Source organism: Alteromonas macleodii ATCC 27126 (assembly GCF_000172635.2).
Taxonomy (GTDB): Bacteria; Pseudomonadota; Gammaproteobacteria; order Enterobacterales; family Alteromonadaceae; genus Alteromonas; species Alteromonas macleodii.
This window is the reverse complement of record NC_018632.1, coordinates 403,699-519,041: the sequence shown is the minus strand read 5'-3', so window position 1 is coordinate 519,041 and position 115,343 is coordinate 403,699. Positions and strand designations below refer to the sequence as shown.

Below are 115,343 nucleotides of genomic sequence, written 5' to 3'. Positions count from 1 at the left end.
GCGTAATAGCATATGTATTAAAAGACAGAGTGTCTGGCATATTTGGTGGTGGCATAAAGTCTGCTAAACATGGAGATACGGAGTTTCAATTTTATGAAAACAATCAACATGCCAAACCGATAAAACTCGAAGACCAGGATTTGACAAGATTCATCCCAGTTGATACGACTGGAATCAGAACCGAAGTTGAGGCCCATATCACAAATGATCTCACTAAAATTGATGGTGAAAAGGATAAAATTGACATATTAGTCAAAAATTTAGCCCAGCAGCAGATTATCAACACCTTCGAAAAAGTGTATTTCAATATATTTGGTTCGCAAATACAGGTCCTCGAATATCTTTCAGTACAAAACAATGGACAATGCAGTGTGAAAGATATTCTTCCTATATTTGAGAATGCTAAGCAAAAAAACACCAAGATACTTAACGGTGTTCAATTTTCAGATTATATGCAATTTCTTTTGAGTTGGGATTTAGTAAAAAACGATGAAGACAAATGGATCATCACTAAACATGGTAGAGCTTTTCTAAACTATATTTCTGCAATGCGCTTGGATAAAAATAAGGTTGCATAGAAAAGTGCATAACAAACCGCTGTAGTCGGTCGCAGGCTCCCTGGGACAATAACACGTGGGCTCTGTCGCTTTGCTCGGATTTTAGCCCATGTGTTATCGCCCTTTATGCGGGTGTTAAATGCCACAAGGAAGGTACATGTTTAAACTTTTATGGTCTTTTATTTTAATTATTTCTCTATCATTCGTGCCAGCGCAGGGTGGCGAAACAACTGTCGATTTAAACGAAAACACAGTAATTTATCACGGTAAATTATCGCCATCAGCAAATCAGAAACTTCTTTCAATTCTGAAAAGTGGTAAGAGTAAAGTTGAATGGCTGTCTATAACGTCCGAAGGCGGTGAAATCAATCATGGAATGGATCTTGGTGATATTGTTCATGACTATGATTTGAAGCTTGAGGTCAATGAGTATTGTCTCTCATCATGCGCCAACTACGTTTTTTCTGCAGCAAACCATCACAGGATCTCGAGTCACGCAGTTATTGGTTTCCACGGTGGTACAACCGGAATGGAGAAAGAAATTACATCGTTTATTGATGCTATTCCTGAGGAAGAGCGGGAATCAACAAAGCAGAGCTTAGAAAAATATATGAGGTCAGCTGTAATTCGTGAGCGAAACTTCTTCGAAAAAATTGGCGTGGACCAGCGAATAACAACACTAGGGCAATCTTCCGAATATAAAGAGTTCGCAGAGAAAGAAGACTTTATCGGCTGGGACTATTCACTCGAAGGGCTTGCTACGCTGGGCGTTTCTAACATTGATGTAGTAAACCCTCCTTGGTCATATCAACATTTGAGCGAAAAAACTAAGTTTTTCAAAGTCAGAGTAGGCGGCATTTAACATTGGGTTATGTCAGCCCATATGAATACGAAGCAAAATACGCTTAACATGGACGTCCACTTTTAATGGGGAACACCGATGCTTTTCAGAAAGTTCATCAATAAGGAATGTTATGAATCTAAATGCAACATTTTGGGGGCAAGCACTCTTCATCCTCGCGTTAGTTGTAATTTTCTTTACCATCAAATTTGCTAAAGGAAAGGCTGACAATATCGGGTTGGTTGTCATTTACGCCGTCTTGCTCAACTTCTTGATCCCGCCTGTTGGGTGGTTTTATTGTTACCGATGGGCAAGTAAATAATTGCCTAGAACAAATATCATCCTCTTTGTAGCTAGTTTTTACTAAAGTGAGGTGTGAAAGGTTTTAATTTGTACACATATAACAAGCCAATGAGCACGTTCGCTGCGACGTTAGCTACAGAACTTTGTAGCTCAGTTAAGGTCGAAGTTTGAGACAGCAAAATACGTTAAAAGGAATTACCATGAACAAAAAAGCTTTTTTTATTGGCTCAGCCACTTTGCTATCTTCACTGTTAGCCTTTCAATCATTCAGTAACCCAGCTCCCTTAAATTCAGTCCAAAAATGCGCATCTCTACTCCCAAACGGCTACAACTTTTCCATGACCATAAATGCTAAGATAGATACGACAACTGACAAACCAGTAGTGTCAGGCATTCTAGATTTAACAGACGGTACCGAAATACTCCCCCCAGAATTAAGTTCAAAAGTAGAGCCTTTCAAACAATGCGTAGTAAAGCTGATGAAATAGACAACATGGCTCAGGTAACCACAAACCATTTGCTTTCAAAATAGATGTTGGCCTTACAAATCAGCCAAGTTCGTCTCTCGACTGTATCTTCCCTAGGGAAGACACAATGTTGAGTCGTTATTTACCTCTGGTAACTATCTAACGGGATATTTATGAAAAGCAAAGATGTAAAGGTAAAAGCCAGAATAGCCAAGTTATTACTTTCATTTTGCTTTGTAGCCTGGGGAGTCACTTGGGTTTATGCATTTATTGCAGATGAATGGGGGCTAATCGCAGGATTTTTTAAAGGCTTAGTACTTGGAGGCTGTCTCTCTGTCATTCCCGCTTCATATGCGATTTATTCATTAACACAAACTAAGTTACCAACGTTAAAAATAGTACTCGGTATATCACTAACTTGGTTGTTTATTGTATGCAGTTTATATTTGGTTTAACAGGCCGTAATCTACCAAGTTTCTTTCACAGGATTGTGAGTAGCCAAATCAATCTAAGAGGGATTTATGCAGACTGCGCTAATTATTGTTATTCCAGTAGTTGTTGTTTTGCTGATTATTGGAATTCTAAAGCTCAAACCGTTGTTCAGTTATATGGCAATTTTTGGCTTAGGAGTACTGTCTTCATTCGTAGTGGAGTTCTTTTTTTGCTCTGGCCTGCAAACACAGTGTGAAGCAGATGCGTTAAATATGGTGGGCTTTTTCTTCCATTCTTTTTATGTGATAGCAATTTGTTCAGTTTTTTACGCTATTATGCCTCACGCTTCAAAACAAAAATCGCAGTAAATGTCTTAACAAAATGACGATTAAGACTATAGTGTGTAATTCAGAAAACTTGATTCTATAGGCTGTAGTTCAAGTAAATAAAAAATAATTCGTTGAAATCAATGGATATAGAAACGAGTAGAGGTTAGTTGACTACATTCGGTGAGCTTGGTGCAGCCCTTGTAATTAAAAACCAAAAGATAAGGAGTTCTTTTAATATGAGTTTTTGGCAAATCATTATTTTTATCGTGCTTTTCAGCCTTACACTTCTACCAGCGTTAATTGCCTTAACATCCAAAAAAGCTAAAGGCATACACAAGTTAGCATGGGGGGCCATTTCCCTTTTCTTTTCGTGGTTGGGTTTTTTAATCTATTACTTCTTTGCAATTAGAGGTATGAGCAAGCAAAGTACATAACGATTCGTTGTTACGCTCCACTTTAATATGCCCTTTATTAGACGTTATACGGTGATAGGAATTTAGATAACATGAAGATTAAATTGATAGTAATCTTGTCAATATGCGTAATCTCAACAGGGTGCGCTTCAACTTCTGATAGGGCTGCAAGAGACTTTCTTGATGGGGCTAGTGCCAGTGCTGAAAAAAGACAGCGAGAAGAATCTACTAACCGATACAGCAAAAAGCGTGACCACAAAAACGATGCTATAGAAGATACGGTGTCTGGAGCACTTACCGCGCTTTTTAGAGGCTTGTTTAGCTCTGAAAGCGACGATAACTAGTGAAAGATAGTTTCCTAGCATGGCGTGCGAGTAGCACTTTAATGCCCTTTTCAAAGGTATTATTTGCTTACCAGCAGTATTTCAAAAGAGGCCTGCCCGTTGGAATTAAAAACCATTGGTTTGTTTGTTATTACTGCACTTGCTGAAATTGTTGGGTGCTATCTGCCCTATTTATGGTTGAAAGAAGATAAGTCCATATGGTTGTTAGTACCAGCGGCTATATCGCTCGCGCTTTTTGCTTGGCTGTTGTCACTTCACCCAACCGCTGCCGGGCGCGTATACGCCGCTTACGGTGGTGTTTATATTTTTATGGCTATTATGTGGCTTTGGCTTGTTGATGGAGTGAAGCCAACGTTATGGGACTTGGTGGGCACCTTTGTCGCTTTGATTGGTATGGCGATAATTATGTTCGCACCAAGAAGTCACAGATAAGAGTCTTGCTTGCAATAAATAACGAAGAAAACGCGATGAAGATTACCTTTATTCCAAGTACGAACCTACCAAGGGCTGCTGAGTTTACCTTTAATAACATGCGCGATTATTACGCTCAGTTTGCGCCTGATTGGGACGCCGAAAAAGTGCTTGGGGTTACCGCAGAGCTCATTAATTACGACATTCAAGTAGACAGCGAAACGGTGGGGGTGATGCGCCTTCAATACGACGGTAGCACCTGTATATTGCGCGACCTTCAGGTCATACCCAGCGCCCAAAACAAAGGCATAGGTAGTGCTGCCATTGAAGAAGCAGAAAGACTAGCGTTAGGGGCCAATACTAGCTCGCTTGACTTACGAGTATTCAAAGTTAGCCCTGCCGTTTCACTTTATAAAAAAGTGGGATTTATCATTAAAAGTGAAGACGACCGCTTTTTTAACATGACTAAACCCTTAAGCACTTAACAAACAGGCTTGTACCGCCGTCTACTCAGAATATACCTAAAGGCCAAAGCACATGAAGATTATTATTGATGATCTCACCGGAGGAGAAGTGCTAGCGCTTTTAGAAGAGCATTTGTCTGATATGTATGCTACATCGCCACCTGAGAGCGTACATGCATTAGATGTTGAAGCACTAAAAGCTTCGAACATTACTTTTTTTAGTGGCTGGAAGCAGCAACAGCTTGCGGGCTGCGTCGCTATTAAAACCCTTGATACACATAGCGCCGAGCTAAAATCTATGCGCACAGCCAAGCCGTTTAGAGGATGCGGTGTAGCGTCTCAGTTATTACTTTTTGCCCTAGAACATGCGAAAATGAAAGGGTTTAGTTCGGTAAGTTTAGAAACAGGAACGCAAGACTACTTTTTAGCGGCCAGAACCCTATACAAAAAGTTTGGTTTTGTTGATTGCGGTCCATTTGGCAGTTACTCAATCGATCCCAACAGCCACTTTATGACCCGAGCGCTTTAATTTAGTACTTTAAGAGAATTCCACATGTCGTTACCTCCTTGCCCGCATTGCCAATCAGAATATGTATACGAAGATCAGCCTCTACTTATTTGCCCTGAATGTGGACACGAGTGGAACCCGAACGAGGTAGAAGAGGAAGTCTCAGCAAAAGACTTCAACGGAACACCGTTAGTAGCCGGCGACAAAATTACGTTAGCAAAAGATTTGAAGGTAAAAGGCAGTTCATTGGTACTTAAAATTGGTACCAAAGCCGTTATCCGTCATGTGAAAGATGCCAAAGACCACCAGCTAGACTGTAAAGTAGATGGTGCTGGTGAAATGATGCTAACTGCACAATTTGTTAAAAAGGCATAGACGGCATTTATTGAAAAGCTGTTACTCCTCTCGGTGCGCTTGCCTTGTTGTTTAGCAAGCGCGCTTGCTATTTCCTGTTAAAAGTTTGCGACTTCGTTGGTAATGGTTTCAGTAAGCAAGCTAATCGCTTTCGATGACACTTTCTGAGGGTTAACTAAACAAACACCCACATGCCCAAGCTCGGGTAAACTTTCTGAATTAGATAAAACGTGTAGCCCAGGCGGCACCGAACTTTTTGCAAGAACGGTTATGCCCAGTCCTTCGTTAATGGCCGTTTGTATGCCGTTTAAGTCAGCAATGGTGTACACCACCTGCCACGGTTTTTTGATGGCCGATAAAAGATTGGTTGCTCGCTTGCGGTAAATACACGGCGACGGTGCAGCAATAATAGGCAGTTTAGCAGGCACGCTATTTACAAAGCGCTGACTCCCCACCCATACCAATTGATCTGAAATGATGTAGCCGTCTTGCTGAGGATCAGGTGTTTCTTGTAGCGAAAGAATTAAATCGAACTGGCTTTTAAGCGGCTCACTAATTAAGTCTTTACTTAGCGCACAATGCACCTCTAGCGATATTTCCGGATAGGTTTGCGTGAACCGTCGAATAATTTTAGGCATAAGCGTTGTACTAAATTCGCTGGGAATGCCTAACCGAATATTTCCCGTAACCTGCGGCTTGCCGAATTCGGCCATAGCCTGATCGTTAAGAGCCACTATCTTTTCACCATACGACAATAAGCGACTACCAGCGCCAGTCAGTGCCAAGCGGTTTTTGTCGCGGGAAAATAGCTTTTCCCCAATCATTTCTTCTAGTTTTTTTATCTGTAAGCTAATGGCAGGCTGTGTGCGCTGAAGCTGCTCCGCACATTGTGTGTAGCTACCCGTCTGTGCAATAAGCACGAACGAACGCAGAAAATCTATCGATAAGTTTTTCATTACTTTGCTGTACACCTCTCTATTAGCTTTGCCTGCTGTTTTGCCTTACTGATGCCAAACTTGCTCACAAGGCCATTTAATAAAATTATAATGCCATATTTTTTATTAATTTTATTTATTCTTTTTACACTCCTAGTATCAGATACAAAATAATGACATTTAGGAGCCAGCATGAACCCACTTAACCAGCACCTTCACGAACAAGACCCAGATATCGCAGCATTTATTGCGCAAGAAAACGAACGCCAAGAACATCACATTGAACTGATTGCATCGGAGAACTACACCAGCAAAGCGGTTATGCAGGCGCAAGGCAGTCAGCTAACTAATAAGTATGCAGAAGGCTATCCGGGCAAGCGCTATTACGGTGGCTGCGAGGCGGTGGACAAAGTAGAGCAGCTTGCTATCGACAGAGCTAAAGCATTGTTTGAAGCTGACTATGTGAATGTGCAGCCTCACTCTGGCTCTCAAGCGAATACTGCAGTTTATATGGCGCTATTAAACCCTGGCGATACCATTCTTGGGTTGAGCCTTGATCACGGTGGGCACCTCACACACGGTGCAAAGCCTAACTTCTCGGGAAAACTATACAACGCGATTCAGTATGGCTTGAACACAGAAACCGGTGAAATTGACTATGACCAAGTAGAAGCCTTGGCTAAAGAGCACAAGCCAAAAATGATTGTAGCGGGCTTTTCCGCTTACTCTCGCGTGGTCGACTGGCAGAAGTTTAGAGACATCGCTGATAGCGTGGGCGCGTATTTACTCGTAGATATGGCACATGTTGCAGGACTTGTTGCGGCCGGTGTTTATCCCTCGCCAATTAACGCGGCTCACGTGGTTACTACTACTACCCATAAAACACTGCGTGGCCCTCGTGGCGGGCTTATTATGTGTAAGTCAAACCCCGAGCTTGAAAAGAAATTCAATTCATTAATCTTCCCTGGCATTCAGGGTGGCCCACTTATGCACGTTATTGCCGCAAAAGCGGTAGCGCTTAAAGAAGCCATGACAGCAGAGTTCCGCGCTTATCAAAAGCAGGTAGTTATTAATGCACAAGCTATGGCTGATGTATTTATGAAGCGTGACTTTGACGTAGTATCTAATGGAACCGACAACCACATGTTCCTGCTAAGTCTTGTAAGCAAAGGAATGACGGGGAAAGAAGCCGACGCGATATTAAATAGCGTGAATATAACGGTAAATAAGAACACAGTACCCAACGACCCGCAGTCACCATTCGTTACAAGTGGTATTCGAATTGGCACACCTGCGGTCACTTCACGCAATTTTAGTGAAGAAGACTGTGCTCAATTAGCCCATTGGATTTGTGATGTGTTAACAGCGCCAGAAGACATTGCAGTAGTACAGCAAGTGATAGATAAAGTGGCAACGCTAACAGCGGCTCGCCCCGTTTATACTAAGTAAAACCTAGTACTATACCGAGCGAACTCGTGCGTTGCAGGTAGCCACCATTACCCGCCACACGAGTTTGGCTCGTTCATTAAACTGCACTATTCCCACTCCCCAAGCGTCTTCCATGGCGCCTTGCCACACGCTACACGTTTCAATGGTATCGCCGTACAAGGGGGCTAACGATAAGCTAATGCGTAGCGACTCCAACCATTCCCTAAATAGCGGGTCCTGATTACCTGCTTCACGCATTTGAGAAAGCTGTAGCGAAGCTTGTTGCTTAATACCTTGAAGCCTTTTGTAGATTTCGCGAGGGTCTTCTTGCTGCCCCAAAAGATGAAGTTCGCGTTCAATATCGTAAGCATTGTGCCAGTGGATAGTTTGCTGCGGTTCTTTTGAACAGCCCCACATTGCCGCACTCATAAGCGAAAGCAGCATGATACGCTTACCCCATAATAAAAGGGTGGAAGGAAATAGTTTTTTGCCACGCACCAAGCTGCGAACTCCTCAAACGATGTCATCTACAGTATAGATGAGTATTGCGCTAGGGCTCGCATAAGTGCGCGTAATTAAACTAATTTACTAAGGCGAGACTTGCACAGCACCTAAAGTACTTTGCGCTCTCGTTACGGTAGGAAGTGGCTAGCTAAACCACTTCCACCATATAAACACCATTAGAAACCCAAATAGATAGATTAGGCCTAAATAGCTAAGCAGCTTCACTATTACGTTTGGTGCCGCGTCTTGATGAAGCTTAGTTTGTGCCACAAGCTTATGGTTAAGCCAAGCAAACATTGGAGTAGTAACAAAAGCCAGCGACATCGCAAAACCTAACATTGCCAATAGCGCAGATTTAAAGAACAACACAATAATAAAACTCGCCACTGCCATAAACAGCAACACCGGCGTTACCAGCGTATTTCGTGCGTTTTTGTCTTTGTTAAAAAGAAGCGCTATTGCTTCGGCAACCACCCTCGCATAACCATCGTAAACGGTTAGCGCCGAACCAAATATGCACAAAAATGCAACCAGTGCGATAAGCCAATGCGCCCACTGTCCAATGGTTGATGAGTACATGCTAATTAACTGATGGGAAAAGCCGATACCGCTGGTACTTAGCTCTGTACCGCTGCCATACAAAATTAATGCACCTAAGCCCAAAAACAACAATGCGAGTAGCACCGTCACTGCATAACCTAAATTAAAATCGAAAAGGGCCGACTTTGGCGTTACGGCTTGCCCTTTGCACTGGCGCTTTAACCAAAGTGAAGTAATGGACGATATTTCAATAGGTGCGGGCATCCACCCCATTGTGACGACTAAAAAGCCTAATGTAGCGAGCGTCCAAGGCGAAGGCGGCGCCACGGCAGGTGCTGGTGAAGCAGAATAATTGCTTAGTGCCACCACGAATACGGCTACAGTCGCCACCACAAGCACGCCCATTATGCCTTTGGCGATATTGTCCAATCCTTCAAAATGGCCAGCGAGTAGAATGATTAAAATAAGTGCCAAAACCACTGAAGCGGACAACGTTATAGCGATATCGAAAGGAATAAAATACGACAATAGGCTTGCTGCAAACAACAACAGCGCTGCAGCATTGACCACCGACGCAATGGTATTCAAACCCAAGGCAATGGCCAAATATCGTCGTCCCATTCCCAAGTACCCTTGCTGAAGGGTTTGTTTTGTACTGATGGTGTAGCTAACGCCTGCTCTAAAGAATGGGTATTTGAGTAAGTTAACTACCAATATAAGCAGCGCTAACTGCCAACCAAACTTCGCCCCCGCTTGAGTTGATGCTACTAAGTGACTACCGCCTACCGCCGCTGTTGCCATAAGCACACCCGGGCCGAGCAATTTTAATAGTGCAATACAACGGGCAAAAAACGATGTTTCAGCTGAATACGACAAGGCAACCTCTAAATGGGCATTTCAAAATAGCCGTTAACCATATCAGTAATATAATGAACAGAAAAGAGAGTACGCGCTCATCTGCAAGGCTTGTGGTGTAAGCAGCTGTACCCAGTTTACGCGGGCTATTTAGCCGGAGATTTTAAAAGGTATACAAAGCGCCAGTGAATAAAAAGGCGCTGTTGTCGCTGTAATCTCCACGCGCAAAACCCTCTCCTTTTTTGAGGTAGGCTCCACCTAGCACTAATCGCAACTCGGGTCGCACTTGATAACGCCAGCGAGCTTCCACTTGATGGCCAATGAAACTGTCCACATCTTGAGGTGCTTTTTGGTACCACATGGCTTTGTAACCAAGCATAATATTGTGCGCTTTTGCTGGCTTAGACACGCTTCGAAGCCCCACTGCTTTTAGGTTTCTACGTGGCATAGCCTGATATACATCAGTAGGTCCGAAATCAAAACGTCGCACGCCGTATAAGGTATCAAAGTCAGAGATTGTGTCATCGATTGTGTCGTTGTCGCCACTGATATAGTCAACTTCAGCTCTAAGAAAGGTGTTGTCTGTAATCTGTTTCCCAACATAACCAAACAGCATATATGCACGAACGTCTTTCTCGTCTGTATCGTTAGCAGATGCGGTTTGATAAGAAGTTCCCGTTTGCCCCACCACTTCTATATTTGTTATCAGGCCATTATTAAAAGGCTGGGTATAATCCACACTCAATGTGTACAGATCACGGTTTTTGGTGGCAAGTGCTTCACTATCGTCTTCTTTTAACCAGTAGCTTTGCAGCTTGACGTTGTTGTCTTTTGACGCAGCGTACACACCAAAGAATTTTCGTTCGCTAAAGCTTTTGTCGAACGCGCGTTCGTTCCCGTCCAGACTTTCACTGTCAGTAGGAAAGCGAGATACCGGCAACACGTAAACGCCATGCACTTGCCAATCTGCAAATCTTGCTTCCACCACTATTCCATCATAGCTATTGGTGGCATTGCGATAGGCTGTTTTGGCCAATAGCCTGCGACTGCCGTAGTCGAGCTCCATACGCCCTACCTTTATCGCAGACACTTCGTATAAGCCAGATGCTCGTTCAGGTTTGTAAGTGATAAAAAACTGTGTAGGCTCCAGTGTATTAACCTGATTGGCCGTTAGCGTTGGATCGTTTTCGTCAAGAAATACTCGCGAGTCACGTATTTCGATCGTTGCCGCGAGGTTTTGATAACTTACCGTAGAATTCACGATAAAGCGTGTTGAAAGACGCTGATTACTTTGTTCTCGTGCAGCTGATGATGTTGGAAATATAGGGTTATTCAACGACTCGTAGCGCACTCTAAACGAGCCAGAGACATCAAAGGCTATTTCATCACTCGACGCGTTGGCTAACGGGCAAATACCAACGAGTATTAGCAGAAGGCATGTGCTCAACAGCGAGCGAAAACGACCTCGCCCGTAAAGTCGCACAAATAAAGGGCTGCGCATTAGGAAATAACCATTACATCAGTATCATGTGCACTGAAGTATATAGATTATTTTTATTATCGCACTGCCCTTTTAGTTTAATTTATTATGTCTTTGGCGTTTAGCCAGCGGGGCTTTTATATAGCCCCTTAGGCCTGAAACGCCAGCTAGCGTCTGTCAAAATTCACTTTTTTCTGCGGATGCTGATAGTAGCCTTCTTTTAGAAGGCGTTTAAAGCGGGTCAGTTTTCCGTCCAGCGTTAACTCTTCTAACCCTTTATTAAATAGCGACAGAATAAGCTGACTGTCACTTTCGCCTTTAGGCACTAACAGATGCGTGGTTACAGTTGAGATAAACGGCTTAATGGGCATCACATCTCTGCGGTCGCCACTATCGAAATCACGCTGAAGCAAGTACCATCCTGTTAACTCATCAATGGGAAAAACGTCAATTTTACCTTCAATCAGCGCCTGTAAATTGTCTTTGTCTGTGGCACTTTCCACAACATTACTGCTGCTTTTAATGTAAGCGGCAAGTTCATCGTTGTATAAATACCCTTCTGTTACGCCCATCTTTAGGTCTTTTAAGTCGCTTAATTCAGCCCAAGTATCAGGGCCCTTTTCAGCATTAACATAAAACACCAAGCTTTCCGCACTAATAGGGTTACTGTGGAAAAACTCACTTTCCCGGGCGCGCACAAAATTGCCGTATGAAATGGCGTCGTATTCGCCTTTCAGTGTTGCTTCAAGCGCTTCTTCCCAGGGTAAAGATACAAACTCAACCACAACGCCCGTTTCTAAAAACGCATCAGCGATAATGTGATTGATATAACCGTCGTGCTGCATGTCAGTTGACGTATAAGGGGCATACTCTGTGGTCGCTATTCGCAGTTTCATCCACGCATGGGCAAAACTTTGCATTGGAACTAGCGCTAGTATAAATGTCGCTATTAATAGTAATCGCATGTCAAAGTCCTGTTAGTGATTAGAAGTAAATACCAAGGTTTATGTTCAGGCGGTGGGTAGTTTCTTGTCTACCACCTAAGTCGAGTCCCACGCCCGGACCGCCTGAGAACCACATGTTTTTGCCTTGGATACTATCTACATATACAAACAATTTATCCCAGCCAAAGCTACAGCCGTTTATCCACTGCGACGAGTTTTTCCCTTCACTTCCTTCACCTTTTGCCACGCTGTACTCTGAGTAACAAGTAAGTGATTCTATGTGAGTAAACTTATAAGGCACAGAGTACACAAGGTTTGCTGAATAGGTTTTACCGTCGGCCGCGGCTAAGAACGGGAAGGTGAAAGAGGATAGCGCTATGCGATCGTCCGCTTGCCCTTCTGGTGCAGCCAAATCGTATTCATAGTCGATATACTGCAGTTCGACCTTCAGGTCGCCTTGGGTATGGCGCATATGCACGGCATAGGCATTCATATCACCATCATCCAGGGTATCCAGGTTTAAGATGTTGCCGTATTGGTAAGACACGCCAATATCGGTAGTGCCTCCGTGAATAAAGTTTGCCGTGTAGTTAGCACGTAAATTATATTGGCCGTCTTCTTTATTTCGATATTCACCGTCGTCCGCCACGTCGAACGAATAGCGCCCAAACTCAGCGGCATCGTTGTACTCGTCGTTCATAAAATAGGCGGCTTGAAAATCCCAGTTGCCCCAATCGTGGTTTATTTTCACTCCAGCATCGTAATCATCTTCGAAGCCAAGGTAATAATTTACCGAGAACCAAAAGTTGTTACTGGCAAAGGGCTGCAAACCAAACGGTGTTTGGGTTATACCTGCTGTAATCTCGGTTTGCTCATCGAAATGATAAGTCAGGTCGGCGAACCTTACTGTGTCGAAGTCTGTGTTTTCGTACCATCGATATTCGGCTTTATAGCTAAATTGATCTGACTCACCCGACACGCCAAGTTTGAATGATTCAAATTCGAAACCATCTCTAAACTCGGGAATTTGCCAGTCTTGATGCCCGTAGTTAACCCTAACATGACCGCTTAAATTAAAGGGAAGTTCGTCGGCATTTGCGAAGCTTGAGGTGCACGAGGCTATTGAAACTAAAGAAAATGCGGATAGTAGCTTGTTCATTACTGTTCCTGTATTGAATTTTTGGCGGGAACCCTTTGCTAAAAAATGCCTCTAAGAAACATGAGGGGCGTTCAAGCGCTTAGTTGTATCGCGCACCAAAATAAATCCTTCAGTACTAACAATACTGAGCAAACCTTAAAAAAAGATCATTTGTTAAGGTCAGACTTCTGTGAAGTGACTCATGGAAATTAATCGCCCCCCGCAAGGCGGCGGCATTTAAACATTGGTCGTTTACTGTGGAAAGTAAAGCGCTATGTATGCGCGGTAGATGCGGAAAGTTTTGCTGTGAACGTCAGGTCTACTCTACTAATTGGTCGCCACTTGAACAGTGAATAGGGGAATATGTGAACATAGCGTGCCAGCTTTACGACTACATCGAAATTGCCTGCATGTATGGGCTTGAGGTGAGCGTAGTATTAAAAGACGGGAATACGGTAAAGGGTACAGCACTGACCACAGTTATCGATAAACGCAACGACGTGGCCACAGAGTGTATTCAAATGTCCATCGACAAAACCACGCAAAATATTGCGCTTAATGAAATCGCTCAACTTGATGCAATAACTGACAACCCGCATTTCAGCTCAGTCAGCTTTTAGGTAGTATGCGCAGCTAACTTAGCTTAACTTTCAAAGTGATCCTGATTTATGACGCAAAACCTCTCGGCCATTACTTTTTTTGTAGACGACTACGACAGTGCCGTTGAATACTTCACCACGGTTTTAAACTTTACCTTAACCGAAGACAAAGTAACCGGCGAAAACTCGCGTTTTGTTCTGGTAACCCCACCACACAGTGCTACGAGCTTGTTGTTGGCGCAAGCAAAAAATGACACAGAAATGGCACTCATTGGTAGCCAAGCCGCCGATAAAGTATTTTTAATTTTGAATACTGACGACTTCTGGCGCGACTTCAATGCCATGCAAAGCAAAGGGGTGGCATTTTTAGAAACCCCTCGGGAAGAAGTGTATGGTACGGTAGCCATCTTTAGAGATAAGTTTGGCAATAAGTGGGATTTGATCCAAACCACCTAATTGCACTTTATATAAGTGCGCCTTGTCGTTGCGATATTTTTTGCGGCAAGGTTTTAAATGAATAGTGTAAGGAAGTAGAGGAGAAGTAGCACGTGCAGGCCATGAAGCGTTCCATTATTGCTGATGTTGTTGCAATAGCGGCAATAGCACTGTTGATCACTACGACGTTTTATTGGATAGAAGCAAGGCGCGAAGTCATAATTCTCTGCGATAATTTTACGCCTGGCGTATCGAAAAAAAGTGTCGAACGCCAGCTAGATACTGCAAACTTATTGTTGTGGGATACAGAGTTTGTTGCAAATGGCAGCAAAATTGAAGCATATAGCCCTCTACACTTAGGCATTATGAAATGCAGTGTAGAGTTTAATAAGCAAGATACCGTTGTATTCTCTATTGTTGAGTAATCAGACTCCCTAGCAGCTACCTCTACTTTTTGCGTTTTATGTGAACCAGCTTGGTGCAACGTTTACATCGATGCAACACCCTATTCACCGGTGCGCTAAAAGTCGTAAAGGCAAACTTACCTTCCGCCATTTATCGCACCGAGTTAACTTTTCATCTCGCTGTAACCCACTGTGTTGTAAACGTATAATTACGCTGTGTCTTCTTAACGCAAACTTTTTCTTATGCAAAAAACAAAACACAGTGTCATCGAGGATGTTTTCGCCCTGATAAGCGCCGGCTTGTTTGTTGCTTTTGGCGTATATTTATTTCAGTCTCAAGACTTAATGGTAGGTGGCGCGGCAGGCTTAGCGCTGTTAGGTACTTATGCCGTAGATATGGACTTCGGCTTGCTATTCTTTCTGATTAACTTACCGTTTTACACCCTAGCTTGGACGCAAATTAGCAAGCGTTTCACCATTAACACCTTTATATCCGTCACCACGGTTTCTGTACTAACTGAGCAAATTCCAGCGTTTGTGGATATTAGCCACGTAAATCCATTTTTTGCGGCGGTATTTGGCGGTATTTTAATTGGTGTAGGTATGCTGATGATGTTTCGTCATAGCTCAAGCCTTGGTGGCGTTGGTATTATGGCGTTCTATTTACAACAGCGTTTCAATATTAGAGCCGGTACATTCCAGCTAACCGTCGATAGCTGTATATTACTTAGTGCTCTGTTTTTCATCGCTTGGCCTTTAGTGCTGATTTCAATTTTAGCCGCATTTTGTTTGAACATGGTTATTTCGCTTAACCATAGACCAGAGCGTTACTTCCCAGTACAAGGAGAATCTGAATCAAAAAAGGCAAACGCTGAGTCAAACAACGCCGATACCAATCACTTGGAAAATCGTGCTGAAAACAGCCTAGAACAGTGCTTAGACAGCGAGCTTCGCGCACAAAACGGCTAAATTTACTCAGCCAGTCTTTGCCATTCGCTCATAAATTTTCGCTGTTACTCCCCTCAAAAAGAGACAGCAGCGATGATTAGGGCAACAAATAAAAAGCCCGGTTAGGCACAACCTAACCGGGCTTTCTTGTATCTTTTATTTGTATCCCTAGACGCCTACAACAAACCTATTGCTTCTTCTGAACAGGTCTTGACGGTCGACTTACTACTCCACGGTTCACTCTTGGACGAGAAAACGAAGTACGCATACAAACCTCACTATGAGTTGTTGCTCAGCACAGTTGGAGGCGAAACATTCACCGCAATCCCGCAACCAAGCCGATACAGTATAGGCTCAAAATGGGGGTAAAAGTCTCATTCTTTTAATGAATAGTGCTTTATTAAAACTTATATAAAGATTGGCCAAATTGGCACTGCTTTGAAAGTTAAAGGTATTTTACAATGCGCGGCACCCTTTGAGAAACGCGGGTCATTAATTCGTAGTCGATAGTGTCAGCATTAGCCGCAACTTCCTGAATTGGCACATTCTGCCCCCAGAGTTCAACTTCATCGCCCACCGCGACGTTGTCGATATGAGTTACATCGATTGTGATCATGTCCATAGAAACGCGGCCAACTAAATAGGCGCGTTTACCTCTAATCAATACCGGCGTACCGTTTTTGCAGTGTCTTGGATAGCCATCGGCATAACCAATGCCAACGGTTGCAATTTTGCTGGGCTTACTTGCTACCCAGGTTTGACCATAACCAATTCCCTCGCCTGCCGGTATGGTTCGTACCGCTAATACACTGGAGCGAAGTGTCATGGCAGGGTAGATTTCAATGTCGAGATTTTGTGAGGTAGAAACGGCACCGCCATAAACCCCCACACCTAAACGGTTCCAAGCATTTCGACTTGCAGGCCAGTTTACCGTGGCGGGAGAATTAGCCACGCTGGTTGGCAAGTCCAATTTACTCGCTACTTGATTGAACGCATCGATTTGCGTGTTGGTAAAGTTATTATCTACATCGTCAGCGCACGCAAAGTGCGTAGCAATAACCGTTTGCTCGCTAAGTAAATGATTGTACTTAGCAGTAATCCCTTCGATATCGGAAAGGGCAAATCCCAACCGGTGCATTCCGCTATCCACTTTAAGCCAAATATGCGGGCGCTGCTGTTCGGGGCAGCTTTCTAACCACGTAAGCTGTTCTTCGCAGTGCATAACTAATATACAGTTATGCTGAAATGCCATTTGGCACTCTTTTGCCTGATGTGCCCCTTCTAACACCACAATAGGCGCAGAAATTCCCGCGTCGCGAAGCGCAATGGCTTCTTCAATTATTGCTACGGCAAAACGCGAAGAAACATGCTGAAGAATGCGCGCTACATTTACTGCTCCATGACCATAAGCGTCGGCCTTTACTACCGCCATAGACTGACTTGAGGGCGCTAAAGCAGCAAGGGCTTTAAAATTATGTAAAAGGGCATCAGCATGAATGATAGCTTGCGTTTGTCGGCTCACAGAAAAACACGTTCCTTAAATGTTTAATGAGAAAGAATATCGAAAGCCAAAGTGTACCACGAGAAACGTATTAGCTGCGCAGGATTAATAATGAAAAACGTACCATCTAACGCAAGGTTTCTTATGGCATAAAATACCGTTATGCTTTGCGCTAGCTCATTATCACAATTTCGTTGCCCCAAGGTTTTCAATGTCTTCGCACAATTCTTCTACTTCAGAATCATCCGCCAACGCCAGTATTAAAAATACAGTCAGTACTGACAATCAAGCGGCAGGTAATAAGCCCACCGTTAACGAATTAGCCCAGTCACTGAATAAAATTGTTTCAGAAGGCAGAAACCCAGACACCCTCGATATAGACACGCTAAGCACGGAAGGCATTCTTGCCCGCATTAACAACGAAGACGCGAAAGTGGCAAACGCAGTTACCTCGCAAATTCCGCAAATTGGAAAAGCGGTGGATGCTGCAACCATTAGCATTAAAAATGGTGGCAGGCTTATTTATATAGGCGCGGGAACCAGCGGCAGGCTGGGCATACTTGATGCAGTAGAGTGCCGCCCCACGTTTAGCGTGCCTGATGAACTGGTTGTTGGCGTGATAGCTGGCGGTGAAAAAGCCATTCAGCACGCCGTAGAAGGTGCAGAAGATGACGTCGACGCGGGGCGTGCTGATCTTGTAGCGCTGTCCTTAAACCACAACGATACCGTTATTGGTATTTCGGCAAGCGGTCGTACACCCTATGTAAGTGGCGCACTGGAATATGCACGTTCGCTTGGCTGCTTTACCGGCGCTATTGCATGTAGCCCTAACGCCGCTATTTTTACCAATGCTGATGTAGCTATATGCCCAGTTGTTGGCCCTGAGGCACTTACTGGCAGTACGCGCATGAAGTCGGGTACGGCGCAAAAGCTAATTCTTAATATGATTAGCACCAGCACAATGATTAAGCTGGGGAAAACCTATCAAAACTTAATGGTAGATGTGAATGCCACTAACGAAAAACTAAAAGCCCGTGCGCTTCGCATTGTTATGCAGGCTACGGACTGCAGTGAAAATACTGCTTTAGCAGCGCTTAGTGCGTGTAATAACAAAGCTAAAGTTGCTATTTTAATGGTATTAACGGGGCAATCGGCCGAGCAGGCCGCCGCTCAATTAGATGCTAGCGGTGGGTATTTACGTTCCGCCGTGAATAAAAGCGAATAACCACGGTAGCCTAATGCTATGAAAGTTTTAACTTCGGTCACATTGAACAAGGTTGTTAGACGCCTAACGTCGAGCGCATTCATTGCAGTACTTTCTCTAGCACTAATTAGCTTATCGCTTAACGGCTGTGCACAGCAAAGCTTATCTACACATGTATACACAAGCGATACAGATGGCAACGCGAAGCATCCTACATTATTAGAAAAGCAGCCTACACTAGGGGATAAGCAGCCTGTATCAAGCACTAAGCAGTTTACTGTAGGCGCTGAACGCTATTCGAAATACCTGCCCTTGCTAGCAGGTAAACGGGTTAGTTTGGTGGTAAACCAAAGCGCGTTGGTTTCGAGCCACAGCGCATTGCCTTCTAGCACGGTTGAGCCTGAAGAGCGCGAATCGAGCAACAGCTTGGCTACACAAAAAAATAAGGTAAAGACAAGCCAACGCAATCAGCATCTGCTTGATGCCCTACTTCAACGCAGTGTTAATGTTGTAAGTATTATGTCGCCGGAGCACGGATTTAGAGGAGACAAAGGCGCTGGCGAAAAGGTAGATAGCAATATTGATGCTAAAACCGGTATACCTATTCACTCCCTTTACGGCGCAACCAAAAAGCCTACCCCCGACATGTTGGATGGCATCGATGTGATTGTTTTCGATATTCAGGATGTAGGCGTACGCTTTTATACCTATTTAAGCACCTTGCACTATGTGTTGGAGGCGGCCTTTGCGCGTAATATCGACGTTATCGTGTTAGATAGGCCAAATCCTAACGGCCGTTATGTTGACGGCCCAGTACTACAATCTGAGTTTTCGTCGTTCATTGGCATGCATCCTATCCCCGTCTTACACGGTATGACCTTGGGCGAACTTGCTCAAATGATTGTGGGGGAACAGTGGTTAGATATTGACGCGAGCAGTTATGACAACGCTAAGCTTACCGTTGTCCCAGTGCAGGATTATCAACGCACTGCACATTATTCATTGCCCGTAGCCCCAAGTCCTAACCTGCCAAACGATTTATCGATACGCCTTTACCCAACGCTGTGCTTTTTTGAGGGCACCGACGTGAGTATAGGTCGCGGCACTGACTTTCCCTTCCAACTTATTGGCCACCCGTTTGTTGAGTTTGATAAAACCAAGATACCGGTAAATGCAAATAGTGCAGCGCCCCACCCCAAACATGAAAATACTCTGCTAAGTGCACATGTCTTTTCTTATGCTGATCCTACGATCTTGGAAGGCTCTGACTCTAAGCAAACAACTCACAAGCGCTCACCAATTAGTGGCTTAGATATCGCTACATTGATAGATGCCTATTCTCGTTTTTCTGAATATAACAAGATGATCAGCGCCAGTAATGCCTCTGAAGAAACCTTCTTTACTCGCCCAGATTTCTTCGACAAATTAGCGGGCACTGATGCACTACGAATTCAAATTCAGACTGGCAAAACGCCTACAGAAATTCGCCAAAGTTGGCAGAAAGATTTAAATAAATTTAGAGAAAGACGAAAGGCCTATTTGCTTTACGACGACACGGATTGATCGACAGATAAACACCTTTAGCTTTGAGAATTTGAGGTATCATATCAAGGTAAATGTGGAGGAAGTGTTAGCGATACTAAACTTACCACACAATGTGTAAGTAAATACTCACACCCGCATAGCACCAGATTTAATGGAAGCTAAAAAAGTTAGTAAAAACTAACCTTCTTCATTTTTTGTTTTTACCAAAGCTGCGAGCTGAGCTTCAGCGGTGGCTTTTTGATGTTTAAGCTCATCTCTGTTTTCGCCGTCACTCTCAGCGATTTTTGCATCAATATCGGCGATCGTCTGCATCAGCGTTTCTTTACTTTTTTCTTTTTGCTCGGCCTCTTCAGCTTTGTCAAAAATAACGTCTTCAGGAGATGCTTCTTCTTGTTTAGTGTGTCCAGGCGATTTAGCTATCATTTTCAAGCCGTCAGGTTGGGGGCGTTGATTCATAAAGCTAGGAGAAACAATTTCAATATCGGCATTATGCAAAGCGTCGAGTACGGCTTTGTGAAGTCTTGAACGCGCGCTCAGCAAACTCTTTACTTCGGTTAGTAGACCTGAAATGCGATAACTTACTGAAAAGTCGCCTAACCCAACTACTTGTACAAATGGCTCTAACAGCTGAGCATTTTCAGCTGCAACAAGTAAGTGCTTTTCAATAATGCTGTGATGAATATCGTAACCTAAGCTGATATCCACACTAACAATTGCGCCAGACGCTCTGGTCACAGAAACGGGCGAATTCACCATCAGCGTATTGGCAAAGGCAATAAGCTCTCTGCTCTCAGTCTGAATTTCCACATCGAGCAAGCCCATTTCGGTAACGCGACCGCTGTAGCCTTCTACCTTGATAAAGTCACCCACTTTAAACGGACGATTTACACGAAGTACGATCCCCGCCATCAAATTCCCTACCATGGTGGTAGAAGAAAAGGCAATCACACCTGATATAAGTACGCCGATAAGTGCAATAACCTGATTTCTAGTACTCTCACTTACAGGGAGCGTCATTGCAATTACAACAGCGCCAATGATAGTAAGTACCAACATTCCAACTTGGCGAGGTAACTTCTGCTCACTAGTAAGATGGCTCTGCTTGGCTAGCAGAAGGTAGTGCAGTGCGATGAGCACACTTATTACCAATACAATAGCGACAAGAAGCGGAACAAAAGGGAACAACGCACTTAATCCCGTATCGACTAATGAAGTTTGCGTAGCACCTGATGTATTTGTTGTATTCACGATACTTCCTTTTGAAATGGCTTTTGAAATGGCTCTTTGTTCGCACTTAAATGGGCAATATCTTTGGTCTTGGTCTCTGCTTTCGCGTGGCCACCTATTTCAACGAAACAGGTGACCGTCCCTCAGCGAGCGCGCTACCAAGTATTACATCAACCAAAGCATTAAGACTATAGCTCGTAACGTGCTGATTTTCTTTATCACTTTGCTGTATAATGTTCACCGCATAACTAAATGTAGCAATAGCAACATCGGCTAGCTCTTTCACGTCATGCGCTTTATATGGCATGCGCAGTGGAGCAAAGACCACGGTTTTATTCTGTGCTTTCGCAGCAACCATTATTTTTTTGCTAAATGCCATCACCTCAGTCTCGCTTGCGCGTCGTTTCACATGCTCAGGTAAATCGACTCCTCCTAATTCATAGTTAGCATGTAGCGGACTAATATTACCAACCACCAGCACGTCAGCTTGTTTTAGTAGATTCATTGCTAATTGGGTTTTAGGTAACGCAGTTAACGGCAAACACGCAAACTGCAGAGTCTTATTGTTGAAGTTGGAACGTGCGCGTGTAAGCGCGGCTTCAAATGCTAAACATCTTGCTGCGTCTGGCATAAGCGCCAACCAGCGATTTGAAGTTATTGGCAACTCATCCTTCCCGAAGAGTACAGAAACTGACGATTTAGAAAGCGCTTTCTCAATTTGAATTCCTCTGTTTTTCAAACTGTTAGGGTTATTCATTGAAGCATTTTCTTTCGCTTCATTGAGCCACCATGACATGGGCTTGGAAATAAAACTTTGCAAAGCAAAGCGCTGTTTTGCCTTAATAATACGATTATGAGACGCTTTCAAGAAAGCGCTTTCCGACATTCGATTTGCTGCATTATCCAAAAGTAACGCGAACTTTTTTATGTCGTCTTGGTTTCTTATGGTGAACGGCATAAGCGCAATATCAGCACCTGCGCTGAATGCACTGACTAATGCTTCTTCATGGGAGAAAAACTGAGTAATACCTGCCATGTCTAACGCGTCAGTAACGATAAGGCCTTGATATCCTAATTGGTTGCGAAGCAAATTGCTTAGTATCTTCTTCGACAAAGTAGCAGGAACTATTTGTGACTTACCATGCTTATCAATAATTGTCGTATCGTCTAAAGACGGGTACTGAATGTGTGCACTCATTACCATTGCAGGAGGCGTTGCACTATTAATGATATTCGCAAAAGGAAGGATGTCACCCGCCATAGCTTGCGCTTTGCTATGCGTTACTTGCGGCAGGCCACTGTGGCTATCTACATGGGTATCACCATGGCCTGGAAAATGTTTGATAGCGCTCATTACACCTGTACTTTGCATAGCACTGACAAATGTCTGCCCGAGTGCGGCTACCTGCTCTGGATTTTCCGAAAAGCTGCGTACGTTAATAACGGGGTTCTTCGGCTCGCTATTTACATCAACCGACGGCGCAAAATTGGTGTTTATTCCCAGCGGTAAAAGCGTTTGGCCAATATGAGATGCCACACTTTGCGCAAATGCGCTGCCTCGCTGATGAAAAGTGGCGCCAATGGCCATGTTACCCGCAAACGGCGAGAGCATGTCTGAAGGCAACCTTGCTACTCTGCCCCCTTCTTGATCGACAGCAATAAATAACGGCTGACGACCTGCTTTTACCATATGCTGCTGCATGGTGTAATTGAGCGTAATTAACTGCTCGGTATTTTGAATGTTCTCTGAAAACAAAATAACACCGCCGATGTTGTGCGTACTAAGCACATTTAAAAGTGACGGTGGAATTACGGTCATGGGCGTACGGCAGCGCGAAGACGGCGTATTGTCTTCACAGAAATAGCGAAAATCCAAAATGATTTTTTGCCCGAGCATGTTTTTTACAGCGCGAATTGTTTCGGCATCAGCGCTGGGCTTAGGATTATTCGAAGCGTTAGCACTTTCAGATTGAGCGGTTGCGCTAGCAGTAAACAGTGAAGCACTTAATAAAATGAGTATGCCTGACAAGATAGCGCTAAGGCCCATCAATGAAGCACGTTTTTTACAAATAACTTGCTGGAATAACAATGTTTATCTAATCCTTGGTAACACGAAGCACAATACGGTACGCTAGCATAAATGAGAGAAGCATGTTCGCCAACTTTGAACTGCAATCACACATTCTCTTACGCAAATAGACATACCTATAGGGCAAGTAGAGCGTAGTAACTTATCAAAGCTCAACAAGTCCTAGGCACACATAAATTTAAGTTTGGAAAGAAGTATGGATTGGATGTCAGTCATCCCCCCTCTTGTGGCTATTGCCGTCGTCTTTTGGAAAAAAGAAGTCATACTCGCATTAGCGCTGGCTGTTTTGTGCGCGGAAGCGTTAATTTTGGTAAATGCTGATATCGCTAGCAGCTATATGGCGCCCATTAATGCCATAGAGCGCGTGGTTGATACCGCCGCGAGTCCGGGCAATACACGGGTGCTTATTTTCTCTGTACTAGTGGGCGCGTTGCTCGCATTTATACGTGACTCTGGCGGAGTAACGGCAACGGTCAACTTTCTAGTAAACAAAGGGGTAGCGAAGAGTCGCAAACAAGTTGGCGGCTTGACCATGTTCACTGGCATCGCTGTATTCATAGAATCAAACTTAAGTGTGCTCACTGCCGGCATATTCGCCCGAGGTCTGTTTGACCGTTTCGGCATGAGCCGCGCGCGCTTAGCCTACATCATCGACTCCACCAGCGCGCCCGTTTGCATTTTGATTTTATTGAACGGCTGGGGGGCATTTATACTCAGCCTGCTCGATGCATACGAGCTACCAGCTTCGTCAGCCTCAATTTTATGGGGCAGCGTATTTTTTAACTTTTACGCTATCTTCACCTTACTTATTGTGGCCTACACTATTTCCGCTGACAAAGTGCACGGCCCCATGGCTGAGGAAGAAAAAGCACTCACGCATGTAGAGGTTAACCAAACTACGGAACCTGCCACCAAGGCACGTTTTATGTTGGTACCGCTAATAATAATGGTATTAAGCATGGTTGGCTTCATGTTCTGGACAGGTAATGGGGTATTGTCTGAAGGCAGCGGGAGCAAATCTGTACTTTACGCTACTGCTTTAGCCACTGCCATTGCCTATGGCCAGCTCTTAATCCACAAACGTTTTACCCACAAGGAAGCGGTAGAAATTGGTTTTAAAGGGATGGGTGAACTACTTCCTCTAGTAACCATAGTGTTACTGTCGTTAACCTTAGGCAATAGCCTTAAGGTGCTTGGAACGGGCGTGTTTGTCGCGGGCATAGTGGGAGAGTATCTTCCTTTAGTGCTTATTGTTCCCATGCTATTTATTGCCGGAGCGATCATGTCGTTTACCACAGGCACGTCATGGGGCACATTCGCCATCCTAATTCCTATTGGTGTGCCGTTGATTCAAAGTTTAGGGTTACCCCCTTCACTGGTCATTGGCGCTATTTTGGGGGGCGGCATATTTGGCGATCACTGTTCACCTATTTCCGACACTACTGCCGTATCTTCGCTAGCAGCAGGTACTGACGTATTAACGCACGTTAAAACTCAGTTTCCCTACGCACTATTTGCGGGCGCACTTACGCTTATTGCCTATTTTGTAGCAAGCTTGATCATGCTTGGTTAATGCCGTTGATTAAAGCTTGCTGGAAGTCAGTTGCTAATCGCAAAGGTTTAGCAATGTCTGTAACAAGGAGTTTGTAATGAAAAAGCGGATAGCTAACGTCGGGTTTATCTCGGTAATAGTGGCATTTATTTCAGTAGTGGCAGCATGTTCCCATGCGCCAAATCCCCCTGTTGATAGTGCTAGCAACAATACAGTAGGGCTTAGCCAACAGGCCGTTGCCATGCCTGACAGCTACAGTGCCGATGCTGCAATGCAGGTACTCCAAGAAGGTGGTAACGCAATTGACGCTGCTATTACGGCACAGTTTGTCTTGGCTGTTACTCTACCTGAGGCGGGCAACGTAGGCGGTGGCGGCTTTATGACAATAAAGTTTGAAGATAACACCGACTTTTTAGATTACCGTGAAATGGCACCTGAAAATGCGCATCGCGATATGTATCTTGACGAGCAAGGTGACGTAAAACCGTACGAGTCTTTGTTTGGGGCTAAAGCGTCTGGCATTCCTGGTACCGTTGCTGGTATGTGGGCCGCGCATAAAAAATACGGCACATTGGATTGGGAGCGTCTACTCGCACCAGCCGTTGATTTGGCCGAGCAAGGTTTTGTGGTTCACGAGAAGCTGGCCAATAACATTGATCACTATATTGAGCGTACCAAAGAAGCAGCTATCAATAACAACTTTAGCGAGTATTTTGCACACGCTAAAGCAGGCACTACCTTCAAACAGCCAGAGCTAGCGAAAACGCTTAAAGCTATTCAGCAACAGGGAAAGGATGGCTTTTATAAAGGCGATGTAGCAAAGCATATTGTTGATTTTATGCAGCAAAACGGCGGACTTATTACCTATGAAGACTTACTGGCTTACAAAGCAGTGTGGCGCAAACCTCTTCACCTAAACTGGCAAGGTTATGAGCTGGTGACCGCACCTCCTCCAAGCTCTGGTGGTGTTGCCGTTGCCCAGTGGATTGGCATGCTAGAAGCCTATGACGCAACGCACGACTTGCCAGCGCAAAACAGTACTGAATACATTCACGTTATGTCTGAAATAGGTAAGCGCGTGTTTGCCGACCGCGCTGAATACATGGGCGATCCTGACTTTGTTAGTGTTCCGGTAAAAGCGCTTACTGACGCTAACTATATTACTCAACGCGCAGCAGATATTCAGCCTACCAGTATTTCTGATACCCCAAGCGTTAAGCCTGGTTTAAAAGAAAGCGAAGATACAACACACTTCTCCATTATGGACAGATGGGGTAACGCGGTTGCCAATACAACGACCATCAACCTTACGTTTGGTAGCGGTGTTGTTGTGACTGGCGCTGGCTTTTTGTTGAATGATGAAATGGACGATTTTAGTGCTAAGCCTGGCGTGCCTAACTTCTTTGGCGCAGTGGGTGGTGAGGCGAATGCTATTGAACCTTACAAGCGCATGCTGTCTTCTATGACGCCAACGCTGGTCACTAAAGACGACCAAGTGGTACTGGTAACAGGCTCTCCTGGCGGCACTACCATTATTTCGTCAGTAACTCAGTCGCTATTGAATGCCCTGCTTTACGATATGAGCGCTGAAGAGGCCGTGAACTCACCACGTTTTCATCACCAGCTATTGCCCAAAGACACCATTCGTATGCACGACGGGTTTACAGAGGCAACGGTAAATGAGCTTAAAGCAATGGGCTATACCATAGATAACCGTCGCTTTGGTGATGTGCATTTAATTAAGCGTACTAAAGAGGGTGTAGAAGCCGCATCTGAAAAAAGCGGACGAGGTAAGAGCCTAGTACAACCATATTAGTACAGCCTTATCAGCACAGGGCTGTTAGCTGAGCCACATTAGCGGAGGTTTGGGGGCTCAGCGTGATTAGTTCAGCCTTGAACAAAGTACAAGCTGAAAACTACAACAACAGCGTGGCGTCGATAGGCACGTACTTAGACGCCACTTTTTGAATACTTTCAGCCGTTAATGCAGGAACACCGTACACCGTTACGGTTTTCCCTTTTGCTTTAAGGGCGTTTACAAGAATATCGAAATCGCCGTCGCCCGACACCAAAATGATCTCATCAACATCGTCGGCGTGTTCAAGTGCATCTACTGTTATACCTACATCCCAATCACCTTTCGCCGAGCCGTCAGCACGTTGAATGAAAGGCTTTAACTTTACTTCAAACCCAATAGCACGAAGAATGTTTTGAAATTCACGTTGCTTGCTGTCACCCCTGTCTATGGCGTATGCAAAAGCATGTGCTATGTCTAAATTGTAGGTAAGTTCACGCCAAAACTGGTTGTAATTAAAGTTACGTTTGTACGCCTGACGGCAGGTGTAATACACATTTTGTACGTCTACCAGCACTAATGCTTTATTCAAAACCGCCCTCTTCTTCGGTTTACTCGGTTATTGTTTTCTGATGTTATAGCCTTTTGATAATAAAACCAAAAAACCTGATGATGAAATTTATGCGCAAAGCGCACAACTACCTGGGCTTAATACTGTTCATTCAAATTGGTCTATGGTTCTTAAGTGGTCTGGTTATGGCGTGGTTACCTATCGATGAAGTAAGAGGCAACCACTTAAAACACGCCGTCACTACGTCGTGGCACAACGTTACGGTTACCCCTTCAGACATTTTGCGCCACCACAGTAGCGCTGCCGTACTTTCACTTACTCACCGTATAAATGAAGTAGACCATGCTGACCCAAACACGCTTGATGCTATTCCTGTTTATCATGTCGTGGATGACAACATTGCCTATCGCTACAGCGCATTAACAGGTGAAGCTTTGCAAACCATGCAAGAAAGCGCTATTCGTAAAGCAGCAAAAGGGCAATACGCAGGTACTGGCGATATTGGTGAGACCCGGCTATTAAGCGTGTTGCCTCAAGAAGTGCAAAACCTGTCTGCGCCATTATGGCAGGTAAACTTCGATGACGACCTAAATTCGCGGTTTTATATCGACCCAAACACTGGCAGTGTTCTGCGCGTACGTACCGACACATGGCGGCTGTTTGATTTTATGTGGATGTTGCACATAATGGATTACAAGGACAGAAGTAACTTTAACACGCCGTGGTTAATTGCTTTTTCGGGCAGCGCCTTTTTGTTCACCCTTACAGGTGTTGCGCTTTTATATAAGCGCTTCAAACCAAAAAAGAAGAAGCGCTAGCCTAGTATCAGGCAGCTCTTTGATGTACGGCAAAGAGCAACTGCCCCCATTATTATGAAGCGAAAAGCTGAGAAATATCGGCGAACGCTTTGAACTCTAACGCGTTGCCGAAAGGGTCTTTGAAAAACATGGTGGCTTGTTCACCCGGCTTACCTTTAAAACGAATGTAAGGTGCGATAACAAACTCGGTATCGGCAGCCTCTAATTTACTTGCCAGTGCTTGCCAATCGTCCATGGTTAGCACAACGCCAAAGTGCGGCACCGGCACAGCATGATCGTCTACCCCGTTATGTGAAGGTGGCGACGGCATAGCCTCTACACAGTGGGTCACTAATTGATGGCCAAAGAAGTTCCAATCTATCCACTGGGTGTCACTACGGCCCTTTTCACAACCCAACAACTCACCGTAGAACGCTTCTGCGTCGGTTAAATTAGTGACCGGAATGGCAAGATGAAAAGGTTGAACCATGAAAACTCCTGTTATAAAAACTTCTTAAGCAACGACAGCTTAAACTTAGAAAACGGTGCATAACGAAAGAACACGTCGAGGGCGAATGAACGTTTCATTACCGTTTTAATATGGCTGAATGTATCAAAACCTGCTTGGCCATGATAGCTACCCATGCCGCTATTTCCTACGCCACCAAACGGCAACTCAGGGTTAGTCATAAACAGCATAGTGTCGTTAGTACACACACTGCCTGAACTGGTTTTGCTGATAATATTATCAAGCACATCGTCCTTATCACTAAATGCATAAAGTGCGAGTGGCTTAGGCCTGCTGTTCACAAACTTAATGCCCGCCTCCATGTTGTCAACAGTGATAATAGGTAGAATAGGGCCGAAGATCTCTTCTTTCATTAGCGGGCTATCTAGCGATGGCTCCAGTACAAGGGTAGGCGCCATTGCTGGACGAGATTCATCTAGCTCGCCGCCATACACCACATTGACGTTTTCAAGGTAACTTTCAAGACGCTTTAAGTGACGATGATTAACAATATTGCCGTAATCTCGTGACGATAAAGGTGCTTTGCCGTATTGCTTTTTCAGCTCTTTTTTAACCGCATCAATAAGCTTTTGCTCAAAGCCCTTTTCAACAATGACATAGTCAGGCGCAATACAAGTTTGGCCCGCATTCATCCATTTACCCCACACTAAACGGCGCGCGGTGACAGCAAGGTTTGTGTTTTTATCAACAAAACAGGGACTCTTACCGCCAAGCTCAAGGGTTACTGGCGTTAAATGTTTGGCCGCGGCGCTCATGACAATTTTGCCCACCACTTCACCACCGGTGTAAAAAATATGGTCCCATTTGCAGGCAAGTAGCGCCGTCGCTTCATCTTTACCGCCTTCTATTACGGCAACGCATGAATTATCCATATATTGGGGGATAAGCTTAGCCACCAGCGACGAGGTTTCTTCAGCCAATTCAGAGGGTTTCAATACCGCACAGTTGCCCGCAGCAATAGCGGCGATATAAGGGGCAAGCAATAACTGAAGCGGATAATTCCACGCTCCGATAATAAGCACAGTGCCAAGTGGCTCAGGCTTGCGAAAGCTCTTACCTGGCCATGCCACCATGGGCGTTGATACTTTGCGTGGCTTTGCCCATTTATCCAAATGCTTAAGCGTATGCTTGATATCAGAAAGCAGAAACCCTTGTTCCGCTACCATGGCTTCGGTCTTACATTTGCCCAGGTCATTTTTAAGGGCCTGCAAAATGTCGTGCTGGTTGTCTTTCAGTAAAGTTTCTAATGCTTTTAACTGGCTTTTACGCCACTCCAAGGACTGGGTTTTCCCTGTATCGAAACTGTCGTTAAGCTTGTGAACAACGTCAACGAAACACACGCCAGTTTCCACTGCGTGAAGAGAAGGTCTATTTGGCATAAGAAGGCTCCGATAGCATAACACCCACTGCAACAATTCTATGGCTCATCTTAAGATTGTTGTCGGGCAAAGCAGCGCAATAATTAACTGATACTATCTTATATTAATAGGGATGTTCGAAGACAACGCAACTAAATTGTTAATTAATGTTTAATGAGCTCGTATTTTAGGTGCAAGTGGCTGACGTTACACTTAAGAAGTATAAACAGTTAACGTTGAAGCAATAACAAAATTATATAAAAGTAAAAAGTCGAAAAATTACAAACAAAAAAGCCCAGTAAACACTGGGCTTTTAAACATATTTAATGTGAAACTATTACGCGTCGTATGGGCTGCGTAAAACGATAGTTTCGTTTCTGTCAGGGCCTGTTGAAACGATATCAACCGGCACACCTGTTAGCTCTTCAAGACGCTTAATGTAGTTTTTCGCTGCTTGTGGAAGCGCTTCAAACTCAGTTACACCAAAGGTGTTGTCTGTCCAGCCCGGCATTTCTTCATAAACTGGGGTTACTTTTTCGTAACCGTCAGCCGCCATAGGTGGAACGTCTTTCACGTTACCGTCTGCATCTTTGTAGCCTACACAAATTTGAAGGCTTTCAAGACCGTCTAGTACGTCAAGCTTGGTTAAGCAGAAACCTGTAATAGAGTTAATTTGTACTGCGCGTTTCATCGCAACTGCATCGAACCAACCTGTACGGCGCTTACGGCCTGTAGTTGCGCCAAACTCGTGACCTTTAACACCTAAGTGTTGGCCTACTTCACATTCTAGTTCAGTAGGGAAAGGACCTGAGCCTACACGCGTAGTGTATGCTTTAACAATACCCAGTACGTAATCTAGCTTAAGTGGGCCAAAGCCAGCACCCGTTGCTACACCACCAACGGTAGTGTTTGACGACGTAACATAAGGATAAGTACCGTGATCGATGTCTAGAAGTGTACCTTGTGCACCTTCAAACATAATAGGCAAGCCAGCATTGTGTGCTTTGTCTAGTTCGTCAGTTACATCAACAACCATTGCTTTAAGAATGTCAGCAACTTCCATTGCACCTTTTAAGGTTTCATCAAAGTCTACTGCTTCTTCGCCATAGTACTGCGTAAGCGTGAAGTTATGCACGTCTAGCACTTCTTTCAGCTTTGCTGCGAAGTCTTCTGCATTAAACAAGTCGCCAACGCGTAATCCACGACGGGCTACTTTATCTTCATACGCTGGACCGATACCACGACCCGTTGTACCAATTGCTTTTGCGCCGCGGGCTTTTTCGCGCGCTACGTCTAGTGCAATGTGATAAGGAAGAATAAGCGGACAAGCTTCACTAATCTTTAATCGCTCGCGCACTGGAACGCCACGCTCTTCAAGCATAGTCATTTCTTTCATTAGTGCGTCAGGGCTTAGCACAACACCGTTACCAATAATACAGGTAACATTATCGCGTAGGATGCCTGATGGGATTAAGTGAAGTACGGTTTTTTCACCGTCGATTACTAGAGTGTGACCTGCATTGTGTCCGCCTTGGTAACGAACAACATATTTTGCGCGATCAGTGAGTAGGTCTACGACCTTGCCTTTACCCTCGTCACCCCATTGAGTGCCGAGTACCACAACGTTCTTTGCCATGAATCATATGTGTAAGAAAATTAGGCGGGGATTCTACAAAATTCTAGGGCAAGGATCATCTCTTTTTCGAACAAAAATACGACTATTTTATTTTTATTTTTGAAATCACAAAGATGACCCACTGCCGCTCGAGCCTTTTTGAAATAAGGCTTGGCTTCTTATTTTTCAGCACAAACATTCTAAGACGCTAATTTTTAAAGCTTTCTAAACATTACCTGGTAAAAAAGCTGAACAGACGGTCTATCGCAGTCTGCGCTATGCCCCATTTATATAACGTTTTGCTATTATTCGCGGGCATTGGATGCTTAAAAGCTAATGAGGTATTCAAAGGGCTGAAAATATACCTCTGAATGTTGAATACAGGTTTAAGAGCACACTTTTCAGTCAACGGTAAAGTCGCGCTCCTTTTCGTACTATGTATTATGGTAAAGCGTGTGGCAGTGTTTGATGAGTTCCGTTTTCACACCGCTTCACGCCTCTTAATGCCTAGATCTGGGCGCTAACTCAACTGAAATAAAACAGCAGTAGTGCGCCTATTATCACAAGGGTTCCGCCAATTTGACGCAGTTGATTGCTGGGCTGTTGGCTTATCTGAAGTAAATAATTGCGCCATTTATTAGGAAAAAGAAGCGGCCCTATTCCTTCTATAATAAGTACCAACGCTAAAGCGGGTAGTAGCCACTCCATAAAACTATCCTTAAATAAGTGTGACGTTAATATTTACGTATGTTTAAAGCAACGACTTACGCTTTCTGATTCAGTGCGGTTAAATCAATGTACTCAGGGGTGTGGTACAGACCAAAACCAAACCGTAAGCGGTTTCCTCTAAAATCGGTAAGGATATGGTGCTCTTTAAGCGCTGAAGCAAGGGCTTTTGTTTCATCGGCACTATCTAATTCAAAGGTAAGGAAATGCCCTCGGTTTGCTTCATCACTTACTGCTAGATGTTTTTCGTTTAGCAAGGGATGGTTGCAGGTAGCAAGTTTCTCTAGAAATGTGCGCTGCATGCCCATTACGTATTCGTTAACTGTAGCGACATCAATGCCATTGTCGTCGAACATACGAAGCACGGCTCTTAATCTGTAGAGCGCGGTAAAATCCATCGTCGCACCGGCAAAGCGCATTCCATCTAGGCTATATTGAACGCTGTCTTTGCCGCCAACCTTGCGAGGCTTATCTAGCTCGCCAAACTCTGCAAACCAGCCAGTATATGCGGGTCTTAGCTCACAGCCCACGGGTACGTGCGCAAAACATGCCCCCTCTCCTGCCTGAGCATATTTGTAACTACCGGCAAGATAAAAGGCTCGGTGGGCAATGTTCGCTATATCGGTAGGCTTTGCCATAAACCCGTGATAGCCATCAACCACAATAAGGGTATTGTCGTTAGTTACGCTATTTACGATATCTGTGACATCGTTCACCACGTATCCGGAATTAAAAAACACCTGACTAAAGAAAACCAGCTCGGGATCGTGTTCGGCGATGGCAGCCTTAAAGCGCGACGCAAACGTATAGTAGGGTTTAGTAGGTACGGTAATAAGTTCTATCGCACCCTGCTCTTGCATCCTAGTCGCTTGGCGCTGAAAACTGTGAAACTCGCTGTCTGTCGACACTACTTTATAAGGCGCAGCACTATCGATGCAGCTCATTACGCGATAAAGCAGCTCATGGGTATTGGGCGCAAAAACGATTTGCTGTGGTGCTCCAGTGTTCAGTATGTTGCTAATGCGCTGCTGTAGCTCTGGCACCAAAGTTTGGAAGAAATATCCCCACTTTTCGTCAACATACTTAGCGCTGTCATCCCAGTAGTTGAGCATTGCATCACGCGTGCAGTCGGGCCAAAAGTAGTGGCTGTGACATGCATAATGCTGTTTACCTTTGTTCGCATTAAGAAAACCCGTATAAAAATGCTGATATGCCATGCTCTATTGCCCAATATAAAAACTGCGTAAACCCTATCAAATTTCTACCTTTTTCGCATGAATCTGCGCCTGCAACAAAACATTTATTTACAAATTAAGTGTAAATTGTTTTGCCCAAATCGACGTGCTTAGTGATATTTCTTATATAAACACAACTACAGCAAATTTTAAGAACTCTGCTATACCCTATAGAGGCAAGATGTTTTTGTTAGCCGAGTTAGCAAGCTCCGTCTGTTCCACGCAGACAAACATTAAAGGTATTTTATGCGTTTTCCTAAATACGGAAATTATTCATTGGATGTCTCAGGTAACGTACTTGAGGTGTTTGCAACCGGGGCGTGGAACCTGAAAACGACAGAGTTTTTTATAGAAGAAATGCATGAACTTATTGCTAAGTTCGACAATAAGCCTTGGGCTGCCCTAATGGACGGACGCCGCTGGGTGCTTTCTACGCCTGAATGCCAAACCCGTTTAGCAGAAGCAATAAAGGTGAACATTTCGCGAGGGCTCACACGCTCAGCTTACGTGCTGGATACCGGAATGGTTAGGCGGGCCCAATTAGAACGAACCCACCCATCTAAGCACCGTGACGCTGAATCAGCTAACTACGAGCGCGATTATTTTCAAAAGTATTTCGAAGCACTTAATTGGCTGCACAAAGAGGGGTTCTCCCCTATTCTCTCGCCTAAATAAATACAGCAATCGAAGTAGAAATACACACGGTGACATTCGTCAGCATGCGTTCTCCTTCACCTGCAAGTACCAGCACGAACCTCGTACAGTCAATTTATCAAAGTCAGACTCGACTCATTGTCCCCTACGACAGCCGCTAAAATGCTGACGTTGTTAGTACAATAAGCTATAAACTTTTCGGCGGTATTCCGACTTCAACGGGTCGCCGTCGGCAAGCGCATTCACCATATCCATCATCAGCTTTCTGGCGTCGCCAAACCCAAGTTCTTTCTTTAACACACTATAAAGAAGCTCTAGTGCATCTTGTGCTTTGTTCGCTTGCTGCAACTGTACCGCTAAATCAACTTTAAGCTGCAAGTCGTCTGGATTCGCTTCTACCGCTGCTTGAAGCTGACGAATTTCAGGAGTGTCGGCGGCTTGTTCTGCCAATTCAATTTTTCCCGCTAAGCTCTTATAGCGAGAGTCTTGATCCACCAGCTTAATTTCTTCCAATAACGCTTTGGCTGTATCGATAGATCCGGTCTCGATATAGCAATCAATAAGCATATATTTAGCGTTTACGTTATCTGGGTTAAGCGCTAGGGCTTCTTTAGCTGCGGGCAGTGCCTCTGCATAATCACCTTGCTGAATCGCTTTGCCAGCAGTGGCAAGTAGATCGTCTTCAGGATTAGGCAAATATTTAGCGAGCATTTCGCGAATTTGCTGCTCAGGTTGCACACCCGCAAAGCCGTCAACAGGCTGACCATTTTGCACCACCATCACCGTTGGTAGACTTCTAATACCAAACTGTGCAGCGACTTCTTGCTGGGCTTCGCAGTCTACTTTAGCCAGGATCAAGTGCTGGCTATATTCACCCGCCAGCTTTTCCAAAATAGGCATAAGGTCTTTACAGGGCTCGCACCAATCTGCCCAAAAATCGATTAGCACCAGCTTATCTTGCGACGCTTCAATGATGATTTGTTGAAAGTTTTCTACCGTAATATCTACGATGGTTGCTTGGCTATTCGCAACGAGATTTTCCATAACGCAGGCCTTTAATTTCTTGTATTGAGAGGAATATGGGGCAGACGGCCTGAAATTACAAGGTTAAGGTAGGCTATCTTTGGTCACGCGCCTTGCACTAGGAAGCGCTTCTTAATTCGCCACTTTGTTGGATTTGTGCCAGTGAGCACGCATGTTTGCAAAAACTCATTCTCTTTTTGTCGTATTCACGACGATCTATTTCAGAATAGAATGTTAACGTAGTGTAAAACACTGCTACTAAGTCACTCTACTTCTATAAAATACATGCTTATGGCCGAGAGGGTTTTATGTCTACACAAACAAGCGCTGACACGCATTTTGCTTCATTCAAAGAGTTTTACCCGTTTTATTTAAATGAACATAGAGATAGTACATGCCGCACGCTTCATTTTATCGGCTCGTGGCTGGTTCTCGGCGTTATAGCACTAGCAGTATTTATGGCGAGTTGGTCGCTACTGTGGTTTATTCCGCTAGTAGGTTACGGTTTCGCTTGGGTAGGTCATTTCTTCTTTGAGAAAAATCGCCCTGCAACATTTAAACACCCGCTTTACAGCCTAATGGGCGACTGGGTCATGTTTAAAGATATTCTTGTAGGCAAAATTAGCCTTAAAGGCGAGTAAAGCTCAAATGGCTTAAAGGACGGCCAGCCCTCTATTAATAATGACAACCACCATTGCTTGCGCCCTGCGTTGTTAAACGTTGCGCTTAATGTTGGATATGTACTTTTAACGGACAATCCAGCCTCTTCACCGCACGCACTTTACATAAAAGAAACGAAAGCGATATGGTTAGAGACAACGTTCGCAGGTTGCTACATTTGCGCTAGGATTTACGCTAGGCACACGACAGCGAACATTCTACCTATCGCGCTCAGCGCAAAAACAATAACAAAAGGAACAACTATGTTTGCGTCTCGTTTCGCCTTTCGACCAGTACGAAAAGGCTTATGTGTTACCTCGACTGCATTATCACTATTGGTTTTAGGTATAAGTCAGGCCAATGCATTGCAGGAATCTGCCTCTGATTCGACTAGCTTAAATGCGCTGACATACGATGACACCTTTAACTTAGAATTTGTGGCCAACCCACAGTTTCTTAATAAGGATACGGTAATTTATTCTCGTCAGAGCATGGATATCATGACTGACGGAAGACAAAGCCGACTTTGGCAAGTAAATATTAAATCCGGTGAGCATCGCCCGTTTATTGGTGTAGATGAAAACTTGTCACAGGCTACCTTATCGCCCAACGGTAAAATGGTGGCATATACAAAATCGGTCAACGGCCGCGCACAAATCCATCTCTATTACTTAGATACCATGCAGTCTGTGCGCTTGACCAACACCGGCGAAGCACCTCGTCAGTTAACCTGGTCTCATGACAGCAAAACCTTAGCCTTCACCCAGTTTACCGAAGAAAAGCAAAAGCCATTGTTTACCGGCATGCCGAGCAAGCCTAAAGGAGCAAAGTGGGCTGACCAAGGCACCTATATTGATGCGGTGCAGTATAGAGGTGACGGAAGAGGCTACTTGCGTGAAGGCTTTGACCAGATATTTGTTCTGCCTGTTGAAGGCGGTACGCCGCGTCAATTAACAACTGGAAAATTCCCTAGCGGCGGTACCCTTTCTTTCTCTAAAGAGAATGACTGGATTTACTTCGCCACACCACAACGAGAAGACTACGCGCTACACCCTTTGTTTAGCGACATCTATAAAGTGAATGTGAACACTGCGGCAGTTGAACAAGTTACCGATATCGAAGGGCCTGAAGGTAGACCAACCTTGAGTCCCGACGGAAAATACCTTGCATTTACTCAGCTCAACGACAGAAAGCTTTCTTATCAGAATGGCGACCTTGTGGTACTTGAGCTTGAAAGTGGGGACATCACCCATTTAACTACGTCACTAGATAGAAGCTTAGGCAAATTTGAGTGGCGCAAAGACAGCCGAGGATTAATCTTTTCTTACCTTGATCATGGCGAAACTAAACTTGCTGCAGTGAGCCTGAAAGGGGATGTGAAACCTATCGACGTTAGCATAGGTGGACAAGCGTTTGGACGCCCTTACACGTCGGGCGACTTCGCAGTTAGTGATAAAGGCGACATTGTTTACACCACGGCAAGCCGTACTGTGCCTGGCGACCTGGCGCTTTATAGAAAAGGCAAAGACGATACGCAACTTACCGATTTAAACAGCGACGCACTTGGTCATAAAACGCTGGCAGAAGTACAAGATCTTTCCGTAGTATCAAGTGTGGACGAGCTACCTATCGACGCATGGATTGCATTGCCACCAGGATTTGATAGCAGCAAAAAATACCCGCTAATTTTAGAAATTCATGGCGGCCCACATGCAGCCTACGGCCCTCACTTTGCCATGGAAATTCAGCTAATGGCCGCGCAAGGTTATGTCGTGGTATGGGCTAACCCAAGGGGCAGCAGCTCTTACGGTGAAGACTTTGGTAATTTGATCCACCATAACTACCCATCAGAAGATTATAACGACCTAATGGATGTGGTAGACGCGGTTGTTAAGCAAGGCTATATAGATTCAGAGAATCTGTTTATTACTGGCGGCTCAGGCGGCGGAACCCTTACCGCATGGTCCATTGGTAAAACAGACCGCTTTAGTGCAGCTGTTGTGGCGAAGCCGGTTATTAACTGGATGAGCTTTTCATTGACTGCCGACGCATACCCGTACTTTAGCAACTACTGGATGGCAGATATGCCGTGGACTATTGCGGATAAACTCTGGCAGCGTAGCCCTTTAAGCTTAGTGGGCAACGTAGTAACACCCACTATGCTGCTAACCGGTGAAGCCGATCACCGTACGCCAATTAGCGAGACAGAGCAGTATTATCAAGCGTTGAAGTTACAAGGTGTCGATGCTGCAATGGTGCGAATTCCAGGGGCTTCACACGGCATTGCAAGCCGCCCTTCTCGCTTAATACAGAAAGTAGGAAATATTGTGGCGTGGTTTGAACGCTACAAGAAGAATAACGACGGCGAATAAGTCAATACGAGACCCGATGTCCTTATAAATAAAAAAGGCGCTTACTTCATTTTACAATAACAATGAAGCGGCGCCTTTTCTCATTCTACGTCTTATACCAGAATTTGAAAGGGAACAGCCATTCCTGCATTCCCACGCTTCGCTATGAAGCTTGCCAGCGCCTTCTGAGTGAGCACTTATCTATGCGGACTGGTATTATGCTATTTGGTTAGCTTTAATACTTTGCCGTTCGGTGCATCGGTCAGTAAGTAAATGGCACCTTCTGGGCCAACTTCAACGTCGCGAATACGGGCGTGATTGTCACGAACATATTCAAACTGCTCTGCGGGCTTTCCATCTTCTACTTTTATGCGACGAAGGTGAGTAAACTTCAACGACCCCACCAGTACATCCCCGTTCCATTCTTTGAACATTTCACCTTGGTAGAACGTTAGGCCGCTTGGCGCAATTGATGGGTCCCAATACACCCAAGGCTGCTTCATGCCATCCATATGGGTTTTGTCGCTGATAATGTCGCCACTATAGTCAACACCATAGGTAATCACAGGCCAACCGTAGTTTGCACCGCGTTCAAGGATATTGATTTCATCACCACCTTTCGGGCCATGCTCCATCGCCCATACCGCACCAGTTTCAGGATGAATAGTAACGCCTTGCACGTTGCGGTGACCATAGCTGAATATTTCAGGGGCTTTGCCGTCTGTGAATGGGTTATCTTCTACTGCGCTGCCGTCACGGTTTATGCGTGCAATTTTACCGAAGTGGTTATCGGTGTTCTGCGCTTCTTTCATGTACTTGTAGCGGTCGCCCATGGTGATGTACAAGTGCTTTTTAGCATCGAACGCTAAACGACAGCCAAAGTGAAAGCCGTTATCGACAACTGAGTCGGCACTAAAGATAACGTCAACATTTTCAAGGCCTGAGTCGGTAAGCTTAGCCTTTGCAACACTGCTACTGCTGCCCGGCTTGCCCTCAACCTCACTCGCTTTGCTGTAACAGAAGTAGATAGTGTTGTTGCTGGCAAAATCCGGGTCGATAGCGATGTCCAACATACCACCTTGGTTTTGCGCAACCACCTTAGGCACATTACCTAGACGTCCTGACAACTTACCGTCTTTTGATAAACGCTGAATGCCACCTTCACGTTCCGTAACTAGCAGATCGCCATTTGGCAAAAATGCCATTCCCCAAGGATGAACAAGCCCTTCAGCGAGCGTGGTTACGGTAATATCGCTGTCGGTGATTTCATGCGCTTCGCCATGTTTATGATCTCCGTGAGCTAAAGCGGAGTGGCTGATCGTAAGCGCCAATACACAAGTAAGTGACTGCGCTAGCGCGCTCACAGGTTTGAATGGTACAGCTAAAATAGTTGATGGTTTCATCGCTAGGAGCCTCATTTTAAAAAGCCGTGTGCGCGTTCACACAGGCTTCTTCTATTATTCTTAGTGGAAGGCAGTATACAAAAAAGGGCACAGCGCTGCTGTACCCTTTGTAATAATTTTACTTGCTTATGCGATAAAGGTGACTGGCCGATTAAGCCTATGTTAAATCACTGTCACCGCACTTATGTAGCGATTTACTTCGGTAATGTTGCACGAAGCATCCACGCAGTTTTTTCATGAACGCGCATACGATCGCCAATTAACGCTGCAGATGACTCATCGTCTGCGTCTTGCGCTAGCTTTAACGATTCACGGCAGGTTTTCACAACTTGCTCATGACCGTGAGTTAACAATCTCACCATTTCCGTCGCTTCAGGTACACCTTCCACTTCTTCAATTGAACTAAGCTCAGCGAACGACTTATATGTGCCCGGTGCAGCTACACCTAGAGTACGAATACGCTCTGCAATTTCGTCTACCGCTTCGGCAAGCTCTGTGTAATGCTCTTCGAACATTAGGTGCAATTCACGGAACTGCGGACCTTCTACATTCCAGTGAAAATTATGCGTTTGAAGGTACAAAGTGTAAGAGTCGGCCAATAGCTTTTTAAGACCTTCTGCTACTGCGTTACGATCGCTCTCAGAAATACCAATATCAATCTTGCTCATGTCACACTCCTTAACGTTAAAACCCTTTTTAGATTTACCTTCAGTCCATTCATCGGCGCTGAAAAATCTTGGTTTAAATAATATAAGTTAATAGTACTACAGAAATTTTGATTTAGATTAACGGTTTAGTTGATTGCATTCATCGCATTAATCGATGACTTTATACATTCTGCCTCAGCCACTCTATTAATGGTGGTGATGGTGGCTTTCGCCCGCTTCTTTTTTAACAGGTAGCAAAACCGGTAGTTCACTCCCATCGCTAAATGTGAGGGTTAGTGCTACTTCGCTGCCCTCTTCTAATCCTTTGGTCAGCCCCATCAACATGATATGACGGCCGCCTGATTCAAAAGAGGCCATTTCGCCCGCTTTTATTATAACGCCGTCAGTTAGCTCACGCATTTTCATCACGTCTTCCTCCATCACCGTTGTGTGGATTTGCGCTTCACTTGCTACATCGCTTGATACTGAAACAGACGTCAGTGTTTTATCGCTGTCACCATGATTATGCAAAGTAAAGTACACTGCGCCGGTTTTTGCCAAAGCAAAGGTCGCTCTGGCATAACCATTCATTACCATTACTTCTGATTGCTTACTGGCGTGCTTGTGCTGCTCTTTTGGCATGTGATGGTTATCATGGTCATTGCCATGCGCGTAAATAGTCGCAGACATGCTTAAAGAAAATAAGCCAGTTACGATAACTAACGGTTTAAGTGATTTGGAAAAAAATGACATACAGTCTGCTCCGAATGAATACTCGTAAGCAAGTGTACGTAAGATTGGCATAGGAAAAAAGAAAAATGGTGCCGACTGCCGGAATCGAACTGGCGACCTACTGATTACAAGTCAGTTGCTCTACCAACTGAGCTAAGTCGGCACACTTTAAAAACCGCTGCCTAGACAGCGGATGCGTATTCTAGCGATAAACGCGTGGGTGTCAACCTTTTAATCGCGTTGCTTCACCAACTAATTTTGGGAAGTACTCAAGCGGTAAATATTTGCTCAATGCCATGAGCTTTTCACCCAAGCTTCCATAACTATTCGTGGTGACATTGATGTGTCCCATCTTGCGCTTTTCACGAACAGATTTTCCGTACCAGTGAAGATGACTACCATCGATGCTTAGCAAATCGCGCGAGAAGCTGCTGCAACCAATAATGTTGACCATAGCGCTTGGGCCAATGGCTGACGTGTCACCAAGAGGCAATCCACAGACTGCACGTAAGTGATTTTCAAACTGGCTGGTTACAGCGCCCGACTGGCTCCAGTGCCCGGAGTTATGTACACGAGGAGCAAGTTCGTTTACAAGTAGCTTGTCGCCTACTTGGAATAGTTCCACAGCCAGCACACCGACGTAGTTCATACCCTCAGCAAGTTTCACAAAAATATCGTGAGCCTGGGCCTGAAGTGCATCATCAACGTTAGTCGCTGGTGCAACCGACACGTGAAGTTGACCTTGGTGATGCAAATTCTCAGCAAGTGGATAGGTGCGTACGTCGCCATTAGCATTGCGTACACCGATTAATGACAACTCTCTGTCGAAAGCCACCATTTTTTCAACCACTAAAGGCACGGTCTGCAAATCTAATCCCTGAAGGGCATTTTTTAGTTCAGGTAAGTCAGCCTCATCACTTAGACGCCATTGACCATATCCGTCATAGCCATCGCGGCTAGCCTTAAGAATAAGTTTGCTACCCAACTGCTTTACGCAATCGTCTAACTGGGCAAGGTCGGTAACTATTTGGTGCTCACAATTTGCCACCTGCATGCTTTCAAGCAGCTTTTTCTCACGTACGCGATCGGCGCCAACGAGAATGCTGTCGATATTTGGCATCAACTTGTTTGTTTTCGCCGCGTCTTCAAGAAGCCTTTCAGGTACATGTTCAAATTCTACGGTAAGAGCATCTGCACCTTCTAATGCTTGAGCAAGTGAGATTTCAAGAGGGGTTTTGCTAACTGGATGTACAACGGTATCGTTGTTTACATCCACAGCTTGAACGTCAATACCTAACGGGCTACCCGCCAGGTACATCATTTGAGCAAGTTGGCCTGCGCCGTAAACGACTACTCTCATTCATCTAGCTCCAACGTATTGCTTGAAGCAAGTACCGTATCAGTTTGCGATTTTCTAAAAGCGATAACGGCATTGCGTACGCTTTCGTCTTGCAGCGCAACAACTTGTGCCGCGAGAAGACCCGCATTTGCTGCACCAGCCTCACCTATTGCCAGTGTACCTACCGCAACGCCTTTCGGCATTTGAACGATAGAAAGCAGTGAGTCTAATCCGTTGAGCGCTTTTGATTTAACCGGGCAGCCAAACACAGGTAAATGCGTGTGTGCAGCAATCATACCCGGTAAGTGAGCTGCGCCGCCTGCGCCAGCAATGATTGCGCTAAAACCTTCATCTGCAGCGCTTTCTGCAAACTCTACTAGCAAGTTGGGTGTACGGTGCGCCGACACCACCTTCGCTTCAAATTCAACACCAAACGACTTCAGCATTTTTGCGGCCTGCTGCATAGTAGGCCAGTCTGAAGTTGAACCCATTACAATCGCGACTTTTGCCATCTAGAGATCCTCGGGGTAGGTAAAGTGGACAACCTTGGAAAGGCCGCGATTGTAGCGTAAAACCGTTCAAAATCCCACCGTAAATGGCGTCAATTATAGCGCCACTCGCTTAAGGGTTGTTGAGGCTACTCTCTTATAAGGGTGATCTATCTCTTCGCTGTCAGTCGTATTAACTATAATTAATTTATGTAGAAAAGTTGCCTGACTACACGGATTAACGAACGCTTTTATTTCCACATTTTGCGACGTTGACCATGAACGGGCGTTAGAGGTTATTGATGACAGATAAACACGAACCCGACGTACTTGATGAGGTGATAGAAGAAGTACAAGACGTGGTCTCTGACTTCTTAAATCGCGAAGCCGCTCCCGGCATATTGTTAATGGGTGCAACGATTCTTGCGCTCATTATTGCTAATTCTCCCCTAGATACGCTTTACGATCATTTAATCAGTATGCCGGTACAAATATCAGCCGGTACGTGGGCTATCGATAAGCCATTATTGCTGTGGATTAACGACGGGTTAATGGCGGTGTTCTTTTTTCACGTGGGTCTGGAACTGAAGCGGGAAATCTGCGAAGGTGAATTGGCCAATCCCAAAGATATTATTTTACCCGCAGCGGGTGCTGTAGGTGGTATGGCACTACCCGCCTTGATATATGTAGGCATCAACTGGGACAACCCCGTAGCCATTGCAGGGTGGGCAATTCCCGCCGCTACTGACATCGCGTTTGCGTTAGGTATTTTGGCGCTACTAGGTAGTCGAGTACCTACGAGCCTGAAAGTTTTCTTAGTCACCCTGGCTATTATTGACGATATCGGTGCTATCGTAATTATTGCCCTGTTTTACACCGAGCACATTACCGCGGGTGCGCTGTATATTGCTGCAGGTTGTTTATTGCTGTTGTGGCAAATGAATAAACGCAATGTGGTAGATATTCCGCCTTATGTTTTTGTGGGAATCATTCTGTGGGTAGCCATGTTGAAGTCAGGCGTTCACGCCACACTGGCAGGTGTCGTACTTGCTGGCTTTATTCCTATGCGGGATGAGAAAGACGAATCTTATTCTCCGGTAACGCGACTAGAGCACGGTTTGAATGGCTCGGTGAGTTTCGCGATCCTACCTTTATTCGCCTTCGCTAACGCCGGCATAAGTTTTGGTAACATCAGTCCGGAGGGTATTTTTCATCCTGTTACCTTTGGGATCTTTCTTGGCTTGGTTGTGGGTAAACAAATTGGCGTATTCGGTTTTTGCTACTTAATGGTGAAGTTAAAGCTGGCTAAGTTACCAGAGGATCTTAACTTCAAGCATATCTATGGCTGTGCGCTACTTTGCGGCGTTGGCTTTACAATGAGCTTATTCATTGGGGGACTGGCCTTTGCACAGACAGGTATCAATCAAATTTTTGACGAGCGTGTGGGCATTTTAACCGGCTCTCTTGTCTCGGCGTGCTTAGGGTATATTGTACTGCGATTCGTTAGCGAAGCGCCGAGCGATAACACTGATGTAGCCTCAAACGCTAGCAAGTTCACGGGCAATACAGTCAAATAGAACCTGCTTTCGAATAGGCTTACTTAAATGCGCATTCATGCCTGCTTCTAAGCAGGCATTTTTGTCTTCGATAAACGCATTGGCGGTTAAGGCGATGATCCTGACCGTGTCCTTATTCCTGCCTTCACTTCGAATAAGTTTCGATGCTGTATGACCATCCATGATCGGCATTTGGCAATCCATTAAAATTACGTCGAAATCGTGCCTCTTCTCGGCCTTAACAGCATCTTGCCCGTTTTTCGTTCTAATACATTTGATGTTGGACGATTTGAGCATGTCCATGACGATTTCAGCATTAATGTCGTTGTCTTCAGCCAATAAAACCCGTAATCCATCAGGTAATGACGGAATCACCTCATTTTCTGCATGCTCTTTTTCTTCACTTACTGTGGCAGGAATGTGGAAGGTGAAGCTTGTTCCTTTACCCAGTTCACTTTCAACATAAAGCTCTCCACCAAGAAGCTCAACCAAACCTTTAGAAATGGCCAAACCTAATCCTGTGCCACCAAAATTTCGAGTGGTGGACGGATCGGCTTGCTCAAACTTATCAAAAATAAGGCGTAGTTTGTTGGGAGCAATGCCTATTCCCGTATCGCTAACCGAAATTTTAAGTCCTTGGTGGGCATAGCTGACGTTAACCGTCACGACACCATCACTGGTGAACTTAATCGCGTTACTAAGTAAGTTATTGATGATTTGACTCACCTTCCCTGCATCAATGTTCAGTGCGTTAGGTACGCCCTGATTAATATACAAAGCAATATCGTACCCTTTTACTTGCGCAGCGTGACGGTAGAGGTCACAAGAAGCTTCAAGTAACTCGCGAATGGCACAGCTTTGAATATCGGTAAGCATTTTACCCGATTCAATCTTCGACCAATCTAAGATACTGTCCAGGATGATAAGTAAATTGCTAGCAGAGCGTGAAATTGTTTTGGCTCTAGCCGAAACATTTTCCGGCAACTCGTTCTCGAGCATCAATTCACATGAGCCAATAATGCCATTCATTGGCGTTCTAATCTCGTGACTCATGTTGGCGAGAAACTGCGTTTTCGCCACATTCGCGGCTTCCGCTTCTTTAAGCGCTAACGCAAGGTGCTCGGTTTTCTCTTCTATGCGCTTTTCCAAAGACTGATTCAATTCCCCTAGCTCGACATTCAGGCTTTGCTCTACTTCTCTTGCAACCTTTAGCTCTTCAAATGCATCGAGCAATCGGGCTTCTAAACTCACGAACTCATCGCTTAGCGACGAGAGCTCTTGAATGTGCAGTGCCCTTTGTGGTGCTTTAACACCTTCTTTTTGTGTGGGGTCGAATTCGGCAATATAGCGAACAAGGCGACGAATAGGCGCGCCGACCATTTTTGCAACTACGTACCCGGTGAATGTTCCAAATGCAGATAATGCCAATAGCAGCAGCAAGTCTTTTAGCAAATAATTACTCATTGATGCCATTAGCAGTCGTTTGTCGAAGTAATAGCTAACTTTCCAGCTAGCAAAAGGCATATCTTTCGCTAACCTCAACCATGTTTTCCCCTGAGGCCCGTTCTCCACCTCAACAGCACAATCAGGTTCACAAATATAAAAAGGTGCTTTAGTGAGTGGCTTCATCTTCAGGCCTTTAGATGCATAGATAACTTCGCCTTTTTGATCCTCAATGAGCATCAAAAAACCACCCAAGCTTAAGTTATCAATAGCAGAAAAGCTCTTTAACGATAAAGAGCCCTCTACAATACCTTTTGGAGTGCCATCTGCATCTGTAATAGGGGCTGACAAGGCTACAATTGGATCGTTACCAAAACCTCGGCCTTGAAATACATTTGAAAGGAATGGTTTACCTGTCTGCATGACTTCAAAGAAATACGGCCTGTAAGCCACATTTGACAAGCCGCTTTGTCTTGCCTTATCCAACAGGCTAGGCGGGTAAGCGTGGGTAAGATCGCCATTGTCATCTGCAATGAGGAAGGTCAAAAATTCTGGATTGTGCGATGCCAACACCCGCAAATTTGTCACCGCTGCATTATCGAAATCGCTGTTTGATACCTCGCTAGACAACACTTGCGCTGCACTAATAATGGCACTTTGGTGTTGCTGAATAAAATTCGAAAGTTGGAACTCCAGCACATTCACCCGCTGCGACATGTAACTGTGAATTTGTCTTTCTTGCTGTTTTTGAAACAGACTTACCGACAAATAAATTACTGCCATGGAAGCAACGAAGAAGCAACCGGAAAAGAAGTACCCAAAAAGAAAATGCAGCGTAACCCGCTCGGACTTACTTGATGTTTGTCGCTTAAGCCCGTGGACTGCCAAATACGAAAAGTGTCCGGTTACAAGACCAAATACACCGCTTACCCAGGTGACCAGCACACCCGAAAACAGCATATTTGCGTTATCGCCATCATAAAGAGAATGCTCTAAAACAAGAATGGGCAGAAAGACAATAGACCAAAAGCCTGCGCCTACTTTTATCACCTGTTTAAGCGACTTGTTATAGCCAAAAAAGCTAAGCACGATGGGCAGTAGAGTAAGGCTTTCCTTTCCAACTATGCTCCCGTCGTTAAGCCATAAGGGAAGGCTGACAACAAGTGCAATAGGAATGGAAATAAAAGGAGAAAACCGAAGTGAAGCGTAGACTGCCGCACCTATACCAAATGTAGCTATCCCTGTACTATCAAAGGGTGGGTTGAGAGCATTAAGACCCGCACCTAACACACATACAAGTAGTGCTTGAAGGGCCAGAGACCATGAAAAAGAAAATGAAATACTGCCAATTTTCAACGCATGTCTCCGGCGAATAGATTTAGTGTTGAGCCATGTAATCTAGGGTAAAGTTCGTTAGAAGCTTCACGCCTAATTTCATGCCTTCATCATCAACATAAAATTCCGGTGTGTGATGAGCAGGGCTATCTTCTTCAGAGACGTCTAATGGCTTACCGCCTACCCAAACATATAAACCTGGAATTTGCTCTTGGAAAAATGAAAAGTCTTCCGCACCCGTGACCGGCTTAGAAAGCAGCGTGTTTTCAACGCCTGCGGTACGCTGCATAGTAGGCAGCATGGCTTTTGTAAGCTCTGGGTCGTTGTACGTAATGGGGTAATAGTAATCTAGCGGTAGCGTAAGTTCAGCTTCTGCGCCCATACTTTCAGCAATAGCCTTTACTTTGCGCGGAAGCGACTCGTAAATGTGATCGCGAGCGGCTTCATTGAGTGTACGAATTGTGCCAACCATTTCTACTTCATTTGGAATGATGTTTGAACGGTTACCGCCGTGAATAGAGCCAATAGACACCACCGCTGCATCGTCAATCAATTTCAACTCACGACTTACTATAGTCTGAATTGACATGATCATTTGCGCAGCGGTAACCACTGGATCAACACTCTTCCAAGGATAAGCGCCGTGGGCTTGCTTACCGTGAATAACAATTTTAAATGGGTCTACCGCGGCCATGGTGCCACCCGCGTTATAACGCACTTTACCCACATCGGTGTTAGCATTGATATGCAGGCCAAAAATAGCGTCTACATCAGGGTTCTTAAGTACACCTTCAGCAACCATAACTTCCGCACCGCCTTTTTCTCCAGCGGGTGCGCCCTCTTCTGCTGGCTGAAAGATAAACTTCACTTTACCTTTCAGGTCGCCTTTAATTTCGGTAAGAATTTTTGCCGCGCCCATGAGCATTGCCATGTGAGTATCGTGACCACAGGCGTGCATAACCGGCACTTCTTTTCCGTTGTATTCGCCCATCTGCTTTGAGCGGTAGGACAAATCGTTTTGCTCTTTTACAGGAAGTCCGTCCATGTCTGCACGTAATGCAACCACAGGACCTGGCTTGCCCGAGTCTAAAATAGCTACCACACCCGTTTTTGCCACACCGGTCTGCACTTCTAAACCTAGGCTTTCAAGGTAGTCAGCAACATATTCAGCGGTTTTAAACTCGCGATTCGATAATTCAGGAAATTCATGAAAGTGATGACGCCATTTAATTACATCAGGCTCGACTTTATTCGCTAATTCATCAACATTGATCTGAGCGGCATTAGCAGCTGACACAGAGGCCAACCCTGCAAATGCGAGTGACAGCAATTTCTGGTACATAACTATTATTTCCTTTGGTGTTTTTTAGACAGAGTAAATCATCTCAAGGGAGAACACACCATTGAACTAACGATTGCTGTTAAAAATCAATAAGCAAACGAAAATACCCCATTCACAAGACTGAGGGTATTAGACGGAAGTATAAGAAAAGTGCTTTATCGATGCAGGGAATAAAAAAGGCGCCGAGTGGCGCCTTTTCTTTAAATATCAACTTATTACTAAGTTTCTATTAACTCTTTTGTCTACGCATTGCGTCAAAGAACTCATCGTTTGTCTTGGTCATCGACAACTTACTGATAAGGAAGTCCATTGCGTCAATTTCTGACATTTCGTGAACGATTTTGCGAAGGATCCACATTTTCTGTAGTTCATCTTGCGCTGTAAGCAGTTCTTCACGTCGGGTACCAGAGCGGTTGAAGTCGATAGCCGGGAATACACGTTTTTCCGCGATTTTGCGATTAAGGTGTAATTCCATGTTACCTGTACCTTTAAACTCTTCGTAGATAACTTCGTCCATTTTAGAGCCGGTATCGATAAGCGCTGTTGCGATAATCGTTAAGCTTCCGCCTTCTTCAACATTACGGGCAGCACCAAAGAAGCGCTTAGGCTTGTGAAGAGCATTCGCATCAACACCACCGGTAAGTACTTTACCTGATGATGGGATAACCGTGTTGTAAGCGCGAGCAAGACGAGTAATCGAGTCAAGCAGGATAACCACGTCTTTTTTGTGTTCAACAAGACGCTTGGCTTTCTCGATAACCATTTCAGCAACTTGTACGTGACGACTTGCTGGCTCATCGAAGGTTGAAGCAACGACTTCACCTTGAACAAGACGATGCATCTCGGTTACTTCTTCCGGACGCTCATCAATAAGCAATACCATTAACTCACAATCTGGGTGGTTAGCAGCAATTGACTGAGCAATATTCTGAAGAAGAAGCGTTTTACCGGCCTTAGGTGGCGCTACGATAAGACCACGCTGGCCTTTACCGATTGGCGACGCCAAATCTAGTACACGAGCCGTAATGTCTTCTGTTGAGCCATTACCACGTTCCATGCGCAAGCGATCTGCTGCGTGAAGCGGTGTAAGGTTTTCAAAAAGGATTTTATTACGTGAATTTTCAGGCTTGTCGAAGTTAACTTCGCGGATTTTTAGCAGGGCGAAGTATCGTTCACTGTCTTTCGGTGGACGAATTTTCCCGGCAATCGTATCACCGGTACGCAAGTTAAAGCGTCGAATTTGGCTTGGCGATACATAAATATCGTCTGGTCCTGCAAGATACGAAGAGTCAGCTGAGCGTAAGAAGCCGAAACCGTCCTGTAAAATTTCTAGTACCCCATCACCAAAGATGTCTTCACCGCTTTTTGCGTGTGTCTTTAGGATTGAGAAAATGATGTCTTGTTTTCTGGCGCGCGCCATGTTTTCCAGGCCCATCTCCTCGGCCAGGTTAACCAACTCGCTTATTGGTTTGTTCTTTAATTCAGTTAAATTCATACTGGTGGGTCTTTGTGCTTGAACTTCGCTTACAGGACTTAAAGTCACTCTGTTCTAGTTTAGATTTGATATCACCCTGATGTGGGCGTAAGCAGAACGCTGCTCGGATGAGCGCTGAAGAAAAGTTAGCACTATATTTAATCAACGTCCAGCGTTTTACCGCCGAAATGTTAAATAATTTGTGGCTTGCTCTTCTAGAATGAAACGTTAGTCCCTGTGGCGTAAATAAAAACCGGTGCTTCGTTAGCACCGGTTTTCAATTTGAAATCAATTAAAGGTTTTCGTTAAGAAACTCTGTTAATTGAGCTTTAGATAGCGCGCCTACTTTAGTTGCGGCAACGTTACCGTTTTTGAAAAGTAGCAATGTAGGAATACCACGAATACCATATTTAGGTGGAGTTTCGTTATTTTCATCGACATTCAACTTGCCAACTGTTAACTTGCCATCAAACTCGGTCGCAACTTCTTCCAAGATTGGTGCGATCATTTTACACGGGCCACACCATTCGGCCCAGAAGTCAACCAGTACAGGACCTTCAGCATTGATAACATCTGCTTCGAATTTATCGTCAGATAACTGGATAATTTTGTCGCTCATTCTTTTCTCCATTATTGGTCTGTCGCTGATTTGTCTCAGCCTGACCATAAGTGTTATATAGAAACTGTTTTTTAATGCAAGCACTGATAAGCTATAAGCTATGCCTACTCACTTAACTGATACTCACTTTTCTGACCTGCCGATTAACGGCAAGGTTGTTGACGCCTTGGCGGCAGCTAATTTTTCACATTGTACACCAATTCAAGCACTTGCACTGCCTCCTTTATTGGAAGGTCACGACATTGCAGGTCAGGCTCAAACCGGAACCGGTAAAACCATTGCCTTTTTGGTAGCTACATTTCACTATTTGCTAAGCAAAGCAGAAAACGCAGATAACAGCAAATCAAATGGCCCTCGCGCAATTATTATGGCGCCGACCAGAGAGCTCGCCGTTCAAATTTATAACGACGCCAAACTGCTTAGTGAGCATACTGGATTGTCGCTTGGTTTGATTTATGGGGGCGAAGGTTACCAAAGTCAACGTGAAACTTTGGAAGAAGGGGTAGATATTATAATTGGTACGACAGGACGCATACTGGATTACTACAAACAGAATGTGTTCACACTGAAGAATATTCAGGTTGCCGTACTTGATGAAGCCGACCGCATGTTCGATTTAGGCTTTATAAAGGATATCCGCTTTTTATTCCGCCGCATGCCACCGGCAAGTGAACGTTTGAGCATGCTATTTTCAGCTACACTTAGCTACCGCGTGCAAGAGCTTGCTTACGAGCACATGAACAACCCTACCCACGTACAGGTAGCGCCAGAACAAACAACTGCAACTCGCGTTTCTCAAGAGCTATTTTATCCGTCTGATGACGACAAGATGCTGCTTCTTCTTACGCTGCTTGAAGAAGAATGGCCAGAAAAGGCAATTGTTTTTGCCAACACTAAAATAGTTGTGAGAAAGTTACCGACTGGCTTACCGCAGATGGCCATCGCGTTGGCTTGCTTAGCGGCGATGTACCACAGAAGAAACGCCTTGGGATCTTAGAAGATTTCACCAAAGGCAATCTTGATATTTTAGTCGCAACCGACGTTGCAGCGCGCGGTCTTCATATCGACGCGGTAACGCACGTATTCAACTACGACTTACCTGACGACGCCGAAGACTATGTACACCGTATTGGTCGTACTGGCCGTGCAGGACAAAGTGGTGTTGCAATTAGTTTCGCGTGCGAAAAATACGCACTAAACTTACCTGCTATTGAGCAATACATTCAAAAGGCAATACCGGTTACCGATTACGACCGCAGTGCTCTACTTGATGATGTAACGCCTCCAAAACCACGTAGAAGACGTACGCCTAACAACCGCAATTCTTCACGTCGTGGAAACGGAAGAGGCCGTGGAAAGCCTCAAAACCGAAACAACAGAGCGCAACAGTGAGGCGTAAAGGTACTCAATAAGAATCGAGGTTTTATGCAGGCAGAACTCCAGCACGACGCACAAACCTACGGCGAGTATTACGCCGCCGTAGATTTAGGCTCTAACAGCTTTCACATGGTGATTGTTCACGTTGTTAACGGCAGTGTGCAAATAATAGGGAAAATCAAACAGAAAGTGCGCCTAGCAGCAGGTTTAGATGATGAGCTAGCACTTGATGACGTAAGCATGGAACGCGGCTGGCAATGCCTGCAAGTATTCTCCGAACGCCTGCAGGATATCCCCCCTTCTAATATTAAAATTGTAGCGACCGCTACATTGCGACTGGCAACCAATGCGCATGTATTCATTCGCAAGGCAGAAGAGATTCTCAATCACAAACTTGAAGTGATTAGCGGTGAAGAAGAAGCGCGACAAATTTATCTTGGCGTAGCCTACACATCCGCCAACCAAGGCAATAGCTTAGTCATAGATATTGGCGGCGCCAGCACAGAAATCATTATCGGCAACGACATGCAGCCTATCCATCTTAAGAGTTTGGATATGGGCTGTGTAACGTTTATGGAACGCTATTTCACCGGCGGCACTATCACCGAAGACAATTTCGACAATGCCAAACAAGCCGCACATGCGCTTATTGCCGATGTGTCTAGCGCGTTTTTGTGTTTTGATTGGGAGAATTGTTTAGGTGCATCTGGCACGCCGCAAGCCATTACTGAGATTCTTGTAGCACAGGGCATTAGTGATGCTATCCGCTTAGACTATTTGTATCATTTAGAAAAGCAATGTATTGAATGCGGCAGCATTAAAACCCTTGATATCGACGGATTGGAAGATAACAGAAAAGCTATTTTCCCGTCTGGTTTAGCGATCCTCATCAGCTTATTTGAAGCGCTAAATATTAAGCACATGAATATTTCTGGTGGTGCGCTTCGAGAAGGACTTATCTACGGAATGCTAGATAACGTTACTGAGAATGATAGACGCCAGCAGACCCTTAATCAGGCAAAACATCGTTATCATGTAGATGCCAGTCACGCGAACTCGGTTAGTCACGTAGCGCTTACTTTATGCCATCAACTTTGTGCACAACAGAATATTTGTCATTTAGATACCGAAACTATTTTAGGTGCAGCCGCACAGCTTCATGAAATAGGTCTTCACATTGAATATAAGCGCCATCATGAGCATGGTGAATACATATTAAGTCACATTGATTTGCCCGGCTTCACGCGCCTTCAGCGGGCAGCCATCCGCGATTTAGTTGCTCAGCATAGATTAAATATAAAGCCAGACGTATTTGAAAAGTACCACGAAGACTACCGTCCAATGCTAAAAGGCTTATTGCGAATTTTACGTATAGCAGTGGTGTTATGTCTGCGTCGTCAGAATAAACATATACCAGAGGTAACTTTGCAGTGCGAAGAAAGTAAGTGGACACTTACTTTTCCTGAAGGCTGGCTGAAATCGCATCCTTTGATCAACGCAGAGCTAGCAAATGAATGCTGGCTTCAGCATAAAGCTGGCTGCGAACTCGTTTGTAAGTAACCACTTACAAACAGATAGAATGCGTTAAATATGTATTCCGATAAACGGAAAAACATGAAAAAAAAGCCGTGCATTGCACGGCTTTTTTGTTGTCGAACCTTTGGTTGTTGGTATTACTTGTCGTTTTGCTTCGCTAAAAGCGCAGCAGCTTGCGGAGCGAAATAAGTCAGAATCCCGTCGGCGCCAGCGCGCTTAAACGCTAATAACGATTCTAGGATCACCGCGTCTTCATTTAGCCAACCATTAGCAAAAGCAGCTTGATGCATAGCGTACTCGCCACTTACTTGATAGGCGAATGTCGGTACTTTAAATTCGTCTTTACAACGACGCACAACATCTAAATACGGCATACCTGGCTTCACCATTACCATGTCAGCGCCCTCTTCTATATCAAGCGCAATTTCGTGGAGAGCTTCATCGGTGTTGGCAGGATCCATTTGATAGGTTTTCTTGTTGCCGCCCTTTATATTTGCAGCGGAGCCGACGGCATCACGAAATGGACCGTAGTACGCAGACGCGTATTTAGCAGAATAAGCCATAATACACGTATTGATGTGACCTGCTTCTTCAAGTGCTTTTCGGATATTGCCAATGCGCCCATCCATCATGTCAGAAGGCGCAACAATATCAGCGCCAGCTTCAGCATGCGATAACGCTTGCTTAATGAGCACCTCGACTGTTTCGTCGTTCATCACATAACCAGTTTCGTCTAAGAGGCCATCTTGACCATGAGACGTAAATGGATCTAATGCGATATCAGACATCAGCATTACTTCAGGAAACGCCTTTTTGAGCGCTCTCATAGCTTGCTGAGCAAGCCCTTCAGGATTGAACGCTTCGCTTGCACACTCGGTTTTAAGAGACATAGGTGTCACAGGGAAAAGCGCAATCGTTCTAATGCCCAGCTCTACCCATTTCGCCGTTTCTTGCCCTAGCAAATCGATAGAAAGTCTTTCCACACCAGGCATAGAAGGTACGGCTTCTCGTGCGTTCTCACCGGGTAGTACAAAAACAGGGTAAATGAGATCGTCAGTGGTTAAACGGTGCTCTGCCACAAGCCCTCTTAAAGCATCTTTGGCGCGTAGTCTGCGCATTCTTCTTTGAGGGAAAGGTGAAGATGTCATAGTTTTTCCTGTAAATGTTTATGTATTACTGTATTGCGGCCCGCAGCCTTGGCTTCGTAAAGGCATTCGTCGGCGAACTTGAAAAGATTTTGCGCGTGCTCTTCATCAATAATAATGGTTGTAGAAACGCCCGCGCTTGCAGTTAGCTTAATGATTTCCCCTTCGTAATCAAGTGGGGTCGACTCAAGGCTATCTCGCATATTTTCGGCAACGTGAAAAGCGCCTTCAAGATCGGTATTAGGCAATATAATGGCAAACTCTTCACCACCTATGCGACACAAGTCATCTGTAGGGCGATGGATGTGCTTCTGAAAGACATTGGTGACGTGAATTAAGCACGCGTCACCACCATCATGTCCGTGTTGATCATTAATTTGCTTAAAGTGATCCACGTCAACAATGATGAGAGATAATGGTGTTTGCTCACGTCTACTGCGTCGCCCTTCAGAACGCAGACGTTTATCGAAATGTCGACGGTTGTGCGCTCCCGTGAGCGGATCTATTGCATTTAACCTTTCCAATTCTTGGTTAACTTCAGACAATTCGCGTAACGTAATTTCTAGCTCTAACGTGCGTTCTTGTACTTTATACTCCAGGTCATCTTGATAACGCTTTTGTACTTCAAGTAAGTTCTCTTTGGCGGTATTTGCCTGTTTTTCCTGCTCTAGCGCGAACTGCTGCGCCTCAATGAGATCATCGCGACTGTGGCTATAATTAATCGCTAAGATAAGTGCCAAGATAAGCGTTTCTACCGCGCCACCAATGATCAGCAGGTTATTTGACGAAATAGGCAATTGAATAATATTAACGTTATCAAGGCTCGCACTTAGTCCACTAATTAATAGAAAACCCCAAGCAATGGTAAAATAACGTGCTACGACCACCCCTTTGAGCGTTAGCCAAATACCTAACCCAAGAGTAAAAATAACGATGAGGCTAAGCAGTAACAGGAACGCCTTTATCATGAACGAGTAAGGCAAGATAAGGCCGAGGATTATACTTAACCCGCACACCCAACTGATTGCCTGTGTGATTTTATCTAGCTTTACGCTGTGGGCTCTAATAGGTAGTAGGCTTCGCGTAAACATCGCCGCAAACATAATAGTCGCGTTAGCAAACACAAGAATTGCTTTACCTTGAAACCATGTGCTTCCCGGCCACATATAGGAGAAGCCGTAGCCGTGTAACGTCGCCAATATAAGCGCCAAACTCATTACATAGCCAGAGTAATAAAGGAACGACACGTTACTTGTCGTTACCGTTAAAAATGCGTTACTCACGCCCATTGCTACCAAGATGCCAAAAAATATCCCCAATGCCAGGTTACGGCTTGATGTATAGGCAATAAACTCTGTTTCTTCCCATATACGAATAGGAAGGCGTACGCTGCCAGAGGTTTGTACTCGAATAATCACCCGCTGCGACTGAGCGCTTACTGGTAGGGGGAATAGTGGCTTCACATGAGAAACAGGCCGGTTGTCAAAGTGCAGGCCATCGCCACCTGAATAAGTAGCAATAGGCGTGCTGCCTATTTGGCTGTAAATCGCAACGTCTAAACTATCTAAAAGGGGATAGTCGATGTGCAATAGAAATCGACTTTCATTGCTTTGGGTTGGCGCAATGACCATTGAAAACCAATGTACGTTTGTGTTCATACCCAAGTTAATGGGTGAAGATATTGGTGTCCAGTCGGTAAGCGGCGTTTGAGTAATGGTAGTAAAATCGAGCGCATTGCCATTATCTACATTGAGATAAGTAAGCTGCGAGAAACGTGGTGTTGCACTGGTGTTAGGAGACAAACTAAACAACACAGACACAAATGCAACGACGGCCACTAGGGTGATAAGAATAAGACCCGCATCATACTTGCGCATCGCTTTCAGATTTGTCTGCATATAAACCTATGTTTAGCTGAGAGAAAACAACTCACAGCTATTAGCATAACTGCTAATACGTAATTTATCAGTCTCAACTTGCAGATATTCGCCTAATTGTTTAGCGATATGGGGTAGAAAAGCAGGTTCGTTATTACGTTTTCTCGGTCGAAGGGTTTTGGGAAACAGATAAGGCGCATCTGTTTCAAGAATAAGACGGTTTAAAGGTATAGACTTCACGGCTTCGCGTAGTGCTTCGCCTCGCTTCTCATCACATACCCAGCCAGTAATACCAATATAAAGCCCCAGCGCAAGGTAGTGCTGAACCTGCTCTGCATTCCCAGTAAAACAGTGGGCAATACCACCTTTTATACGAGGCATATACTCGGTTAATAACGCGACTTGTTCGTCAAACGCATCCCTTTCATGTAGATACACGGGTAAGCCTAATGCAGCCGCAATGTCTAACTGGGCTTCGAACACTGCCAATTGAACGGGCTGTGGTGAGAAATTGCGATTAAAATCCAGACCACATTCACCAATTGCAACACACCCATTCTGTTGTGCAAGTTCGCGTAACCGCTTGTAATCACTTGGCGTGACATCTTTTGCATTGTGAGGATGGACACCGATAGTGTAACAGCATTGGGTTGGATACTTATTATATAGCGCTACTGCAGCGTCCCATTCACTGGGGTGCGTGGTGATAATGCAGAGTTTTTCTACCCCTGCATCTTTTGCTCGTTGTATAACTTCATCGGCGTCAAATCGCTTATCCAGCAAGTTGACGCCAGCATCAAACCAAGGCATTTATTTTACGCGTTTCACTTTCATGCGCTTGTTGAGCCCTTCTACACTTAGGAAAAATGCACCCAATAAGCCCCTTTCTACGGCTACCGACTGACCTTCCTTAAGCTTCATATAGGTTCCATCAGTTTGCTGCCATACAGAACCATCGCTGAAAGTTATAACATGCTTATCACGCACATTCTTCTTGATCGAAGCGATAGTGACCGCAATCTCAGAAGCTTCGTCAGACAAATCTCGCTTATGTTCAAGTCCAAAGTCATTCTTAGGTTCTGAGGCTTGAACTTGTCCCTGAGCGACAGGCGCTGGGCGAGGCTTCATCTGATTACCATTGTTGCTCTTGTAGGCCTGTAGTTGCTCAATCTGAGCGTCTGAACCTTCGTACTTGTTGAGTGATTTCGCGACGCTGTCATAGCACATAAGTCGCTTTAAACTATTATCCGTGTTGCGACATTTCTCCAATGCATCAGCAACTGTCTCAGCTTGTACATTAAACGCCCCAAACGCGCACAGAATAGTGGCAAGAGATAGCAGTCGGGTTTTCATTTTTATTCCTTTCTTTTTTTAACATCTATGTGTTGTCTGTTGTTTCAGTAGATGTATCGTCTTTTGGTGTTTTACCCGCGTAAAATCCCCCAACAATAACCCCTACTTCAAACAGCAACCACATTGGAATAGCTAATAATGTTTGAGAGATAACATCTGGAGGTGTTAGCAACATGCCAACCACGAATGCACCAACAACCACGTACGGGCGCTTGGCTCGTAAAGACTTAGCATCCGTTACCCCAGTCCAGCACATTAAGATAATGGCTATCGGTATCTCGAATGAGACCCCAAATGCAAAGAACAGTTTCAAGACGAAGTTCAAATAACTGGATATATCTGTACTTACCGTTACACCTTCAGGAGCTACGCTTGTAAAAAACGCGAACGCTATTGGAAATACCACAAAGTAGGCAAACGCCATTCCTGCGTAAAACAGCAGCGTACTGGAAAGTAGTAAAGGCGCTACCAGGCGCTTTTCATTTCTGTACAAACCCGGAGCCACAAACCCCCATACTTGATAGAGCACATAGGGAATAGCAATAAAAAACGATAACACCAGTGTAAGTTTAAACGGAGCAAAGAAAGGTGATGCAACGTCGGTTGCAATCATGCTCGCATTTTCAGGTAAGGCTTCAAGCAATGGCATCGCCAATAGCTTATAAAGGTCTTGCGCAAACGCCGCAAGACAAATGAAGACGATAAGTACGCTCAAAAGGGCTTTGAGAATACGGCTACGCAATTCAATTAAATGAGAAATAAGGTTATTAGCGTCAGACATCTATTGCTTTTTATAAGGTTCTTGAACCGACTCTGCAGCTTTTTTTAGCTCATCGACGCTTTGTTCAAGTTCAGGTGAAAGATCTTTAAGCCCTTGCTGCTCTGCTTTTTTCAAATTTTCATGCAATTCGTGCACGCGCAACTGATGCTCAACTTCTTGCTTAAAGCCCGTTGCTACATTACGCACGCTACGAATTGTATTTATAGTTGAGCGCATGGCACCCGGTAATCTTTCTGGCCCTAAAATAAGCAGCGCCAGTACACCGATAACCAATAGCTCCCAAAAGCCGATATCGAACATTAGGATTTTTCTTTAACGTCGCTCTGCGTCTTAGTTGAAACAGGCTCTGCTGCTGACTTTTCTTCAACTTGCTTCTTTTGTTCAAAGTCTGCGTCTTTGTCTTCTTCGGTGACAGCTTTTTTGAAGCCTTTGATTGCGCCGCCTAAATCAGTACCTATACCTTTAAGGCGCTTCGTACCAAATAAAAGCACCACAATAACCAGTATGATCAGCAACTGCCAAACACTAATACCACCCATAAAAATAATCTCCCTTACATCGATTGGCACAGTATGCCATTGCCTGCTGATGCTTTCACCTGAATATTTACTTCAATGAATAAAGATTGACGTTTTGGTTGGGACAATCCATGCTCTGTATATTCCCAATGCGAATGGTCGAAACATTCAACTATGCTAATTTTTACAAGGAGTTAGTGAGCAATGCTATGCCTTACCGTGGTCTATTGCCATTTATTGCTCGCTTTACCTGTTGCACCTGACTCAGCTGCTGACACGTTGAACTCCCCCGTAAATGCGACCAGTGTAGGTATAACCTATCGGGATATTGCTCGGCCAGAAAATACGCTTTCTAACCGCGCTAACTCGACAAAAGAAAGTACACACTCCTTGCCTCCTTCAATACCTAATGAGCAATGGTTTGATATTTGGCAGCGTAGCTTCACCGACACCATGGACTTCACCGTAAAACAGCTTGATGGTTTGTTTGAAAGTTCAGATGATATAGGTACTTCAGGACAGAAGGAAGCCAGAGCCGAAGGCCGTGTTCAACTTGCCTGGGAGCCAAGAAGTGGCATGCTCTCGGATACGGATTTGCGCTTCAGGGTAAGAGTTCGCCTACCGGCTTTAAAAGAACGCGTTGATTTACTATTAAGCGATAACGAAGACGAGACACAGAACAACACAATACGAGCCGCGAGGGATACCGGCAATAACAACCGCGATCGAACGACCATTGCGCTTCGCTTTCGTCCTGAGCAAGACTCTCACTACTCATTTAGAATTGGTGCTGGTCGCCGCGACCAACTATATGCGATGACCCGATACAGGGATGCTTTTGCCTTTTCTAAACAATGGGCCATGCTATACGACGCCGAACTTTACTATTACACCCGTGACCGTTTGGGTGCGGAGGTGGGCGTCGCTTTTCAATACGAAATCAATAAAAAGCACCTGGTTCGACAAAATAATCGCTACTACTACCGCGACGATACCAACGACTGGCTATGGCGTCACGAGGTCCACCATTTGTTTTCGGTAGATCAACATAACGCCGTTATTCCTCACTTTATGGTGGAAGGGCTTAGCCAACCCAACTTTCGCGTAGAAGAAGTCTATGGCGGGTTTAGGTGGCGTAACAACATGCTGCGCGATTGGCTATTCTTTGAGGTAGAGCCTTTTGTTTTATGGCTACGTGAAGAGGATTTTAAAACCTCATACGGCGTAGCCCTGCGCGTAGAAGCCTATTATGGGCGCGATACTTAGGGTAATACTCTAGAATGAAAAAAGGCTGTCTAATGACAGCCTTTCGAAAAAACGCTTTGCGCTAAAACTCAGAAAAAAATTTAAGGACGAAGCGCCCTATCACCTCGAGCAAGCCCACACACGCCGGTGCGCGATGATTCGATAATTTCAGCACACTGCCCCATAGTCGTGGCAAATGCATCTAGCTTATCTGTGGTGCCCGTAATTTCAATGGTGTAGTTGTTTACGTTCACATCCACAATACGCGCACGGAAGATATCAGAGTTCCGCTTCACTTCAGCACGCACCGACTCTGTGCGAGTCGCGACTTTAATCAGCATAAGTTCGCGTTCAATGTGCGCGCCTTCAGTCAAGTCTACTACTTTGAGCACATCAATAAGCTTATTCACTTGCTTAGTAATTTGCTCTATGACTTTGTCGTCGCCGTGCGTGATAATCGTTAGACGCGAAAGGCTCGCGTCGTCGGTTGGTGCCACACACAGTGAGTCGACGTTGTAACCACGTTGTGAGAATACACCAACGATACGAGATAGTGCGCCAGGGGCGTTTTCCATTAATACAGAGATAATACGTTTCATCAGGTTCGCTCCGTCTTGCTTAAGCGCATGTCATCCATTGCGCCAAACTTAATTTGCATTGGATATACGTGTTCGTTTTGGTCTACTGCTATGTCCATAAACACTAAGCGATCTGTGTAACTGAAACATTTCTCCATTGCTGCGTCTAGCTCGTCAAGCTTGTCTACTTTAATGCCCACATGTCCGTAAGCTTCTGCCAATTTCACAAAGTCAGGCATTGAATCCATGTAAGAGTGTGAGTGACGTCCTTTGTAAATCATATCCTGCCACTGACGAACCATACCTAGGGCACGGTTATTCAATGAGATAATCTTGATAGGCAGGTTGTACTGCAAACAAGTAGATAGCTCTTGAATATTCATTTGAATACTGCCGTCACCCGTTACTACCACAGAGGTTGAACCTGGGTGCGCAAACTGCACACCCATTGCAGCCGGTAAACCAAAGCCCATGGTGCCAAGACCACCTGAGTTGATCCACTGACGCGGTTTATCATAAGGGTAATAAAGCGCAGCAAACATTTGGTGCTGACCTACGTCAGAACTTACGTAGGCTTTACCGTCTGTGTGTTTGTACAAGGCTTCGATAACGCGCTGAGGCTTAATTACCTCTTCGCCCTGTGCGTAGTTTAAGCACTGACGAGCGCGCCAGGTTTCAATTTGTTGCCACCAATCGGCCAGCTTTTCGCTTTGACCTGATAAGTCTTTCTTATTTACCTGACTTAAGATTTGATCAAGTACTTTATCTACCGAACCTACCACAGGAATATGCGCATTTACGGTTTTAGAAATCGATGCTGGGTCAATATCAACGTGAATAATATCCGCATGTGGGCAGAACTTATCAACGTTATTAGTAACACGGTCATCAAAACGTGCACCTAGTGCAATGATGCAGTCGGCATTATGCATAGTCTTGTTCGCTTCAAGCGTACCGTGCATACCTAGCATGCCGATAAATTGCTTGTGTGTACCCGGCATAGCACCAAGGCCCATTAGCGTACAAGTTACCGGTGCATTAAGCTTCTCGGCTAACTCAATAACCTTTGCAGACGCATCGCAAGCTACAGCTCCACCACCTACATACAGTACGGGACGTTCTGCTTTAAGTAGCGACTCAACTGCTTTTTTGACCTGTTTAGGATGGCCTTTTTCAGTTGGGTTGTAAGAACGCATGGTCACGTCAGTTGGGAACACGTATGGGTGTTCTTCTGCTACGTTCACAATATCTTTTGGCAAATCTACTACCACCGGGCCAGGACGACCTGTGTTGGCGATATAATAAGCTCTAGCAATCGCTTCTGGGATATCAACCGCGCGCTTTACCAAAAAGCTGTGCTTAACGATAGGGCGTGAGCACCCCACCATGTCAGTTTCTTGGAATGCGTCTTCACCAATATGCTTCGACGGCACCTGTCCCGATAAAATAACCATCGGAATAGAGTCCATATATGCAGTAGCAATACCTGTAATGGTATTCGTAGCGCCTGGACCTGATGTGACGAGCACTGTGCCGGTTTTGCCAGTTGAACGTGCATAACCATCCGCCATGTGGGCGGCTGCCTGTTCATGACGTACGAGGACGTGTTTGACATCATCTTGCGCAAATAACGCATCATAAATGTCTAATACGGCACCACCTGGGTAACCGAACACGTGTGTCACTCCTACATCTTTTAGCGCTTCAACCACCATGGCTGCGCCCGACATCATTTTCACAGTGCTTTCTCCTGTAATGGGTTGGGGGGTTTGTCAGCGTACGTTGACGATGCCCCGACTATATCTAAGGTAATAGGAAGATAAAACACCAAATTGCGTAAAAGTGAGATATATATCCCAATATTCGCAATAATTAGGATAAATATTTCGACTTAAGTGTAATTTTGACAGAAAATAGGATATTTATTTACACAGTTTTAACAGTGCAAACAATAATCATGATTGCTTTAAGAGAGGCGCCTTTACACGTTTAAGATGCATAAAGGCATAAGCTTAATCATCGAGGTCGATATCAAGATCACTGTTATCGCTCATATCGTCGTCATCGTCAACATCTTGTTCAGCAGCACGCTTAGAGCCATAAATACTTGCTGTTTTTGGACGGTTTATTCTGGCTTGGTATTTCAACCACGCTTTCTCTTGCGGTGTTGCAGGGTCTCGATGACCAAGAGCCGATTCCAAATAGGCTTGTTCTTCATCATTCTCTGGCGTAATTTTCCCGTCCACTAGTGCAGCGAACAAACTACCATGGGCCTGAAGAAGCTTGCTCTCATTAATTGAAAAATCTCCTGAACGGGCAAAGCCGTACGGGTAATTTTTCTTATCTATAAAGGGTTTTCTTGCGACTTGCTCTTTTGTGATTACAGACATCTTAACCTCTTCCACCGCTAATACCTGCGTTGTAAACACAGACAAAATTGCAACACCAATTGTTGAATGAAATAGACTACTGATATAGCGCCTTAATCGCTTTCAAGATTATTCTTAGTTGGATTTTTATTTTCTGTCAAACAGAAAAGTAGCTGTAGTAAAAACTTAATATAGAATGTTTTAAAAGAGCATAAAAAAGGCCGCAAGCGCGGCCTTTTATTATATGTGAGATATCAGCGCTTTTCACTGACCCAAACCGTAATGGTTCCGTCGACCACCACGGTGCCTTCGGCGTTATAGGCCTTTACAGATATGGGTAAGTCGCCAGGTTTCCATGCATCAGCTGGCACCTCTGCTACACAGCGAATGTCTGAATCTGCTTTTGCTGGGTACTTTACTTCCATCCCCTTTGGGATCCACCTAAGGTTTTTCGGTATTGACGCTTCACACATAAAACCCATAGCCATTTCCAGACCATTGCAAATAGCAATAACGTGAACCGTTCCAATATGATTTTCTACCGCTTTGCGCTTATTAATAAGCACTTCACAGTAGTTTGGTTTAATGTCTGTAATTAGAGGCGAAACGGTTGAAAAATATGGCGCCCTGCGCGCTGAGTACCAGCTAAATAGCTTTTTGCCAAAGGGCAGTTTTAAGAATTTGTTATATGTATTAAGTACGTAGTTCTTTGACATAGTTGTTCACGCTGATAGTTGGGAGCTTTTTATCTTTCGAGTGATTATTAAACCTGCGCCACTGGTTAGACCAGCGGAAGTTACATTAACATAATCCCAACGAAGTAGTGATGCAAATAAATTCCTATTTAGAGATATAAAAAAAGCAGCTAAAAAGCTGCTTTTTTAAATCTGTGTAGACGTTACATTGTGTAATTTACGCCTAGATAGAAGAAGCGTCCTCTAGGCCCTGCCGGTCTCGACAATGTGCCAAGGTAAGGATCTTCCTCAAACGCGTTATTGATACCACCATATACTTCTAGGCTATCTTCAAAAGTGTATGAAACAGAAAAATCATGCACCAACGCAGAGCCAGTGTGAGTTTGACTGATAAAATCAGGATCACTCTCGATATCCTGGTTTTCTAGCCCTGGAAGTAGCTGGCTTCCTTCGTAGCGTCCTCTCCACCCAACAACGAGTTCACCAATTATATAGTCTGCACTCATGTTTACGATCCACTCTGGTCGCCCAAACGTTCCAAGAACATCTGTGACTTCGTCAGGTGCACTCACATCCCTTACTTCATCATTTTTGAGGAAGTTTGTTCCGTTGATAGTGAATTCAATTCTTCCGTCTGTGTCGACTAATTTAGCCAACTCAAAGCCATAATCTACGCGGAAATCAATACCAGATGTCTCTACCGCTGCAAGGTTGATAAACCCTGAACGAAAATCTGTGATAAATCCATTTGTAGCATCACGATCAATTGCGTCACAAAATTGGTTGTTGATTGTTGGCGCGTCTACGCAGTTAGATGCAATGTCAAAACCAGTAAGGCTATCAATCAGGCCATCAATTTCAATATTATAGTAGTCTAGCGTCACTACTAAACCTTCCAGCATACCGTCGAGCTCTGTATCTGGTCTCCACACTGTACCAATCGTGATGGTTTCTGCTTCTTCAGGATCAAGGTCTGGGTTACCGCCCGTTGAACCAGAAACAAACGCTGACAGGAAGTTAGTAGAATCATAAGTGCCATCAGCTACCGCGTCGCCAATCAGTGCAATACAGTTCGCCTCCCTGAACTCAGAGCCCGCACTAATTAAGTTTTGGTTACAAGGGTCATCTCCTGCACCAAGTGAAGCCGCAAATGTAGGTGCGAAGGCTTCATTAATGTTGGGAACCCGCACCGCTTCAGAGAAGGTCGTTCGAATACTAAATGTATCAACAGGTGACCATACTGTTCCTATCGTCCAAGCGTCATGCGTACCATATGGGTCGTAGTCTGAGCTTCTGTATGCAGTGCGCAGCTCTAATCGCTCAGCGAAATCGACACCTTCTAGTAAAGGTATAGTTGCTTCTACAAAGTATTCTGAAACATCGTACTCACCGTCAGAAGGATTGGTTGGGCCGTTGCGAGAGTCTAATGTTCCAAAGGTTAAGCCTGCTGCAGAATATGGATCTGGCGTATAGGTACTTGACTCTTTTCTCCATTCGTAACCAAGAGCAAACATAACAGGGCCTGCCGGAAGCTCGAATAAATCAGAAGAGTCGCCCGATACTACTGCTAAGAAATTCTCTTGCGTTATATCGTTCTGCTCAGTGCCAGGTTGGAATATAAAGTTAGCCGCTTCTGCGCTGATTGAATCCTTTCCAAACAAATTCACTGGTACACAAGAGCCATCACCAGGCTGGAAAGTTAAGAACCCAAAATTCGCATTCGCAGATGGAAACGGCGACGTAGGAGGAAGCGCAGAACTGTCTAGGTCAGAGCGACAAACAACATTGCCAGTTGCTGGATCTGTTACAGCGTCAATAGCAGCGAAGTATCTGTCTTCTATGCGCAAGTTCGAAGTAATGTCGGCATCAGTTCGACCGTAGTTATAGAAAACCTCGTACTCTAGAGCGGTGTTAGGGATATAACCATCGAAGCCTGTAACAATACGATACGTTTTACGTTCTGCTTCTGGGTTTGAATTAGCGTTTATATCAAGAACATCGCGGGACATTACCAAGCTTGGTGATTCACCTTCTGCTTGTAATTCATTAATTTGAGACAGTAGAGCTGCAGGAATATACGGATTGTCTAGTGAGATTGGAATATCGTCATTGAAACCATTCACCTGATTAGTTTCTTTAGTCGAGCTAAATACGAATTTGGCATCTACAAAGAAATTTACGAATTCATTTAGTTCGTAATTTGACACTGCCTGTACTAATACTCTTTTAGACTCTGGAAGGATAAGTTCAGCGTCGGGACTACCCGGTACACCATCACCACCACTCGCATCGAAAGGTCCAGCATAAACATCGCCGGGATTGTAGGCACGTAAGGTGCCGTCTTCACCCACTACCTGACACGTTGGAAACATGGACGTTCCGATAGTGCCGCAACCTAGCACGCCGCCAGATCCAGCGACATCTCCAAACGCACTGCCAGTTAATGAAATTACACCTCTGTCACTTGAAATTGGAAGTCTGTAATCTGGCACCCAAGTATTCTTGAAGCGTGAATCAATACCAAATGCACTCTGAGTAGCCTCTGTATTAGCTACTTGTGTATATAGACCAGAGCCTGCGAAGTCTCTATCTTTAGCATACACTGGGCTGGTTTCTTGGTATTCAACCGCGAATACTAAATCACCTTTATCTGTAGAAAAGCCGTTGGCCAATGATAAAAAGAATTCATTTGCGTCACCATCGTCAGTCACACCTGTTTGAGTGCGAAGCTCTAGCCCGTCGAACGAGGCTCCGTTTCTCATATTGAAGTTGACAACACCGGTTACCGCATCAGCGCCGTAAACAGCTGAGGCACCACCAGTGAGGACTTCCACGTTTCTAAGTAAAGCAGTAGAGATGGTATTTACATCAACAGAGCCCGTACCCTCAATACCTGAAACATGTCGTCGACCGTTTTCCATAACTAAGGTTCGCTCACTACCTAGATTACGTAAGTCCAGTAAGCTTGCTCCTAGTGGGGTTCCATTAAATGCAGAAAAAGACCCCGGCAGTGACGCCTGTAGTTGAGGCGACTCACGCAACATGGCACCTAAATCTATTTGACCAGATGTTTTGATATCACCAGCATTAATGGCAAGAACAGGGCTCGCTGCTTCCAGGGAGGAGTCTTGAGCAACGCGAGAACCGGTTACAACTACTTTTTCGACATCCTTCTCTTCAACAGCGGCTTCTTCCTGAGCCTGAACCGCAGATGCACTAACAGTAAGTGCAGATGCTACTGCAATTGCTAGTGCAGAAATATTGTTTTGCTTTGATGAACCAAAAGCCATGTGTGTTTCTCCAAGTATTACTTTTTCGTTCCAGAGTGCTCTTTACGGCACTTTCGAGGAGTCTAAAAGCGATGGTTATTTTTATATGTTTACAATTTGCGTTTTACATAATGCATTTTGCAAATGGTGTGCCTATCAAAAAGCAAGTAAACAGTGAAACTACCGCTAAAAAACGGCGCATTATGCATATTTACCCACTAAAATCTATTTAATATTCAAAAAGACTTAACTAACGGCTTTCGAATGCACATTTAATGTGCAAAAGAGCTCGTAAAATGTAGATTTATTGAGAACTAGGTTGAAATCAAGGCGGCACCGCACTAGGAAGGTGCAAAGAGTCATGAATAAGGATTCACAACGGTGCGTAAAGACAGACAGAATCGGCGCTGAAGCAATAAGCGCACACAAATTTATACTTTCGTATAAATTTAAGAATACGCAGTTAATTAGGTCACCTTATGTATTTAATAAAGTAGGTCCTAAACCGTTTTTCAGAGCTGACGACTTGCCGATTCTTGAGCAAGTATGCACGGTGCTTTTCAGTGAAATAAGAGGTTATGGTTTGTAGCAAAAACTAATTTGAATGCTTTGTGAAGCGATGGCCGACACTCGGTCGCGGGCCCTTTGAGGGTCGCATCAATTCATCTGCTAATGTTTAGATTTTCGTGATGTTTGAAAATTTGGAGCGGGAAACGAGATTTGCCAACTGGCCGACATTCGGTCGCGGGCCCTTTAAGGGGTCGCATCAATACATCTGCTAATGTTTCGATTTTCGTGATGTTTGAAAATTTGGAGCGGGAAACGAGATTCGCATCTGGCCGACACTCGGTCGCGGGCCCATCAAGGGGTCGCACTTAAAAACAAGATAAGTTTTTATTTTTGAGGTGTCTGAAAAATTTGGAGCGGGAAACGAGATTCGAACTCGCGACCCCGACCTTGGCAAGGTCGTGCTCTACCAACTGAGCTATTCCCGCATAGAGTCGATGCTGTGCATCTTATAGGTACTTACCTATGGCAAGTGAATTTGGAGCGGGAAACGAGATTCGAACTCGCGACCCCGACCTTGGCAAGGTCGTGCTCTACCAACTGAGCTATTCCCGCAACAAAAGAGGTACTTCGTTTGAAGTGGTGCGCATTTTACAAAAATTTTGGGGTAACGCAACCTTTAATTCTACTTTTTTTGCACCTCAATGTTTGAATGCCTAAATCGTAAACACTTTCTCACGATAATAGCGCATTTCTTCAATAGACTCGCGAATATCATCAAGCGCTAGGTGTACGCCTTTCTTTTCGAAACCGTCTAAAATTTCAGGCTTCCAGCGGCGCGTTAGTTCTTTTATTGTACTTACATCAATATTTCTATAGTGGAAGTAAGCTTCAAGCTCGGGCATGTACTTAACCATGAAGCGTCTGTCTTGCCCTATGGTGTTTCCACATAGCGGTGACTTGCCTGCATCTACCCATTGCTCTAAAAAGGCAATAGTTTGCGCTGATGCTTCTTCAACACTTATTTTACTTTCTCGGCAACGTGCAGTTAATCCACTTTCACCGTGAACTCGTGTACACCACTCGTCCATATTATTTAACACGTCATCACTTTGATGTACCGCTATTACAGGGCCTTCCGCCAATATATTCAGCTGTGCGTCGGTAACAATGGTCGCGATTTCCATTACTACACAGGTTTCAGGATCTAACCCTGTCATTTCCATGTCTATCCAAACAAGGTTACTGTCGTGTTTACTCATTACTTTCCTCTTTGCGCTACAGACATGGCAACCATGCCCTACAAACGGTATTATTGACATAGTATACGTGAAACTAGAAAAGAATCGTGGCGAAAAAACCAAAACTTACACAACGACAGAAACGACAAGTTGCAGCAAATAGAAGCAAGCGCTTGCGTGAAAAGCACGCGTCAAAGGGCGCGGCGAACCTTGATGAAACCACGCTAGAAAGCGGTACGGTAATTGGTCGCTTTGGTAAACACGCCGATGTTGAAGACGCAAACGGCGCAGTATCTCGCTGCCACATTCGCCGCACGGTAGACTCTGTAGTGTGTGGTGACAAGGTGTTTTTCAGTAAAGGGGATGACGCTGAGTCAGGTGTAAGTGGGGTTATTGAAATTGTAAAAGACAGGCACTCCGTCCTGACTCGCCCAGATTATTACGACGGTATTAAACCCATTGCCGCGAATATCGACCGTATTATAGTGGTTAGCGCTATTTTACCCACCCTTTCACTGAATATTATCGACCGTTATCTCGTTGCCTGTGAAGACATAGGCATCACGCCGCTGATTGTCCTTAATAAAGTAGAATTGCTCAGTGAAGAGGAACGCGCAACCGTCACAGAGCAGCTTAAGACGTACGAAAACTTAGGCTACGAAGTGCTTTTCACCAGTTGCAAAACCGGTGAAGGCATTAGCAAACTCAATGAATACCTTAACGATAACATCAGCGTTTTCGTAGGGCAGTCCGGCGTAGGTAAATCGAGCCTTATAAACCAAGTTCTGCCAGACGCCGATGAATTAACCGGCGATATTTCAGATAACTCGGGACTAGGTCAACATACAACGACGGCGGCCAAATTGCTTCACTTGCCAGCCGGCGGTGATTTGATTGACTCCCCAGGAGTACGTGAATTTGGCTTGTGGCACATTCCTACCGAACGTATTACATGGGGCTTTATTGAGTTCAGAGATTATTTGGGCGGCTGCAAATTCAGAGACTGCAAGCACTTAAATGATCCGGGGTGCTTACTAAGAGAAGCTGTAGAAGAAGGAAAATTAGCGCAGAACGCTTCGACAGCTACCATAGAATATTAACCACCATGGAAGAGCAGCGCCCTAGTCACAGCCAGCCTCCCGGGGCATAACAACTGCCACTAGGTTTCAACCTCACTGGAGCGCTAAACTCGTTGGAGCGACCGAAGAAGTACAAGCACTACTTACGCGTAATAGCCGTCACTAACTCGGCGATTTATTCTTTTGGTGTGAACCACGTGCTTATGCTTTTGTGTAAGCACTCATAACCCTAAAGTTGCTCTTAATACCACGACTTACTATACAATAACGCTATCTATGCAATGCGTTATTGCTTGCATAAAAGAAACGGAGATATTTTGTGTTAGATTGGCTTAAAGTTAATTTACAATACGTTACACCAAAGCACCTGCTTTCACGCCTTGTAGGCAAACTTGCAGAAGCAGAAATGGGTAGCGTTACGACATTTTTCATCAAGGCGTTTATTAAGCAATACAACGTTGATATGTCAGAAGCGCTGCATGAGGAACCAGAGCATTATAGAAGCTTTAATAAGTTCTTCACCCGCCCGCTTAAACCTGAAGCCCGCACCATTGACGAAAACGATGACGTACTTATCCATGCTGTTGACGGTACGGTAAGTCAGTTTGGCGATATCCATAGCGACAGTATTTTTCAGGCGAAAGGCCATGACTTTAGCCTAACTACATTATTAGGTGGCAAGCCTGATGTAGCTGCGCCATTTAAAAATGGTAAGTTTGCTACCATTTACCTTGCCCCTCGTGATTATCACAGAATTCACATGCCTGTTGAGGGCACGCTTACTGATATGCTGTATGTGCCGGGCGAACTTTTTTCGGTAAATCCTCTTACAGCACAAAATATTCCAGGTCTGTTTGCACGTAACGAACGTGTTGTCGCGCTATTCGACACGCCTGTGGGCAAAATGGCAATGGTGCTTGTAGGCGCTACCATAGTGGCAAGTATTGAGACAGTTTGGGCTGGCACGGTTACGCCACCTGCGGGTAAAAATGTTCAGCACTGGTCATATGAAAAAGACAGTGAAGCAGCAGTTTTCCTTGAAAAAGGTGCGGAGCTAGGCCGCTTCAAGCTAGGTTCGACCATTGTGGTGTGTTTCGAAAAAGACATGATTGATTTTGAAGACCTCGCCCCTGGTATGGTTACACGCCTTGGTGAGCCTATGGCGCTTAAATCAACCGCACAGGCTACGGCTAAAGATACGCACGTTAGCGATGAATCAGCCAGTGACGAAAAGAGCGAGGCTTCGTCAGAGGGCGCTGACAGCTAATTTATGGATGCTGTTAAAAAAAGCCTGATCTCACTTCATTTCACGGTAATTTTACTTGGTGGTACAGCCCTTTTCTCTCGGCTTGTACCACTTAGCGCCAGTGATATCACTCTTGTTCGTTCAGTATTTGCCTGCATAGCGTTGTTTGCCTTTTTGAAATTGGCGAAGAACAAAATAAAGCTGAATTCAAAAAAAGACTACGGCGTTGCCCTCGGTTTAGGCGTGCTGATGGCATTGCACTGGGTCACCTATTTTGCCGCCATGCAATATGCTGGGGTGTCTGTTGGCATGATTGCCCTTTTTACCTTTCCTGTAATCACGGTACTTATCGAGCCTTTCTTTGAGCGGGTAAGGCTGGTCTGGCAGGATATCGTATCTACCGTTACGGTGGTCGTTGGCGTTTATTTAATAGTGCCAGAGACATCACTGGAAAATGACATTACCCTTGGCGTTCTCATCGGTATTGCCTCCGCCATCTTGTATTCGTTTAGAAACCTTATTCATCGTAAGCACTTTAAGCACTACAGCGGTGCGCAAGCCATGGCGTGGCAGACCTTGGTTATCAGCATTCTAATGTTGCCGGTAGGCAGTGCAGCAATAACCTCAGCGTCTACCAGTTCTTGGCTAATGCTATTGCTTTTAGGCACCGTATTTACTGCGCTTCCTCATGCACTTATTGCTGCGAGCCTACGTCACCTTAGGGCAAAAACGTTTTCGCTTATAGCCTGCATGCAGCCTCTTTATGGCGTTTTCCTTGCTATTATTTTGCTTAACGAAAAGCCTGGTTTAAGTGCGTTGTTAGGTGGAATTCTTATTACCTCAGCGTCAGTTTATGAAACGCTCAACACGCATAAGTTGCATAATGCAAAAGATGATTAAGCCGTGTTGTGATCTTTAAGGAAGAAATGTCTATGCTCATTTTTGCTCACCGAGGTGCCAGTAAAGCCGCCCCAGAAAACACAGTAAAGGCATTTAAACTGGCTTTCGAACAACGTGCCGATGGCATTGAGTTTGATACCTATCAGCACGAAAGCGGCATTATTGTTTTTCACGATAGAACACTTACGCGCAGAGCACGGGAATCCGGCTATTTACTTGACGTACCGTGGCAATCCCTTACAGAAATGGACATTGGGGATGGAGAGCGCATACCGACCCTGACCGAAACACTGAATTGTGTTCCAAAAGACAAGTGGTGCAATATTGAGATAAAACACTTACGCGACGTAGACAGCTGGATTAAAGACGTTAAAGCGGCGGTAAAGCAAAGCGGCATTAATGCTGAAAAGCTACTTATCTCTTCATTTAACCATCACTGGCTTCAAGCTATTGCGCTTAAGTGGCCCGAAGTGAAGATCGGCGCCTTATCTGCAAGCTACGAGCTTGACTGTACGGCGAGCGCCCGGGCTCTGAACGCTTATTCCGTAAACATTGCATTAGACGCCGTTGATAAGCAGTTTGTGCAAACGGCGCAGCAAGACGGATTTGACGTATTCGTTTATACCGTAGATGAGCCGAGAGACATGCTTATGCTTAACGAGTGGGGAGTGACGGGCATATTCACTAACGTGCCCGATGTAGCGCTTAGTGTGTTGTCGCATTAACCCCTACTTTTTCAATGCGAAAAGTCTGTAGAACGCGTATCTGATACAGACTCACACTATAAAAAAAACGAGCCAGTAGCTGTTTTTTTTGGAATACTTTTCTTGAAATGCAGCTTAGTTGACTACTTAAATTCAGTTGAAAGGTGGTCTGAAAACACCGTATTCTTGCAGCACTTACATTGTCTACACAATCGCATATTCACCCAGTGGCCGGCTACAATTAGCGCTGCACCTATCGCGATGGTAAAGGGTTCGTAGTGATGCCCAAAAATATCTTTGTGCCAATAGATAGCGCCACCCGTAAACAGCAGTGCCAGCGGGTAGTATTTGCCATGATAGCGAATTGCACCGCTAACCAAGGCGACCGCACCTACAATTAACGAAAAAGTTAATATCGTTCTTTCAAACCACACTTGTGCAAAAAAGCTAGAACCGATCAGCGGCAGCAGAGGCACCAAAACAGGTAGCGCGAGGCAATGCAACGCACACAAGCTCGACACCCAGATGCCAAGTTTGTCTAGTTTTGTTGGATTCTCGTCAATTGGAGTCATTACCCTAATTACCACCGTGAAAAAATGAGTTCGCGAACTATTCGCCAGAGACGTTATATTATAACAGACTCACAGAAATGAGAAACGTTCCCACATTAAATTTTGATCTTAACGAGATGAAAATGAACTAACTACGTATAAAATGGGGCAAAAAAGCTATTCGTTTGGCGCTGTGTCCAAACGCTCAGCAACGCCTTTTTCTGCGGAGCTGTGCATTAGCCCACTGCTGTGTAAGGCATTTTCTTCGGTCATGCTTACCTTGCTATCCTTCACATCGGCGTTATTGAGCGAAGCGGTTTGATCGCGCTCTTTACCAAACTGCTTGGCCACTTTCGGCGCATGTGAAAAATAGTCGGTTACTGAGGTAAGGGTTAAACCTTCTTTTTCAAGTGAGGGTATATGAGTTTTCAAGAAATCGACGGTTTCTGGGTGGGGATGACCAATCACCACAACGTGACCATTCTTTTTAGCAATACGTTTCATGTGGTTGAACTGCTTAAGTAAGAATGCAGGCTCAAGCTTATGGTCCAGAAACACCTGTCTGCTTGCGCTAGGCACACCTAACCGCTGCGCAATTTCTTCACCTTTTGTGAGTACCGTGGTTCGGCTATCCACAAAAAACAAGCCTTGCCGCTTCACCTCTTTTAAGAGCGCTTCCATTCCTTTTTGCTGCCCCGTGAACGCACTTCCCATATGATTATTCACACCAACCGCGTTCGGCACACTCTTCATTGCCTTTCGCAAATTGTAAGTAATGGCACCTGCGAACATGTCAGTGGTTAACCCAAGGGGCCCCATGTCCTTTCCACTTTGCGCCTGCATAGGCATATGCAGCATAACGGCCCTGCCTTCTTGCTCAGCGCGGAGCGCAATTTCAGAAGCCAGCGGCGTTTGCGGAAGTATAGAAAAGGTAATTTCTTTAGGGAGAGAAAAAGCAGCGACATCGGACGGCCTGTATCCCAGGTCATCTAATATTATAATTATGTCTGACTTTGCTTTTGCTTGAAGGCTAGTTAGCCCGCATAAAACAAAGATTATACAAGGCATTAGCAGACGCAAAAGCATCTAAGTCACATCCGTTTTTCATCATTATTATTAAGCGCACACTACACAATGCTGTGTTTTTTCTAGAATACCAACAACTGATTCAGTTTCAACTTAGTTTCTGAAAATCTAAAATTAACCTGCCTAGTCTAGCCAAGAGCTTGGATTTAGCGCCTTGCCTTTATGACGAATTTCAAAGTAAAGGTTAGGATATTCCTGACCACCACTTCGGCCCACAAGGGCTATGCGTTCACCTTGCCTGACATCATCGCCAGCTTGCTTGAGTAACGCTTGGTTGTGACCGTAAACACTCATATATCCTTCGCCATGATCGACAATAGCGACCAGACCAAATCCGCGCAACCAATCGGCGTACAACACTTTTCCAGGCGCAATGCTGTTTACAGGGTCGCCCTCGGCACCATCTATCACAATGCCTTTCCAAGACACTTGCCCTTGGCGGCGACTACCGAATAAGTTTCGTATTCTGCCTTTTACAGGCGCTGCCAGCTTACCTTTTAATTTGGCAAGTCCATCCATACTCACTTCGGCTTCACGGGCAGCCCGTTCTGCGGCAATCCGCGCAGCTTCAATAGCGTCTTTCAGCGCTTTTTCATCAGCTTGTAGCGACGCAATACGCTGGTTTTCAGAGGCTATGGTTTTGTTTATTTTCTTAAGCGTTGCTTTTCTATCGTCCTGGCGGGTTATAAGTACTGCTCGCTGACCTTCTTGCTCATCTTTCAAAGCGGCAAGTGACAAGGCTTTTTCGCTAAGCTCTGCGTTAACTTCTTCAAGCCTAGCAACATTGCCCCTAAAGCTCTCAATCTCTTTTTGGCGCGCTTTTGCCACGTATTGATAATAGGTAATGACACGCTCGAAGGTTCGCGCGTCATCTTGGTAAAACAGCATTTTTGCGTAGTCGTAATGCCCCGCCATAAATGCACTTTTAAGCTGGCTCGATAAAAGTGACTGCTGTTTACGGATAGCCGTTTTAAGCCCTTCTTGTTCTTCTTCGAGCTTCGCTTGTTCTTGCTCAATATTTTTAAGTGACTGTCGGGTGCTGGATAGTGCTTTCGCCACTTTAGCGATTTCGAGTTCAGAGGCCTTCAGCACATTTTCCAATTCCTGTGCACTGGCTCTATTGTTCTCTAATACTTGCTGTCGAGCGCGCAATTCGGCCTGTAACTCAGCTAATTTTTCTTTTTGACTATTCGCACCGCCTTCTTGTGCAATAGCACCACTTCCAATCGGCATAATTGCAAGGGCAACTATGCACCCAATGATTGAAAGAAATAATCGTACTGACATACGTGCGCCTAGAACCTTAACTTTTTCATTGATGACTTAATGTGTTTCATCGTTGCTGTTAACAACGTTTTCCAGTGTATCTGACGCTCCTCCATATGCCCAGTGCAATTTGTTCGTAATATCAATCATCTAAAGTATTTAGCGCAAACCCGCTATGACTGACATTCATCATACTGAAAGGTAAGCTGGTTTCTCGCCCATTTTTCTATATACTTTGCACTCTTTTCATGGTCTGTAGACAGGGTTAGAGGTAATGGATCAACTAATTGAATTTGCTAGCAACAACTTTATTCTTGCTGGTATTTGGGTTGCGCTGATTGCCATGTTGATATTTAGCTATATCAGTGCATGGACATCTTCAGTAAAAGAATTGAGCACGCACGAAGCAACGGTTTTGATGAATAAAGACGATGCGATAGTGCTAGATACACGCCCTGCGAAAGAGTTTAAAGCTGGCCATATTTTGGGTGCCAGACAAATTAAACCTGAAGAGTTGCGTGAGAAAAACTTCAAGAAACTTGAAAACAGTAAAGACAAACCCATTATCGTAGTATGCGCTATGGGTAATCAGGCTCGTGGTACAGCAAATGCGATGCTTAAAGATGGCTTCGCGAATGTGAGCGTATTAAAAGGCGGAATGAACGCGTGGCAAAGTGCCAGCCTTCCCGTTTCTAAATAACAGGTAACCTTTATGAGCAAAGTAGAACTTTACACTAAGGGCCACTGCCCTTACTGCCACCGTGCAAAAGCATTGCTAACGCAAAAAGGTGTAGAATTTATTGAATACCCAATAGATGTTAAGCCTGAACTGCGCGACGAGATGATTGAACGCGCAAACGGCGGCTGGACTGTTCCGCAAATTTTCATTGACGATCAGCACGTTGGTGGCTGTGACGATATGATGGCTTTGGAAGCACAAAGCAAACTAAATCCAATGTTGGGTTTGGCGTAAAGCGTCAGCGCATACAGCAACGCACTACATTAAATTAAAACGACAATTAAATAGGAAATACCATGGCTGACGAAAATCAGACAAATAACGGCGAAGCAGCGGGCGCACAAGCGCAACAGAGTGCTCAGTTCAATATTCAGCGTATCTACACAAAAGACATTTCTTTTGAGTCTCCAAACGCGCCAGCTATTTTCACTAAAGAGTGGAAGCCTGAAATTAAACTAGACATCGACACTAGCACTAACAAGCTAGAAGAAAATGTATTTGAAGTTGTACTTTCAGTTACCGTTACGGCAACACTTGGTGAAGAAACAGCATTCCTTTGTGAAGTGCAACAAGCAGGTATCTTCGCTATTGGCGAAATGCCAGACCAAAACAAAGCGCACACGTTGGGCTCGTTCTGCCCGAACATGCTTTTCCCATATGCGCGTGAAACCATTTCTAACTTGGTTAACCGTGGAACATTCCCTCCACTTAACCTAGCGCCTGTAAACTTCGACGCTATCTTTGCCGCTTACGTGCAAAAACGTGCACAGCAAGCGCAGGGCGAAGCGCCAAAAATGGACGCCTAATTAGGTGAACATGAAAGGCGTGGACATGAAGTCGCATTCGGTTTCAGAGTCTGTTTCAGTATTAGGGGCGGGGTCTTACGGCACCGCCCTTGCTTTTTGTCTTGCCAGAAATGGCAACCCCACACTGCTTTGGGGCCGTGATGAAAAGCACATTGCCGAAATGGAAGTGAACCGAGAGAATGCTCGTTATCTTCCAGGCGCAACATTTCCAGATGCCCTAGTGGTAAATGCCAACTTAGAAGAAGTGGTAGCCGCCAGCCAAGATATTTTAGTGGTTGTACCTAGCCATGCATTTGCGGCTATGCTTCAAAGCTTAAAGCCATTGCTTAAACCGCATCAACGCATTATTTGGGCGACCAAAGGACTTGAGCCAAAAACGGGCCGTCTGCTTCGCGATGTGGCAGAGGAAATACTGGGTACCGACTATCCCCTAGCCGTGTTATCAGGCCCTACTTTTGCTAAAGAAATGGTAGCAGGCTTACCTACTGCAATTTCGCTGTCTTCCACTGACGATACGCTGAGTGACGAATTTGCAGCAAAGCTGCATTGCGCAAAGTCGTTCAGAGTATACAAAAACTCAGACTTTACTGGCGTTCAGCTTGGTGGTGCGGTTAAAAACGTTATCGCTATAGGCGCGGGCTTAGCCGATGGCCTTGGCTTTGGTGCAAACGCGCGAACGGCGCTGATCACCCGAGGTTTAGCAGAGCTTACCCGTTTGGGCGTGAAGCTGGGTGCAAATCCAGAAACCTTTATGGGTATGGCGGGTCTTGGCGATTTAGTTTTGACTTGCACCGACAATCAATCGCGCAATCGTCGCTTTGGGCTGGCTTTGGGTCAAGGCAAGAGTGTCGATGTTGCTATTGACGAAATCGGACAAGTGGTTGAGGGATATCGCAACACTGAAGAAGTGCACATTTTATCTAAGAAAGTAGGCGTAGAAATGCCTATTTGTGAACAAATTTATGCTGTGCTTTATCACGGAAAATCCCCTAAAGAGGCGGCCTTAGCTCTGCTTGGTCGAGACCTCAAAAAAGAAGCCTAGTGAATATTTGATGGTTTTTGCTTAGTAGCAAAAACCATCAGCCTCTTAACGCCCCACTATTCCTATCTTTTCCAGCTTATCAACCTGAACTTAGCGGCCTTCTCTTACCACGATCACTTTAGCGTTGTCGTGATATCTAGCGTGACTGCGCTTATGGTGTTTCACTTTTTTCACCTTTTTGTAGGGTGAATCGACAACCACATAGCGATTCCCATGCTTGCGATAGTAATGATTATTAGCAACGTAATAACGATGATTGTCGATAACCTCTACCCTATGCGCACCTGGCAAGACGTTAACGTACAGGCCAATTTCAGGAACGCTTATGGCTACGTCAATAATCGGACGAGCAGGTTGCGTAATAATAGTGACCCTTTCATTCGCCCCTCTATTCGAGTGAGAATGATGACCTGAATGGGCGCTTGCTTGCCCCGCAATCATTAAGCAAACGCCGGTGATAATACTCAGGGTAATACGTTTCATAATGCTTCTCCAAACTCATTCTTGCATGTTCACAGGCTATATTAATGAGTGAAGCTGAACGAAACCTGACTCAGACAGGCTTTATACCAATCCTTACAAAACGCACAAAAAAGCCCTGTTCACAGGGCTTTCGTATTGCTGCTTGAGAAAATCTAAATGCTATGACGAAGTGATGTCGGCGCCTGCGCTTTCTCTGTAGGTGGCAATGACAGAAGAGAGTACGGCTTGATAGCTACTGATTACAGATTGCCTAGCCGAGAAAAAGCTACGTTGAGCATTAAGCAAATTCAGAAAGTCAGTGTCACCGGCTTTGTAGCGAATATCCGCAAGACGATAAAGCTGCTGATTGTTCTCGAGCGAGGCTAACGCGTAGCGGTAGTTTTGTTGATTGAATACCAAGTTAGTTTGGCTATTTAACAACGCTTCTATCGCGCTAAGCACCGTCTGTTGATACTGTAATATTGCTAAATCCACATCGGTTTTCGCCGCATTTTCTGCAGCTTCTAATCTACCGCCATCGAACAGGGTTGCTGCTGAGCTTATTGCAGCACTCAAGGTCCACCCTTGCGCTAAGTCCAGTAAATCACTCACACCAATATCTGCACTTAAGCTCATGCCTGGAAGACCTGCCACTGACGCTTCGTAAAACGCTAAATCAGCCTGCTTAAATTGCGCTATAGCTAACTGAACATCTGGACGCTGCTTCAATACCTCAGCGCTTAATATAGGTGCCACTTCGGGCAGTGAAAAATCGGTTAGCGAAAGGGAAAGCAGCGCTTTTTGTTCAAGCGTATTAAATTGCATAGATTCATTACCTAACAATACCGCTAATGCCCGCTCATTAAGCGTTAAACTATTGCTCAGTCGCAGCACCTCCGACTGAGCACTGATCAATGTATTGCGCTGCTGGGAAACCTCAATACCTGAGGTATCCCCCTCTTCAAAGCGAATTTGAACTAGGTTTAGCAGCGCTTCGCTAATCTCTACGTTTTGCATCGCAATAGACAGCCGCGACTGCAGTGAAATCTGCTCAAGAAGGGTATTTATAAACAACGCCTGAGTGTCTAACAGCGCATCGGTAAACTGATACTGTGCAGTATCGATACCTAACTGACGACTGCGCTGCTGAGCATCTCGTGTACCCCATATGTCCGCGTCATAACTCAATCCCAGTCCACCTGAAGTAGAGTGGCTTGAACGGCCACTATCTAGGTCTCTTCCACTGCGTCCAGATGTCCTCGCCGTTATAGTCGGAACGTCACCTGCGTTAGCTTGTGCTAAGAGAAATTGCGCTCGTTTCACCCTCTGCTCGGCTTGATTAAGGGTTAAATTTTGGCTTTCAAGCTTCTTCATAACGGGCGCAAGTTCAGCCACCTCGAACACCTTCCACCATGATGTTGTTATTTGACTAGTCGCGTCCACAGACTTCGCTTTTTGTAGCGCCTGCGTGTCAGTTTCGGGCAACGTTGTAGAAGGTGAATAAGCGCAGCTTGCGGTCAGCACGATACAAGAGAACGCGCACAGTAATGAACGAGCGGCAAGAGGCACAGAAAAACAAAAAGAATGCATGGCGTTACTCCTCTGCCAACGCGTCAATGGGATTAAGCTTTGATGCTTTTTGAGCAGGGGCATAACCAAAAATGAGCCCTACAGCGAGAGATGTGACAAAAGCCAAAACGGGCGGCATTAGCGTGTAGGCGACAGGCACACTGAATGAAGCAACGATAAGGACAACAAAATAGCCCAGAAGAATGCCGAAGATACCACCCAAGATACACACTACCCATGCCTCGATATTGAACTGGCGCAAGATATCGCGAGGTTTTGCGCCTGTGGCGATGCGTAGTCCAATCTCCCTCTTACGCTCAGATACGTTGACCAGCATGATATTCATTACACCGATACCGCCAACAAACAAAGATATGGCAGCAACAGACGCCAAGAGCCAAGTTAACGTGTCTTGCGTTTCCGTGACCGCCTCTACCAGTGACTCTGTGGTACGCACCATCACGTCTTCTTGTCCGTGACGTTCTACCAACAGTGCCAGCACATCATCTTTTACCTGAGTGGCTACTTCGGTACTTTCTGCCTTTATGGTAATGCTGCTTAAGTAATCCCGACCAAATACCTTCAAACGGCCAGTTGTAACCGGAATGAGCACTTCGTCATCCATATCGTTACCACCTGCACTGGCGCCCTTAGAATGAAGTACACCTACGACCTGATAGAAGGCATTTTGCATCAAGATGTACTCGCCTACTGCCCGATATTTATCTTCAAACAGGGTCTCTGCTACCGTATCTCCAATTACCACCACAGGTGCATAATTTGTTACGTCTTCATCGCTGAAAAACACGCCCTGCGCCATTTCCCAGTCTTTAGCATGAAAGTAGTCAGGTGTGGTGCCTGTAATACGTCCTGAAAAATCATTTTCGCTGTATCGGATGGTTGCCCTTGCACTTCTTTCCGGCGCGACATAAGCCACACCCGGAACACTTTTCAATGCAGTGGCATCTGCTAATGTCAGCGATGCAATATCTCCGGATGAGCGCATGTTTCGTCCACCCGGCCTAATCGAAATCAGGTTCGTGCCAATGGTTTCAATGCGCTCTAGTACCTGCTGTTTACCTCCCTCACCGATGGCCATCATGGTCACCACTGCCGCTACTCCAATAATAATTCCCAAGAGTGTGAGCAAGGTTCTAAACCAATTCATTCTAAGGGCAGTGAACGCCATAGATAGGGCTGAAAAAAGTGAGATACTTGGAAAAGGTTTGATTGCCGGTACCGGCGTGGGCTCTTGAGAATGTACGTGCTGCACTGAAGCCGCATTCTTTTCAACTGATTCACTTGTGCTAGGCGCAGCGGTTTTGGTATCTGTTACAATTTTCCCATCAAGTAAGTGTATTTGCCTGTCGGCATGTTCAGCAACTGCACTATCGTGGGTGATAAGAATAATAGTCACCCCTTCTGCGTGTAGCTCGCGAAGCAATGCCAGTAACTGCTCTCCGCTGGCCGAGTCAAGCGCCCCGGTGGGCTCGTCGGCTAATATTACTTCTGCACCATTAATTAAGGCTCGCGCTACCGAGACACGCTGTTGTTGGCCACCTGAAAGCTCTCCGGGTTTGTGCTCTTTTCTGCTTGAAAGGCCAAGTTTATCAAGCAGTTGTTGCGCTTTTTGAGTGCGATCTTCGCTAGACGTACCGCTGTATATTGCTGGCAGTGCCACGTTTTCAGTCGCATTTAGCGACGACAGTAGCTGATAGCGTTGGAAAACAAACCCGAACGTTTTCAAGCGAAGGGCAGAGAGTTGATCGGGGTTTAGCGAGGATACTGACTGTCCGTGGATACGGTACACCCCTTCTGAAGGGGTGTCTAAACATCCTAGGATATTCATCAAGGTCGACTTTCCTGACCCGGATTGCCCCATAATGGCGACAAATTCTCCCTTATCGATTGATAAGGAAACGTTATCCAATGCGGTGACTTCAAACCCTTCTGTTTTGTAGCGACGTGATACGCCATTAAGCTGTATTAACGACATATTAGAATCCGTCACGGCGGCGCGGTGGGCCTGATGGCGGCTGTCCACCCGGCACTCTGCGCATGCCCGCGGCCGGCATTGCGGTGCCGTCTGCTAGACCCACAACCACTTCATCACCTTCTGATAGGCCTTCTATAATTTGAATATGGGTTCTATTTTTTATGCCTACTTTTACTGGCGTGCGAACCACCTCATCGCCCTGTTTAAGCATCACGAATTGATTGCGAGCTCGTCCTTTTACTGCCGCTAACGGCACAGAAAGCGCGCCTTTCACCTGCTCTTGCACAAAGAACACTTGGGTAGTCATGGCGTCCATTAACGTGCGATCAGGATTCTCAACATCGATTAGCACTTGGTATAGCACTACGTCATTAAGTACTGTGGGTGTTGGTAGCACTTGACGAACGGTAGAGTGGTAGAAGGTTTTGTTATCGCCCAAGGTAGAGAAATAGACTGGCATGCCGCGCTTTATTTTCTGCACATCGGCTTCAGACACTTCTGCGCGTAGGGTCATTACTGATAAGTCGGAAATTTGAAGCAACACGGGGGCGTTTTGATTGGCATTCAGGGTTTGCCCCTCACGCACCGGTAAGGTGGCTACAGTCCCGGATATTGGCGCAAATATCTTTGCAAACCCGAGCTTAGTAATATCCCCTTCCAGCGAGGCTTCGTCGGCTTTAATCTGTGCGATGCTCGCCGTGATCTTGGTATCGATAACTTTAAGATTTGTATCGCTGCTTACGACTACATCTTGGCTGACTGCATTTTGCTTAAACAAATTTTGATTGCGTTGCGCTCTCACTTCGGCGAGTTCTCGCTCTGCCCGCAGCTGAGCCAGCTGTGCTTTTTTGCTGTCCAGCGCCGCTTGAGAATTCTGTACTTGTGTTTCAAATACACGGGCATCGATCTCTACCAGCAAATCGCCTTCTTTAACAATATCCCCCTCTTCTACGTGAATATTGTCTACCTGACCTGAAACCTGCGCGCCTACCTCTACGTAGCGCTTGGGCTCAAGCTGACCTGTAGACACCAAATTTAATTCGATGTCTCGTATCTTTGCATCTTGAAAGAGATATTCGGTATTTGTCTGAGGTGAGTATAGCCATGCATAAACAGCATAAGCGGGCACAAACACAATAATTGCAATGAGCAGTACTTTAATGGGTAGAGGGAGTTTCAAAGCATTCGATCCATAAAAAAAACTGAATGCAATATAGCGAATGTAAAGATTCGCCACGAGAGACAATCTTTACATTTACGCTATCTTTACAGACATTTTTAAAGGCTGAATAAGCTTTTGATTTAAATGGTTAAAAGAGCTTTTAGCAAAACAGTAAGCGTTAGAGAAAGTACTAACGAGCACCCTCGTAACCAAACTGACGCCAGCTTTCATACACAAATACCGATACTGCATTAGACAAGTTCATACTACGACTGTCTGGCAACATAGGGATGCGAACACGCTGCTCTGGGGGAAGCGATTGAATATAGTCGTCTGGTAAACCTCGGGTTTCCGGTCCGAAAATTAACGCATCGCCTTTTTCATAAGACACATCGCTGTGAAACGCTTTGCCTTTCGTTGTGCAAGCGAATACCCGTTTTGGCTTAGCATCATTCAGGTAAGCGTCTAAATTGGCGTGGCGCTTTACGTGAGCAAACTCATGATAATCTAAACCTGCGCGTCGAACGCGTTTATCGTCCCATTCAAAGCCCAAGGGCTCGATTAAGTGCAACATAAAGCCACTGTTTGCGCATAAGCGGATGATGTTTCCCGTATTTGGCGGGATCTCTGGCTGATAGAGTACGATATCGAGCATGCTTTTTTAAATTACCTTCACAGTTAACAACTCGTTTATTTTATACCGAAACGCCATTCTTCATCACCCTTGCACACACTTTTATTACCTGTGAAATAGAAAGCGCTGCTCTTAAGTATGATTACCTAACTAAATGTTAGCTTTGGCTGCACTTATGTAGACGAGTCTTCTGTCAAAAAGTCGAGAATACGCGCCACAGAGCGCTCGCGAATGTCGTCAGACTCGGTGAATAGCTCATGGTAAGCGCGGGGCACTATTTCCAGTTTTGCATTTGGCATAAGCTGAGCCACGCGGCGCTGACGGTTATTATCAATAATCGCGTCATCGTCTGCACTTAATATAAGCGAGGGCGTTGTAATAGCGCGTGCGCTACTTTCAATTTTGTTCATAGCCTGATGTGCCGCTGCCAACCACTCTGTAGTCACGCCACCAAGCTGAATATCCTGTTCTTCGTCATACAGCTCACGAAACAGGGCATAGCGGGTTTTGCTGTGGGTGAGCTTATTAAGTGAAAAAGGAAACGCGATATACGGGGTTTGACCAAAAAAGTACCCCGCATCTTTCTTTTTCATCCTGTTTACCGCAAGGCCTGTGCGAATTAAGCCATTCGCCAACCAATTGGGCAGAGCGGGTTTAATGCCAAACATGGGTGAAGCTAAAACGGCTTTTGAAAACAAATTCGGAAGACGCAGCAGCGTGAGTGCACCAATGGCGCCCCCCATCGAATGGCATACCAGCTGTAACGGGCCTTGCTGCAGTGGCTTTACAATAGTTTCTACGAACATAACGAAGTCATCAACGTAGTCGTCAAAATCGGCAACATAACCATGCTGAGGGTCACGGGTCATCCTGTCTGACAAACCTTGGCCTCTGTGATCTAAGATGAATACGGCGAAACCATTTTGATAGAGATCGTAAATGAACTCTTTGTACTTTAAATAAGATTCGATTCGACCAGAGCATATTACAATGGTAGCTCGCGGCGATTCTGGGATACAGTGCGCAAAGCGTACCTTGATATTGTCTTTCCCAGAGAAGTGGCCCTGAGTAACACTGTTTTGCCAGAAGGGATTGATATACGTGGCAAAAGTGCTGGCTAAGTTATTTTCAGACGTGAACGTCCAGTTCATAAATACCCTATTACAGTCAAATTGCGCTCTTTGTTAGGCTACGGAGTGCTATCAACGTTTCCAATCATAACTTCGGAAATGACATAGTAACTCGTAGCCCACCGCGCTCAGCAGGTTCAGCGATTATGCGTCCATGATGCAACTCAACTGCCGCTTTTGCAATGGATAAGCCCAAGCCTACGCCTCCTGACTCGCGCTCTCTGGCAAGAGTTGCTCTGTAAAACGGTGAAAATATACGCTCACATTCCTCAATGGTTAACCCGTCGCCGTCATCTGTAATGTGAATACACCAATGCTGCGCATCTTCGCTAAACGCAATATGCGTGACGAGTTTGCTATGACGTATGGCATTGCGAAGAACATTCTCGACAGCGCGACAAAACATCATGCTGTCAATGACTACCGTCTTTTTGGGTATATCGTCAATTTTTAACTGCTTGTTTTTGTTTGCCACTTCAAAGTTAGCGTCGGTAAGCACATCGTTGAGTACTAAAGACAAAGCGTGTTTTTGCATGTTGGCTTCGCCAGCTTCAGCACGACTAAGAGTAAGTAATTGGCTTACCAGCGCTTCCATACGATCAGCCTCCCGCTCAACACGAGATAACGTGGCAGGGTCTACATTTTGCTGATGGGCAAGACCTAGCGCCATTTGCAGTCGCGCTAGGGGTGAACGAAGTTCGTGAGACACATCGGCCAATAATCGCTTTTGTGCGCCCCACATTGATTCGAGCTGTTCAGCCATTTTATTGAAATCGCGCGCCAGCTGACCTAACTCATCCTGACGCTTGGCAGCCTTGCCCACCCGCGTTTGCCAGTCGCCGCTTGCTAAACGTTTTGCTGAACCCTGAATGTGCAAAATAGGGTTGGTCAGCGTTTTAGCAAATAGCCAGCTCAAAAGCGTGGTAGTAATAAGTGCAATCGCCAAAAACAGTAGAACCGGAGGAGTTTGCTTTTCGGGCATATCTAGCTTTACCGCAAAAAGCGCAAAGCGTGAATTGTCTCGCTCGAAGAAAACCGGGCCGAGAATTTTGAATGCGCCGCGCTTTACTGCAATCGGGGAGGTTTGATTTACCAAACGCAGTAAATCTTCTTTATCGTTGTCACGAAGCGGAGGGCCTCCACCTGAAATAAGGCGGTTGTCGCGAATATCTACCGCAACCAGTCGACCTCTCACGCCACGTGAATTGCGATCTAGCGTCTCATGTAACGGTAGGTCCTGAAAGCGCCCACGCTGCATCCGCTCAATGGCTTGATTTAAATCTTCTACTTCGCGAGGCTTTATTTGCACAACTTGAAGGTCTTCAAAAAAGAGGCGACTTCCCCAAATGGCCAAAAGCGATGTAACAATGAACGTTGCCCAAAACCACAGAAACAAGCGGCCCATGATGGCCCGCGTTGGGCTGATGCTGCGTAACAGTTTTACCATTAATGGCTTCCAACAATTAACATGTACCCTACTCCGCGGATGGTTTTTATTTTTTCATCTACGGCTACTGCACTGATTTTCTTTCGCAGATTGCTAACATGCATATCAATGCTTCTGTCAAAAGCTTGCAGTGGCTTGCCGAGTATCTTTAAGCTTATTTCTTCTTTCGTTACCCGCTGAGCGGCATTTAGCATTAGTAAGCGCAAAATTAAAAACTCAGTTGTGGTTAGCGTTAATTCCACATCGTCTACTTTAGCGAGCTGGCTGCTTGGGCTTAAAAAGATGCCATTCACAAATAAATCTTGTTCCACCGCTCCTCCCGTTGAGGAAAGATTATGACGACGCACAATCGCTTTTATTCGCGCCACCAGCTCACGATGGTTAAACGGTTTCGGTAAATAATCATCGGCGCCCATTTCCAGACCTAAAATGCGGTCGTAATCATCGCCTCTTGCTGTCAACATAAGTACAGGCGTGCTATGGCTGACACGAAGTTTTTTCAACACATCGAAGCCATCCATCTTTGGCATCATCACATCCAATAAAATAAGATCGTAATGTCGTCCAGATACAGCTTCAGATAACCCTTCTTCGCCGTCGTTACGCACTTGCACTTGATATCCCATACTCGACAGGTACGTGGAGAGCATTTCAGTTAGCTCAAGGTCATCATCAATAACAAGGATAGACTGCAAATGAAAATCTGAACTCATGGTATTAAACTCTTTAACGGTTGGAACTGCTGACCTTTGATTCATGAAAGTGCCTGTAATTTTTATAAACTTCAACCTACGCTTGTGGTGAGTCTTGTCTAAATTAAACGAAAAACACTGACAAACGCATACTATATCTTTTCAGACCTTTACAATTACAAAACGGCATCACCTTTACAGAAGCTTTACAGTGTGTTGACTGCTTTTTGTATTTATCACGCTAGGATTAACGTGTCCGAACAAAAAGGAGACGACAATGAAAAAGTTATTAATTGCTAGTGCAACTGTAGCGGCGATTAGCTTAGGTGGACTTGCGTTGGCTCAGCCAGCAGGCCCTGGTATGCGTCACCACGAACCGGTTAAAGAAATTGTTAAACACCTTCGCGGTTTAAGCTTAAGTGACTCACAACGCGAAGAGATAAAAACACTCATAAGCGCATTTAAAGACGCTAACCCTCGACCTGAAAATCACGATAGTGAGAAGCCAAGTTTCGATTTTGAAACTGCTTCTGAGGCACAAATCAGCACCTTTATACAAACTCAACTTGAAGAGCGTGAGTCGAAACACTTTGCGCTTGCGCAACTACGCCACAATATTTTTAACGTGCTAAGTGAAGAGCAGCGAGCGAAAGTCTTGGCACGCGAAGAAAGTAGAGATCAAAAAAGAGCGGCGAAAGGCGATAAGCGACGCAACGCGTCTGACGAGCAAAAGTCACAATTTGCAAAACGTATGGATGATGAAGGCAAAGGCAAAAAATTCCGTGGTCACGGTAAAGGTGAAAGAGGCGACAGAGATCACCAGCGGAATGGCACGCCGTTTAAAGGCATTGACCTGACCGATGATCAGCTGGCAAATCTTGCTGAACTTCGTGAATCATTCAAGGGTACATCCAAAGCCAATAGAGAAACGTTGCGAAGCTTTAAGGATGCCCAGCGCGATCTGATTAGAAGCTCGTCTTTCTCACAAGACTCTTGGAACGCTCTTGTTGCCCAGTACAAAGACGACCTTGTCAGTGCTGGTGTTGAAAAGGCCAAACAGCGCCAGGCCATGTTTGCAGTACTAACGCCTGAACAGCAAGCTGAGTTAAAAGCGCAGCGCGAAGAAGGTCGAAAGCTACGTGACTTACTGCGTTCTTAGTATTCAGTAACACCCTAACCCACCGTAAAAAGTGCTGGCCTTGGCCAGCCTTTTTTATGGCTGGCTTCCAACCTGCTGACTTTCTTTTAGCCTACGTTTCGCCGAGAGAGTTAACGGCGTGACAAAATCACCAATATGTACGCTATCACTACCTGGCTCCGCTTTGAGTAAACTGACGTCATCAGAAACTTCGAACACCTGCAAAGTCAAAGTCTTCGTTGAAAACAGTCCCGGCTTTCTTGATAAGCCCAATGCAGGCAGCGCCCGTTGCTTAACCAATGAAAACTCATCGCCCACGGCTAACCCACTATTTTTACCCAGATCTATAGCAATGTAGTCAGGCGAGATATCAATGACCTGCGCATAAGTCGTTTCGCACTGAAGTGCCGAGTGAATGTCAGTAATAGCAGCGTGTACCGTATTGAGGACCATGCGGCCAAAATCACTGCGCCACAACAAGCTGTTGCTCATATCCACCGAATAATGTTGAGAAAAGGGCCAATCGGCCTCGCTGTGATAGCTATCATTAAAAATCACCTTGGCTTTGAAAGTGTCGAGCACGTAAACCTGAACGGTAAAATTCCGGCGAAGCGCAACACCATCAGTTTCAAATACCGAGGTAGCCTGCGACACCTGTTCGAAAAGAGAAATGTCCTTTACAAACCCGAATACCACAAACTGCTGCCCATATTCACTTCGCAGAAAGGTCGACATAGCCGTTAAATCAATGTCTGACAAACTGGAGGTTAACCAGGTGTTAGCGTTAATAAGAGAAACAGGAATCTGGCTTACATCTCCACTTTGATAAAGACCGTTGAGTTGCTGAGCAAATCGTTGAGACACGTGGCTGCCAAATGAATAGAGCATGCCAGTAGCGGCCTGTTGGGGTGATGTTAAAGGAAATTCTGTCACTAAAATACGATGGGCTAGTCCGTTGTTAGTGCAATTGAACAGAGGCGTAATGTTTACATTCACCACCACTGTAAGCGCGTCTTCTTTGAGTGTTTCGCTTATGATCTCTACTCTTTGAACTCTGCCCTGAGAACGAATTTCGGCTTTGCTGGAAAGGAGTAGCCCGTCTACCGTGATATCCTGCGCGGAAATGGTACTGCCACTGCGAAAAGCCGCATCAGCAATAGCATTTTGTATGGCGCTGGTTCTCACGTCGCTAAGTTCTGCGCCAGCGAGTGCCATTGTAGCTTCACCCTGTACCCATTGAGCCCATGCGTGCTGAGTAACCAAAGAAGGAAGTAGTACCAGCAAAGCAGTAAGACTGATGCGTAAGCTTGGCAAAATAGTGCCTTTCATCGCGCTTATCCAAATATTGAAAACAGCTTGCCAATCACCGTTCGCTGCTGATTATCTTGCAGCTCACCCGTACCGCTATACTCAATTAACGCGTTGCCGACTTTTGAAGACAATACGGTATTACTTTCATCCACATCTTTTTTTCTGACCTCTCCTGAAAAGCGAATGTATTCTTTTCCTCTGTTCATCGTTATCCACTTTTCACCCGTTACCAGTAAATTCCCTGCCGGCGTTATTCCCGTAACATACACGGTAATGCTGCCACTCATCGAATTTGACTGCTTAGTTTTAGCAGAGCTGGCGAACTCACTGTCCTGTTCGTGCTCCACCTCAACGTCATCTTCGTCAATTCGAATTCCCCCCACTTTTAGTGTGACGGGAGACAAATCAAAGGATGTGTTTTTATCTGTATTAAAATCGAGCGACTTCTCCGACTGCGTCTGTTCTTCAAGCTTAACTAGAATCATATCACCCACTTTGAAGCTTGCGTGGCGTTCATAAAGCCCTACAGAGTGCTCAGGATTAAATAGCGACCCCGTGGGTACATGCAAGGTCGACGTTGGCTCCATCCTAGGGGGTGAGTAACGGGGATCGCCAGGCGACGGCTCTTCCTCAACAGGCTTTACAGCTCGTTGCGACACATTTGGGTTGGTAGGGCTACTTTGAACAACCTGTTCTTCGTCAGTGAGTGTTTGGGCACAACCACCAAGTGTAAAGATTGCGATTAGTGTGTGTATATGGCATCGAACTTTCATGACATTGCTCAGTATTAGTTTTTATGCAGTGTGTAAATTAAGTGCCATCCATGACCTAACAGGAGCAAGTGTAAACGAACAAATTAAAAGAAATCTCGCTCACTTGACTTATTTGCAAAACCTTTACAAATCAAATATATGCCTGCGGGTAAGGGGATGTTATGGCCTTAGAAAACACAACAACTAACACTGCTGAAAATGGCGTCAGCGCACTACTTTCAAAATTTGGTTTACATACTGCTGACATTGAAAATAAATCGTCAAATTCAACAGAAGTAGCCAATGAAGCGGCAACCAGCGGCCAGTCTTTGCCGTCTTTGTTCGCATCGTTACTCGCAATAGAGAATCAACCGAATGAAGCTGATGCAATCGACAGCAAAATATCAGGCGAAGCTAATCTCTCAACACAATCTAATATACTTACCGGCACAGCCAGCGATGTTCAAGGCGCATTATCTTTGCTTTCTGGTACGAGTAGCGTCAATGGGGTTTTATCGGATGATGCAATTGCCACCATGCAAGGCACGCTGTTAAATGCATTGCAAAACAATGTATTTCAATCGCTAGTTACCAACAATGATACGTCCGTAAATGCTACTACTAGCGTTCTGGGAAATGGTGATAGCAACACGGCCGCCAATAATCAAAGTGATACGACTCCAACACTCTTCGATAATTTGTATTCCGGCGCTTTCGGAGACGATGGGCTTGATCTTAAAGACGGATTTGATGCGTTAAACATTGCAAATCACCTACCCATAGTTTCGGATATTTATGAAGCAACCACGTCAAATCACACGGCCGCGGCAGCAAGCTTGGCGGGAAGTTTTTTATATGGCGGAATAGGCGGATTAATGTATAACGCTATCGATTTGACCGTAGAGAATGTGACAGGTCAAAGTATTTCAAACAATATGTGGTCGATGGGGCAGTCTTTACTCGCGTCAGTTTTTAGCAATCCAAGCATCGACAGTAAGGTAAGTGCTAACATTTCAGGTGCGCCACAAACGCATGCGAGTGATGCCACCGCATCTATTCAGACTGATGATATAACCGCCGGAATAACCAACAAGGCAGCAGATGCTGCCTACCAGTTCGTTCAACGAGGTTTCAATTAACCTAAAGACCAGCTTCTGCCCACCAAACTACAAGGCCGTTGATTTAACCAATCTTAAAAATTCGGTTTAACTGGCTTGTAGTCGGGTGACAGAAAAAGCGGCGACGTTATTACTAGGTCAGCTGTGGCGGGTGTGCAGGCGACTGGCACATTCCATACCGAACACAGTCGTAGCAGCGCTTTAACATCAGGGTCGTGAGGCGCTGGGTTTAGCGGATCCCAGAAAAAGAAAAGTGCATCTAGCTTGTTCTCAGCGATGAGTGCTCCTATCTGCTGGTCGCCACCAAGCGGGCCACTTTTGTAGCGCGTAACTTCTAGCCCCGTTTCATTGGCAATTAAACCGCCTGTTGTGCCTGTTCCCACTAAATTACACTGTTTGAGCACATCAATGTGCTGCTTAACCCAAGCAAGTAGCTCAGGCTTTTTATGATCGTGCGCAACAAGCGCCAAGGTAAGTTTGCCCATTTTATTTTCCGAGTTAATCCTAACAACCAATACTCACGGCCACTGTCGACATACGGTAACAATTTACCAGCTTTGCATGGTTAGACACTGTAACTAGTCATATCAAGCATTAATGATGAACGACGTGCATTACTGGTAAACATTTCCACTCAACCATATCGTACAGTGAGTATAAATATTCAGTTCTATTGCGTAACTTGTCAACTTACTGTCACAACTATAAATATATTATTAGTTATATTTTTTGTGGCGTAGTCGCCGCAACCACCCAATAAAATATTTATACATTTTTATTGCATAAACATTCAGATTAGATACACTAGTCGACGGTTAAAGCATCCAACTCATAATTTTGAGTTGCGACTTGATAGGAATTGATGATGACACAACCAACTCGCGTTGTTGGTTCAACCACTGGCAACGATAAAGAGTTTACCTCTCCCCTGGCTGGCTACACGATGCATAGCGTACGACGATGCGTGCGCCTTTCTATGCTTTTGCGGTAGCACACTTTTTACCTTTGTAATGTGGTAGCGGTTAGGCAAGGATTTACGCCCAACCAGTTTACAAAGGTAAAAAGTGTTTTTTTTCTCCTTTTATTGAATTTTTGATTATGTACAGCGTTTCGATTATTGGTGCCAGTGGTTACACAGGGGCACAACTTGTTCAGTTAGTTATTCAGCACCCTAAACTTGCATTAGCGGGGACTTACGTATCTGAGAATAGTAGCGATGCGAGTAAAAATATTGCAGAGCTTCACGGCAACTTGGCTCACGTTAATGCCACACTGACGCCTATTTCGGATGCGGCATTAAAAGAAATGGCTGACGGTGTCGATTTTATCTTTCTTGCCACTCCTCACGAGGCGAGCCACGACTGGATGCCTGTCCTATCTTCGGGCAAAGCCAAAGTGCTCGATTTGTCGGGTGCATTCAGGCTAAAAGACACCAATGTCTTCGAACAGTTCTACGGCTTTCCACATACGCAAGAGCAAAGCTTGGCTCAAGCTGTTTACGGCCTTGCCGAGTGGCACGAAGCGCAAATTGCCTCTGCCGACGTTATCGCTGTGCCGGGTTGCTATCCCACTGCGAGCCTTAGTGCACTTAAACCTCTTGCTCACAACAATTTACTAGATGAAAGCGTACGCCCTGTAATTAACGCTGTTTCCGGCGTATCGGGTGCAGGTAGGAAAGCCAGCCTAACCACAAGCTTTTTTGAAGTTAGCCTGCAGGCATACGGTGTGCTAGGCCATCGTCACACCCCAGAGATTGAAGCTTACTTGGGCACCCCTGTTATCTTTACGCCGCACTTAGGTAATTTTAAAAGAGGAATTTTGGCGACCGTAACCGTTAAGGTTAAAGCTGGTACCACCAGCGCACAACTTGAACAAGCGTACACTGACGCCTATGCTGATAAACCCATTGTGCGTTTGCGCAAGAGTTTTCCAAAAATTGATGACGTTGCTCATACCCCATTTGTTGATCTGCATTGGAAGTTAGATGAAGCATCTGGATACGCAGTGATTACCGCTGCAATCGACAACGTAATGAAAGGTGCTGCCTCTCAGGCAATACAGTGCCTTAACATAATGACGAAACAACCAGTAGAGACAGGGTTAGTACTATGAGTGTTTCACCAATTGTAATTAAAGTTGGCGGTGCATTACTCGACGACACCGCCGCAATGACACGTTTATTTCTAAGCGTAAAAGACGTGCAGGCCACACGCCCCGTTGCAGTGGTTCACGGAGGCGGACCATTAGTGGAGACGCTAATGGCGAGTCTTGGTCTTCAAAGCACAAAAATAGATGGCCTTCGGGTTACGCCCGATGAACATATGCCTTATATCTGTGGAGCACTCGCAGGCTCTGCCAATAAGCAGCTATGCGCAGCGGCTTTGGCTTCAGGCTTAACCCCTGTTGGTTTGTCGTTGTTAGACGGCAATATGGTGGTGTGTGAGCCACTAGCTGACCAATACGGCGCAGTGGGCGTACCGTCAACAGCAGATGCATCATTTCTAAAAAGCGTATTAGCCCAGTCAACACTACCGGTTATCAGTTCTATTGGTTCAAGCCCACAAGGCAGATTACTAAATGTAAACGCCGACCAAGCCGCAACGGTTATTGCCGAGCTTCTTAACGCTGAACTTTTACTCCTTTCCAATGTTGACGGTGTGCTTGATGGTGACAAATTGCCAATTAGCGAACTTAGCGCTGCAAGCATATCGAAGTACGCAGATGAAGGCGTTATTACCGACGGGATGAAAGTAAAAGTGGATGCGGCACTCGCCTCAGCGGAGAATTTAGGCCGCGCAGTGTATATCGCGAGTTGGGCCGCCGACATCAACGACATTTTAAATAAAAAAACGGGCACGCAAATACTGCCCTCAGCACTGACAAATACACCGTCAAAAAACGCTGATTTACCCCACACCGACTTTACAAAAGGCAATGCCGGAGAAGTACAATGAAACAGGACCTACTAACCTTTGCAGACTGGACACCCGACGCAATGAAAAACTTGCTGCAATTGGCTGTAGAAATTAAACAAGCCCCAGCAAGTTACAGCAACGTGCTAGCGGGGAAGTCAATTGTTGCCCTGTTTGAAAAGCCGTCTTTGCGAACCCGCGTTAGCTTCGATATTGGTATCAACAAGCTTGGCGGCCACATGGTGTATTTAGATGTGCAGTCGGGCAAATTAGCAGGCCGTGAAGACGCAGTAGACACCGCCGCTAACCTTGCGTGCTGGGCTGACGCCATTGTTGCTCGCGTATTTTCTCACGATACGCTAGAAACCTTTTCTAAGGCGGCTAACGTGCCGGTTATCAACGCATTGTGTGATAAATATCATCCATGCCAAGGCCTTGCCGACTACCTCACAATGTTTGAACGCTTCGGCAAAACCGAAGGTCTTACCATGGCCTATGTAGGCGACGGCAACAATGTAACCCATTCTCTGTTAATTGTTGGGGCGCTTCTGGGTTGCAACCAAGTTGTAGTCACGCCAGAGGGGCACGAAGCGGCACCTGAAATTGTGGCGCAAGCCAAAGCGATTGCCGAGAAAACGGGTGTATCGATTGTTGAAAGCACAGAGCTTAGTGCTGCTAACGGCGCAGACGTTATCTATGCAGATACATGGCTTTCAATGGGTGACGAGACGCCACTTGAAGTGATCAAAGAAAAGTTCATGCCTTATCAGGTAAACGAAGCGTTGATGGAAGCAACCGGTGCTAGCTACGTTATGCACTGCCAACCTGCCCATCGCGATTTAGAAATTACGGGCTCGTTGATTGATAGCGATAAATCGCTATTAATGCAGCAAGCCGAAAATAGAATGCATGGCCAAAACGCCATTCTTACTCAATTACTTAACGCTTAAAAAGACGCCTACAAAGACGCTTAGAAGGATTATTTAGATGCAAAACGTTAAAAAAATCGTGCTGGCCTATTCAGGCGGGCTTGATACATCAGCCATCATTCCATGGCTTAAAGAAAACTATGGCTGTGAAGTTGTCGCGTTTGCAGCAGATGTGGGTCAAGGTGATGAAGAACTAGAAGGTCTTCATGAAAAAGCTATCGCATCTGGCGCAAGCGAATGCCACATTGTTGATTTGAAAGAAGAGTTCGTAAGCGAATATATCTTCCCAACTATCACTACCGGTGCGGTTTACGAAGGTGAATATCTACTGGGTACGTCAATGGCACGTCCGGTTATCGCCAAAGCGCAAGTTGAGATTGCGCGCAAAGTAGGTGCCGACGCACTATGCCACGGCTGTACGGGTAAAGGTAACGACCAGGTCCGCTTTGAAAGTACCTTTGCTGCTCTAGCCCCAGATCTTACGGTAATCGCGCCATGGCGTGAGTGGGACATGGTAAGCCGTGAAGACTTATTGGCTTATCTAGCTGAGCGCAATATTCCAACCACGGCGTCAGCAACCAAAATTTACAGCCGCGATGCAAACGCATGGCACATTTCACACGAAGGTGGCGAGCTTGAAGATCCATGGCAAGAGCCTACCAAGCAAGTGTGGACCATGACGGTTGATCCTGAAGATGCACCTGATACTCCAGAGCGCGTAACCCTGTCTTTTGACGAAGGAAAACTGACTCATGTTGATGGTGAGGCACTATCGCCGTATCAAGCGCTAGTTAAACTTAATACTGTTGCTGCGGCGCATGGTGTTGGACGTATCGACATTGTTGAGAACCGCCTTGTAGGTATGAAGTCACGCGGCTGTTATGAAACACCAGGAGGCACCGTACTGCTTAAAGCGTATAAAGCCCTAGAAACTATGGTGCTAGATAAAGCTGCGCTTAAATACCGTGAGCAGATTGGTCTTGAGTTCTCACACGTGATGTACGACGGCCGTTGGTTCACTGCCCTTAACGATGCACTGCTTGCTGGTGCTGCGTCTTTTGCGAAGAAAGTAACAGGCGATATCGTGGTTAAGCTATACAAAGGTCAAGCTACGGTTACCCAGCGTCAATCGCCGAACAGCCTTTACTCTGAAGACTTTGCTACCTTTGGTGCAGACGATGTTTACGACCAGAAGCACGCTGAAGGCTTTATCCGCCTGTTCAGCCTTTCAAGTCGTATCGAAGCATTGAAAAAACAAGGTGAACAATAAGCGTTACCTACAATAGTAAAGCTTAAGTCAGAACAGCATTTAAGGAGCATCACATGGCGTTGTGGGGTGGCCGGTTTGAATCCGGTGCAAGTAGTATGTTTAAACAGGTTAACGACTCGCTGCCGTTTGACCAAGTTATGGCAAGCCAAGATATTCAAGGCTCTATCAGTTGGTCGCGTGCGCTGCAAAAAGCAGGCGTATTGACCGTTGATGAACAAGCCCAGCTTGAGTCTGCATTGAGCGAGTTAAAAGCGAAAGCTGATGCAGGTGAACTAGACTTTAACGCATCTAGCGAAGAAGACATTCACAGCTTTGTTGAAGCAGCGCTTATAGAGAAGCTTGGTGACATTGGTCGTAAGCTTCATACCGGGCGTAGCCGAAACGATCAGGTTGCCACCGACTTTCGCTTGTGGGTACGTGAACATATTGCCTCACTTCGCGCTGATGTTTTAGGTGTAATAAAGTCGCTTCTTAATGCCGCTAGCCGTCATCAAGAAGCGATAATCCCAGGTTACACCCACTTACAGCGTGCACAGCCTATTCACTTTGCACACTGGTGCTTGGCTTACGTTGAAATGCTAAAGCGTGACTTAAGCCGTTTAGACGACTTGAAAGTACGCATGAATCAGTGCCCTTTAGGTTCAGGCGCATTGGCAGGTACTACTTTCCCTGTAGACCGTCACGCCATTGCTGAAGAACTGGGTTTTGATTCTCCATGCCTTAACAGCCTAGACGCTGTGTCGGACAGAGACTTTGTGCTAGAGCTTTTATTTGTAGCCAGCACTAGCATGATGCACTTGTCACGTCTTGCCGAAGACATGATTTTCTATAACTCTGGCGAAGCAGGATTCTTACAGCTTGGCGATAGTGTAACCTCTGGTTCATCGCTTATGCCGCAGAAGAAAAACCCTGATGCGCTTGAATTAATGCGCGGCAAATGTGGCCGTGTGTTTGGCTCATTGCAGGCCCTGCTAGTTACCATGAAAGGCCTTCCTCTTGCCTACAACAAAGACATGCAAGAAGACAAAGAAGGGGCTATCGATACGGTTAATCAGTGGCATATTTGTTTATGTATTGCCAGCGAAGTGCTTGATTCACTGCAGTTAAACGAAGAGCGCTGTCGTGTTGCGGCAACCCAAGGGTTCTCTAACGCCACTGAACTTGCCGATTATCTGGTAGGTAAAGGTGTACCGTTTAGAACAGGCCACGATATTGCAGGACGCGTTGTGCTTCAGGCCATTGACAAAGGCTGTGCCATTGAAGATTTACCACTTAGCGACATGCAGGCTATTTGCGATAAAATTGAAGACGACGTATACCCGGTACTACAGCTAGAGTACGGCGTGAATCAACGCAATATCTTGGGCGGCACCAGCAAAGAAACCGTGACGAAAGCACTGTATCAAGAGCTGGAAGACTTGGATAAGCAAGGGTAGCGACAAGGAACTGCTTAGATGGTATTAGCGCATCATGACGGCATAAAACTGTTTCGCAGTTCACTGCCCTATATTAATGCTCACCAGGGAAAGACCTTCGTTTTGATGTTCGGTGGCGAAGCCATCGAACATCCTAATTTCCCTAATATTATTCACGACATTGCCCTACTTAACAGCTTAGGCGTGCGCGTGGTCGTAGTGCACGGTGCCCGCCCACAGATTGATCAGCGCGTTGCCCTTCGCAACATCGAAGGTCGCTTTGAAAGCGGTGTACGCATTACCGACAAACAAACCCTTGAGTGCGTTAAAGATGCCGCCGGCTCGGTACGCTCTCAGGTAGAAGCCTTATTGACTATGGGGCTACCAAACTCACCTATGCACGGCTCGCAAATACGCGTGTGCTCGGGCAACTTGGTCGTTGCCAAACCAATGGGCGTGCGAGGCGGCGTTGATTTTGAAACACTGGTTTAGTGCGTCGTATTGATACGACCGGCATTAACGACCACTTAAACGATGGCTCAATTGTGCTGCTATCGCCTATGGGCTATTCATCAACGGGAGAAGTGTTTAACTTGTCTCACGAAGATGTAGCTACGCAGGCGGCTATAGCCCTTAAAGCTGACAAGCTGATCGTATTTTCGAATTTTGATGGTGTATACAACCGCGAAGGTCGTTTACTTCGCACCATTGAACGCCCTCAATTAGAACAGCTTATCATGGCAGGCGACATTACCACCGAAGATACGGTGTTAAGTGCCCTTACCACCAGCGTTGCTGCAGGTGTGCCTCGTGCCCACTGCATCAGTTTTGAAAAAGACGGCGCCTTGCTTCAAGAATTGTTCACCCGCGACGGAACGGGTTCACTAGTTATGGAGCACCATTATGAACAACTGCGTGCAGCCACTATTGAAGATGTGGGCGGTATCTTAAAGCTGATAAAACCGCTAGAAGAAAGCGGCGTATTGGTAAAGCGTTCTCGTGAGCGTCTAGAGAACGAAATTAACCAGTTTATTGTCATCGTGCGCGACGGCATGATCATCGCCTGTGCAGCCTTGTATTTATACCCTGAAGACGGCTGTGCCGAACTAGCCTGTGTGGCGACCCACCAAGACTATCGCGGCAAAAACCGTGGCGAACGGATTTTAGATGAAGTGCGCACCCGTGCTAAAGAAGCCGGTATTAACAGCATTTTTGTACTGACCACAGTTACCGCACACTGGTTTTTAGAGCAAGGGTTTGAACCTGCTGACATAAGTGCGCTACCTGCCGTGAAGAAAGAGCTATATAACTTCCAGCGTAATTCTAAAGTATTCACTTTATCGGTATAAGGCCCTGCGCACTAAGCTCAATCAATTAAGACGTTTCCTTATTGTTAATTAGTAAGGAAACTTCCCTCTCCTTTTTATATCATATTGAATATATTAGTGTTATGACTATGTTTATTGCTACCACTCACATTAGCAAAGGGTTATATTAAACCATTCACTCCGGTGAATTATTTGCAACACTCTAGTATTGAACTTATTTAAACGTCAGCGGTTTACTAGTGATTTCTCGAACAATAAGAATTTTAAAACACTATCTTTTAGTTGATGAAGATAACCTAAGAACCACCGATGCTGACGTGTGGCGCCTCAGTGTGCTGCGCACTATTCTGCTCATTGGCGTTGTCCTTACCTCGGCCATCGTGGCGCACTCTTCATATACTGCGTATGTACAGGAACTTTATTATGTTATGTACTTAACGCTGGGCTTCACTGCTTTTCTCTTCGCCACACTTTCGATAGGCTTGAAGCATATAAAGATCGCTTCTGCGTGCTTAGTTTTAGCGGTAGTTGGAGCTTCCCTGTGCATACTCTTCTTCACAATAGACTTAGAATCGGCGCGTTATGGCTTACTTTTGCTGTTTACGCTGCCTATTATTGTTCGAGTTTTGTATGGGGTGAAAGCATCCATTGCGACCATGCTATTCAATCTCATTCCGTATTATTTACTGCTGAACAATACGCAAGTATCTCCTTTGTTCGGCATTGATATTACATTGCCGGATACCCACACGTATTTAGCATCGTTAATTTTCCTGTTTTTCAATTTCTGCATTCCAATGGCTGTACTGCGGGTCATGTCGTCATTAGAAAAACAGTCTGAGCACAATTTATTACAAAGCAAAAAGCTTAATAAACTTGTTAGCCGTTATCAGGAAATTTTTAACAATGGTGGTACACCGTCTTTCTTTTGTGACGAACAAGGGCGCATAATTCAGGCTAACAAGGCTGCAAGAGCGCTAGTCAAAAAGTACCGGCCAGAGAGTGAATATATTCAAGATCTCTTCTCTTTATCTCACCCCATTACAAAGGGTGTAAACCAACACGCTTCCATTTTTAACACACCCGAACGAGAATTTAAGCTTCAACCTGCTAGCCTTGAGCATCACAAAAAACAACTTATCCACTGCCATGATATATCCGCCAATAAGAAAAGCTTGATGGAGTTTGATGCATTCAAGAAGCAGCAGTATGAGAAGCACTATTTTAATGAACTAACGGGACTGAAAAACCATCACTTTTGGAAAATAGCGGAGTCGAGCGAGAGTATTTTAAATCGACATATTGTCCTGCTGAAACTGGCTAACCTCAGAGAAGTAAACCTGCAATACGGTTACAGTCAAGGTGATCAGCTGCTTTTAAGCGTAGCGTCACTTTTACAAAGCGAATTTACAAATGATGTCTCGGTATATCAATTCCCTGGCGCTAAATTCTTATTTACCGTAAACGGCAAACATCTTTCAACACAAAGTATAGAACATTATCTTGAGCGTCGATTGCCCACCAGCATGGTTATCAACTCAGCGCGAGGCACTGTAGAACATATGCTGAAATGGCGAGCGGGGCATTATCATGCCAGTCGTGAAATTAGTTTAGATGCGGCCGCCGAGTGCTGCGCAATAGCGTTAAGCCAAAGCGATGAATTCGCGCCGTACATCTCCTTTAGTATCAATACGGTGAAAACTATTCGAGAAAATACGCAACAAAAAGATAAGGTAAAGGCCCTTCTTGATAATGGGTGTCTTGCTTTGTATTTGCAGCCTCAGGTGTCGCTCCATGGCGTTACGGTGGGCTACGAAGTGCTGGCAAGATTGAAAGAGCCAAAGTCTGGTACCGTTCTTCAACCATTTCAGTTTCTGCCTTTGGTGGAAGAAAACAAATGGGAAGTACTGTTCACACAAAAAATTATCGATGGCACCTTGGCACTTTTAGACAAGTGGCCTAGCAACCTACCCAAGGTCCCCCTAGCGATCAACTTATCGGGGCCAGAATTACTTAGCGACCTCTTTTATGAAAAGCTATTACGTCGCTTCTCAGAGAGCCCTGAGCTCGGAGAACGCCTTAAATTAGAGCTAACAGAGACGTCTGTATTAGCCAGCCATTACGAGACTAAGCGACGCTTAACGTCGTTAGCCAATGTGGGAGCAACCATTATTATTGACGACTTCGGCACTGGTCACGCATCACTTTCCCAGCTTATTGATATGTCTGCTAGCGTTATAAAGGTAGATAGAGAGTTTGTAGAAAGAGTAGAAACGTCTGAACGACATCGCAAGATTGTTAAGATGACTCTAGACCTCGCTAAGAGTCTAGACATGCAGACCATTGCCGAAGGGGTAGAAACACAGGCGCAGCTGCGTGTACTTAAAGACATGGGTTTCAATATTTTCCAAGGATATTTATTTGGAAAACCGGCTCCTATTGAGCATTGGGTTAAGACGGCAAAAGCACGCGCATAAAAACATGAAAATCGCGACTTGCGTTCAACATGTGGAATTATCAGAAATTGAAATAGTCGTACTATTGCAAATCTTAACAATCGGCGCTTTACTGGTATGACCAGAAGCGTAACGAAAACTAAGGTATGCCTTGTGAGCAAGACGATGACAAAGGATATTCAAGTAACCTGTGAAGATGGTACTCATCTAGCAGCTTCACTTTTTACTCCACATTCCCCCGCTAAAGCTGCAGTTATGATTGGCCCTGCAACGGGTATAAAACGGCAATTCTACAGCGCTTTTGCCGCCTATTTATGTGAACAAGGCTTTGGTGTTATCACCTTCGATAACAGAGGTATTGGCGGTTCGGTAAAAAGCAGCGTTAAAGAAAGCGATGCGTCGTTGGTAACATGGGGCGAGCAAGATATGCCAGCGGTGCTAGAGACATTGAAAATTCATTTCCCTAACGTCCCCTACTTTCTTGTTGGTCATAGTGCAGGTGGTCAGCTGCTGGGTTTGATGCATAATGTGCACGACCTTACTGCCTTTTGTAATTTTGGTAGCTCTTCGGGCAGTCTGAGAAACATGCGTAAAAGCTATTTGCTAAAAGCCCATTTCTTCATGAATTTCTACATTCCCGTGAGTAATTTACTGTTCGGCCATACTAAATCTCAGTGGGTCGGCATGGGAGAGCCACTACCTAAAAAAGTGGCCCGTCAGTGGCAAAAATGGTGTAACGGTAAAGGCTACGTAAAAACAGGCTTTGGCAGTGATGTTAACGAGCATCACTACGACACCATTCAGATACCTTCTAAATGGCTGCTCGCCAATGACGACGATATTGCTAATATTCATAACGTTCACGATATGATTAGCGTTTTCCCCAATATGGAAGCAGAAGTTGAGGAGCTAGATCCACAGGCCTACAACGTAAAAGAAATAGGTCACATGAAGTTTTTCTCCCGTAAATGTCAGCATTTATGGCCTAAGGTCACCAATTATTTTAATCAGTATGTGTGATATTACCCTCGAGCGAGCGCTTTTTATCAAAGCGCTCGAACTCAATATGGGCGCTCTGGTTACGCGCTAAGCAAGTGTGTATATTCTTCCTTCATTTGAAGGAATGAGGCCTTGCTGATGTTCGCTAAAGTCATCTTGTAGCGCGCTCAACCCTTCACGCTCTTTAACGTTTAACCAACCGGCGCTCCACACAATGGCTTTTGATACAAACCCGCTACTTAACTTCTGGTACTCAGCAATCCCAATCTCAGACATACGCTGCTGTATATGAGCAGGAGCAAAGAAGAACTCCTCATCGCTTGACGGCTTAATGTCCTGCCAGTGAGTAAGCCCTACGCTGATGTATCTTGTTAGGTGTTCACCAAGTTTATGTTTGATGGATGCTTTGACCTGAGCATTACCTGACATGTCGACCACAACAGTGCTTTTCAGTTGCAACATGTCCAGCTGTTCATAACCAATAACGGCGCTGTATACACCCAATGCTTCTAGTGATGCAACACGCTTTTCAGAGGTTACACCTATTGCGTTAATACCGGCTTCTTTAAACGCAAAAGCAAGCCCTAAACTGGTTTTGCTTGAAGCACTTAATACTAATAACTGCTCTCTTTGTGCCCCAGGTATAGCATCGACCACTTCTGATAAACAAAAGGATGTTGCGTAAAGCGGCCACAGCAACATCTGAAAGTTTTCTTGCTCGTGCTGCTTAGTGCTTATTTCAGCGTTAGCGTGGGCCGTTAGTGAAGGAAGTGGTCGGTAGACATTATACCCTTGGGGCAACTTCAAACGATGAGGGCTACAGTCTATTAAATTGTTGTTTGTCACCGTAGTGTTAGCCATAACCAAATATTCAGCGGGCGGGAAATAACCAAGGAAACGACTTCCTACTTCTACCGCATCGTTGTTAGAGCTAATTACTTGACCCACGCCCCATACCGGAATAACACCCCAGTTTTCGTTACTACTTGTATTAATGGGTGGAAAAAACTGCCAATAACCAAGCTTGTCACCCACCATATAATAGGTCAAGTTATTGGCAGTAAACGCGAACCTTTCAATTTTGATTACTACGTTTTTTGCCTTTCCAGCACCCTCTGTCTGCGCGTTATCAGGGCTATCAACTGTTTGTTTTATCCGAAAGCGATTTGGGTTCGTTTTGTCTATTTGAAACTGTTTCATCGATATTTATAACCTTTTAAAGCTGTCCGCTCGCTTTTAAGCTGTGTATGTAAATCATCAGCTTTTGCATGGCCGGTGCCGCTGCTTGCTTCAATCGCCCTAACACCTGCATTTTTTGCATATCGTCTTTTGCCACGCCGTGTACTATTTTTGAAAAGCCATCTAGTCGACAATGGTAAATCCACGCTTTAAGCGCTGGGTCTTCACCCCAAATTTGCATGTTTCGTAACATTGCTGCAGTCATTGGTAACCAATCGATGTCGCGATTAGGCAGCGGGACCACTTGTGTCAGCATCTGCTTTTGTTGTTCATCGCTGTAGGCCGCCTCAACGTGAGCAATAAGCGCCGCACTAAAAACAGGTTGATAGGCACGCACTGTTTGAGGGGTGATGGTGTCGCCATCAAACACCGCTTTCATTTCTAAATTAGTAAGTGCAGAAGCTGAGCAGTCAATAACCAACGCGTTATCTGGCATACTCCACGTTGTATCTTCAAATCTGAGCTTATCGCGGCTGATATGTTTAACCCGACCTTGTCTAACGACAGATGGTAGAGTTTGTAAGGCTTTAAGCTCTAATTCGCTCACCGTTGCGCCGTGAAACATACTGGGTCTTACTTTCTTATCAATACGCAGTAAAACGCCCCGCTCTTCTAGTTTGTCGAACATATCCTCGATGGAACTTGACGCAGCGATAGCTTCCATTTGGTTTGCTTGTGCCCCAATAGAATGAAAGAAGAAGTCATCTAAGGGCTGGGTATTTTTCCGGTTCAGTAACCATGCATCTCGCGATACTACCCAGTGGATATTATGCGGGGCGACGTGATTTTCAAGCAGCCATAGGCAGGTATCAATACCCGTTTTACCCCCACCAACAACCACATAGTTGTTAAAGCCTTCAATCATTTGAACCACGGTATTAACCGGCGTAAATGCAACGTCGTCGTCGCGGGTAAAGCTAGGTGTATGAGTAAGCGGAATATTAGTGTTTAGATAAGTGGCATCAACAATTTTCTTGTTAACCGTAACGTTATAGTGCTTGCTATTTAACATAGAAACAAACTGGTTATTGCCCTTGTATTCGCAAAGCGGGTAATACTGCACTCGGTTTGAAGGCAAAAAGGTTTCGTTCATTACCGCATCGAAATACGCACTCACTTCTTGGCCTGAAGCTAATCCCATTAGGCCTTCATTCAATCCTGTTTTATCAATAACGCCACGATTTAACTCTTTTGAACACACGCCGTAAAAAGCAGAAGGCTGGTGAAGAGTGACAAAGGGATAAGCATAGTTCCAATGCCCTCCGGGCTTCGCATTTTTATCTATAATCAAAATGTTAGCGTTAGTTTCGTGAAGTAGTACGTCAGCAAAAGCCATCCCTACCGCGCCAGCACCAACAATTAAATAATCGCAGGTTAATTGCTCAGTTTTCATATATAGTGTCCTTATGAACAACCTGCGGGCAGGCAGGTTAAGTGTTAAACCAAGAGATATAACGGCGTTATAAAACCACTTTACATAACGGTGTTATATTGCGCAACATGTAAATGATGTGTAAATGAAAAAAGATACGCGACAAAAGATCTTAGACGCTGCCTCAGCACTGTTTTTGAAAGGCGGAACGAATGCACTTAGCGTGCGTGCCATTGCTGACGGTGCGGGTATGTCAACGATTGGCATCTATAGCCATTTCAAAGGTAAGCAGGGTATTTTAGATGCGCTCTACATCGAAGGTTTCGAATTAGTTGAGCGTGAAATGTTGGCAGCCGATGGCAATACTGCGGCAGAAAAAGTGATTAATGGCTGCGAGCGTATTTTAACGTTTTCAGAAACTCATGCGGCCCATTATCGACTAATTTTTGCTTCTAAGTTGAAAGACTATACGCCATCAGATGAAGCTATCGAGGCAGGTGAAAAAGCCTTTATCACGCTAACTAAGCTTACCGCTGCGTTAATTAAAAAAGATCTGTCTGTTGAAGAAAAGCAAGATGTAGCTATGCAAGTATGGGCACTAAATCATGGTTATATTACGTTGAATCAGCACGAAATTAGCAACCGTATTACTTGGAACAATTGGAAAGAACGCGCACTTCAGGCCATTCGCTTGCACGTTTACGCCCTAGTCGCTACCCAGTAAAAAAGGGGTCAGAGTACATTTTAATAAAGTACTCTGACCCCATTTACTCTATTTGCTGGCTACCGCCTTTCTCACGCGAGTACCATAATCGCTGTCGGCTAAATCGTATTGCACAAACATGGCTTCTTGAACGTCCTTCGTTGCCTGGCTTAAGCCGTCAGCAATGTTGTTAACCAGCTGCTGTTTTTGATCTTCACTCATAATGCGGAAAAGGTCACCGGCCTGTGAGTAGTTATCTTCGTCACGGTTATCGTAAATATCTAACCATGCGTCTTGCTCAAGCGGCATAGGCGGCTCTTGAACCTCTGGTGCTTCAGCCGGCTCACCAACTCGCGCGCGATTGTTTGGATAGAAGTTGGCTCCACTTCCTGCAAGTGCTAGGTTAATTCCCGCAAAGGCTCCATCTCGTTGATAATTGTGCACTGGGCAACGAGGCGCGTTTACCGGTATTTGGTTGTAGTTTGCACCAATGCGGTATCTGTGCGCATCTTGATAGCCAATTAGTCGCGCTTGAAGCATCCTGTCTGGCGACGCACCAATACCCGGTACCAAATTGCTCGGCGCGAACGCTGCTTGCTCAGTTTCTGCAAAGTAGTTATCAACATTACGGTTTAACTCCAACTGCCCTACTTCAATTAATGGAAAGTCGCTGTGCGGCCACACCTTCGTTAGGTCAAACGGATTAATGTGGTAATTACGCGCTTCCTCTTCATTCATAATCTGCACATTTACGGTCCACGATGGAAATTCGCCGTTATCAATGCTTTCGACCAAGTCTTGCTGAGCGCCATAAGCAGGCATCTTTGCCGCTTCTTCGCTAGTTAGCGTTTTAATACCTTGGTTAGTTTTAAAGTGCCATTTCACCCAATAGCGTTCGCCTGCGTTATTCCAGAAACTCAACGTATGAGAGCTATAGCCATTCACATGACGATATGAAAGTGGAATACCGCGATCAGACATCAAGATTGTCGATTGGTGTAATGACTGAGGGTTGTTCGCCCAAAACTCATACACGGCCTGCGGGTCCGGCAAATTCGTACGCGGGTTTTTCTTTTGACTGTGAATGAAGTCAGGAAACTTGATGCCATCTCGTAAGAAGAATACCGGAGTATTATTTCCTACCATGTCCCAGTTTCCCTGTTCGGTATAAAACTTCACTGAGAAACCACGAGGATCACGGGCATAGTCACTTGAATCCTGACCACCACCTACGGTAGAAAAGCGCAAAAACACGTCGGTTTTTTGCCCCTCTTTTTGCAGAAAGTCTGCAATAGTGTAGTCAGATAAGCTCTTAGTTAGCGTAAAGGTGCCATATGCAGCACTGCCCCTTGCGTGAACTACACGCTCTGGAATTCGCTCGCGGTTGAAGTGCGCAAGCTTCTCAAACAAATAATGGTTGTCGAACGTAACCGGCCCGCGTGGTCCCGCTGTTCGGCTCTGATTATCATTGGCAACGGGCGCACCATTGCTAGACGTTAGCGTAGTAGGTTTTATAGCTGCACCTGAAAATGGACACTTACTCATTGCGAATTCCTTCTGTTTATTTCTCACCGATTTTTAGTCTTACTAAAATTGGGTGTCAGTGTGTGATTAAAGAAATGGTGTTAATCACGCTTTTCGTTTAAACAGATGATCGCTGATTTAATAAAACAATTAAAACAAACAAAATAGATAGTTATAATCGTAATTATTGAATCATTGTCCAAGATTAGTTTCATTCTTAGGATACATTGATGTGGTGTTATCGAGACAACGAATACGCGAGGCTTTTTATGTCGCTGTATTTAGTGTCAGGTAAGCGTTAAGCGGCGTCTCTCCTGTTATTAAGCCAGCACCAGAACGCTCTAAGGCCACAGCACATTTGTCTCTCTGCGTATTACTTTTTTGCAATGAAAGTCTAGCTTTGACCTTTGTCCGTAACTAAAGAGACAAACGTTTGTCTAATGCTAAGGGCTTGAGACATGGCAAAGCCACTCATCTTCATTACTGGTTTTTTAATGCTGTGCATTATCACTTTTGCGTCTTGGAAAACCTTTGAAACATTAAGCCATTTCAACGATAAAAATAACGAGCTTTCTTTTATGGGCAGCTCAGGATGGCAATGGCACAACAAATCACAGGGGCTTCAAATAAAACGAGTCGATGGCTATTTGCCTGCGCTGAGAAAAGTATCTAAAAGCAAAGAATATGCATCGCTCATTACTATTACAGAAAGCGGCAGCTATCGCGGCTTTGTGTTTTTCGACCAAGATTGTGAAGAAGGCGCTATTGTCTCTGAGAAAGTAACTTACGCCGATACCAAATCACCACAAATTGAAGTGTTGCACTGCCTTCATGGAAAGCTGGTGTACATAAAAAATTGGCCGGCAGTACCCACTGAACGCTGGCGAGGTCGTGTGGGCAATTTTGAATTTAATGAAGCTTTGAATGAGTGGGATTTCACACCACTTCAAAAAGCCTATCTAAAGAGTGTTGCAGAGCTCATCTGAAAATTGGGGTCAGAGTACTTTTTTAAGCTATCGGGCCAGAGTAGGTTCTGACCCCGTTTTATGTTGATGCCTTTCGTTAGCCATTCTGATGCTAAAAAGGCGATTAACCAAAGTAATGTACTCTGACCCCAAATTAAATGTACTCTGACCCCATTATTTAGGCTTTGGTGAGTGCGTCGTCGATATCTTTTGCGCTGTGGCGGTTTTCTAACTGACCACCGTCACCCCAGGTCTTATTGACAATACGGCCACGTTTAACGCCTTCTCGCTGCTCTAGTTGCTTAGCCCAGCGGACTAAATTGGTGTACTCGTGCACTTGAAGGAAAGTGGCTGCATCGTATAAATTACCTAGCACCAAGTTGCCGTACCACGGCCATATAGCCATGTCAGCGATACTGTACTCGCTACCTGCCATGAACTCATTGTTTGCTAAGTGCTTGTCTAGCACATCTAACTGACGCTTAGTTTCCATGGTAAAGCGGTTGATAGGATATTCCATTGGATATGGCGCATAGCTGTAGAAGTGCCCGAAACCACCGCCTAAGTAAGGCGCTGACCCCACCTGCCAGAACAGCCAGTTGAAACATTCCGCCTTTGCATGGGCGTCTTGCGGAATGAACTTACCGAATTTTTCCGCCAAGTAAACTAAGATTGACCCAGACTCGAATAGCTTGGTTTCTGGTGACGTTGTCGTGTCGACCATAGCAGGAATTTTACTATTCGGATTAACGTCAACAAACCCAGAAGAAAACTGTTCGCCCTCACCAATGTTAATCAGCCAAGCGTCGTATTCTGCTTCGCTCACGCCAGCTGCCAACAACTCTTCAAGCATGATGGTAACTTTCTGACCATTAGGCGTAGCTAACGAGTATAGCTGCAAACCATGTTCACCATTAGGACGAGCCTTCTCATGGGTAGCGCCTGACACAGGACGATTAATGCTGGCCCACTTGTTGCCGTCATCCTCAGCCTGAGTCCAAACTTCTGGTGGTGTGTAGTTACTTTCTGTCGACATAGCAATTCCTTTAAATGACTTTATCGTTAAGGTTAGTGCAATACATAGCTACTAAGAACAGCTTTTAAAGACTTATAGCTCAACGGCGTCGACTAATAAACGGCGATATACGTTTATTGACATAAAAAAGCCGCGCTTTAGCTTTATCCAGAGCGCGGCTTTATGAATAAAAGGCGAGCAGTCCGTTGCCCGCAAACTGGAACTATCGATAGTTGCTATAAAGATTTATGCCAGCGATAACCGAGGCAGAATCGATAGCGTGTAAAAAGGATTAGCCGCAAATTACTTAACCTCGTAGTAGGCATCAATTAAGTCGGACTCATCCAGATATGCAAACATTTCACTTTGCTCATCTACTGGGCTTTCTGAAACTGTACTAACAGCCGTTTTAGCAGCCTTTTCATCTTGTGCTGCAACATCAACATTAGATGCGTCGCAAGCTGAGAGTGTTGCAAGAGCGGCCATAACTAATGACGTAGAGAATGAGCGCTTAATAATTCGCGCGTAGAAAGGACTTACCTTGTTTTTTAACGTGGTCATCAATAACACCCCTTGCTCCTTGTTGTAACTATAAAGAGGTGTATCAATCATTGTGCCAACAAGAATTAATCATTTAATAACAGTAGGTTAGGAGCTTATTAACGAGAATACATATGAGCAACACATAGGAAATGTTGCGCATAGGCAACACCATATTACATTTGGTTGGAGTTCGGCCGCGAAATGGATGAAGTTCCAGCAGTGAGACGGTGGCTTACTTCAGCTTTTGGGTTGTAAGTCATGGTGAAAGCGTTTCTCACAAGTACAAAAAAAGCAGGCTAAGCCTGCTTTTTTATAACGTTAACGGATACTAGATGCTTACCCGCTTGTAAGGGCGGTACTCTGCTTTCCAGAAGTTACGCTCAATGCTGGCGCGCAATGCGTCGTCAGACATTTCAAGAGCAAGTCCCTGCTCCATCGCTACTCTACCCACCTCAAAAGCAATCTCTCTGCTAATTTCTGCAATGGCAGCAAGGGGTGGCAATAGTGAACCCTGACCCGTGTTGACTAATGGCGACGCTGAAGCAAGTGCGTTACTTGCAGCCATCAGCATTTCGTCACTAATTAGCTTCGCTTTAGATGCAACAACACCAAGGCCAATACCCGGGAAGATGTAAGAGTTGTTGCATTGAGCGATAGGGAATATTTTGCCATCGTACTCTACAGGCTTGAACGGACTACCTGTAGCAATAATCACGTCACCTTCTGTCCATTCAATCACTTGCTCAGGACGCGCTTCAACTTGTCGTGAGGGGTTACTTAACGGGAAGATGATTGGCAGTTCACAACCTTGCTTCATGGCACGGATAACTTGTTCAGTGAACAAGCCAGGCTGGCCTGAAACACCAATAAGTACGTCTGGCTGCGCGCAGTGCATAACATCAAGTAGTGACGCATAATCTCCACTGAACGTCCAATCAGCCAAGTCAGCATTTTTCTGCTGAAGCTTTTGTTGGAAGTCGCGTAGACCTTCCATGCCTTCGGTTACCAAACCAAAACGGTCAATCATGAACACTTGCTTACGTGCTTGCTCGTCAGTCAGGCCCTCAAATACCATTTGTTGAATGAGCATTTCAGCAATACCACAGCCTGCCGAACCCGCACCCACGAACACCACCTTCATGTCGCGTAGCTTTTGCTGCTTGGTTTTACATGCCGCCAAAATAGTACCAAGGGTAACGGCAGCAGTGCCTTGTATATCGTCGTTAAAACAACACACGTCGTTGCGATAGCGGTTTAATAACGGCATAGCATTTGGCTGCGCAAAATCTTCAAACTGAATCATTACATCGGGCCAGCGTCGCTTCACAGCATTAATGAACATATCAACAAATTCGTCGTATTCTTCCTGTCCAATACGCGGATGGCGCGCCCCCATATACATTGGGTCGTTTAGCAGCTTTTCGTTGTTAGTACCTACATCTAACATTACGGGCAATGTATATGCTGGACTAATTCCACCACACGCAGTGTAAAGCGATAGTTTACCGATAGGAATGCCCATTCCGCCAATACCTTGGTCTCCCAAGCCTAAGATGCGTTCACCGTCAGTCACAACAATCACTTTCACTTTGCGCTTCGTAGCATTGCGAACAATGTCATCAAGCTGGTGACGTTCTTCATACGACACAAACAAGCCACGCGAACTGCGATAGATATCTGAAAACTGCTCACATGCATCACCTACAGTAGGGGTATAGATGATGGGCATCATCTCATCGATGTGCTTTTGAATTAGGCGGTAAAACAAGGTTTCGTTATTGTCTTGAATTGCGCGCAGATAAATATGCTTGTTTAGTGCTTCGTCAAAACTGCTGTATTGCATGTAAGCACGTTCAACCTGCTCTTCGATGGTTTCGTACCTTGGTGGCACTAGACCCGTCAGGTTAAACGCCGCACGTTCCCGTGCAGTGAAGGCACTGCCTTTATTCAGTAGGGGGGTTTCCAGCAATGAAGGGCCGGCATGAGGAATATAAAGATATCGCTGTGAATCTTCTGACATTGGTTTTCCGATAATGTGTTCAGGCAAATACATCACCTAAGCCTGAAGCGGCACGCGTCCAACGTGCCTCTTAGTAATTAGAATATTTCTTCTGGCTCAGGCGCAGTAGTCGTATCCTGCGTGGCCGGATCCAACACTTCGTCATCGCGAACATAAGTCGTTGGCTCGGTTCCCTGCAGGAAATATTCGAATAGTGTCGTATGGTCTGTTCGTCTGGTCAACTTTCCACTGGTACGATCAATGCGAACACGCACTATATTCTCTGGTACGGGCATTGGCGTATGTGGTTTATTTTCTAGAGCATGTTGCATAAATCTGATCCACGCTGGCTCAGCAGCTTTAGCTCCATCTTCAATGCCGATCATTGCGTTGCCTATCCAGTTGAATTTCTCAGCATTCTTATTAATAAGGTTTTGGTTTCGCGTAGCTCGCCCTAACTGACGCCCCATGTTGTCGAAGCCTACCCATGTGGTGGCCACCAAATCTTTGTGGAAACCACTGAACCACGTGTCTCGCGAGTCATTCGTTGTACCCGTTTTCCCAGCTATGTCAGTACGCTGAAGAATATTACGAGCACGCCAGCCGGTGCCTAACCAATAGGTTTTCTTGCTCCAATTTCCGTTTGCTCTCACAGCCGTTCGCATCATTTCTGCCACTAAGAAAGCGTTTTGAGCAGTAATAACCTGAGGCGCAATCACTTTTTCTGCAGCTTCGTCATCATCGACGTCGCCAAGTAAAATATCTTGATTTAGTTCAGCGGCAAGTAAGGCTTCAATATCGGCTTCTTCGTCTTCAGGTAGTATTTCTGGATCGCTTTGATTTTCACAACGATTGCACGCCCAAACTGGGTTTGCTTTCCAAAGCTCATCGCCGTTTTCATCAAGCACTTTGCTGATAAAATGAGGGTTTACTAAGTAGCCACCGTTCGCAATGACCGACATACCTCTTACTACTTCAAGCGGCGTATGTGAACTCGACCCAAGGGATACGGTTTCATCAAGTGGGATATCGTCTTTATTAAAACCGAAGCGCGTTAAGTAATCGGCCGTTTCTCTAAGACCAACACCACGCAATAGTCGAACCGATACCACGTTTTTCGATTTCCCAAGGGCTTTACGCATTCTAATTGGGCCGTCGTACTCAGCTGGCGAGTTTTGCGGTCGCCAAGCTACACCCGTCGCCGCATTCCATTGGTTAATAGGAGCGTCATTGATGATGGATGCAAGGGTATAGCCACTGTCTAATGCAGCAGAATAAACGAAAGGCTTGATGTTCGAGCCCACTTGGCGCTTGGCCTGTGTTGCTCGGTTAAACTGGCTTTGATAAAAGCTGTAGCCACCAACAACCGCTTCAACCGCACCGTTTTTCGGATTAAGTGCGATAAACGCTCCGCTCACCTCAGGGATTTGCGAAATGCGCCACTGCCCTTCTTGCTGTCTGATATAAATGACCGCCCCTTCTTGAGTCACATCTGAAGCGGTTTTGGGATCACTACCCTGCCTAAAGTCTGTAATGTAGCGTCGGGCCCAATCTAGTCCATCCCACTCGACTGTTATTGCTTTGCCATCTACAGACAACACTTCTATCGACTGCTCATTTACTTTCGTAACAACCGATGGCAAAAGAGGTTTAATGTGAGGAATCTCTTCAAGCACGCGCATGATTGATTCGTTATCCCACTCTTCTCGTGTTGTCTTATCACTTATGTCATAGCTCAATGAAAGTTGTGGAATCGCGTCATCCTTTCCTTCTGGCTTAGGAATATTCCATAAGTAGCCAAGGGCGCCTTTATAGCCATGACGCTCATCATAGTCATGAAGATTTCGAACCACCGCACGCTGAGCAGCTAATTGAAGATCTGACGTTGCAGTCGCAAAAACTTGGTATCCGCCGGTTTCTGCTTCTTCTTTTCCATAAATCTCTACCATTTCGTTATAAATGGTGTCGGCCAAATAAGGCGCATCCACTTCAATTTCAGCACCGTGCTTCTTCGCTGAAACTGGCGCATTGGCAGCTTCATCGAACTGCGCTTTAGTGATGTACTCTTCGTCAAGCATACGAAGTAAGACCACGCGTCTGCGTTCGACAGAACGTTGCGGCCCGCTGATAGGGTTAAGCACTGATGGCGCCTTTGGAAGACCTGCAATAGTAGCAATTTGAGCTAAAGAGAGTTCGTTAAGCGGTTTGCCATAGTACACTTGGGCGGCCGCCCCAAAACCAAAAGCTCTATGGCCCAATTCGATTTTGTTGAGGTACAGCTCAAGAATTTCCTGCTTAGAAAGCTCTTGCTCCATGTGCAGTGCTATAAAGATTTCTTTGATCTTTCTGATATAGGTTTTTTCCCGACTAAGGAAAAACCCTCGTGCTAGCTGCATGGTTAACGTACTTGCTCCCTGACGCTTTTCGCCAGTAAGGACTAAACTTACTGCAGCACGCATTATACCAATGGGGTCAATACCGTGGTGTTCGTAGAAGCGACTGTCTTCGGTAGCGAGTATGGCGTTAATTAATTCTTGCGGGACTTCCTCAAGTTTTACGGGGATCCGCCGTTTAACTCCATACTGTGAAATAAGTTTTCCGTCTTTGGTGTATATCTGCATGGGTGTTTGCAGGCGTACATCCTTAAGTACAGTAACACTTGGTAGGTCAGGTTTGATATAAAAGTAAATACCTACCAGTGCTGCAAAACCAAGAAGGCCTGATAGAAAACTAAATAAAATAAGTGGTTTGATGTACTTCACTGTAACGGATACCAAGACATTTTGTTGAAATGACGTATATTTTATACGTATGTGTTATCTCTAGAACCATACGCATAAGACTATTAGAGTAACATTGTACTTTAGAGCAACTACCTTTGAAACTGGACACTTGCACATGAAATCGCTG

General features: G+C 45.1%; 105 protein-coding genes, 3 tRNA genes and 3 pseudogenes (2 of these 111 only partly in view). 49 read left to right on the top strand and 62 right to left on the bottom strand.

Features of this window, described 5'->3' with window-relative positions; genetic code table 11:
* The 11 genes from MASE_RS02290 to MASE_RS02235 all read left to right on the top strand — a co-directional run.
* Window positions 1-578, top strand: the 3' portion of a protein-coding gene (locus MASE_RS02290) for a winged helix-turn-helix domain-containing protein (protein WP_014948143.1). 61 nt of this gene lie to the left of the window's left edge; 578 of the gene's 639 nt are visible here — the last part of the coding sequence; the start codon falls outside the window, past its left edge; its stop codon occupies window positions 576-578.
* A gap of 136 nt (window positions 579-714) precedes the next feature.
* Window positions 715-1,419 carry a hypothetical protein gene (locus MASE_RS02285; protein ID WP_014948142.1) on the top strand — a complete coding sequence of 235 codons (705 nt, stop codon included), beginning with the start codon at window positions 715-717 and terminating at the stop codon, window positions 1,417-1,419.
* Window positions 1,420-1,901: 482 nt separating this feature from the next.
* Window positions 1,902-2,189 carry a hypothetical protein gene (locus MASE_RS02275; RefSeq protein ID WP_014948140.1) on the top strand — a complete coding sequence of 96 codons (288 nt, stop codon included), beginning with the start codon at window positions 1,902-1,904 and terminating at the stop codon, window positions 2,187-2,189.
* 152 nt (window positions 2,190-2,341) lie between these two features.
* Window positions 2,342-2,623: a hypothetical protein gene (locus MASE_RS02270; protein WP_014948139.1), complete on the top strand. Its 282-nt coding sequence runs from the start codon at window positions 2,342-2,344 to the stop codon at window positions 2,621-2,623.
* 66 nt (window positions 2,624-2,689) lie between these two features.
* Window positions 2,690-2,968, top strand: coding sequence for a hypothetical protein (locus MASE_RS02265; protein ID WP_014948138.1), 279 nt, complete (start codon window positions 2,690-2,692; stop codon window positions 2,966-2,968).
* 128 nt (window positions 2,969-3,096) lie between these two features.
* Window positions 3,097-3,363, top strand: coding sequence for a hypothetical protein (locus MASE_RS02260; protein ID WP_148275216.1), 267 nt, complete (start codon window positions 3,097-3,099; stop codon window positions 3,361-3,363).
* Between the two features lie 71 nt (window positions 3,364-3,434).
* Window positions 3,435-3,686 carry a hypothetical protein gene (locus MASE_RS02255; protein ID WP_014948136.1) on the top strand — a complete coding sequence of 84 codons (252 nt, stop codon included), beginning with the start codon at window positions 3,435-3,437 and terminating at the stop codon, window positions 3,684-3,686.
* A 63-nt stretch (window positions 3,687-3,749) separates the two neighbouring features.
* The gene (locus MASE_RS02250; RefSeq protein WP_014948135.1) at window positions 3,750-4,118 is read left to right on the top strand and encodes a YnfA family protein; all 369 of its coding nucleotides are present in this window, start codon (window positions 3,750-3,752) and stop codon (window positions 4,116-4,118) included.
* 35 nt (window positions 4,119-4,153) lie between these two features.
* A complete protein-coding gene (locus tag MASE_RS02245; RefSeq protein ID WP_041693663.1) occupies window positions 4,154-4,582 on the top strand; it encodes a GNAT family N-acetyltransferase in 429 nt (142 codons plus the stop codon).
* Between the two features lie 52 nt (window positions 4,583-4,634).
* A complete protein-coding gene (locus MASE_RS02240; RefSeq protein ID WP_014948133.1) occupies window positions 4,635-5,090 on the top strand; it encodes a GNAT family N-acetyltransferase in 456 nt (151 codons plus the stop codon).
* Window positions 5,091-5,114: 24 nt separating this feature from the next.
* Complete coding sequence (locus tag MASE_RS02235) at window positions 5,115-5,444, top strand: zinc ribbon domain-containing protein YjdM (RefSeq protein ID WP_014948132.1); 330 nt, start codon at window positions 5,115-5,117, stop codon at window positions 5,442-5,444.
* 77 nt (window positions 5,445-5,521) lie between these two features.
* Here the strand turns inward: MASE_RS02235 and MASE_RS02230 are convergent, their stop codons facing one another.
* On the bottom strand, window positions 5,522-6,379 hold the full coding sequence (locus MASE_RS02230; RefSeq protein WP_014948131.1) for a LysR family transcriptional regulator: 858 nt from the start codon (window positions 6,377-6,379) through the stop codon (window positions 5,522-5,524).
* Window positions 6,380-6,550: 171 nt separating this feature from the next.
* Between MASE_RS02230 and glyA the strand changes: the two genes are divergently transcribed.
* Window positions 6,551-7,807 carry a serine hydroxymethyltransferase gene (gene glyA / locus MASE_RS02225; protein WP_014948130.1) on the top strand — a complete coding sequence of 419 codons (1,257 nt, stop codon included), beginning with the start codon at window positions 6,551-6,553 and terminating at the stop codon, window positions 7,805-7,807.
* A gap of 9 nt (window positions 7,808-7,816) precedes the next feature.
* Here glyA and MASE_RS02220 read toward each other — a convergent pair whose 3' ends face one another.
* From MASE_RS02220 to MASE_RS02200, 5 genes are all read right to left on the bottom strand, one after another.
* The gene (locus tag MASE_RS02220) at window positions 7,817-8,287 is read right to left on the bottom strand and encodes a hypothetical protein (RefSeq protein ID WP_014975548.1); all 471 of its coding nucleotides are present in this window, start codon (window positions 8,285-8,287) and stop codon (window positions 7,817-7,819) included.
* Between the two features lie 147 nt (window positions 8,288-8,434).
* Window positions 8,435-9,706: an NRAMP family divalent metal transporter gene (locus tag MASE_RS02215; protein WP_014948128.1), complete on the bottom strand. Its 1,272-nt coding sequence runs from the start codon at window positions 9,704-9,706 to the stop codon at window positions 8,435-8,437.
* Window positions 9,707-9,848: 142 nt separating this feature from the next.
* Window positions 9,849-11,186, bottom strand: a complete 1,338-nt coding sequence (locus MASE_RS02210; RefSeq protein WP_014948127.1) for an alginate export family protein — start codon at window positions 11,184-11,186, stop codon at window positions 9,849-9,851.
* Window positions 11,187-11,332: 146 nt separating this feature from the next.
* Window positions 11,333-12,130 carry a substrate-binding periplasmic protein gene (locus tag MASE_RS02205; protein ID WP_014948126.1) on the bottom strand — a complete coding sequence of 266 codons (798 nt, stop codon included), beginning with the start codon at window positions 12,128-12,130 and terminating at the stop codon, window positions 11,333-11,335.
* A gap of 19 nt (window positions 12,131-12,149) precedes the next feature.
* The gene (locus tag MASE_RS02200) at window positions 12,150-13,268 is read right to left on the bottom strand and encodes a TonB-dependent receptor (RefSeq protein ID WP_014948125.1); all 1,119 of its coding nucleotides are present in this window, start codon (window positions 13,266-13,268) and stop codon (window positions 12,150-12,152) included.
* A gap of 344 nt (window positions 13,269-13,612) precedes the next feature.
* Between MASE_RS02200 and MASE_RS02195 the strand changes: the two genes are divergently transcribed.
* The 4 genes from MASE_RS02195 to MASE_RS02180 all read left to right on the top strand — a co-directional run bounded on the left by MASE_RS02195 (window position 13,613) and on the right by MASE_RS02180 (window position 15,654).
* On the top strand, window positions 13,613-13,867 hold the full coding sequence (locus tag MASE_RS02195; protein ID WP_014948124.1) for a Rho-binding antiterminator: 255 nt from the start codon (window positions 13,613-13,615) through the stop codon (window positions 13,865-13,867).
* 48 nt (window positions 13,868-13,915) lie between these two features.
* A complete protein-coding gene (locus tag MASE_RS02190) occupies window positions 13,916-14,302 on the top strand; it encodes a VOC family protein (RefSeq protein WP_014948123.1) in 387 nt (128 codons plus the stop codon).
* 92 nt (window positions 14,303-14,394) lie between these two features.
* Window positions 14,395-14,706 (top strand): hypothetical protein, encoded by a 312-nt coding sequence (locus MASE_RS02185; protein ID WP_014948122.1) that lies wholly within the window; start codon window positions 14,395-14,397, stop codon window positions 14,704-14,706.
* 222 nt (window positions 14,707-14,928) lie between these two features.
* Window positions 14,929-15,654 carry a YitT family protein gene (locus tag MASE_RS02180; protein WP_014948121.1) on the top strand — a complete coding sequence of 242 codons (726 nt, stop codon included), beginning with the start codon at window positions 14,929-14,931 and terminating at the stop codon, window positions 15,652-15,654.
* 424 nt (window positions 15,655-16,078) lie between these two features.
* Here the strand turns inward: MASE_RS02180 and alr are convergent, their stop codons facing one another.
* Window positions 16,079-17,155, bottom strand: coding sequence for an alanine racemase (alr, locus tag MASE_RS02175; protein ID WP_014948120.1), 1,077 nt, complete (start codon window positions 17,153-17,155; stop codon window positions 16,079-16,081).
* Between the two features lie 190 nt (window positions 17,156-17,345).
* On the opposite strand from alr, the gene murQ reads away from it, so the two are divergent.
* Together murQ and MASE_RS02165 are read left to right on the top strand one after the other, a co-directional pair.
* Window positions 17,346-18,359 carry an N-acetylmuramic acid 6-phosphate etherase gene (murQ, locus tag MASE_RS02170; protein WP_014948119.1) on the top strand — a complete coding sequence of 338 codons (1,014 nt, stop codon included), beginning with the start codon at window positions 17,346-17,348 and terminating at the stop codon, window positions 18,357-18,359.
* 18 nt (window positions 18,360-18,377) lie between these two features.
* A complete protein-coding gene (locus MASE_RS02165) occupies window positions 18,378-19,901 on the top strand; it encodes an exo-beta-N-acetylmuramidase NamZ family protein (RefSeq protein ID WP_014948118.1) in 1,524 nt (507 codons plus the stop codon).
* Between the two features lie 159 nt (window positions 19,902-20,060).
* On the opposite strand, the gene MASE_RS02160 is transcribed toward MASE_RS02165, so the two are convergent.
* Together MASE_RS02160 and MASE_RS02155 are read right to left on the bottom strand one after the other, a co-directional pair.
* Window positions 20,061-21,131, bottom strand: coding sequence for a mechanosensitive ion channel family protein (locus MASE_RS02160; protein ID WP_014948117.1), 1,071 nt, complete (start codon window positions 21,129-21,131; stop codon window positions 20,061-20,063).
* Window positions 21,132-21,225: 94 nt separating this feature from the next.
* Window positions 21,226-23,199, bottom strand: coding sequence for a glycoside hydrolase family 3 N-terminal domain-containing protein (locus MASE_RS02155; RefSeq protein WP_014948116.1), 1,974 nt, complete (start codon window positions 23,197-23,199; stop codon window positions 21,226-21,228).
* A gap of 196 nt (window positions 23,200-23,395) precedes the next feature.
* Here MASE_RS02155 and MASE_RS02150 point away from each other — a divergent pair, with 196 nt between their 5' ends.
* Together MASE_RS02150 and ggt are read left to right on the top strand one after the other, a co-directional pair.
* Complete coding sequence (locus MASE_RS02150; RefSeq protein WP_014948115.1) at window positions 23,396-24,772, top strand: Na+/H+ antiporter NhaC family protein; 1,377 nt, start codon at window positions 23,396-23,398, stop codon at window positions 24,770-24,772.
* Window positions 24,773-24,848: 76 nt separating this feature from the next.
* Entirely contained in the window at window positions 24,849-26,567 is a 1,719-nt protein-coding gene (gene ggt / locus MASE_RS02145; protein WP_014948114.1) for a gamma-glutamyltransferase, read from the top strand.
* A 100-nt stretch (window positions 26,568-26,667) separates the two neighbouring features.
* Here the strand turns inward: ggt and MASE_RS02140 are convergent, their stop codons facing one another.
* A complete protein-coding gene (locus MASE_RS02140; protein ID WP_014948113.1) occupies window positions 26,668-27,138 on the bottom strand; it encodes a LabA-like NYN domain-containing protein in 471 nt (156 codons plus the stop codon).
* Window positions 27,139-27,215: 77 nt separating this feature from the next.
* Between MASE_RS02140 and MASE_RS02135 the strand changes: the two genes are divergently transcribed.
* Window positions 27,216-27,935 (top strand): PepSY domain-containing protein, encoded by a 720-nt coding sequence (locus MASE_RS02135; RefSeq protein WP_041693355.1) that lies wholly within the window; start codon window positions 27,216-27,218, stop codon window positions 27,933-27,935.
* 52 nt (window positions 27,936-27,987) lie between these two features.
* On the opposite strand, the gene MASE_RS02130 is transcribed toward MASE_RS02135, so the two are convergent.
* The 5 genes from MASE_RS02130 to MASE_RS02110 form a co-directional block, all read right to left on the bottom strand.
* Window positions 27,988-28,404 (bottom strand): VOC family protein, encoded by a 417-nt coding sequence (locus MASE_RS02130; protein ID WP_014948111.1) that lies wholly within the window; start codon window positions 28,402-28,404, stop codon window positions 27,988-27,990.
* A gap of 11 nt (window positions 28,405-28,415) precedes the next feature.
* Window positions 28,416-29,822, bottom strand: a complete 1,407-nt coding sequence (locus MASE_RS02125) for an aldehyde dehydrogenase family protein (protein WP_014948110.1) — start codon at window positions 29,820-29,822, stop codon at window positions 28,416-28,418.
* Window positions 29,823-30,138: 316 nt separating this feature from the next.
* On the bottom strand, window positions 30,139-31,437 hold the full coding sequence (locus MASE_RS02120; protein WP_014948109.1) for an adenylosuccinate synthase: 1,299 nt from the start codon (window positions 31,435-31,437) through the stop codon (window positions 30,139-30,141).
* 504 nt (window positions 31,438-31,941) lie between these two features.
* Entirely contained in the window at window positions 31,942-32,124 is a 183-nt protein-coding gene (locus tag MASE_RS02115) for a DUF2065 domain-containing protein (protein ID WP_014948108.1), read from the bottom strand.
* A gap of 56 nt (window positions 32,125-32,180) precedes the next feature.
* Window positions 32,181-33,359, bottom strand: a complete 1,179-nt coding sequence (locus tag MASE_RS02110) for an aminotransferase class V-fold PLP-dependent enzyme (RefSeq protein WP_014948107.1) — start codon at window positions 33,357-33,359, stop codon at window positions 32,181-32,183.
* A gap of 264 nt (window positions 33,360-33,623) precedes the next feature.
* Here MASE_RS02110 and MASE_RS02105 point away from each other — a divergent pair, with 264 nt between their 5' ends.
* Window positions 33,624-34,052 (top strand): hypothetical protein, encoded by a 429-nt coding sequence (locus MASE_RS02105; RefSeq protein WP_014948106.1) that lies wholly within the window; start codon window positions 33,624-33,626, stop codon window positions 34,050-34,052.
* A 153-nt stretch (window positions 34,053-34,205) separates the two neighbouring features.
* Here MASE_RS02105 and trxA (MASE_RS02100) read toward each other — a convergent pair whose 3' ends face one another.
* Window positions 34,206-35,075: a thioredoxin gene (trxA, locus tag MASE_RS02100; protein WP_014948105.1), complete on the bottom strand. Its 870-nt coding sequence runs from the start codon at window positions 35,073-35,075 to the stop codon at window positions 34,206-34,208.
* A 287-nt stretch (window positions 35,076-35,362) separates the two neighbouring features.
* Here trxA (MASE_RS02100) and MASE_RS02095 point away from each other — a divergent pair, with 287 nt between their 5' ends.
* Together MASE_RS02095 and MASE_RS02090 are read left to right on the top strand one after the other, a co-directional pair.
* Entirely contained in the window at window positions 35,363-35,695 is a 333-nt protein-coding gene (locus tag MASE_RS02095) for an Mpo1-like protein (protein WP_014948104.1), read from the top strand.
* 282 nt (window positions 35,696-35,977) lie between these two features.
* Window positions 35,978-38,086 carry a S9 family peptidase gene (locus tag MASE_RS02090; RefSeq protein ID WP_014948103.1) on the top strand — a complete coding sequence of 703 codons (2,109 nt, stop codon included), beginning with the start codon at window positions 35,978-35,980 and terminating at the stop codon, window positions 38,084-38,086.
* A gap of 200 nt (window positions 38,087-38,286) precedes the next feature.
* Here the strand turns inward: MASE_RS02090 and MASE_RS02085 are convergent, their stop codons facing one another.
* The 6 genes from MASE_RS02085 to purE all read right to left on the bottom strand — a co-directional run bounded on the left by MASE_RS02085 (window position 38,287) and on the right by purE (window position 42,698).
* Window positions 38,287-39,468 carry a PQQ-dependent sugar dehydrogenase gene (locus MASE_RS02085; RefSeq protein WP_014948102.1) on the bottom strand — a complete coding sequence of 394 codons (1,182 nt, stop codon included), beginning with the start codon at window positions 39,466-39,468 and terminating at the stop codon, window positions 38,287-38,289.
* Window positions 39,469-39,662: 194 nt separating this feature from the next.
* On the bottom strand, window positions 39,663-40,136 hold the full coding sequence (locus tag MASE_RS02080) for a Dps family protein (protein WP_014948101.1): 474 nt from the start codon (window positions 40,134-40,136) through the stop codon (window positions 39,663-39,665).
* Between the two features lie 186 nt (window positions 40,137-40,322).
* A complete protein-coding gene (locus MASE_RS02075) occupies window positions 40,323-40,868 on the bottom strand; it encodes a copper chaperone PCu(A)C (RefSeq protein WP_014948100.1) in 546 nt (181 codons plus the stop codon).
* Window positions 40,869-40,934: 66 nt separating this feature from the next.
* Window positions 40,935-41,010 (bottom strand) — tRNA-Thr (locus MASE_RS02070).
* Window positions 41,011-41,070: 60 nt separating this feature from the next.
* Window positions 41,071-42,207, bottom strand: a complete 1,137-nt coding sequence (locus MASE_RS02065) for a 5-(carboxyamino)imidazole ribonucleotide synthase (protein ID WP_014948099.1) — start codon at window positions 42,205-42,207, stop codon at window positions 41,071-41,073.
* Window positions 42,204-42,698: a 5-(carboxyamino)imidazole ribonucleotide mutase gene (gene purE / locus MASE_RS02060; RefSeq protein ID WP_014948098.1), complete on the bottom strand. Its 495-nt coding sequence runs from the start codon at window positions 42,696-42,698 to the stop codon at window positions 42,204-42,206. Before purE ends, MASE_RS02065 begins: the two co-directional genes overlap by 4 nt.
* Window positions 42,699-42,976: 278 nt before the next feature.
* On the opposite strand from purE, the gene nhaA reads away from it, so the two are divergent.
* A complete protein-coding gene (nhaA, locus tag MASE_RS02055) occupies window positions 42,977-44,251 on the top strand; it encodes a Na+/H+ antiporter NhaA (RefSeq protein ID WP_014948097.1) in 1,275 nt (424 codons plus the stop codon).
* On the opposite strand, the gene MASE_RS02050 is transcribed toward nhaA, so the two are convergent.
* The 4 genes from MASE_RS02050 to trxA (MASE_RS02035) form a co-directional block, all read right to left on the bottom strand.
* Window positions 44,213-47,029: an ATP-binding protein gene (locus MASE_RS02050; RefSeq protein WP_014948096.1), complete on the bottom strand. Its 2,817-nt coding sequence runs from the start codon at window positions 47,027-47,029 to the stop codon at window positions 44,213-44,215. The genes nhaA and MASE_RS02050 overlap by 39 nt on opposite strands.
* Window positions 47,030-47,051: 22 nt before the next feature.
* A complete protein-coding gene (locus MASE_RS02045) occupies window positions 47,052-48,350 on the bottom strand; it encodes an amidohydrolase (RefSeq protein WP_014948095.1) in 1,299 nt (432 codons plus the stop codon).
* A 229-nt stretch (window positions 48,351-48,579) separates the two neighbouring features.
* Window positions 48,580-49,845, bottom strand: a complete 1,266-nt coding sequence (gene rho / locus MASE_RS02040; RefSeq protein WP_014948094.1) for a transcription termination factor Rho — start codon at window positions 49,843-49,845, stop codon at window positions 48,580-48,582.
* Between the two features lie 271 nt (window positions 49,846-50,116).
* A complete protein-coding gene (trxA, locus tag MASE_RS02035) occupies window positions 50,117-50,443 on the bottom strand; it encodes a thioredoxin TrxA (RefSeq protein WP_012517074.1) in 327 nt (108 codons plus the stop codon).
* A 100-nt stretch (window positions 50,444-50,543) separates the two neighbouring features.
* On the opposite strand from trxA (MASE_RS02035), the pseudogene rhlB reads away from it, so the two are divergent.
* Window positions 50,544-51,835 (top strand): annotated as a pseudogene (rhlB, locus tag MASE_RS02030) (ATP-dependent RNA helicase RhlB).
* 33 nt (window positions 51,836-51,868) lie between these two features.
* The gene (locus MASE_RS02025) at window positions 51,869-53,380 is read left to right on the top strand and encodes a Ppx/GppA phosphatase family protein (protein WP_014948093.1); all 1,512 of its coding nucleotides are present in this window, start codon (window positions 51,869-51,871) and stop codon (window positions 53,378-53,380) included.
* A 113-nt stretch (window positions 53,381-53,493) separates the two neighbouring features.
* On the opposite strand, the gene hemB is transcribed toward MASE_RS02025, so the two are convergent.
* From hemB to tatA, 7 genes are read right to left on the bottom strand one after another with little or no spacing between them, the layout of a single operon-like run.
* Window positions 53,494-54,504: a porphobilinogen synthase gene (hemB, locus tag MASE_RS02020; protein WP_014948092.1), complete on the bottom strand. Its 1,011-nt coding sequence runs from the start codon at window positions 54,502-54,504 to the stop codon at window positions 53,494-53,496.
* Window positions 54,501-56,399: a sensor domain-containing diguanylate cyclase gene (locus tag MASE_RS02015; RefSeq protein WP_014948091.1), complete on the bottom strand. Its 1,899-nt coding sequence runs from the start codon at window positions 56,397-56,399 to the stop codon at window positions 54,501-54,503. Before MASE_RS02015 ends, hemB begins: the two co-directional genes overlap by 4 nt.
* Before the next feature lie 12 nt (window positions 56,400-56,411).
* Window positions 56,412-57,188: a TatD family hydrolase gene (locus MASE_RS02010; RefSeq protein ID WP_014948090.1), complete on the bottom strand. Its 777-nt coding sequence runs from the start codon at window positions 57,186-57,188 to the stop codon at window positions 56,412-56,414.
* Window positions 57,189-57,731: a hypothetical protein gene (locus tag MASE_RS02005; RefSeq protein WP_014948089.1), complete on the bottom strand. Its 543-nt coding sequence runs from the start codon at window positions 57,729-57,731 to the stop codon at window positions 57,189-57,191.
* Window positions 57,732-57,756: 25 nt separating this feature from the next.
* Window positions 57,757-58,512, bottom strand: a complete 756-nt coding sequence (tatC, locus tag MASE_RS02000) for a twin-arginine translocase subunit TatC (RefSeq protein WP_014948088.1) — start codon at window positions 58,510-58,512, stop codon at window positions 57,757-57,759.
* A complete protein-coding gene (gene tatB, locus MASE_RS01995; protein ID WP_014948087.1) occupies window positions 58,513-58,812 on the bottom strand; it encodes a Sec-independent protein translocase protein TatB in 300 nt (99 codons plus the stop codon).
* The gene (gene tatA, locus MASE_RS01990) at window positions 58,812-59,057 is read right to left on the bottom strand and encodes a Sec-independent protein translocase subunit TatA (protein WP_230633705.1); all 246 of its coding nucleotides are present in this window, start codon (window positions 59,055-59,057) and stop codon (window positions 58,812-58,814) included. Before tatA ends, tatB begins: the two co-directional genes overlap by 1 nt.
* A 177-nt stretch (window positions 59,058-59,234) precedes the next feature.
* Here tatA and MASE_RS01985 point away from each other — a divergent pair, with 177 nt between their 5' ends.
* A complete protein-coding gene (locus MASE_RS01985; protein WP_014948085.1) occupies window positions 59,235-60,296 on the top strand; it encodes a hypothetical protein in 1,062 nt (353 codons plus the stop codon).
* 80 nt (window positions 60,297-60,376) lie between these two features.
* Here MASE_RS01985 and ilvN read toward each other — a convergent pair whose 3' ends face one another.
* From ilvN to orn, 8 genes are all read right to left on the bottom strand, one after another.
* Window positions 60,377-60,874, bottom strand: coding sequence for an acetolactate synthase small subunit (gene ilvN, locus MASE_RS01980; RefSeq protein WP_014948084.1), 498 nt, complete (start codon window positions 60,872-60,874; stop codon window positions 60,377-60,379).
* Window positions 60,874-62,592 (bottom strand): acetolactate synthase 3 large subunit, encoded by a 1,719-nt coding sequence (locus MASE_RS01975; RefSeq protein ID WP_014948083.1) that lies wholly within the window; start codon window positions 62,590-62,592, stop codon window positions 60,874-60,876. The genes ilvN and MASE_RS01975 overlap by 1 nt, the downstream gene beginning before the upstream one ends.
* A 273-nt stretch (window positions 62,593-62,865) precedes the next feature.
* Window positions 62,866-63,243 (bottom strand): MaoP family protein, encoded by a 378-nt coding sequence (locus MASE_RS01970; protein ID WP_039225146.1) that lies wholly within the window; start codon window positions 63,241-63,243, stop codon window positions 62,866-62,868.
* Between the two features lie 233 nt (window positions 63,244-63,476).
* On the bottom strand, window positions 63,477-63,938 hold the full coding sequence (locus tag MASE_RS01965; RefSeq protein WP_014948081.1) for a hotdog fold domain-containing protein: 462 nt from the start codon (window positions 63,936-63,938) through the stop codon (window positions 63,477-63,479).
* Window positions 63,939-64,120: 182 nt separating this feature from the next.
* On the bottom strand, window positions 64,121-67,207 hold the full coding sequence (locus tag MASE_RS01960; protein ID WP_014948080.1) for a TonB-dependent receptor domain-containing protein: 3,087 nt from the start codon (window positions 67,205-67,207) through the stop codon (window positions 64,121-64,123).
* A gap of 898 nt (window positions 67,208-68,105) precedes the next feature.
* Window positions 68,106-68,181, bottom strand: a tRNA-Gly gene (locus MASE_RS01950).
* A gap of 51 nt (window positions 68,182-68,232) precedes the next feature.
* A tRNA-Gly gene (locus MASE_RS01945) sits at window positions 68,233-68,308 on the bottom strand.
* 101 nt (window positions 68,309-68,409) lie between these two features.
* Window positions 68,410-68,955: an oligoribonuclease gene (gene orn, locus MASE_RS01940; protein WP_014948078.1), complete on the bottom strand. Its 546-nt coding sequence runs from the start codon at window positions 68,953-68,955 to the stop codon at window positions 68,410-68,412.
* 86 nt (window positions 68,956-69,041) lie between these two features.
* Between orn and rsgA the strand changes: the two are divergent.
* From rsgA to MASE_RS01920, 4 genes and pseudogenes are all read left to right on the top strand, one after another.
* A pseudogene (gene rsgA, locus MASE_RS01935) lies at window positions 69,042-70,084 on the top strand (small ribosomal subunit biogenesis GTPase RsgA).
* A 248-nt stretch (window positions 70,085-70,332) separates the two neighbouring features.
* The gene (gene asd / locus MASE_RS01930) at window positions 70,333-71,280 is read left to right on the top strand and encodes an archaetidylserine decarboxylase (RefSeq protein WP_014948076.1); all 948 of its coding nucleotides are present in this window, start codon (window positions 70,333-70,335) and stop codon (window positions 71,278-71,280) included.
* A 3-nt stretch (window positions 71,281-71,283) separates the two neighbouring features.
* Entirely contained in the window at window positions 71,284-72,159 is an 876-nt protein-coding gene (locus MASE_RS01925; protein WP_014948075.1) for a DMT family transporter, read from the top strand.
* 32 nt (window positions 72,160-72,191) lie between these two features.
* Window positions 72,192-72,884 carry a glycerophosphodiester phosphodiesterase gene (locus MASE_RS01920; protein ID WP_014948074.1) on the top strand — a complete coding sequence of 231 codons (693 nt, stop codon included), beginning with the start codon at window positions 72,192-72,194 and terminating at the stop codon, window positions 72,882-72,884.
* 122 nt (window positions 72,885-73,006) lie between these two features.
* On the opposite strand, the gene MASE_RS01915 is transcribed toward MASE_RS01920, so the two are convergent.
* The 3 genes from MASE_RS01915 to MASE_RS01905 all read right to left on the bottom strand — a co-directional run bounded on the left by MASE_RS01915 (window position 73,007) and on the right by MASE_RS01905 (window position 75,787).
* Window positions 73,007-73,435, bottom strand: a complete 429-nt coding sequence (locus MASE_RS01915) for a MerC domain-containing protein (protein WP_014948073.1) — start codon at window positions 73,433-73,435, stop codon at window positions 73,007-73,009.
* A 156-nt stretch (window positions 73,436-73,591) separates the two neighbouring features.
* Window positions 73,592-74,482 (bottom strand): divergent polysaccharide deacetylase family protein, encoded by an 891-nt coding sequence (locus tag MASE_RS01910; protein ID WP_232362840.1) that lies wholly within the window; start codon window positions 74,480-74,482, stop codon window positions 73,592-73,594.
* 141 nt (window positions 74,483-74,623) lie between these two features.
* Window positions 74,624-75,787 (bottom strand): murein hydrolase activator EnvC family protein, encoded by a 1,164-nt coding sequence (locus MASE_RS01905; protein ID WP_014948071.1) that lies wholly within the window; start codon window positions 75,785-75,787, stop codon window positions 74,624-74,626.
* A gap of 253 nt (window positions 75,788-76,040) precedes the next feature.
* On the opposite strand from MASE_RS01905, the gene MASE_RS01900 reads away from it, so the two are divergent.
* The 4 genes from MASE_RS01900 to gpsA all read left to right on the top strand — a co-directional run bounded on the left by MASE_RS01900 (window position 76,041) and on the right by gpsA (window position 78,353).
* Entirely contained in the window at window positions 76,041-76,466 is a 426-nt protein-coding gene (locus tag MASE_RS01900) for a rhodanese-like domain-containing protein (RefSeq protein WP_014948070.1), read from the top strand.
* Window positions 76,467-76,478: 12 nt separating this feature from the next.
* Window positions 76,479-76,739: a glutaredoxin 3 gene (gene grxC / locus MASE_RS01895; protein WP_014948069.1), complete on the top strand. Its 261-nt coding sequence runs from the start codon at window positions 76,479-76,481 to the stop codon at window positions 76,737-76,739.
* Window positions 76,740-76,801: 62 nt separating this feature from the next.
* Entirely contained in the window at window positions 76,802-77,311 is a 510-nt protein-coding gene (gene secB / locus MASE_RS01890) for a protein-export chaperone SecB (protein WP_014948068.1), read from the top strand.
* A gap of 10 nt (window positions 77,312-77,321) precedes the next feature.
* Window positions 77,322-78,353: an NAD(P)H-dependent glycerol-3-phosphate dehydrogenase gene (gpsA, locus tag MASE_RS01885; protein ID WP_014948067.1), complete on the top strand. Its 1,032-nt coding sequence runs from the start codon at window positions 77,322-77,324 to the stop codon at window positions 78,351-78,353.
* Window positions 78,354-78,443: 90 nt separating this feature from the next.
* Here the strand turns inward: gpsA and MASE_RS01880 are convergent, their stop codons facing one another.
* The 8 genes from MASE_RS01880 to MASE_RS01845 form a co-directional block, all read right to left on the bottom strand.
* Window positions 78,444-78,836, bottom strand: coding sequence for a hypothetical protein (locus MASE_RS01880; RefSeq protein ID WP_014948066.1), 393 nt, complete (start codon window positions 78,834-78,836; stop codon window positions 78,444-78,446).
* A gap of 159 nt (window positions 78,837-78,995) precedes the next feature.
* A complete protein-coding gene (locus tag MASE_RS01875) occupies window positions 78,996-80,405 on the bottom strand; it encodes a TolC family protein (RefSeq protein ID WP_014948065.1) in 1,410 nt (469 codons plus the stop codon).
* 4 nt (window positions 80,406-80,409) lie between these two features.
* Complete coding sequence (locus MASE_RS01870) at window positions 80,410-82,380, bottom strand: MacB family efflux pump subunit (RefSeq protein ID WP_014948064.1); 1,971 nt, start codon at window positions 82,378-82,380, stop codon at window positions 80,410-80,412.
* 1 nt (window position 82,381) lies between these two features.
* Entirely contained in the window at window positions 82,382-83,560 is a 1,179-nt protein-coding gene (locus MASE_RS01865) for an efflux RND transporter periplasmic adaptor subunit (protein WP_232362799.1), read from the bottom strand.
* Window positions 83,561-83,732: 172 nt separating this feature from the next.
* The gene (trmL, locus tag MASE_RS01860) at window positions 83,733-84,197 is read right to left on the bottom strand and encodes a tRNA (uridine(34)/cytosine(34)/5-carboxymethylaminomethyluridine(34)-2'-O)-methyltransferase TrmL (protein WP_014948062.1); all 465 of its coding nucleotides are present in this window, start codon (window positions 84,195-84,197) and stop codon (window positions 83,733-83,735) included.
* Between the two features lie 152 nt (window positions 84,198-84,349).
* Window positions 84,350-85,327 (bottom strand): alpha/beta fold hydrolase, encoded by a 978-nt coding sequence (locus tag MASE_RS01855; protein WP_014948061.1) that lies wholly within the window; start codon window positions 85,325-85,327, stop codon window positions 84,350-84,352.
* A gap of 64 nt (window positions 85,328-85,391) precedes the next feature.
* Window positions 85,392-86,753 (bottom strand): ATP-binding protein, encoded by a 1,362-nt coding sequence (locus tag MASE_RS01850; RefSeq protein ID WP_014948060.1) that lies wholly within the window; start codon window positions 86,751-86,753, stop codon window positions 85,392-85,394.
* Window positions 86,753-87,466 (bottom strand): response regulator transcription factor, encoded by a 714-nt coding sequence (locus MASE_RS01845; protein ID WP_039225152.1) that lies wholly within the window; start codon window positions 87,464-87,466, stop codon window positions 86,753-86,755. The genes MASE_RS01850 and MASE_RS01845 overlap by 1 nt, the downstream gene beginning before the upstream one ends.
* 256 nt (window positions 87,467-87,722) lie before the next feature.
* Here MASE_RS01845 and MASE_RS01840 point away from each other — a divergent pair, with 256 nt between their 5' ends.
* Window positions 87,723-88,604 (top strand): Spy/CpxP family protein refolding chaperone, encoded by an 882-nt coding sequence (locus MASE_RS01840; RefSeq protein WP_014948058.1) that lies wholly within the window; start codon window positions 87,723-87,725, stop codon window positions 88,602-88,604.
* Window positions 88,605-88,658: 54 nt separating this feature from the next.
* Here the strand turns inward: MASE_RS01840 and MASE_RS01835 are convergent, their stop codons facing one another.
* Both MASE_RS01835 and MASE_RS01830 read right to left on the bottom strand, forming a co-directional pair.
* The gene (locus tag MASE_RS01835; RefSeq protein WP_014948057.1) at window positions 88,659-89,912 is read right to left on the bottom strand and encodes a flagellar assembly protein T N-terminal domain-containing protein; all 1,254 of its coding nucleotides are present in this window, start codon (window positions 89,910-89,912) and stop codon (window positions 88,659-88,661) included.
* Window positions 89,913-89,917: 5 nt separating this feature from the next.
* Complete coding sequence (locus MASE_RS01830) at window positions 89,918-90,667, bottom strand: flagellar basal body L-ring protein FlgH (RefSeq protein ID WP_014948056.1); 750 nt, start codon at window positions 90,665-90,667, stop codon at window positions 89,918-89,920.
* 161 nt (window positions 90,668-90,828) lie between these two features.
* On the opposite strand from MASE_RS01830, the gene MASE_RS01825 reads away from it, so the two are divergent.
* A complete protein-coding gene (locus MASE_RS01825; protein ID WP_014948055.1) occupies window positions 90,829-91,785 on the top strand; it encodes a hypothetical protein in 957 nt (318 codons plus the stop codon).
* Between the two features lie 53 nt (window positions 91,786-91,838).
* On the opposite strand, the gene MASE_RS01820 is transcribed toward MASE_RS01825, so the two are convergent.
* The gene (locus tag MASE_RS01820; RefSeq protein ID WP_014948054.1) at window positions 91,839-92,249 is read right to left on the bottom strand and encodes a methylglyoxal synthase; all 411 of its coding nucleotides are present in this window, start codon (window positions 92,247-92,249) and stop codon (window positions 91,839-91,841) included.
* A gap of 613 nt (window positions 92,250-92,862) precedes the next feature.
* On the opposite strand from MASE_RS01820, the gene argC reads away from it, so the two are divergent.
* The 8 genes and pseudogenes from argC to MASE_RS01780 all read left to right on the top strand — a co-directional run bounded on the left by argC (window position 92,863) and on the right by MASE_RS01780 (window position 103,094).
* Complete coding sequence (argC, locus tag MASE_RS01815; RefSeq protein WP_014948053.1) at window positions 92,863-93,876, top strand: N-acetyl-gamma-glutamyl-phosphate reductase; 1,014 nt, start codon at window positions 92,863-92,865, stop codon at window positions 93,874-93,876.
* Complete coding sequence (gene argB / locus MASE_RS01810; RefSeq protein WP_014948052.1) at window positions 93,873-94,718, top strand: acetylglutamate kinase; 846 nt, start codon at window positions 93,873-93,875, stop codon at window positions 94,716-94,718. Before argC ends, argB begins: the two co-directional genes overlap by 4 nt.
* Complete coding sequence (locus tag MASE_RS01805; RefSeq protein ID WP_014948051.1) at window positions 94,715-95,626, top strand: ornithine carbamoyltransferase; 912 nt, start codon at window positions 94,715-94,717, stop codon at window positions 95,624-95,626. The genes argB and MASE_RS01805 overlap by 4 nt, the downstream gene beginning before the upstream one ends.
* A 37-nt stretch (window positions 95,627-95,663) precedes the next feature.
* A complete protein-coding gene (locus MASE_RS01800; protein ID WP_014948050.1) occupies window positions 95,664-96,875 on the top strand; it encodes an argininosuccinate synthase in 1,212 nt (403 codons plus the stop codon).
* A gap of 53 nt (window positions 96,876-96,928) precedes the next feature.
* On the top strand, window positions 96,929-98,311 hold the full coding sequence (argH, locus tag MASE_RS01795; RefSeq protein ID WP_014948049.1) for an argininosuccinate lyase: 1,383 nt from the start codon (window positions 96,929-96,931) through the stop codon (window positions 98,309-98,311).
* 18 nt (window positions 98,312-98,329) lie between these two features.
* Window positions 98,330-99,639: pseudogene (argA, locus tag MASE_RS01790) on the top strand (amino-acid N-acetyltransferase).
* A gap of 218 nt (window positions 99,640-99,857) precedes the next feature.
* Entirely contained in the window at window positions 99,858-102,095 is a 2,238-nt protein-coding gene (locus MASE_RS01785) for a bifunctional diguanylate cyclase/phosphodiesterase (RefSeq protein WP_014948048.1), read from the top strand.
* A 144-nt stretch (window positions 102,096-102,239) separates the two neighbouring features.
* Window positions 102,240-103,094, top strand: coding sequence for an alpha/beta hydrolase family protein (locus tag MASE_RS01780; protein ID WP_014948047.1), 855 nt, complete (start codon window positions 102,240-102,242; stop codon window positions 103,092-103,094).
* 66 nt (window positions 103,095-103,160) lie between these two features.
* Here MASE_RS01780 and MASE_RS01775 read toward each other — a convergent pair whose 3' ends face one another.
* Together MASE_RS01775 and MASE_RS01770 are read right to left on the bottom strand one after the other, a co-directional pair.
* A complete protein-coding gene (locus MASE_RS01775; protein ID WP_014948046.1) occupies window positions 103,161-104,273 on the bottom strand; it encodes a DUF2855 family protein in 1,113 nt (370 codons plus the stop codon).
* Window positions 104,274-104,289: 16 nt separating this feature from the next.
* Window positions 104,290-105,705 carry an NAD(P)-binding protein gene (locus MASE_RS01770; protein WP_014948045.1) on the bottom strand — a complete coding sequence of 472 codons (1,416 nt, stop codon included), beginning with the start codon at window positions 105,703-105,705 and terminating at the stop codon, window positions 104,290-104,292.
* A gap of 124 nt (window positions 105,706-105,829) precedes the next feature.
* Here MASE_RS01770 and MASE_RS01765 point away from each other — a divergent pair, with 124 nt between their 5' ends.
* Complete coding sequence (locus tag MASE_RS01765) at window positions 105,830-106,408, top strand: TetR/AcrR family transcriptional regulator (protein ID WP_014948044.1); 579 nt, start codon at window positions 105,830-105,832, stop codon at window positions 106,406-106,408.
* Window positions 106,409-106,456: 48 nt separating this feature from the next.
* Here the strand turns inward: MASE_RS01765 and MASE_RS01760 are convergent, their stop codons facing one another.
* Entirely contained in the window at window positions 106,457-107,932 is a 1,476-nt protein-coding gene (locus tag MASE_RS01760) for a catalase (protein ID WP_014948043.1), read from the bottom strand.
* Window positions 107,933-108,369: 437 nt separating this feature from the next.
* Between MASE_RS01760 and MASE_RS01755 the strand changes: the two genes are divergently transcribed.
* Entirely contained in the window at window positions 108,370-108,897 is a 528-nt protein-coding gene (locus tag MASE_RS01755; RefSeq protein WP_014948042.1) for a hypothetical protein, read from the top strand.
* A gap of 157 nt (window positions 108,898-109,054) precedes the next feature.
* On the opposite strand, the gene yghU is transcribed toward MASE_RS01755, so the two are convergent.
* The 4 genes from yghU to MASE_RS01735 all read right to left on the bottom strand — a co-directional run bounded on the left by yghU (window position 109,055) and on the right by MASE_RS01735 (window position 115,195).
* On the bottom strand, window positions 109,055-109,912 hold the full coding sequence (gene yghU / locus MASE_RS01750; protein WP_014948041.1) for a glutathione-dependent disulfide-bond oxidoreductase: 858 nt from the start codon (window positions 109,910-109,912) through the stop codon (window positions 109,055-109,057).
* 282 nt (window positions 109,913-110,194) lie between these two features.
* The gene (locus MASE_RS01745) at window positions 110,195-110,452 is read right to left on the bottom strand and encodes a hypothetical protein (RefSeq protein WP_014948040.1); all 258 of its coding nucleotides are present in this window, start codon (window positions 110,450-110,452) and stop codon (window positions 110,195-110,197) included.
* Between the two features lie 310 nt (window positions 110,453-110,762).
* Complete coding sequence (locus MASE_RS01740) at window positions 110,763-112,454, bottom strand: NAD-dependent malic enzyme (RefSeq protein WP_014948039.1); 1,692 nt, start codon at window positions 112,452-112,454, stop codon at window positions 110,763-110,765.
* Between the two features lie 77 nt (window positions 112,455-112,531).
* A complete protein-coding gene (locus tag MASE_RS01735; RefSeq protein WP_014948038.1) occupies window positions 112,532-115,195 on the bottom strand; it encodes a penicillin-binding protein 1A in 2,664 nt (887 codons plus the stop codon).
* Between the two features lie 136 nt (window positions 115,196-115,331).
* Here MASE_RS01735 and pilM point away from each other — a divergent pair, with 136 nt between their 5' ends.
* A protein-coding gene (gene pilM / locus MASE_RS01730; RefSeq protein ID WP_014948037.1) for a type IV pilus assembly protein PilM crosses the window boundary here: on the top strand, window positions 115,332-115,343 show its beginning. Its footprint extends 1,056 nt past the window's final position; 12 of the gene's 1,068 nt are visible here — the first part of the coding sequence; the start codon lies at window positions 115,332-115,334; its stop codon lies off the right edge, out of view.

Bases quoted from the DNA above. Each gene is read 5' to 3' on its own strand.
- MASE_RS02165 (WP_014948118.1), top strand. From the start codon at position 18,378: ATGAAAGTTTTAACTTCGGTCACATTGAACAAGGTTGTTAGACGCCTA.
- argB (WP_014948052.1), top strand. From the start codon at position 93,873: ATGAGTGTTTCACCAATTGTAATTAAAGTTGGCGGTGCATTACTCGAC.
- MASE_RS02150 (WP_014948115.1), top strand. From the start codon at position 23,396: ATGGATTGGATGTCAGTCATCCCCCCTCTTGTGGCTATTGCCGTCGTC.
- MASE_RS01910 (WP_232362840.1), bottom strand. From the start codon at position 74,482: ATGCCTTGTATAATCTTTGTTTTATGCGGGCTAACTAGCCTTCAAGCA.
- trmL (WP_014948062.1), bottom strand. From the start codon at position 84,197: ATGCTCGATATCGTACTCTATCAGCCAGAGATCCCGCCAAATACGGGA.
- MASE_RS01960 (WP_014948080.1), bottom strand. From the start codon at position 67,207: ATGGCTTTTGGTTCATCAAAGCAAAACAATATTTCTGCACTAGCAATT.
- tatB (WP_014948087.1), bottom strand. From the start codon at position 58,812: ATGTTCGATATCGGCTTTTGGGAGCTATTGGTTATCGGTGTACTGGCG.
- MASE_RS01745 (WP_014948040.1), bottom strand. From the start codon at position 110,452: ATGACCACGTTAAAAAACAAGGTAAGTCCTTTCTACGCGCGAATTATT.
- MASE_RS01775 (WP_014948046.1), bottom strand. From the start codon at position 104,273: ATGAAACAGTTTCAAATAGACAAAACGAACCCAAATCGCTTTCGGATA.
- orn (WP_014948078.1), bottom strand. From the start codon at position 68,955: ATGAGTAAACACGACAGTAACCTTGTTTGGATAGACATGGAAATGACA.
- MASE_RS02005 (WP_014948089.1), bottom strand. From the start codon at position 57,731: ATGAAAACCCGACTGCTATCTCTTGCCACTATTCTGTGCGCGTTTGGG.
- rho (WP_014948094.1), bottom strand. From the start codon at position 49,845: ATGAATTTAACTGAATTAAAGAACAAACCAATAAGCGAGTTGGTTAAC.
- MASE_RS01875 (WP_014948065.1), bottom strand. From the start codon at position 80,405: ATGCATTCTTTTTGTTTTTCTGTGCCTCTTGCCGCTCGTTCATTACTG.
- MASE_RS01880 (WP_014948066.1), bottom strand. From the start codon at position 78,836: ATGAAACGTATTACCCTGAGTATTATCACCGGCGTTTGCTTAATGATT.
- MASE_RS02180 (WP_014948121.1), top strand. From the start codon at position 14,929: ATGCAAAAAACAAAACACAGTGTCATCGAGGATGTTTTCGCCCTGATA.
- MASE_RS02245 (WP_041693663.1), top strand. From the start codon at position 4,154: ATGAAGATTACCTTTATTCCAAGTACGAACCTACCAAGGGCTGCTGAG.
- MASE_RS02255 (WP_014948136.1), top strand. From the start codon at position 3,435: ATGAAGATTAAATTGATAGTAATCTTGTCAATATGCGTAATCTCAACA.
- MASE_RS02065 (WP_014948099.1), bottom strand. From the start codon at position 42,207: ATGAGAGTAGTCGTTTACGGCGCAGGCCAACTTGCTCAAATGATGTAC.
- glyA (WP_014948130.1), top strand. From the start codon at position 6,551: ATGAACCCACTTAACCAGCACCTTCACGAACAAGACCCAGATATCGCA.
- hemB (WP_014948092.1), bottom strand. From the start codon at position 54,504: ATGACATCTTCACCTTTCCCTCAAAGAAGAATGCGCAGACTACGCGCC.
- MASE_RS02120 (WP_014948109.1), bottom strand. From the start codon at position 31,437: ATGGCAAAGAACGTTGTGGTACTCGGCACTCAATGGGGTGACGAGGGT.
- MASE_RS01985 (WP_014948085.1), top strand. From the start codon at position 59,235: ATGCTATGCCTTACCGTGGTCTATTGCCATTTATTGCTCGCTTTACCT.
- MASE_RS02045 (WP_014948095.1), bottom strand. From the start codon at position 48,350: ATGTACCAGAAATTGCTGTCACTCGCATTTGCAGGGTTGGCCTCTGTG.
- MASE_RS01970 (WP_039225146.1), bottom strand. From the start codon at position 63,243: ATGTCTGTAATCACAAAAGAGCAAGTCGCAAGAAAACCCTTTATAGAT.
- MASE_RS01770 (WP_014948045.1), bottom strand. From the start codon at position 105,705: ATGAAAACTGAGCAATTAACCTGCGATTATTTAATTGTTGGTGCTGGC.
- MASE_RS01925 (WP_014948075.1), top strand. From the start codon at position 71,284: ATGGATGCTGTTAAAAAAAGCCTGATCTCACTTCATTTCACGGTAATT.
- MASE_RS01905 (WP_014948071.1), bottom strand. From the start codon at position 75,787: ATGTCAGTACGATTATTTCTTTCAATCATTGGGTGCATAGTTGCCCTT.
- purE (WP_014948098.1), bottom strand. From the start codon at position 42,698: ATGGCAAAAGTCGCGATTGTAATGGGTTCAACTTCAGACTGGCCTACT.
- MASE_RS01850 (WP_014948060.1), bottom strand. From the start codon at position 86,753: ATGGTAAAACTGTTACGCAGCATCAGCCCAACGCGGGCCATCATGGGC.
- MASE_RS02190 (WP_014948123.1), top strand. From the start codon at position 13,916: ATGACGCAAAACCTCTCGGCCATTACTTTTTTTGTAGACGACTACGAC.
- MASE_RS01800 (WP_014948050.1), top strand. From the start codon at position 95,664: ATGCAAAACGTTAAAAAAATCGTGCTGGCCTATTCAGGCGGGCTTGAT.
- MASE_RS02115 (WP_014948108.1), bottom strand. From the start codon at position 32,124: ATGGAGTGGCTACTACCCGCTTTAGCGTTGGTACTTATTATAGAAGGA.
- MASE_RS02130 (WP_014948111.1), bottom strand. From the start codon at position 28,404: ATGGTTCAACCTTTTCATCTTGCCATTCCGGTCACTAATTTAACCGAC.
- MASE_RS02105 (WP_014948106.1), top strand. From the start codon at position 33,624: ATGCGTTTTCCTAAATACGGAAATTATTCATTGGATGTCTCAGGTAAC.
- MASE_RS02230 (WP_014948131.1), bottom strand. From the start codon at position 6,379: ATGAAAAACTTATCGATAGATTTTCTGCGTTCGTTCGTGCTTATTGCA.
- MASE_RS02200 (WP_014948125.1), bottom strand. From the start codon at position 13,268: ATGAACAAGCTACTATCCGCATTTTCTTTAGTTTCAATAGCCTCGTGC.
- MASE_RS02085 (WP_014948102.1), bottom strand. From the start codon at position 39,468: ATGAAACCATCAACTATTTTAGCTGTACCATTCAAACCTGTGAGCGCG.
- MASE_RS02205 (WP_014948126.1), bottom strand. From the start codon at position 12,130: ATGCGATTACTATTAATAGCGACATTTATACTAGCGCTAGTTCCAATG.
- trxA (WP_014948105.1), bottom strand. From the start codon at position 35,075: ATGGAAAATCTCGTTGCGAATAGCCAAGCAACCATCGTAGATATTACG.
- argC (WP_014948053.1), top strand. From the start codon at position 92,863: ATGTACAGCGTTTCGATTATTGGTGCCAGTGGTTACACAGGGGCACAA.
- MASE_RS01840 (WP_014948058.1), top strand. From the start codon at position 87,723: ATGAAAAAGTTATTAATTGCTAGTGCAACTGTAGCGGCGATTAGCTTA.
- trxA (WP_012517074.1), bottom strand. From the start codon at position 50,443: ATGAGCGACAAAATTATCCAGTTATCTGACGATAAATTCGAAGCAGAT.
- MASE_RS01920 (WP_014948074.1), top strand. From the start codon at position 72,192: ATGCTCATTTTTGCTCACCGAGGTGCCAGTAAAGCCGCCCCAGAAAAC.
- ggt (WP_014948114.1), top strand. From the start codon at position 24,849: ATGAAAAAGCGGATAGCTAACGTCGGGTTTATCTCGGTAATAGTGGCA.
- gpsA (WP_014948067.1), top strand. From the start codon at position 77,322: ATGAAAGGCGTGGACATGAAGTCGCATTCGGTTTCAGAGTCTGTTTCA.
- MASE_RS02125 (WP_014948110.1), bottom strand. From the start codon at position 29,822: ATGCCAAATAGACCTTCTCTTCACGCAGTGGAAACTGGCGTGTGTTTC.
- MASE_RS02090 (WP_014948103.1), top strand. From the start codon at position 35,978: ATGTTTGCGTCTCGTTTCGCCTTTCGACCAGTACGAAAAGGCTTATGT.
- MASE_RS01805 (WP_014948051.1), top strand. From the start codon at position 94,715: ATGAAACAGGACCTACTAACCTTTGCAGACTGGACACCCGACGCAATG.
- yghU (WP_014948041.1), bottom strand. From the start codon at position 109,912: ATGTCGACAGAAAGTAACTACACACCACCAGAAGTTTGGACTCAGGCT.
- MASE_RS02075 (WP_014948100.1), bottom strand. From the start codon at position 40,868: ATGTCATTTTTTTCCAAATCACTTAAACCGTTAGTTATCGTAACTGGC.
- MASE_RS01835 (WP_014948057.1), bottom strand. From the start codon at position 89,912: ATGAAAGGCACTATTTTGCCAAGCTTACGCATCAGTCTTACTGCTTTG.
- ilvN (WP_014948084.1), bottom strand. From the start codon at position 60,874: ATGAAACGTATTATCTCTGTATTAATGGAAAACGCCCCTGGCGCACTA.
- MASE_RS01780 (WP_014948047.1), top strand. From the start codon at position 102,240: ATGACAAAGGATATTCAAGTAACCTGTGAAGATGGTACTCATCTAGCA.
- MASE_RS02270 (WP_014948139.1), top strand. From the start codon at position 2,342: ATGAAAAGCAAAGATGTAAAGGTAAAAGCCAGAATAGCCAAGTTATTA.
- secB (WP_014948068.1), top strand. From the start codon at position 76,802: ATGGCTGACGAAAATCAGACAAATAACGGCGAAGCAGCGGGCGCACAA.
- MASE_RS02265 (WP_014948138.1), top strand. From the start codon at position 2,690: ATGCAGACTGCGCTAATTATTGTTATTCCAGTAGTTGTTGTTTTGCTG.
- MASE_RS01900 (WP_014948070.1), top strand. From the start codon at position 76,041: ATGGATCAACTAATTGAATTTGCTAGCAACAACTTTATTCTTGCTGGT.
- MASE_RS01760 (WP_014948043.1), bottom strand. From the start codon at position 107,932: ATGAGTAAGTGTCCATTTTCAGGTGCAGCTATAAAACCTACTACGCTA.
- MASE_RS01830 (WP_014948056.1), bottom strand. From the start codon at position 90,667: ATGAAAGTTCGATGCCATATACACACACTAATCGCAATCTTTACACTT.
- nhaA (WP_014948097.1), top strand. From the start codon at position 42,977: ATGACAGATAAACACGAACCCGACGTACTTGATGAGGTGATAGAAGAA.
- MASE_RS02285 (WP_014948142.1), top strand. From the start codon at position 715: ATGTTTAAACTTTTATGGTCTTTTATTTTAATTATTTCTCTATCATTC.
- MASE_RS01825 (WP_014948055.1), top strand. From the start codon at position 90,829: ATGGCCTTAGAAAACACAACAACTAACACTGCTGAAAATGGCGTCAGC.
- MASE_RS01755 (WP_014948042.1), top strand. From the start codon at position 108,370: ATGGCAAAGCCACTCATCTTCATTACTGGTTTTTTAATGCTGTGCATT.
- MASE_RS01855 (WP_014948061.1), bottom strand. From the start codon at position 85,327: ATGAACTGGACGTTCACGTCTGAAAATAACTTAGCCAGCACTTTTGCC.
- MASE_RS02240 (WP_014948133.1), top strand. From the start codon at position 4,635: ATGAAGATTATTATTGATGATCTCACCGGAGGAGAAGTGCTAGCGCTT.
- MASE_RS02095 (WP_014948104.1), top strand. From the start codon at position 35,363: ATGTCTACACAAACAAGCGCTGACACGCATTTTGCTTCATTCAAAGAG.
- MASE_RS02010 (WP_014948090.1), bottom strand. From the start codon at position 57,188: ATGCCTTGGTTTGATGCTGGCGTCAACTTGCTGGATAAGCGATTTGAC.
- MASE_RS02110 (WP_014948107.1), bottom strand. From the start codon at position 33,359: ATGGCATATCAGCATTTTTATACGGGTTTTCTTAATGCGAACAAAGGT.
- MASE_RS02210 (WP_014948127.1), bottom strand. From the start codon at position 11,186: ATGCGCAGCCCTTTATTTGTGCGACTTTACGGGCGAGGTCGTTTTCGC.
- MASE_RS01820 (WP_014948054.1), bottom strand. From the start codon at position 92,249: ATGGGCAAACTTACCTTGGCGCTTGTTGCGCACGATCATAAAAAGCCT.
- argH (WP_014948049.1), top strand. From the start codon at position 96,929: ATGGCGTTGTGGGGTGGCCGGTTTGAATCCGGTGCAAGTAGTATGTTT.
- MASE_RS01740 (WP_014948039.1), bottom strand. From the start codon at position 112,454: ATGTCAGAAGATTCACAGCGATATCTTTATATTCCTCATGCCGGCCCT.
- MASE_RS02235 (WP_014948132.1), top strand. From the start codon at position 5,115: ATGTCGTTACCTCCTTGCCCGCATTGCCAATCAGAATATGTATACGAA.
- MASE_RS01845 (WP_039225152.1), bottom strand. From the start codon at position 87,466: ATGAGTTCAGATTTTCATTTGCAGTCTATCCTTGTTATTGATGATGAC.
- MASE_RS01915 (WP_014948073.1), bottom strand. From the start codon at position 73,435: ATGACTCCAATTGACGAGAATCCAACAAAACTAGACAAACTTGGCATC.
- grxC (WP_014948069.1), top strand. From the start codon at position 76,479: ATGAGCAAAGTAGAACTTTACACTAAGGGCCACTGCCCTTACTGCCAC.
- MASE_RS01870 (WP_014948064.1), bottom strand. From the start codon at position 82,380: ATGTCGTTAATACAGCTTAATGGCGTATCACGTCGCTACAAAACAGAA.
- MASE_RS02025 (WP_014948093.1), top strand. From the start codon at position 51,869: ATGCAGGCAGAACTCCAGCACGACGCACAAACCTACGGCGAGTATTAC.
- MASE_RS01765 (WP_014948044.1), top strand. From the start codon at position 105,830: ATGAAAAAAGATACGCGACAAAAGATCTTAGACGCTGCCTCAGCACTG.
- MASE_RS01965 (WP_014948081.1), bottom strand. From the start codon at position 63,938: ATGTCAAAGAACTACGTACTTAATACATATAACAAATTCTTAAAACTG.
- MASE_RS02080 (WP_014948101.1), bottom strand. From the start codon at position 40,136: ATGAGCAAGATTGATATTGGTATTTCTGAGAGCGATCGTAACGCAGTA.
- MASE_RS02275 (WP_014948140.1), top strand. From the start codon at position 1,902: ATGAACAAAAAAGCTTTTTTTATTGGCTCAGCCACTTTGCTATCTTCA.
- murQ (WP_014948119.1), top strand. From the start codon at position 17,346: ATGTCTTCGCACAATTCTTCTACTTCAGAATCATCCGCCAACGCCAGT.
- MASE_RS02135 (WP_041693355.1), top strand. From the start codon at position 27,216: ATGATGAAATTTATGCGCAAAGCGCACAACTACCTGGGCTTAATACTG.
- MASE_RS02015 (WP_014948091.1), bottom strand. From the start codon at position 56,399: ATGCAGACAAATCTGAAAGCGATGCGCAAGTATGATGCGGGTCTTATT.
- tatC (WP_014948088.1), bottom strand. From the start codon at position 58,512: ATGTCTGACGCTAATAACCTTATTTCTCATTTAATTGAATTGCGTAGC.